The sequence below is a fragment of the Rhodococcus sp. MSC1_016 genome, assembly GCF_023667485.2.
Classification (GTDB): domain Bacteria; phylum Actinomycetota; class Actinomycetes; order Mycobacteriales; family Mycobacteriaceae; genus Rhodococcus_F; species Rhodococcus_F oxybenzonivorans.
This window is the reverse complement of sequence record NZ_JAMOZI020000001.1, coordinates 5,914,942-6,027,793: the sequence shown is the minus strand read 5'-3', so window position 1 is coordinate 6,027,793 and position 112,852 is coordinate 5,914,942. Positions and strand designations below refer to the sequence as shown.

Here is a 112,852-nt window from a genome sequence, read left to right as displayed (position 1 = left end):
CGCAAGCGCAGCACCGTCCGGTACCGCTCGGGTAGCGCGTCGAGGAGCGTCGACGGCCGGGTTGCGCTCTTGTCATCGATGGTCACCACGGCTCGCCTTTCGCTCGTCGAAGTCGCTTCACTGTGCCGGGCCCGATGTCCCGTAGGGAAGGGACCGGCGTCCCGATCAGCCGGGATGTTGCGCGGGCGAGCAGGGGCGACACCCATCGAACAGAGCACGGTAAGGGGACACAGTGGCGAACTGCGGACGAACTCAGGACAGGTGGTGCGGCTCCGGGTCGGTCTTGTGTGTCCAGTCGGCGCCCACCTCGTCTTGGTCGCCGGCCTGATTGCCGTGCCGCCCCTTCGCTCGCGCGAGCGAGATGACGACAGACTTCGAGGTCGGGCAATTGCTGCCCAGCGCCGTCGAGTCCAGCGGCACCAGCGGATTGGTCTCCGGATAGTAGGCGGCGGCGGAGCCGCGCGGGGTGTCGTAGTCGACGATGCGGAAGTTCTGCGCGCACCGGACTCGCTCGTCAGCGTCCCAGCGCGTGAAGAGATCGACCATGTCGCCGTCATCGAATCCGAGCGCCGCGATGTCGTCGCGGTGCATGAAGATGACGCGGCGGCCACCCTCGATGCCCCGGTAGCGGTCGCTGTACCCGTAGATCGTGGTGTTGAACTGGTCGTGGCTTCGCAGGGTCTGCAAGATCAGATGCCCCGGCGGCACCTGCACGACCTCGATCGGGGATACCGCGAACTCTGCACGACCCGAACGCGTTTCGAAGGTTCGGGAGTCACGCGGTGGGTGCGGAAGGATGAAACCGCCCGGACGTCGGACGTTCACCTCGTACCCCTCGCATCCGGGCACGACGCGGGAGATGTGCAGCCGGATGTTCGCGTAATCCTCTCGCATTCTCTTCCAGTCGATTCCGTAGCGGTCACCGATGGTGGCTTCGGCAATGCGCGTCACGATGCCCACTTCCGACTCCAGGTGTGGACTGGCCGGGTCCAGCGGACCCCGCGACGCGTGAACCGAGCACGTCGAATCCTCGACCGAAACGAATTGCGGACCGGACGCCTGAACATCCTTCTCAGTGCGTCCCTTCGTCGGCAGAATGAGCGCCGTCTCCCCGCACACCAGGTGCGAACGATTGATCTTCGTGGAGATGTGCACGGTCATGCGCGTCTTGCGGAGCGCCGCAGCGGTCACCTCGGTGTCCGGGGCGGCCTGAACGAAGTTGCCGCCCAGTCCGAGGAAGAAGTGCGCCTTGCCGTCGCGCATGGCACGGATCGAGTCGACGGTGTCGTACCCGTTCGCGCGCGGCGGATCGAAACGGAACTCCTTCTGCAGGGCATCGAGAAAATGCCCGGGCGGACGCTCCCAGATACCCATCGTCCGGTCACCCTGCACGTTCGAATGCCCGCGAACCGGAAACAGTCCGGCACCACGCTTCCCGATATTGCCCTGGGCCAGTGCGAGATTGGTGATCTCCTTGATGATGGCCACGGAGTTACGATGCTGGGTGAGTCCCATCGCCCAGCAGAACACGGTGGCGTCGGAGTCCCGAAGCAACGTGGCGGCGTCGGTGATCTGCTCCCGGGACAGCCCCGTCGTCTCGGTGACGACGTCCCAGTCGACTGCGGCGACATGCTCTTTCCACAACTCGAAGCCGATCGTGTACTGGTCGATGAAGGCGTGATCGAGCGCATCCCATTCGACGAGCAGCGAACCAAAGGCCTGAAGCAGGGCGAGATCCCCGTTCAGTGCGATCGGCAGGTGCATGTCGGACAGGTCGGTACCCGATCCCACCATGCCGCGTGCGGTCTGCGGATTCTTGAAGTTGACCAGGCCGGCCTCACGGAGCGGATTGATCGACAGGATCTTCGCACCGTTCTGCTTTGCCTTCTCCAGCGCCGACAGCATCCTCGGATGATTCGTTCCCGGGTTCTGGCCCTGTAGCACAATCAGTTTCGCGTCGTAGACGTCCTCCATCACGACACTCGCCTTGCCGATGCCGATCGACTCCTGAAGGGCGATGCTGGTGGATTCGTGGCACATATTGGAACAGTCGGGCAGATTGTTCGTACCGAATGCGCGAACGAACAGCTGGTACGCGAACGCCGCCTCGTTGGACGCCCGACCGGACGTATAGAAAATGGCCTCGTCCGGGCTGTCGAGTGCCTTCAACTGGCCGCCGATCAGGGCAAACGCGTCGTCCCAGTCGATCGGTTCGTAATGCGTCGCCCCGGGCCGCTTCACCATGGGGTGGATGATCCGCCCCTGCTGCCCCAGCCAGTGTTCGCTGTGACTGTCGAGGTCGGCAATACTGTGCCGGGCGAAGAATTCCGGAGTCGCGCGGGACCGGGTCGCTTCCTCCGCAACCGCCTTCGCGCCGTTCTCACAGAATTCGGCTTTGTGCCGATGACCCGGGTCGGGGTCCGGCCACGCGCAGCTCATGCAGTCGAATCCCTCGGCCTGATTGAGGCGCAGCAGAGTCTCGGCCGTCCGCCTCATGCCCATATGTTCGAGCGAACGTTTCATCGACACTGCGACGGCGGTGGGGCCGGCGGCATGATCCTCTTGGGGTCGAATTTCGAGGTCGGCCTCGTCGTGCTCGCGGCCCTCATCGTGGTGACGCATGGTCAGTCTCCCGTCACGGCTCGACGTTCTTCCTGTCATCGTATTCGCGCGGCGCGGCATCGGCTGGAGAAAAGTGCGCATCGTCAACCCGGCCTTGACGGACGCTATGCGTCAATCTACCGTTGACGCATGACGAAAATACGACTCGACGACCTCATCGACGGAATCCGCTCCGGATACCCCGATCAACCCCTCGAACAGTTGACGGCTGCGGTCTTGACCGCCGAGCACCTCAACGAAATATCCGACCACCTGATCGGCCACTTCGTCGATCAAGCGCGGCGTAGCGGTGCGTCGTGGACGGAGATCGGCGGCTGTATAGGTGTCACGAAGCAAGCCGCCCAGCAGCGGTTCACACCCAAGGGCAGTGCCAACATGTTCGCGCGTTTCACCGAGAAGGCCCGGCAGGCGGTGGTCCAATCGCAGGAGGAAGCGCGGGCGCAGCGCCTGTCCGAGATTCAGTCGGCGCATCTCCTGCTCGGCATGCTGTGCGCGCCAGACAGCCTCGCGATGCGGGCGCTCGCCGACCAGGGCTTCACACCTCAGACAATCAGGGAAGCCGCGGAGGCAGACCTAGCTGCCGGACCGGCCGACGCCGAATCCCCCGCTCTCATCCCCTATGCGGCGGGCGCGAAGAAGGTGCTCGAATTGTCCACCCGCGAGGCTCTGCGATTCGGCCACAACTACATCGGAACGGAACACATGCTGCTCGCGTTGATGGCCGACGAAACGGACAATCCGGGTCCGCTCCGCCGCCTCGGCGCCGACACCGATGCCGCCGAGAGATTCCTGCTGACGGCGCTCGGCGCAGCGGAAGCGAAGGAATAGAGCCGCTTCCGGTCAGCAGTCGGTCGGTCGGGGATTCCACCTACCGCCGGTGCTCACTCGACGAAGGCGAGTCCTCTATCCTCGAGAGCTCCTTCAAGGATTCGAACAGCTTTGGGACCCACGCCATGCATGGCGAGCAGTTCTCGACGACTGCGAGCGGCCACCTGCGCCAGGGTGGTGATGCCCGCCTCGAGCAGGGCGCTGTTCGCCGGACGCCCGATCGGAGGAAGGTCGCCTATCTGTGCCGGAACATCGCGTGTGCTCATTCCGACACGGTACCGAAGCCATACCGTCCGATACGGGCATCGCGCCGACGAGTTCGTGCGTGACTCGAGCCGCGTGTCAGAAGTTGCCGCGTGCGGCCTGTTCTCGCTCGATGGCTTCGAAGAGGGCCTTGAAGTTGCCGATACCGAAACCGAGGGAACCGTGGCGTTCGATGAGTTCGAAGAACACGGTAGGACGGTCGACGAGTGGTTTGGTGAAGATCTGCAGCAGATACCCGTCCTCGTCGCGGTCGACGAGGATGCCGCGCTTCTGCAACTCCTCGATCGGGGCACGCACGTTCCCGATCCGGGCCCGCAGTTCCGGATCCTCGTAATACGAATCCGGGGTGGCCAAGAACTCGACACCCTCGGCGGTCAGCTGATCGACGGCGGTGAGAATGTCATTGGTGGCCAACGCCAAATGCTGGGCACCGGGACCACGATAGAAATCGAGGTACTCATCGATCTGCGACCGCTTCTTCGCGATCGCCGGCTCGTTGAGCGGAAACTTCACCCGATGATTGCCGTTCGAGACGACCTTGCTCATCAGCGCGGAGTAATCGGTGGCAATGTCCTCGCCCACGAACTCCGCCATGTTCGTAAAGCCCATCACCCGGTTGTAGAACCCGACCCACTCGTCCATCTTGCCCAATTCGACGTTGCCGACCACGTGATCGAGGGCCTGGAACAGCCGCTTCGGGGCGCCGTCCCGCTTGCGGTGCGTGGAGGTGCGTTCGACGTAGCCGGGCAGGTAGGGGCCGGTGTAACGGCTGCGGTCGACGAGGGTGTGCCGGGTATCGCCGTAGGTGGCGATCGCCGCCAGGCGAACGGTGCCGTGCTCGTCGGTGACGTCATGGGGCTCGTCCAGAACGGTCGCACCCTGCGCCCGGGCATGCGCAATGCACTTGTCGACATCGGGCACCGCCAGCGCAATGTCGACGACACCGTCGCCGTGGACGCGATGATGCTCGATCAACGAGCTGTCCGGGTCCACGGCACCCTTGATCACGAACCTGACCGCCCCGGATTCGAGAACGAAACTGTGGTGATCGCGGTTACCGGTGGTCGGCCCGGAGTAGGCGACCAGAGTCATTCCGAACGCCGACTGGAAATAATGCGCGCTCTGGGTGGCATTGCCCACCACCCACACGACCGCGTCCCAACCACTGACCGGAAACGGATCCGCAGCCGAGTCGTATTCCACCAGACCCACCAACTGCCTGAGCTGATCGAGATCGAGATCCGCCAAACGTTCCTTGTCGGTAAGTGTCTGTTCGATCGTCATCGGAGTCTTCCTCTTTCATGGGCCGGTAAGCCGGACTGTCGCCTGCGTCACCACGAAAACCCACTCCGCCGTCGTAGGCAACCGAGCCAGGAGTTCCTAGCCGCAGTGCCACTTTCGAGGAGCAAATCACGCGATTTGTTATACAGTCGGACTAGCTGATCGACCTCGGAGGTGGTGTTCGCATGAAGGATGCCGTGCAGCTGGACGAGCTCGATTTCGCGCTGCTCGACGCCATGCACGCCGACCCGAAGGCGGGAGTGCTGGAGCTGTCGCGTCGAATCAAGGTGGCCCGAGCCACCGTTCAGGCGCGGGTACGCAAGCTCGAGGAGTCGGGCATCATCGCCGGTTACGAGCCGCATATCGACATTTCGGCTGCCGGTTTCGACGTGCAGGCATTCGTCACCCTGGAGACGGCGCAGGGCGCACTCGACTCGGTGACGTCGGAGCTCGAGTCGATTCCCGGTGTGCTCGAAGCTTTCGCGACCACCGGTTCGGGCGACATCCTTTGCCGGGTCGCGGCCCAATCACATCTCGGTTTGCAGCAGACATTGATCGATCTGAACAAATCGAGCGTCGTCGCGCGGTCCACGAGCGTGATGGTGCTCTCCGTGATCGTTCCGTATCGGTCGATGCCGCTGTTGCGCACCCTCGACCGTCGCGGTTCGGCGAAGGCTCCCGCGTACCGGGCCACCGATCAGCACGCCGATCGCTGAGTTTGCTGGGCACGTTGCCTAGAAAAACACCGAAAACCTGTCGTGGTGATGTTCATCCTGGCTACGTGCTGCAGGGCTGCTTGCGGCATGGGAGTGGCGCCCGCCACAGTGATCGCCGTAACAGCGGGTGCTGATCGAGGGAACGGCTCGATCCCACTGCTGCCCGGCCGCCCGACCCCGAAAGAAGCCATGAAGAACCTGCTCACCCGATTCGAAGAAAAGGCCCCCGAGATCGTCTTCGAGTGGCACGACACCGAGACGTCCGCCCGCGGATGGACCGTGATCAACTCCCTGCGTGGGGGCGCTGCCGGCGGTGGAACCCGGATGCGGCGCGGCCTGGACCGCCGGGAAGTGGAGTCCCTGGCCAAGACCATGGAAGTGAAGTTCACCGTCTCCGGGCCCGCCATCGGCGGCGCCAAGTCGGGCATCGACTTCGATCCGACGGACCCCCGCAAGGACGAGGTGTTGCGACGCTGGTTCAGGGCCGTCACCCCGCTGCTGAAGGCGTACTACGGCACCGGCGGCGACCTGAACGTAGACGAGATGGCTGAGGTCGTCCCGATCACCGAGAGCTACGGGCTCTGGCACCCGCAGGAAGGCGTCGTCAACGGACACTTCGCGGCCAGCGACCGGGAACGGGTGCAGCGGGTGGGGCAACTCCGGCTCGGTGTCGCGAAGGTGGTCGAGGATCCGCGCTTCACCCCCGACCCGCAGGCCAAGTACACGGTGTCCGACCTGATCACCGGCTGGGGCGTCGCGGAATCGGTACGCCACTACTACCGCGTCTACGGCGGTGAACTCACCAGCAAGCGGGTGATCATGCAGGGCTGGGGCAACGTCGGGGCCACCGCCGCCTACTACCTGGCCCAGTCCGGCGCCCGCATCGTCGGAATCATCGACCGCAACGGCGGGGTGTCGAACACCGACGGGTACGACTTCGAACAGATCCGCGATCTGTTCCTCACCAGGTCGGGCAATGAGCTGAACGCTCCCGGCGCTGTGCCGTTCGCCGACATCAACGAGACGATCTGGAGCGTCGGCGCGGAGGTGTTCCTGCCTTGCGCGGCGTCCCGCCTGGTGACACGCGACCAGGTGGACCGATTGATCGACGGCGGCCTCGAAGTCGTGGCGAGCGGGGCCAACGTGCCCTTCGCCGACGACGAGATCTTCTACGGCCCCACCTACGAGTACGCCGACAAGAGTGTGGCAGTGGTGCCCGACTTCATCGCCAACTGCGGCATGGCCCGAGCGTTCGCTTTGCTGATGGAGGGCGACATCGAGGTGTCCGACGACGCCATCTTCGGTGATGTGTCCACCACCGTGGCGACGGCGCTCGAGCGGTGCCACGCGCGATCACAGCAGCCGACCGGGATTGCCGGTACCGCCTTCGAGATCGCTCTCGATCAGCTCGTCTGACATCCCGGGAGACCCCATGAACACAGTTCACGACACAGTGGTGCAGGCGCCGCCTGCACCCACGAAAGACATTGTCACCCGCGGACTTCAGCAGGCGATGAAGCCACGACAGCTGGTGATGATGAGCTTGGGCGGCGCGATCGGGGCCGGGTTGTTCGTCGGTTCCGGCGCGGGGATCGCCGTCGCGGGTCCGGCCGTGCTCGTGTCCTTCCTGATCGCCGGCTTTCTCGTCGTGTTGGTGATGCGCATGATGGGCGAAATGGTGGCAGCCGACCCCGACAGCGGCGCCTTCTCGGTCCACGCCGAGAAGGCGATGGGGCCGATCGCGGGGCGCACGATCGGCTGGCTCTACTGGGTGCAGGTGGTCATCGTGGTGGCCGCCGAGGCAACCGCTGCGGCAGCCATCACCGCGGCGTCGATACCGGCGGTGCCGCAGTGGGCGGCGGCGCTCTTCTACATGAGTGTGCTGACCGCCGTGAACCTGGCGGGTGTCTCCCGATTCGGTGAGTTCGAATTCTGGTTCGCTGCACTGAAAATCGCGGCGATTGTCGGGTTCCTGGGCATCGGCTCCGCGATGATCTTCGGTTGGATTCCGAGCTTCGACGCTCCCGCGCTGGCCAACCTCACCGGTCACGGTGGATTCGCCCCCAACGGGGTCACCGGCATCGCGGCCGGACTACTCATCGTGGTGTTCGCGTTCGGCGGCACCGAGGTAATGGCCATCGCGGCCGCAGAGACGTCCGAGCCGCGCCGCAACGTGAGCCGGGCGGTGCGCTCCATCGTGTGGCGAATCCTGGTGTTCTACATCGGTTCCGTTCTCATCATGGTGACGGTTCTGCCGTGGACTGCCGAGGAACTCTCCTCGGGCCCATTCGTCGCGGTGCTGAACGCCGCGCACGTGCCCGGGGCGGGCGCGGTGATGACCGTCGTCGTGGTGATCGCCCTGCTGTCCTCGCTCAACGCCATGCTGTTCAGTGGTTCACGGATGATCTACTCGCTGTCCGAGCGCGGCGCCGCGGCCAAGATTTTCGGGCGGGTATCGAGCAACGGCGTACCCCGCCTCGCGGTGCTCGCGTCCGTGGCCTTCGGCTTTTTGACGGTGGTTCTCAACTACCTCGCACCCGAGCGGGTACTTCCCCTGCTGCTCAACGCAGTCGGGTCGACGATTCTGGTGTTGTGGACATTCGTCACGGTGTCGCAGATCGTGTTACGCCGCCGCGCCGAGAAAGAAGGCCGCAACGATCTGCCGCTGAAGATGTGGGGTTTCCCGTATCTGTCCTATGTCGCTCTCGCCCTGCTCGCCGCCGTGGCGGTTCTGGCCCTGTTCGACGACGCAGCGCGGAACCAGCTCATCGCGACCCTCACCTTCACGTGCGCGATCACCCTGGCTTGCTGGGTCCTCGGACGTCGGCAGCGGAGGACGAGCGGCGACACTCAGTCGACCATCGAGCACGCCCACTGAGAGGTCGGCCTTCGATCGGAGGAGGACCGCGGCCGGTCACGCGACCGGTGAGATCACCACGTCGTCTGCGCCAGAACCGCATCGAGGGCGGCGTAGCTCTCGTTCATGCCGCCTTCCATGCCGGATTGCAGCATGCCGTCGCGCTCCTCGGGCGTGTGGAACTGGCTGACGACCGTCAGTTTGGTGCGACCGTCGCCCAGATCGGTGTAGGTGTTGTGGTCGACCGTGACGTGCCCGGGCATACCGTCCCATTCGAAGGTGTACACGAGGCGCTCCATGGGAGTGATTTCGCGGAACCGGCCCTCGAATCCATGGGTGTCTCCCTCGGAGTGTTCGACGAAACGCCAGTGGCCACCGCGCTCGAATTCCCAGCGCTCGATGTCGAGCCGATTTCCGCGGCCCCACCACTGCGCCAGGAGGTCGGGGGTGGTGAAAGCTGCCCACACCCGTTCGCGCGGGGCATTGAAAATGCGTTCGACGCGGATCTCGCGATCCGCCGGGGTGGTGAGCGTCGCGGCCGTGGGAGGAGTGGAGGTGCTCATGAGGTGCCTTCCGTTCTTGTGAGGAATTCATCCAGACGGTCCAGTCGGCCCTGGAGAGACGTTTGGTAGTCCCGTATCCAGGCCACCTCACGCTCGAGGGGATTCGCGCCGAGCATGCAATACCGCACCCGCCCGCGTTTTTCCGTCACGACCATTCCCGCAACCTCGAGCAGGTGCACGTGCTTCTTGATGCCGGTAAGGGTCATCTCGAAGTGCTCTGCCAAATCGCTGATCGTGCTGGCGCCCCGGCGGAGCCTCTGCAGAATTCCGCGTCGCGTGGGGTCGGCCAGTGCGGCGAACGAAGTGTCGAGAGCTGAATGCTGAACCATCTAGTTCAGTGTTTCACTCGCTGGGGGTGCCGTCAACCCCCGGCCTGCGCGCAGCTCGGGTCACGGCGTCTCGGAGCCGATACGGATGGATAACGAATCCGGTTGCCCCGCCCGCACTACCGAAGCCGCCAGCCCCCGCCGGTTAGCGTGTACCTCGGGGGGAGACGAGAGGGGGACGGGCATGGCCGGGTCGGCGGCAGGCGACGGTGTTCCTTTACCTCGCAGCCTGACGCTCGTGATCGGGTTGGTGGTGAGCGCGACGGTGGCGGCCGCCTTGGTGCTCGGCCCCATCGATCCGTGGACCCCGGACATCGGGTTGTTCGCCGGTGGCGCCGACCTCCACGTGTACCGGGACGGCGGGTGGCGGGTGCAGCACGACCTGCCGCTCTACGGTGGCCCCGTCGTACTCGGATTGCTGTACACCTACACCCCGTTCTCGGCACTCGCCTTCGTCCCGCTCGAGAGGATCCCCGGCGCCTACGTCGACAACCTGTGGATGGCACTGAATCTGTTCGTGCTCGCCGCGTGCATCGTGCTGTGCTGCCGGATCCTCGGCTACCGGATCACCCCCTACCTGCTGCTCGTCGCGGCCCTGGCGACCCTCACGTGCACTTTCCTCGAGCCGGTACGGACAACCTTGTTCTACGGCCAGATCAATCTGGTGCTGATGCTGCTGGTGCTGTGGGACTTCTCCCGGCCGAATTCCAGCCGACTGCGGGGAGTGGGGACGGGGATCAGCGCCGGAATCAAGCTGACTCCTGCGTATTTCGTGCTGGTGTTCCTGGCCTTGCGCCAGTGGCGTACGGCTGCCGTCGCCATATCGGCCTTCCTCGCGACGGTGGGTGTGGCCTGGGCGGTGATCCCCGGTGACTCGCGGCAGTACTGGACCAGCACGTTCTTCGACTCGACCCGCATCGCCGACAACAGACATCCGTCGAACCAGTCTCTGCGTGGCACCCTGGCCCGGCTGACCGACGGACAGGCGCCGCTGTGGCTGTGGTTCGTCCTGGCCGCGACCGTCACCGTTGTCAGCATTCTGGTATCGGTGCGGTTGTACGAGCGCGGCGAGCGCCTCCTCGCGGTCGCCCTCAGCGGCCTCACCATGGCCGTGGTGTCGCCGTATTCCTGGAGTCATCACTGGGTGTGGTTGATTCCCCTGCTCGTCTGGTTGGTGCACCGCGCGCTGACCGTGAGCCGACTCTGGTGGTGCGCCGCGGCGGGATTGTTCGCCGCGACCGCGGCGTGGCCGTACTGGTGGAGCACGGACTTCATCGTGATCGGCCTGTTCCTGTACCCGCCCTCGTGGCCCGTGGCCCCGGTATTGCAGAACATCTACCTCGTCGTCTACGTGCCGGTCCTTGTCGCGTCGGCCGTGTTCGCGCGCAGAACGCGACCCCCCGCCCTGGCCACGGTGCCGTCCGAGCCCGTCGATCCGGTGCTCGAGGATCCCCCGCACCTGCCGTTACGGAGCGCGTGACCGGCTTTCGCCACCGGCCGGACTCGACCGGAATATCCTGAGAGCAGTCACGTTGCCGTGGCTCCCCGCCCCGTGTCCCGAATCGAACACCATGAACGATCGCCCGCCGAGTGACGTGACGGTCGCGACCGGCCCACCCACCGAACTGGGACCGGACACGGCCGTCGCGTCTTCGCCCGTCACTGCGTCGGACAGCGGATTCGTCGTGGACAGTGGCGTCGAACAACTGGTCGCCGACTGGGAGTCGTCCGGTTCCCCTGCTGCCCTCAGCGAATACCTTCCCGATGCGGCAGCCATTCGACGGGCAGCACTGGTCGAACTGATCAAGGTGGATCTCGAATACCGCTGGCTGCGTTCGGGGCAGCCGAAACGGCTCGCCGACTATTGCCTCGAATTTCCCGAACTCCTGGCCGAACCACTGCCGGCGCATCTCCTCTACGAGGAATTCCGGGTCCGACGCGACAGCGGCGACAAGGTGGAGGCCGACGACTATCTGAAGGCGTACCCCACTCAGGCGAACCGCTTCGAGGGCCTACTCACACTGGATTCGCATCGGCAGCCGCGCGCGTCGGAGCCGACGGTGGGCGACGCATTCGATGTCGGAGCCCGGCTCGAGGATTTCGAACTCGTCCGGGAGCTGGGCCGGGGAGCATTCGCGCGGGTGTTTCTCGCCCGGCAACACTCGATGCAACGGTGGGTAGCACTCAAGATTTCGCGCAACGTCGGCACCGAGCCGCAGACGATGGCCCAACTCGACCATCCGTACATCGTGCGCGTTTTCGATCAGCGACTCTTGGAGGAGCGCCAACTCCGGTTGCTCTTCATGGAGTACGTCCCGGGCGGCACCTTGCTGGACGTCGTCCGGTTGGTGCGCGCCACGCCGCCCGACGAACGCTCGGGGCAACTTCTCCTCGATTCGATCGACCGTGTCCTCGACGAGAAAGGAGAGATGCGGCCCGAAGATTCCAGCGTGCGCAGCGAGATCGCCGCCCTGTCCTGGCCTGAGACCGTCGCCTGGATCGGATTACGCCTCGCCGACGCCCTCGAATACGCGTGCAAACACGGAGTGCTGCACCGCGACATCAAACCGGCGAATGTCCTGCTCGGTGTCGAGGGCGTGCCCAAACTGGCCGACTTCAACGTAAGTTCCAGCGACAATGTGGCAACGCCCGGCGCTGCAGGATTCGTCGGCGGTTCGGTGGCGTACATGTCACCCGAACAGCTCGAGGCCTGCGACCCCGGTGCGGCACGAACAGCCGGTGACCTCGACACCCGAAGCGACATCTACGCACTGGGCGTCCTGTTGTGGGAACTGCTGACCGGAAGCAGACCGTTCTCCGACGGCGAGGCGGGAGAGGCGCCGCCGTCACCGCACGTGCTCCTCGAATCGCGACGCCGCGGTGTGGACCTCGAACAGAACCCGTTGCCCGACGGTTGTCCGGCGGCGCTGCGGCGCGTCCTGGTGAAGTCACTGGCACCCGACCGGGAGGATCGGTGGTCGAGTGGACGCAAGCTCGCCCGCCAGTTCGCGCTGTGCCTCGACCCGCACGCACGCGACCTCGTCGACCCGACGCCGGGAAGCCGGCGCGCGACGATGTGGCGCTTTGCCCCGGCCATCCTGCTCGCGGCGATCGGAATCCCGAACCTGCTGGCTGCGGGGTACAACTACTACTACAACAAGGTCCTGATCATTTCCGCGCTTCCCGCCGAGGCACAGGAGAATCTCGAGCAGGTCCACCTGATCATCGGCGGTGTCGCCTTTCCCCTCGGCGCCATTCTCATCCTCTACTGGTGTCGGCTGTCGATCACGGTGCCGCGCGGTCTCAGCGAGGGCCGCACCTACAGTTCCGGCATTCTCGGCAAAGCCCGCGCCGCCACGCTGACCCTCGGTCATCGCGCCGTCGTGGTCAGTTTCGCGTTGTGGCTGGTGGCCGGCGTCGCCTACCCGATCGCTCTGCAGATCACCGCCGGCGGCATACCGCTCCGCGCGTACACGCAACTTCTGGCCTCACTTGCGGTGTGCGGCGCAGTGGCGGTGGCATACCCGTTCTTCATCCTCACGTTCTACGCCGTCCGATGCTTGTCGCCGATCCTGCTGTCGCACGGTGAGTTGCGCAGCTCCGACTGCCGCGGCATCCGGAGCCTCGCCCGCAGCATGCCGCGCTACGTCGCGGTCGCGGCGGCGGTGCCGTTGATCGGAGTCGCCGGACTCAGTTTCGTCGGCGGCGATCCCAGCGACGCCGTCAATGCGACGGTTCGAGCATTGTGCTTGGGCGGAATCTTCGCGTTCATCGGCGTGTACCAGCTGTTCCGCCGGATCGAGAGCGATCTGCGGGCGCTGGAGCGAGTCGTGCGGATAGAGGTGCCCGGCGCACCTGCCGGACGGCGTCGGTAGTCGTTCGACGTGCTGCTGCGGCTGGGAGGGCAAGGAGAAAGCCCCTGGCGCTGCCGGGTCGGGGTCCGACAGCGCCACGGGGCTCAACTGGTATTTCTCTCGAGGGCCCCTTTGTGTTACAGCCCGCCGAGTTTTCCGCCTGCCAGGCCGCCCATCGTCATGTCGTACAACACCGCCGCCAGCTCGTTGCGGCGCTCCCCGAGGTCTCGGCGCAGGTACTCGAGGCTGACCGCTCGATAGCTGACCGTGAGAACCAGCAGCAGCGATTCGAGATCCACGCCGGGAGCAATCGCCGACGGATTGAGCGTCACGTACGTGCGCAGCAGGTCCCGGCAGCGCTCCTCGAGGCGTGCCGAGCGGTGCGTCAATCCGAGGTGCGGAGCGTCGTTGAGCAAAGGCGCGAGTATCCCGCGATAGCGGTCCAGCACGGCCAGGAGTTGCCCTTGGAGAGCGGGATCTCGCAGGAAGGTGCCCTGCCCGACGGATCGGTCGAGGTGCTCCCCGAAGGTGCGCGTCGTCTCGTCGAGAATTCCGTCGAGGAGAACCTCGATGATCTCGTCCTTGTTGGCGAAGTACTGGTATACCGAACCCTTCGAGATACCGGCCGCCTCCGCGATGGCGCCGGTGCTGCACCCGGCGTAACCCTTGGCTTCCAAAACCTGACCAGTGGCCGACAAGATGCGTGCCACCGTCGCGTGTGAACGCTGCTGGGAAGGACCTTTCCGCTGGCCAGTGCCCATTGCCTCGACCGGTCCCTTCTGCGCCTCAATGCGACTTGTACCCGTCCGAATTGGTGGTGTGCACTGTAACTCAGCAGCCGTCAGAGCTGGTCGGAAGTACCTACGCGCCCGAATCGAGTTCATCGACATGACAGAAATGCAGACCCGGGAAACCGTGTCCGAGTTCGTCCCGCCCCGCCGATTCGCCCGTGATGTCGAGTGGGGTCGTCGGTCGATGCGGGCACTGTCACTGCTCACCCACGGAGATACGACACCGACACCCGTCGAGAAGGACCACCACGCCCGGGCGGTGGCAAGTCAGGACGAACTCGGTGCCGCGCTCGCGCAGGCCATCCTCGTCGACAAGACGGTGACGATGGCGCAGTTCACCACAGCCCTGTCCCGCGGAATCACCGACGTCGAGCACCCCGCGCCACCACTCGCCGCCTTCTTCGACTCGGTGGATCACCGGCCCGCCTGGGTGGACGACGCACGACTCGAACGAGGAGCCGCCGTCTGCCTCCGTAGCGGCATGACAGGGCTCGATCTTCTCGCCACGGGCTCCTTGATGAACGGGTACCGGAGCTCGGCGACCACCCGACAGCTCGTGTCCACAGGCAGGCTCGTCGGCGATCGAGCGGGTGCGCGTGTCACCGAGACGGTCCGGTGGTGGTACGAGTGCGTCATCCCCGGCGGGATGAACCGCGACCGGCAGGGCTGGCAGCTGTCGGTGCACGTCCGGTTGATGCATGCGTTCGTCAACCACAGTTTGCTGCGGGACGAGGACTGGGATGTCGCCGAATGGGGCATGCCGATCAATCAGTCGGATCAGGCCGGCACCCTCGCGCTCTTCTCGACGACCTTCCTCATCGGCCTGCGGTCGCTCGGCGTGTGGGTCTCCGCAGACGAAGGCCGCGACGTCATGCACCTGTGGCGGTACATCGGATGGCTGATGGGCATCGACGACCACTGGCTGGTCGACGACGAGAACACCGGGCGGCGGAACATGTGCCAGATCGGGATGTTCGCGCCCGGGCCGGACGACAACTCGCGAATTCTGGCAGACGCACTACAGAAATCCTGGGGCAACTTCTCCTACGACCGTGCGCAATCGTTGCGACGCAGAATCAACCGGCAGCGCCTCCTGAGCATCCAGCGCCTGTTCTCCGGCAAGGCCGGGATGCGAGAGCTGGGACTGCCGGCCACACTGGCCTGGTATGTACCGCTGGCTCTCGTCGGAAACGGTGCGTTGCACGGTGCGGCGAGACTGAGCCCGGCGGTTCGGCAGCGGGTGAGCCGGCGCTCACGGCGCCGAGTAGAACAGTGGCTCACCGACAACGAACCGAAGCGTGGGCCCGGTCAGCGCCGTTCGTAGAGTCCGCGGATGTACGCGGCCTGCCCGGCGTGCTGCAGATCGTCGGAGATCACGCTGATCAGCCGCACGCCGAGAGTGACCGGCGGATCCCAGTTCTCGTCGACGATGCGATCGAGGTCGTCCGTACCGATCGACTGGACGTAGTCGACGGTTCGGTCGTGGACCGCATCGTGGTATCCGAGCAGAAGTCCGGCTGCGGTCGTCACCCTCGCCACCTCGGCGGACGACTGCCCGTACCCGATCGCGGCCACCGGGAAAGGCAGGTCGAATCGTTCACACCAGCCGCCCGACGTCCACACCTGCTCGGTGCCCGCGACCCCGGCAACATGGTCGTCCTGCACCCGGGTGAGATGCCAGACCAACCAGGCGATGGTGTTCGCGTCCTCGTCCACCCGATAGGTCAGTGCGTCAGACGGTAATTCGGACAGCGCCTCGTGCACGGTCTCCTGGATACGGTCGAAAGCGTCGGTCAACAGCGCACTGTGATCCACAATGCTCCCCTCGTCGCGTATACGTTTTCCCTGTCCACTATGACCGTTCGCGTACCCGGGCGGGCAGAGATGTGACACGGGACGGGCATATCTCCTACGTCGCCGATCACCCTGTGCCGCGTTCCCTTGCCACAGGCCGCGCCGGTGCCACGCCGCGGTCCGCTCGACGCATCGTGGATTACCCACTACGACGAACCGGACCGACGACGTGTCACCCGCGACGGCGCACAACAATTACCCGTCAGTCGAGCGGTGCCCACCTCGAGCCCACCCACAGGCGCCGATAAGTCCGCTCAATGGCGGACACCACCCGTTTCAGCCGACCGCGACTGGCACCTGCGCCTGAGCGTCATGGAAGGCTTGCTTGATCTCCGCCGAAATACGGCCACGGGAAGACACGTTCCTGCCCTCCCCGATCGCCCACTCACGAATCGCCTTGATCATGTTCTTCGCCGGAGCCGCCTTCCCCGTAGCCGTCGTCTTCGCGACCGTCATCTTGGTGGGCGTCGTCTTCGCGGGAGACTTCTTCACAGCCGTCGTTCGCGGACCCTTGGTCTTGGCGGCCGTCGTCCTCGAGGGAGCCTTCCTGGCGGCTGACTTCCTTGCAGGCGCCGCTTTTACCTGAACCTTCTTTGCCGCAGCGTCATGGAAGGCTCGCTCGATCTCGGCCGAAATACGGCCACGAGAGGACACTTCAAGACCCTGCCCGATCGCCCACTCACGAATCTCCTTGGTCATCTTCTTCGCGGGAGCTACCCTCTCCATGGCCGCCGTTTTCGTGGCCGTGGTTTTCGCTGCCGTCGTTTTCTCGGCCGTTGTTTTTGCGGGAGCCTTCCTCGCGGCTGACTTCCTTGCAGGCGCCGCTTTTACCTGAACCTTCTTTGCCGCAGCGTCATGGAAGGCTCGCTCGATCTCGGCCGAAATACGGCCACGAGAGGACACATCGAGACCCTGCCCGATCGCCCACTCACGAATCTCCTTGGTCATCTTCTTCGCTGGCGTCGTCTCCGTCGCCGTCGTTTTAGCAGCGGCCGCTTTCGCCGCCGCCTTCTTCGCCGGAGCCTTTACCGGAGCCGTCTTCACGCCCGTCGTTCCCCCGGCCTTCTTCTTCGCGGCCGCCTTCTTCTCAGCTGCCTTATTCACCCGCGCCGCTTTTACCTGAACCTTCTTTGCCGCAGCGTCATGAAAGGCTCGCTCGATCTCGATCGAAATCCGGCCACGAGAGGACACATCGAGACCCTGTCCGATCGCCCACTCACGAATCTCCTTGGTCATCTTCTTCGCTGGCGTCGTCTCCGCGACTATCTTCTCCACATCCGCCGTCTTCTTCGCCGGCGCCTTGCTCGCCGTCGTCTTCGCGACCGTCGTTCTCACGGGCGTCGTCTTCGCCGCTGACTTTTTCACCCGCGCCGGTTTTACCTGAACTTTCTTTGCCGCAGCGTCATGGAAGGCTCGCTCGATCTCGGCCGAAATACGGCCACGAGAGGACACATCGAGACCCTCCCCGATCGCCCACTCACGAATCTCCTTGGTCATGTTCTTCGCTGGCGTCGTCTCCGCGACTATCTTCTCCACATCCACCGTCTTCTTCGCCGGCGCCTTGCTCGCCGTCACTCGCTTCACCGGTGCCTTCTTCGAAACAGACTCCTTCGAAACAGCCTTCTTCACCGGCTCCGCTTCTATCCGAACCTTCTTTGCCGCAGCGTCATGAAAGGCTCGCTCGATCTCGGCCGAAATACGGCCACGAGAGGAAACTTCGAGACCCTCCCCGATCGCCCACTCACGAATCGCCTTCGTCCTGTTCTTCGCCGATTCTTCGGAGCTCCTCGGTGATACCGCCATCGTGCTCTCTTTCTTCGCCGGGCAATCGTCAAACGCACACAATAACCGCAGGTGTCTCCGCGCGATCAGGAAGCTCACCCAAACGTACCTTGTGACGTTTACGACATCGCCCATCTGGGCAGACCAAACACGACACCGTTCGAGCTCCACACTAACCGCGCGATGAACTGCACATATTCGAATAGCGCACGCTGACAACCTGATTCCCGAATTTGTCCACGAGCATATTTCGATGGCTGCTTCACGTTCATTTGCATTAGCACCTACGGGATTCAAATGCCGGGCACGCGACCCATTGCGCATACAAAATTGCCAGACCGACCAGCGTCCGCCGGCCGATCGGCTCGCGGACTGGCCATCAGCTCGCCCGTCGCGGTGCGGTTCCGTGCAGTGGATCGCACGCCCGCCCCCACGAATGTCATCGGAGCCCGGCCGTGTTCGCTAGCGAGCCGTAAAGGACGAAAAACCGCATTCAACGCATTGCCGGCGGCCCGTACCCGCGTACCGAGCCGCGCGTGAAGACAAAAACAGGCACCCCACCCCGCCGGATGACCGATTCCGAATACGTGTCTGAACACGACTATGGAAGAACCCAACCTGCTCACTACCAGCTAGAGGCATCCATGCTCGAAAACACCGCCCCACCGCCTACGACCGCCACGGCAACCTTCCTTCCCACCGCTGCACACATCAACATTCCCTGTCTAGCTCAACCGGAGCGCAACCGAACCGGAAACCGAGCAGTCCGTCGGCGGCGCACACAGACCGGGATTCCTACAGACTCTCCCCAGCTCGACTGGTCACGGCAGGCTCTGCGGGCCTGTGATCTTCTCGCCAGCGTGCAATCCATCAGCTCCTCGGATCGGGCCCTCGTTGCTTTCGCGATCGAGTGGGCTCCCTACGGCGGTGCCGACGCCGAGGAGCTGTTCATCAAATTCGGCGTACAACGAAACCGGTTCCTCGTTCTACTCCAAGCCGCGATGACCCCGAGGCCGTCGGACCTCGCACGCCTGAGGATTCTCAAGGCCTCCCTCTGCGACGATCTCGTCCGTGCGTGGAACGGATCGCCGACACGCAACTGAACGTCGCCCGCACCTCGTCGCCGCTCATGCCATCGGAGCAGACTTCACCGGACTCCTCGATCGGATCATGGGAAGTAGGACGCATAGTCCCTGAAAGGAACCTGGCCGGTGGGGCTCGCCCGTACGGCGTCGGCAACTGCCGGCGGAATGGGCGACCAGTGGGTAGGCATCGCGGCGGCCAGGGACGGATTCAGTATGTAGAGCAGGGCGAAGTTCACTATCCAGAGCGGCGGTGCCATCGACATGCCAACTTCCGAACGCACACCCCCTTGGTGTTGGTCACCAATTGAGCTGCGCCCGACATCTGTTGCGACGCGAAGCCGTAGATCGCTTGCACCGTGTATGCCGACCGATAGAGCGCTATCAGGGTGTGTGTCGCACCGTTGCTCCTCAACCATGTGCCCACGTAACCGCTGGGGGCGATCAAAGAATTCCACTGCCTCGTCGGCGCATCGCGTTGGCCGGACTCTCCAGCAATCCGCTGGTGTTCACGTAGAGCCCGTAGCTGGCCAGGACCGACGGTGTGGGTTGACCGTCGATGTCGGAATAGAGGGGACGACCGTTCGTATTGGTGAGGATTCGGGCGCATGCCTCGATCACCTCGGCAGCGTCGCGGCTGGCCGAGTGGCTCGTTGAGCTGACCCGGACTGGCCACCTGCGTCGGTGCGAGGCGTTCATAGCCAGGCGCTCCGGCGAAGGGATCGAGAATCCGGTGTCGACGGTTTCTGCCGCTGGTTGGCCGTAGGCGGGTTGCTCCGCGTCGATGACCCGGACCCGATATTCTCATGCCGCGCATACGTCAACCTCCCAGAACACCGTCGGGCGAGCCGGCACAAGCTTGAATCCCAAGTCAAACGCCGTGACAGTGATGCGTCAAGACTTGCGGCAGGTACCTCCTGCGAGTGCCCGGGTGACGTTCGTCGAGTGTCTCCAGTGGATATGGGGGGTTCAAGCCGTCGACGACGTTGCGGCGGAATCGCATCCGTATCGGGGTGTGGACGGTCTGGCTGTTAAGCATGGTTTGGTGCCGACGCCGACTTCACCGGCCCGGGCAATCCCCACCCAGCCACGACAACATCCCGGGTTCATTCGAACCGCAATCCTAATTTCGCCGCGAACACACCACACGGCGGCAGATAATTGTGGTACCGGTAAAACCGAAGCTCGGGAAGGGTCAGCCATGTCCGATCGTAGCTCGGGAGTGAATCCAGCGAGTTCCGAGTATCCCTCCGGTAAAGAGGCTTTCGCGGCCGGCACGTCGATGGGGGCCGCCGTCATCATGGTCACCGTCGGCATCATCCAGTTCTTCCAAGGCATCGCGGCGGTCGCCGAAAACGAAGTATTCGTCGGCGGCATCAATTACGTCTACAAATTCGACCTCACCACCTGGGGCTGGATCCATATCATCCTCGGCGTCCTCGTCGCGATCGTCGGCCTCGCCCTCTTCACCGGCGCCGGGTGGGCCCGAGTGTCGGCCATCATCGTCGCCGCCATCTCGATAGTGGCGAACTTCCTCTGGCTGCCCTATTACCCGGGTTGGTCACTGCTGATCATCGCCCTCGACGTCGTCGTCATCTGGGCTGTCTCGACCTGGAATCCGGAACCAAATATCGAAAACGCGAACCTTCGCAGTACCGGCACTCCCGCTCGGTAACTCGGCCGAAAATCGCGGGCAACGGGGACAAAACGAGCGGAGAACGGGTAACGACCCAGGAAGCACCTCATCTCGACGTTCACCCGTTCTGGTGGACATCCGCAACTTTTCCCGAAAACACAGTGAAACGAACGGAAGCGACAACAATGACGTACACATACAAGGTCGTCGAGGTCCGCGAGAAAATGATCGGCGGCAAAATGTCCGGCGGCAAACTCGAAGACCTGCTCAACCAGTACGCCCAGCAAGGATGGCGTCTCAAAGCGATAACCTCGTCCGATGTCAAGGGCAGAATCGGCCCTGGCAGCGTGGAGGGACTGCTGATCACCTTCGAACGCGAAAGCTGAGCAGGTCCGGACACGATCAGCCGACGTGTTCTTCGCGCCGAACATCACTTTGGCCGTGAGGCCGGGACCGGGCGAGGCCCCGGGAGCGAGGGACCGGTGTCGGCGGCCGTCCACCACGCCCGTGTGGATGAGGTCACATTGGACTTTTATGCCCGGCCGCGCTGACTCTCAGCCGCGCACAGCGAGAAACCCTCGAGATCTTCGGTGCCATCGAGGTCGACATCGACACCTAGCTCGCCCAACTCAGAGCGGTTACAGGTGCTCGATGGTGCGCTTACCGATCGAGGTAGTCAGGGCGTCGAGTTCGGCGAGCACGCTAGTAGCACACCAAATCTGGTTGCGCTTACTTTCGGACAGCACCTCGAGGACTCCTGCAGCGGTGAGCCGGGCGAGCGCGCGGTATGTGCTGGCGTCGGTGGTGCCGGTGATCTGCTGAGCTGTGTCGGCGCTGAAAATCGGGGTGCCGAGCAGGGCGTCGATGATCTTCTCGTCGGCGGAGTTGCTGCGCGGCCGGGCGATGTCCCGCCAGTAGACCGGAAGTTCGGCCAGTGCGCGGGCCGAGTCCTGCGCAGCTTCGCTGGAGACGATCGCGGCGCGGGCGACGTACTCGACGAACCCGTCGGCATCCCCCGCTCGGTAGCGGGTCAGGTGGTCGAAGTAGCGGCGGGTGTCGGCGAGCATCACAGACGCCAACGGGACGGTGACCCGGTGGGTCAGGCCGCGGCGGCGCAAAATCGCGCTGATCAAGGCGCGGCCGATGCGTCCGTTGCCGTCGGTGAACGGGTGGATGGATTCGAACTGGGCGTGCGCGATGGCAGCCTGCGCGATGATCGGCAGGTCTGTGCGGCTTGCGAACATGAGCAGGTCCGTCATCAGCTCGTCTACCAGGTCCGGTGGCGGGGGTATGAACAGTGCGTCGATCGGGGTGTAGTCACTACCACCGATCCAGTTCTGCACGTCGCGGAGTTGGCCGGAGTCGCGGGCGGTGTAGTAGTCCGGCGCCATCAGCAATCGATGCGCACCGAGCAGGGTATCAGCGGTGATCGGGCCGTCGCCGGCAGCGTCGACCATTGCAACCAGGGCCTTGACGGCGGCGAGCTGCGACTTGGCCTCCTCGCTGGCCTTGCCACCGGCCAGCGCCTTGCCGAATGCCCGCCAGCCCGCGTCGATGTGCTCGATCTTCGATGACGCGACCGACTCGCTCCGGAGCAGGAAGTCTGACAGGGGCGCCAGGTGCTCGCCGAAGCCCGCTTCGAGTCGGGCGACAGCGATGACGGCCTCCTCGTGTGCGCGGGCGACAACACCCACCAGATCGCAATCGAGCGAGCCGATCATCGGCGGGATCGAGACGTCGACGGTCTCCAGGGTGCGGTCCGCGCGCGAACCCTGCCGATGACGCGGGCTCCAGTCCCGGGTCTCGGTGTGGTGCTCTGGCCAGATCACCAGGCCTCCCCTCCAGGGATCAAACATAGACAACCTACGTCATAGCGTACCTATTATAGGTAAAACGTAGTCAAGGGTGTGGGTAGTGTACAAACAGACGACATGGCACGCCTATTCTGTCCTGTCACGCATTCCTGTCACGCATTCACCGGCAGCGCGAGCACGACCTCCTGCTCGTTCGCGGGGAGGTAGTGGACGTCGAGTACCCGTCCCACCTGCACGTGCGCGACGCTGCGTGAGGGCAGGAACTTCTCGACGCGGGTGGTGAACGTCGATCCGTCGGGTCGGCTGACTACCAGGCCGAGGTGCACCTTGGGATGCCCGTTGCGAATCTCCCCCGGAACGCTGAGTGACTGCACCACCGCCTGGGCCGCGACTCCCCGCGCGGCGATGTCGAGCTTGTCCACAGAGGTGACGCCCTGCCGGATCATGGTGTGATTCCACGCTTCGGTGACCGCGGCGGTGTCGCCGGAGCGATCGATCTCGACCTTGTCCGTGCGCCCCGGCACGTACCGCACGGGTAGCACGACACCGGGCCGGAGCAGCGCCAGTTCGGTGAGCGGCACAATGATTTTCGCGTGCGACTCGAATGTCTTGCCGTCGGCGTCCTCGACACCGAGATCGATTCGGACCTCCGGCTGATCGTTGAGGGTCATCCCGGTCTGCCGTACCGCGCGCACGGTACCGATCCCGACCGACCCATTGCGGAACGCTGCACTGTTCGTCCCGGTCAGTGCCGCCATCACGCTGTCGCCGGTGAAGGCGAAAACCATGATGAGGAGGGTCGTCGCGAGGATCGGCCAGATCATCTGCGGCCCGACCCAGGCGAGACCTTCGATCCCGTAGTCCGTTGCCCCCCGGTTACCGAGGCCGTACCAGAGGTAGTAGCCGACGGAACCGACGAAGAACGTGAGTGCTGAGATGCGCAGAATCTTGTTCATAATGTTCCCTTTCGATACGTGTGGGTGGTGAGGGCAGGTTCCCGGCGCGCGCGAATCAAAGCAGAATCTGTCCGAGACTCGCGCGCGCCGTGGTGATAAGTGGTGCGGCTCAGCCGCCGACGATGGTGGAGCACGCGAAGGTGAGGTCGAACTTCGCCGTGGTCGGCGCGGTCGGATTGCTCATGTCGGGAGCGCCGACGCCTTCCCCCGTCACCTTGTACACGTCACCGTCCTTCACGACCGTCGCTGTGCCGCCGGGCATTCCCTGGCCGAATCCGAGGGCGTAGGGCAGCCCGTTGGACCCGCCCTTGCTGCCGGCGATTCCGACGGCCTGCACGGTGTCCGCGCCGGTGATGGTCGCGCTCACGGCCAGGTCCCCGTACGTGGCATTGCCGGTGTCGGCGAGAGCCAGCGCCAGGGTGTCACCCTGCTTGGCGCAGGTGGCGTCGAATGTGGCGTCCAACGCCTTCCCGTCGATGACGGCCGCGGACGCCCCGGCCGGGCTCGCGGCGTTCGACGTCTCCGAGGCGACCGTGGGGGCGTCGGAGCTGTCATTGGACCCTTCGCTGTCACTGCAACCCGAGAGCAGCAGGGCTGCAGCCGCAATCGCGACGATACCTGCGGTGTATGCGCGCTTCGGCTGAGTCCGAATGATCTTGTTCATGATCCGTCCTTCACATGTCGTGAGGGGCGCTCGGCGCCCGTCTCCGATCTCTTCGGCCCGCGGTGTGGGGCCGATGGCTAAAAGGTATGGACGGCCCGCGCCCTACCGATCCCAGATTTCTGCCGACCTCCGCCGAGCGCACCTGCGGTAGCCTGCTCGAATGCGGACGGGAGCGAGGGGGGCGACGGCTACTCGGCGACCCCGCGCCATGGTCCTGGACGAGGTGTGGCGGGAACTGGACGGCGTCGAACCGCTCAGCGGCCCGGACGGCGGGCCGCTCAGCCGCACAGTCAAACTGATCCTCGATCCGCTGGTGATTCGCCCGGTGCAGAACCCGGCGTGCGCCGGTCCGGTCGTCTCCTCCGACGGCGCGGAGCTTCTGGCCACACGCCTGCACGCCTCCGCTGATCTGCTGCGTGCCACGGCAGCATGGTTCACGCTGCTCAAGCGGGTCCGCCGGACACTACGGATCACCGAGGGCAACCCGCAGGACCTGTACTTTCAGTGCTGTTTCGAGCTGGCCACCACGGCCGGCCCACCGGACCCTGACCGCGGCGAGTCGATCGCGGCAGACACCCTGCGCGACGTGCACGAATACTCGGCCGGACGCACCACTCAGGCGTTGAAAGCCCACATCACCGACCCGTCGCAGGCCCGGCAACTCACGGCACTCATCGATCTCGCCTGGGGCCGACGACCGCTCTCGCGCGTCGCGCTCGAGGACGACACCTCGAAGATCGAGGCACTTCTCGACGCCTGCCCAGGCGCACGGCTCGATGAATCGGACGACTCCGGCCAGTGCGTGTTCGACGGGTTGGTCTCCCGTTCCGCTGGAACCCACTTCGGAATTGCGCTGTGGACACCCGCCCCTGCCTACCCGGCTCACGAGCTGGGATTGACCACACATCCGGTGCCTGTGGCACCCGTCCTGGGAATGTCTGCATCCACCGCGGCACTGGGGCTTCCCTTCGACCGCACCGTCCACGAACGTGTTTTCACCGTGCTGCGCGCCTCGAGTGAGCGAGCCGAACTTCCGCCCGTCGCCGAGTTGGTCACGACCGAGATCGCGCGGAGTTGCTCGCCGTGGGCACTGCTCGACGAGTCGCTGCGGGTGGTTGCGACCGCGGGGGCCACACTGGCCGTCGACTTACGGCCGATCGCGGCCGGTGATCGTGATCCTGCGGCCGACACGGCCTCGAGCCGGGTGATCAACAGCCGCTGGCAGCGCGAAGCGTATGTACTGCAGGCTCGCCGGCTCGCGCTGAGCACCGACGACCGGTCTCTGCCCGACACCAATCCGCTTGCCGCCATCGCCGCCGAACTCCGGAAGCCGTGGCAGCCGTACCTGCGGCGCCTGTGGGTGCGCTTGCACGGCCGCGACGCCCGAGAGTCGTCGGTGCACGCACTCGACGAGGTGTGGGACCTCCTCGACGGCGTCGCCCGATCGGTCATCCTCGACCACCGGATGCGGGTCAAGCAGGCACTGAGCGTGCTGCCGCTCGCCGACTCCACCGATTCGTCCCGATCTCGGGCAAGCTGATGCCCGACTCGGTGACGGTGCGGGCGGTAGCCGGAGGCCTCTGGGTGATCACTCCTGGCGACGGCCCCAGCGTTCTGGACGACGACCCGGGTATCGACGTCGCCGTCCTGGAGGTAGCCGGTGGTCATCTCAGCTGGAGTGTGCTCACCGAGCCCGGCTCGCCCACCGCCGTGATCGACGACGTCACCTCCGCGCAGGACTGGGTGTGGGCGCTGTACGGCGAGGCGGTCGCCCTGGCGCTGGCCGAGCCCGCAGTCGCCCTGGCGCCGGCCGAGCCCGATGGGTCTGTGCACGAGGTCGAATACAGGCCGGCACGCCCGCGCCTGGCCGCGAATGTTCGGCGACTCGCCTTCGCGCTGTGGGCCGCACGCTGGTGGCCGGCCTCGACGATCGATGCCATACCAGCCCTCGACGACGCCCTGCTGGACCGCGACATCGCCGGACTTGTCGACGACTGCGAGTCGGTGGTCGCCGGCGCCGACGCAGTCCTCATGGCCGTGCCACCGCGGCCGGCAGGAAACGCGGCGCGCGCGGAGGATTACGCACTCGCGGCCGGCACTGCGACGGCGGTCCGGGCCGGCACCCTCGTGCTGGCGCGCGGAACCGGCGGAACCGATTGGCGCCATTGCCCTCCCGGCCTGGTCGACGCATCCGAACGGGCAGTGTCCTGGGAGGTGCAGCGGGTCGCCGGCAACACCACCGTGCGCGTGGCAGTGGTGGGAGCGCCGAATCTGGCCGGTGCCGTGCCCGCACACCTACGGCCACGCGCGACCGTGGCCGGCGCCGATACTTTCCGCACCGCCGACGTCGAACTACACCTGATCGGCGACACCTGGGTCGGTGACACCGACGCCCCACCGGGATCGGAACAAGGGGTCACCGTGAACGTCTACCTGCCTGGCTTCGGCGGAAACCTCCACCAAGAACTCGGCGGGCGCCACGTCCGCGATCGAATCCGCGACCTCGCGCGACAGCGACTCCAGCGCGCCGCTGCACCGTATTCGGACGACGACAGCGACGTGCCCCTGCTCGCCGAGATCGACGCCGCCGCCTCGGAAGCGGATTTCTGACATGACGGATCCCTTGTCACCGGACGAAGCCCGTGAGCTGCTCGCGGCAGGCGGCGCCGCCTACGGTCGCGGTGATCTCACGGCAGCGCTGGCGACCTTCGAGCAGGTTGCGCGCAGCGCCACCGGCGATCTACGTATCAGCGCAATGATCAACGCCGCGAGCATGTCAGACGAGTTGGGTGACCACGCCGCGGCCGTCGACCGCTATCACGAGGCCCTCGCGGCCATGCCGGCCGACGCCCGCAGGATTCGGCCCGCCGCGTTGATCAATCTGTCCCAGGCCCTCCAGCACGTGGGCGACCTCGACGGTGCGCAGACGGCACTCGAGCAGGCGCGCTCCCTGCTCACGGACGGCGCCGACGACCTCGAGGACCTCCGCGTCCCGTGCCTGTTGTCGTTGACGGCCGTTGCCATCCACCGTCAGCAATGGGCCTACGCTGCCGATCTGGCCCATGAGTCACTGGAAGCCGCAGTACGTTCCGCGCCGACTCTCGCTGGTCACCCGTTGATGAACCTGGCGGCCGTCCATTTCGAGACCGGCCGCTTCGACCTCGCCGACGACTTCGCCGGCCAGGCGCTGGCCGCCTTCGATGAGGCCGGTGACAGCAACGCCTTCGCCGAAACGCAGCAGAATCTGGGGATCATGCGTGCCCGGTCGGGGCGTCACGAGGATGCCGAGCCACTGCTGCTGGAAAGCCAGAGGTACTTCGAACAGGCCGGTGCCGGACATCGGGTGGGGATCGGGCTGAAGGTGCTGGCGTTTGTGGCGGAGGGACGCGACCAGAAAGAACGTGCGAGCGCGCTCTACCGGCGCAGCGTCGAATACTTCGCGGAGTCCGGGGCCGTACTCGATGTCGCGGACGTCAACACTCGCCTGGCGACACTGGCTTTCAGCGCCGGCCGGCGAGACGAGGGTGAGGCCCTGTTGGCTTCCGCTGTCGAAACGTATGCCGAACTGGACCTGGGATTGCACTGCGCACAGGTCGACGTCTGGCACGCGACGCTGTTGGAAGCGGCGCTGAACGTCGACCCCGACGGGGCGCTGCACAAACGAGCCGTCGACCTCGCGGTGCCCGCGGCCCTCACCATCGACGCCGTCCGTTACTCCCTTCCCAACGGGTTTCAGCGCGAGCAGTGGAACCGGCACGTCGCGGACCCGGCCATGGCGTTGGCCTTCCGCCTCTCCTACGGTTGCGGTGACGCCCTCCTCGTCGGTGATCTCATCGAGGCACACTGCGCGGGAACAGCACTCGATATCGGCCGCTCCACCGGCAGCGCGGCGCCGACGTTGCCACTCGTGATGCCCGACCTTCCCGACCGCACTCCCGACGTGTCGACTGCACTGCACCTCGGTGCCGCGCTGGCCGGGGTCGCCGCGGGTGCCGGCCTCCCTGTCTCGCTGCCACCGCACCTCACGATGTCAGTCGGTGGCCGTGTTGCGCTCGAGCCGTACATCGCGGAGGCCGAGAAGCGGTACGGGCGGCCGATTCGCGACAGCCGATCGGTTCAGGCGTGGTGATGTCGGGGCGTCCCACCGTCTTCGTGCGGATGGCCGATGCGGGAGACCTGTATACGTCGTGGCGGTGGTCGAACGACACCTATCCCGGTGGAGTTACGGTCGTCACCGCGACACAAGTGGACGCGACCCTCGCCGCACTGACACCCGCCCTGCCCGATGCCGCTGATCCGAAGAGCCTCGAACACGTTCTGACGGCCGGCGCCCTGGCCACATACGACGCGGAGCATGCACTGGCGCAGCAGCTTTCGCGAACATTTCTCCCATTCGGTCTCGCTGCGCAACTGTACGAGTTGTACACCCGCGGGGTACGGCCTCACATCCGGATCCAGCCGTCACCTCGCGTCGCGCAGGTCCCGTGGGAACTGATCGCGCCGGACGCCCACCTGCGCCTGATCGATTTCGCCGACGTCAGCCTGCTCGCACCACTGAGTATCGTCCACGCCCCCGGGCGCCTCCCGCGCTCTTGGCTCGACACGAGCGAGCTGCCCGTCGTCGCCGTCCTCGATCCACGGGTGCCGGGATATCGCGCGGATTCCGTGCTCGGCTCGGTGCTGGGCCGGATGTCCGGTGACGCTCCCCTGTCCCGTCAGGTCGGCGCCTACGCCGAGCAGAACAGGCTCCTACCGAACGTGACCGGCCCCGCCGACCTGTTCCGCCGAGAGGACGTAGACCGGGATTGGCTGGGCGACGCGCTCCGGGGCGGTGCCAGCCGCCTGATCTACGTCGGCCATGTGACCGCAGCGGCGCCCGAGTCCGGTCAGAGTGAGCACGCCGAACTGCATCTGGCGTGCCGGGCGGAGACCATCGGGTTCGCGGAGGCGACGCGGGCACACCGCCCGCTGTCGGCGAAGGATCTACTGCTGGGAACGCACACCCTGACCGACGATCCCGTGGCGGGACCCGAGTTATGGCCCATCCCGAGCAGGGTCGCCCTGATCGCCTGCGAGAGCGGCGGTGACCTCCGCTTCGGTGAGGCGCTGGGGCTGGTCTCGGCGATGATCAGCGGCGGTGCCGAACTGGTCACCGCCACTCGATGGGCTCTGCCCACCGACCTCGCCTTCGAACGCCTGGCCGGCGCAGATCCGCGAGAGCGCCCCCTGCAGTCGGCCATGTGTTCCGTCGATTCCGCTCACGAGCAACCGGACGCCGTGAGCCCGCTCTGCGACTGGCAGCGGGAGCGGTCGGCGGCGTGGCGAGAAGAGCGGACCATCGTCGACTCACCGGTGCTGTGGGGAGCGTTCGCGACGGTGTCCACCGAAACCGACCCAGTGCTGCCCTGATCCGGTCTAGCCCTGATCCGGTGCTGCACGGATCCGGGGTCGAGTGACTGCTCTTCGCTGTACCGTCGGTGTGTCGGATCGCCACGAGAAACAATTTCTGCACAAAGAAGGAGCTTCGCCATGGCCTCACGTCTCAACCCGTACATCAGCTTCGGCGGCAACGCACGAGAGGCGATGGAATTCTACAAGGAGGTGTTCGGCGGTTCGCTGTCGATCAACACCTTCGGAGAATTCGGTGCGCCCGACGCCGAAAGCAGCGACAAGATCATGCACTCGCTGCTCGAAGCCGACAACGGATTCGTGCTGATGGGCGCCGACACCCCTCCCGGGATGCCGCACAATCCCGGTGACAACATCGCGGTGAGTCTTTCCGGCGACGACGCCGACGAACTGCGCGGCTACTGGACAAAGCTGTCGGAGAACGGCACGGTATCCGTCCCCCTCGAGAAGCAGATGTGGGGCGACGAGTTCGGCGCCTGCGTAGACCGGTTCGGCATCTCCTGGATGGTGAACATCACGCAGAAGCAGTGATGCGGGGGGTGCGCAACCGTGGATTTTTTCCCCGCCGGGAAGTCGAACGTCCGCAAATGCACTCGTTCCGCGCCGGGGGATGGCAGTATGGGTGGTACGACCGGACCTCGATATGAGCGTTCGGCGGACAGTTGCAGGGAGTTAACGGTATGGCGCAGGGTGTTGTGAAGTGGTTCAACAGCGAAAAGGGATTCGGGTTTATCGCACCGGATGACGGCAGCGCCGACCTTTTCGTTCACTACTCGGAGATCTCGGGCAGCGGCTACAAGTCGCTCGACGAGAACCAGCGTGTGGAGTTCGAGGTCGGCCAGGGACAGAAGGGCCCGCAAGCCCAGAACGTGCATCCCGTCTAAGGATCCAGACGTAACGCAAGGCCGCATCCGATCGTTTCGGGTGCGGCCTTCGCACGTTACGGCGAGGCCTCGAGACGCCTCCCTCCCGGTGCGGGGCGGGGTACCGAATCGTGATGCAGTGCACTCGTATGCCGGGCGGCAAGTGGGTACTCATCCGGTGGTCGTCGCACGACCACGAACGACCGGGCTCCCATGGAGGTGACAGCCGTGAACTTGTACTATCCGCTGGTCATTGTGCTGTATGTAGTGTCGGCCCTGCTGCAGGGCAATCTCGGGACCATTTTCTGAGCGCGACACACCCGTCGTTCCCAGGCGGATCGGTGGCCCGGCTCAGCGCACGAACACTGCCGCCTGCTCTGCGATATCGAGCGCCGTCTGCGGCAGGATGCCCAGCACGATGGTGACCACGGCGGAGACGGTGACGGCGGCGGTGGTCAGCACGCTGGGGATCACCACGGTGGGCGCGTCGTCCCCTGGCTCCGAGAAGAACATCAGCACGATGACGCGCACGTAGAAGAACGCCGCAATGGCGCTGCTCACCACGCCGACGAGGACCAGCGGGGTGGCGCCGCCCTCGATCGCGGCCTGAAAGACCGCGAACTTGCCGACGAACCCACTGGTCAAGGGGATACCGGCGAAAGCGAGCAGGAACATCGCGAACACCACCCCGATGAGGGGTGAACGTCTACCCAGTCCCGCCCAACGCGACATCTCTGTGACCTCTCCGTCGGCGTCCCGGACGAGGGTGACCACCGCGAAGGCGCCCAGGGTGCTGAAACCGTAGGCGAGGAGGTAGAACATCGTCGACGACAACCCGGCGTCATTGGCGGCGATGAGACCCGTGAGGATGAAGCCGGCGTGCGTAATCGACGAGTACGCGAGCATGCGTTTCACGTCGGTCTGAGTCACCGCCAGGACGGCGCCGACGACCATGGTGAGGATGGCGACCACCCACAGCATGGGCCGCCAGTCGTCGCGGAGATCTGGGAGTGCGACGTAGAAGATGCGGAGCATCGCGCCGAAGGCCGCAATCTTGGTAGCAGCCGCCATGAACGCGGTGATCGAGGTAGGAGCACCCTGGTAAACGTCCGGTATCCACGAATGGAACGGCACCGCAGCGATTTTGAACAACAAGCCGACGGCGAGCAGTCCGGTGCCGATCAGGGCCAGCCCCTCGTTTCCGGAACGGTCGGCGACGGCATCGGCGATTCCCGCCAGTCGGACGGTCCCGGCGTAGCCGTAGAGCAGTGCCACTCCGTAGAGAAAGAACGCCGAGGAGAAGGCGCCGAGGAGGAAGTACTTGAGCGCAGCCTCCTGGGACAGCAGGCGACGGCGGCGGGCCAGTCCGCACAGCAGGTACAGCGGCAGCGACAGCACCTCCAGGGCGACGAACATGGTGAGAAGGTCGCCCGCGGCCGGAAAGAGCAGCATCCCGCCTATCGCGAGCAGCGTGAGGGGGAAGACCTCGGTCTGGGCGGCGCCAGCCTCCTCGGCCTCCCGTTCGGCTGCACTCCCGGGAAGGGCCGCCGCTTGAGGGGCGAAGGCATCCGCCACCACGTCGTCGTCGGCAGTAGACCGGCCGGCACTCACCGCCACACCGGCCGACATCCGCATCCGGTCGAGACCTCGCTCGGCAATCAGCAGGATTGCCGGAATCGAGACCAGCAGAATGGTTCCTTGCAGAAACAAGGTGGGTCCGTCGATGATCACGGCGCCCATGACCGCGGAGCTACGTGTTCCCGCGAGCAGGACGACAGCGACGAACGCCGCCGCGAGACCACCTAGGCTGAGAACGAGATGACTCGTGTACCGGGCTCGGCGCGGCAGGAAGGCTTCGACGAGCACGGCGGCCACGGCGACGCCGAACACGATGAGCATCGGGGAAAGCTGGCCGTACTCGATGTCCGGGGTGGGCAGCGCCGGACTCTGGGCGAGAAAGGTGTCGGAACGCCCGACCCAATATGTACGAGCACTCATGGGTGAGTACCTCCGTCCGGTGCCTGCTCGGCTACGGAGCCGCTGCGGGGGTCGGTGGGAACAGTGGGCGCCGGGTCCTGACGGTCGATCGTCGTGAGGATCTGACCGACCGCGGGGGTGATCACATCCAGGGCAGGCTTGGGATACACACCGAGGATGATCAGGAGAGCGATGAGGGGTGCGACCACAGCAAGTTCACGGGGCACGAGGTCCCGAACCTTCTCGTTGTCCTCGGTGATCGGCCCGGTCATCATCCGCTGGTACAGCCACAGCACGTAGACGGCGGAGAGGACGAGTGCACCGGCCGCGAATACAGCGGCAACCTGGTAGCGCGGGTACGTGCCGACGAGGACGAGGAATTCACTGACGAAGGGTGCCAGCCCGGGCAGGGACAGCGTCGCGAGGCCGGCGACGAGGAAGGTGCCGGCCAGAACGGGTGCCACCTTCTGCACGCCGCCGTAGGCGTCGATGAGGCGCGTGCCGCGGCGGGAGATCAGGAATCCGGCGATGAGGAACAATGCGGCAGTCGAGATTCCGTGGTTGACCATGTACAGTGTCGAGCCGGCCTGGCCCTGACTGGTCATGGCGAAGATGCCGAGGATGATGAACCCGAAATGCGAGATCGACGTGTACGCGATCAGCCGCATCATGTCGGTCTGACCGATGGCGAGCACCGCACCGTAGAGGATGCCGATGACCGCCAGCGTGGCGATCAGTGGCGCGAACGTCGCGGACGCCTCGGGGAACAGTTGGAGGCAGTACCGCAGCATCGCGAAGGTACCCACCTTGTCGACGACGGCCATCATCAGCACCGCGCTCGCCGGGGTCGCCTCCACGGCCGCGTCGGGGAGCCAGGAGTGAAACGGCCACAGCGGCGCCTTGACGGCGAAGGCGAACATGAACCCGAGGAACAGTGCATTGAGCACGGCGGGGTCGGCACCGAGTTCCCCCGCGGATGCGGCTGCCACGACCTCTCTGAAGTCGAAAGTTCCGGTGCCCCCGTCGGCGGTCACGACATACAGGCCGATCACTGCGGCGAGCATGATCAGGCCACCGAACAGGTTGTACAACAGGAACTTCACCGCGGCATACGAGCGGCGTGCCCCACCGAAACCCCCGATGAGGAAGTACATCGGGATGAGCATCGCCTCGAAGAACACGTAGAAGAGCAGGATGTCGAGGGCGGTGAACGACACCAGCACCATCGCCTCGACCATCAGGATCAGCGCCACATACGTATGGGCCACCCGCCGCTGCGTGTAGTCGGGGGCGTCGTGGCCGTCGTTCCAGCCCGCCAGGAGCAGCAGCGGTACCAGCACCGCGGTCAACAGCACCAACACAAGCGCGATGCCGTCCAGGCCCAGGGTGTATCCGGTACCGAATGCCGGTATCCACGAATGGGACTCGACGAACTGATACTGCTCGCCGCCCGCATCGAATCCGGCCGCGAGCCCGCACGCGAGAACGAGAACGGCTACCGAAGCACCCAGGGCAATCGACTTGGCGAGGTGCCGTCTGGGCGCAGGCACTGCCAGAACCACACCGGCGCCGACCATCGGCAGCAGCCACAGGACCGTCAGCCAGGGAAAGTTGTTCACCACAGCCTCACCAGCATCATCGTGGCGACCACGAGTGCCGCACCTGTGAACATGGACAGTGCGTACGACCGGACGAACCCGGTCTGCAGGCGCCTGATCAACCCCGACCCCCCACTCACTGCGGTGGCGAAGCCGTTGACCACCCCGTCGACGCCCTTGTTGTCGAAGTACAGCAGTAGCCGGGTCAGGTGCTGGCCGGGGCGCATCACCATCGCCTCGTTGACCGTGTCACCGTAAAGGTCGTTGCGTGCTGCGACGGTCAGCGGGGAGACCGCTACCGGCGCGGTGTCGGGCACTTCCCTCGCGGCATATTGCCGATAGGCCGCGGCAACACCGGCGAGTACGACCACCAGGATGAGGACGGTCATCATCCACACCGGGATCGCTGCTTCTTCGTGGTGAGCGCCGACGACGGGCTCCAGCCAGTTCACCAACGACGACCCGATGGCCAGTGCCGCACCGGAACCGACCGAACCGACCGCGAGGACGATCATCGGAATCGTCATGACCCGGGGCGACTCGTGCGGATGTGCGTCGGCCGCCCAACGCCGATCCCCGAAGAACGTCAGGAGCATGACTCGGGTCATGTAGAAGGCAGTGATTCCGGCGCCGAGCAGTGCGGCGGTCCCGAGGATCACGCCCTTGACGCCCCCGGCAGCGAAGGCCACCTCGATGATCGGGTCCTTGGCGAAAAACCCGGCGAAGGGCGGAATTCCGATGATCGCCAGGTATCCGAGACCGAACGTTGCGAAGGTGATCGGCATGACGCTGCGGAGTCCGCCGTAGCGGCGCATATCGGTCTCGTCGTTCATGGCGTGCATCACCGAGCCGGCTCCGAGGAACAGTCCGGCCTTGAAGAAGCCGTGGGCCAGCAGCAGCATGATCGCGAATGCGTATCCGGCCGGACCGAGTCCGGCGGCCAGCACCATGTATCCGATTTGACTCATGGTCGAGGCGGCCAGCGCCTTCTTGATGTCGTCCTTTGCGCAGCCGATGATCGCCCCGAACAGCAGGGTGGCGGCTCCGACGGTGACGACGGCCAATTGAGCGGTGGGTGCCAGGTCGAAGATCGGCCCGGACCGGACGATGAGGTAGACACCGGCGGTGACCATGGTGGCAGCGTGGATGAGGGCCGACACGGGGGTGGGTCCCTCCATGGCGTCGCCGAGCCACGATTGCAGCGGCAGCTGCGCCGACTTGCCGCAGGCGGCGAGAAGAAGCGTCAATCCGATTGCTGTGGTGATGTTCTGACCCGCAGCCTCCGCGCCGCCGAAGACCCCGGCGAAGGAGATGGTGCCGAAGGTCGCGAACATGATCATCATCGCGACGGCCAACCCCATGTCGCCCACCCGGTTGACCACGAAAGCCTTCTTCGCGGCGGTCGCTGCCGTCGGCTTGTACTGCCAGAAGCCGATGAGCAGATAGGAAGCGAGACCGACGCCCTCCCAGCCCACATACAGGCCGAGGTAATTGTCGGCGAGCACCAGCAGGAGCATCGCGGCGAGGAACAGGTTGAGGTAGGCGAAGAACAGACGTCTACCAGGCGCGGGGCCGGTGGTGCGGCCAGCGGGGTCGGGGCCGTGGGCCATGTAGCCGATGGAATAGATATGGATCAGCGAACCGACGCCGGTGATCAGCAGCACGAAACAGATGGACAGCTGGTCGAGTTGGAGTCCGAAGTCGACTTGCAGGCCTGCCACGGGAACCCAGCTGAACAGGTTTTGGTGTACCGCGCGATCGGCTTCGTCCGCGCCCAGCATATCGACGAAGAGCGCGAGGCCCAGCGCGAAGGCAGCCAGCGCGGTCCCGCACCCGAGCAGGTGTCCCCACCTGTTGCTGCGGCGGCCTGTCAGGAGCAAGACGGCAGCGCCGAAGAGCGGTAGTGCGGGCAGCAGCCAGACCAGCGACGCAATCCCCCCACTCATGTCAGTACCTCAGCAGGTTGGCGTCGTCGACCGAGGCCGATCGGCGCGAGCGGAAGATGGTCATGATGATCGCCAGTCCGACCACCACTTCGGCCGCTGCGACGACCATGGTGAAGAACGCGAAGACTTGCCCGTCGAGGTTGCCGTGCATCCGGGAGAAGGTGACGAAGGCCAGGTTGGTGGCGTTGAGCATCAACTCGATGCACATGAACACGACGATGGCGTTGCGTCGGAGAAGCACCCCCGCCGCGCCGATTGTGAACAGCAGGGCGGACAGATACAGGTAGTTTTCCGGGTTCATCGTGTGCCCTCCTCACCGGGCGCGGTGGACTGTGCCGGTGGGATACTCTCGCCGTTGTTCTCTTCGGGCACGGCTCCGATGGGGTGGCGTCCGCGCTGGTGAAGCACCCGGCTGACCGACAGCCGTGAATACGAACCGTCCGGCAGCAGGGCCGGCATGTCGACGGCGTTGTGCCGTGCGTAGACACCCGGACTCGGTAGGGGGGTGACGTGGGCGTCGGGGGTGTCGCCGACGGTCCGTTCCGCCCATCGACGGAAGCGGTCCTGGGACAACTCGCGCTGCCCCTTGCGGGTGTCGAACCGCTCGCGATGGGCCAGCACCATGGCGCCGATGGTTGCGGTGATCAGCAATGCACCGGTCAGTTCGAAGGCCCAGACGTACTGCAGGAAGATCAGCTCGGCGAGGCCCTCGACATTCCCGCCGGCGTTGGCCTGCTCCAGATCGGTGAAGCCGGGCCCTTCGGCCGAGCGCGCCCACTGCGTCGACGCATTGCCGAGGCCGCCGATCAGGAGGAGTCCGAACCCGATTGCCGCTGCTATCGCGGCGGTCCGCTGGCCTCGTATCGTTTCGACCAGCGAGTCGGACGAGTCGACGCCGACGAGCATGAGCACGAACAGGAACAGCATCATGACGGCGCCGGTGTAGACCACGACCTGCACGACACCGAGGAACAATGCGCCCTGGGCGATGTAGAAGATGGCCAGGATGATCATCGTCATGGCGAGGAAGATGGCCGAGTACACCGCCTTCGGCGCAATGACCATTCCCACAGCACCGATGACCACCACCGCGCCGAGGATCCAGAATTGGACAGCCTCACCCGTCGACGTCCGGGTGAGGGGCTCCGCGGCCAGGATGGCGGAAGACAGGGAAGTCACCACCGCGCCTCTTCTTTCCTGATCGTCTCGCTCACCTCGACCTGCCGTTCGTCGTCTTCGGCTTCCGCGGCAGGCGTGTCTGCGGGCGCCGCCGCCGTCACGGTGCCGCGGTAGTAGTCCTCCGCGGTGGTGCCGGGAGCCATCGGGTGCGGCGGGGCCGTCATGTCCGGCTGGAGGGGCGCGAGTAGCCGGTCCTTGTCGTAGATGAGATCGGCCCGGTTGTCGTCGGCCATCTCATACTCGTTGGTCATCGTCAGCGCCCGTGTGGGGCACGCTTCGATGCAGAGCCCACAGCCGATGCAGCGCAGGTAGTTGATCTGATACACCCGGCCGTACCGCTCACCCGGCGAATAACGCTCCGACGCCGTGTTGTCGGCACCCTCCACATAGATGGCGTCGGCGGGGCACGCCCAGGCGCACAGTTCGCACCCGATGCACTTCTCCAACCCGTCCGGGTGACGGTTGAGCTGGTGCCGGCCGTGGTAGCGGGGAGCGGTCGGGGTCTTCTCCTCCGGGTAGTACTCGGTATTCGGTTTCTTGAACATCGTCGAGAACGTCACTCCGAAACCGGCAATGGGGTCGAGGAACTTAGACATCGCTGTCCTCCCTGTTCATTCGAGCGGAGCCTGCGGAACGACCCACGGTGACGGGGGTGCGTGGGGGCACCGGTGAGCGCTGGCCGGGCAACGGCGGCACCGGGAAACCTCCGGCCATGGGGTCGAACGTGCCAGCCGCAGGAACGTCTTCTCCGGCTCGGCCCGTCGCATCGTGGTCGGGTACACGGGTTTGCCTGCGTCGTAGCCGATTCCACAACATGGCGAGCACCACCAGTCCGACGGTCACGCCGGCGGTGACGAGGGCGACCGGCCAGAAGTCGTACCCTTCGTTGCGGAAGGCCCGCACCGTCGCGACGATCATGATCCACACCAGCGACACCGGTATCAGTATCTTCCAGCCCATGTTCATGAACTGGTCGTAGCGCAGTCGCGGAAGCGTGCCCCTCAACCAGATGAACACGAACAGGAATCCCCAGACCTTCAGGGTGAACCACAACACGGGCAGCCAGCCCGAATTGGCGCCGTCCCACATGCTGAAGGGCCACGGCGCATGCCAGCCACCGAGGAACAGGGTGGTGGCGAGCGCTGACACCGTCACCATGTTCACGTATTCGGCGAGCATGAACATGGCGAATTTCAGCGAGGAGTACTCGGTGTGGAATCCGCCGACGAGTTCGCCCTCGGCCTCGGGCAGGTCGAACGGGGCGCGGTTCGTCTCCCCCACCATCGAGGTGACATAGATGAGGAATGAGGGGAGCAACAGAAAGACGTACCAGATGCGGTCTTGCGCCGCCACGATCCCCGACGTGGACATCGTGCCCGCATGCAGGAACACGGCGGCGAACGACAGCGCCATCGCGATCTCGTACGAGATCACCTGGGCGGTCGAGCGCAGCCCACCGAGCAGTGGGTACGTGGAGCCCGACGCCCACCCGGCCAAGACGATCCCGTAGACGCCGACCGAGGTGACCGCCAGGACGTAGAGGACGGCCACGGGGAGGTCGGTCAGCTGAAGTGCCGTGCGGTGGCCGAGGATCGAGACTTCCGGGCCGAACGGGATGACGGCGAAGGCCATGAACGCGGGCACCGCTGCGATGATCGGCGCAAGCAGATAAATCGGCTTGTCGACGCCTTTCGGGGTGATGCCCTCCTTCAGCGCCAGCTTGACCCCGTCGGCGAGGCTCTGCAGCATGCCCCCGGGTCCCACCCGATTGGGGCCGATCCGCATCTGCATCCGGGCCATGACCTTGCGCTCGGCGAGGATCGCGATCAGCGGAGTCAGGATGAGGAACACGAAGACGGCGAGGGCCTTCCCGAGGGTCAGCCACCACGGGTCGTGGCCGAACAACGTCGGGTCGGGATAGTCGAGCGACAGAACGGTCACGAGACCTCCTCGGGCGCATTCGTCGGCGACGACCGCGTCGCCTCGGCACCGACGGCGTTCGCGACGCGGACGACGGTTCCCATCGGCTCTGCGAGTTGCCGGAAGACTGCGGATCCTGGCGAGTTGAGGGGAAGCCACACCACTCGATCGGGCAGATCGGTGACAACCAGCGGCAGGGTGACCGATCCCCGGTCGGTGCTCACGGTTACCGAGGAACCCTCGGCGGCACCGATTTCGGCGGCCGACGCGGCCGACAACCGGACAACCGGTGTTCGAGCGGTCCCGGCCAGATGGGGTTCCCCGTCCTGCAGACGTCCGGAATCGAGGAGCATCCGCCAAGTCGCCAGAACCGCTTCACCGGGTCCGGCCTGGGGCGTCGCCCCCGGAGAATACGCGGGCCCGGCCGGTCGCTCCCCGTCCCAGCGGTCGAGCCGCCCCAGCTCCGCGCGTGCCGCCGCAGCATCCGGCAGTCCGAGCCGGATGTTCATCTCGGAAGCAAGGGCATCGAGGACCCGTTGGTCGGGCATGGCCCCTGTCCCACGCAGGGCCGCCTCGAACACGCGCGGCCTGCCCTCCCAGTCGAGGAAGGTGCCCGGTTTCTCCACCACTGGTGCCACGGGGAAGACCACGTCCGCCCGTTCGGTCACCTGGCTGCTGCGCAATTCCAGACTGACGACGAAGTCCGCCGCCTCGACTGCCGACAGGGCGGCCCGCGGATCGGGCAGATCGCTGACCTCTACCCCGGCAATTACCAGTGCACCGAGCGTGCCTGCTGCTGCCGCGGCCAGAATTTCTGCTGTTCCACGACCGGGAGTCGACGGCAGTTCGGGCACGTTCCACATTTCCGCCACCTGTCGACGGGACTCCGGATCGTCGAGAGGCCGACCCCCGGGTAGAAGTGTGGGCAGGGCGCCTGCGTCGACCGCACCCCGTTCACCGGCCCGCCGCGGCACCCATGCCAGGCGAGCTCCCGTGGCGTCGGCGAGGCGCGCGGCGGCGGAAAGCCCACCGGGAACGGTCGCCAGGCGCTCACCGACCAGGATGACCGCACCGGGTTGGCGCAACGCCTCCGCGAGTGCCGCGCCCTGTTCGTCGAGTCTCGTCTCCGGGTGGGAGACGAGCGCGTCGAGCAACGCCGCCTCCTCTCCCGGTACCGCACGCAGCAACCGGCCCGACATCTTCGTCAGGCTGCGGGTGGTGAAGGGCGCTATCGAGTACACGCCGTGCCCGCTCTTGCGTACAGCCTTGCGGAGCCGCAAGAAGATGATGGGCGACTCCTCTTCGGGCTCGAACGCGACGAGCAGGACGGCCGGCGCTTTCTCCAGATCGTCGTAGGTCACTTCCAGTCCGCGGCCCGCGACCCGTGCCGCCAGGAACTCGGCCTCTTCTGCCGAATGCGCGCGGATCCTGAAGTCGATGTCATTGGAACCGAGCGCAACCCGCGCGAATTTGGCGTAGGCGTACGCGTCTTCTACCGTGGCCCGCCCGCCGACGAGAACCCCCGCATTTCCGCGCGCGGCCGCCAACCCCCGGGCCGCGACCGAAAGGGCTTCCGGCCACGAAGCCGGCACTAGAGCACCCGTGTCATCGCGAACCAATGGGGTAGTGAGACGGTCGCTCTCGGTGGCGTAGGTGAAGGCCCACCGCCCCTTGTCACAGTTCCATTCCTCGTTGACCTGCGGATCGTCACCGGCCAACCGTCGTAGCACTTTGCCGCGGCGATGGTCGGTGCGCTGCGCGCAACCGCTCGAGCAGTGCTCGCAGACACTCGGGCTGGAGACGAGGTCGAACGGACGCGCCCGGAACCGGTAGGCGGCACCTGTCAGCGCACCGACCGGACAAATCTGTACGGTGTTGCCGGAAAAATACGACTCGAACGGTTCCTTGGCATAGATGCCGACCTGCTGCAGCGCACCCCGCTCCTGAAGTTCGATGAACGGATCGCCGGCAACCTGCTGGGAGAAACGCGTGCACCGGGCGCAGAGCACGCACCGCTCCCGGTCCAGCAACACCTGCGAGGACAGCGGAATCGGCTTGGGGAAGGTGCGTTTGACTTCTTCGAAACGAGACTCCGTACGCCCGTTCGACATGGCCTGATTCTGCAGAGGACACTCGCCGCCCTTGTCGCAGACCGGGCAGTCGAGCGGATGGTTGATCAGCAACAACTCCATCACACCCTTCTGCGCCTTGTCGGCGGCAGCCGAGGTGAGCTGAGTGCGAACCACCATGCCGTCGGTGACGGTGGTCGTGCAGGAGGCCAACGGCTTCCGCTGCCCTTCCACGTCGACCAGACACTGTCGGCAGGCGCCCACCGGATCGAGCAGCGGGTGATCACAGAAACGCGGAATCTGGATACCGGCCAGCTCGGCGGCACGAATGACCAACGTGCCCTTGGGAACGCTGAGATCGACGCCGTCGATGACAAGGCTCACCTCGTTCGTGGGCACTGGGGGTGCGTCTTTGCTCGCTGCGCTCGCAGGCACCTGGGCTGTCACGCGGGAACTCCTGCCATGAGAGTTGACTGGTGCGGGTCGAATGGGCAGCCGCCCTGTTCGAAGTGCGCGAGATACTCGTCCCGGAAGTACTTCAGGGAAGACATGATCGGGCTTGCCGCTCCGTCACCGAGGGCACAGAACGACTTTCCGAGGATGTTGTCGGAAATGTCGAGCAACTTCTCGAGGTCGGTCTCGGAACCTCCCCCGCTTTCGAGTCGCTGCAAAATCTGCACCAGCCAGTACGTACCTTCCCGGCAGGGCGTGCACTTGCCGCATGATTCGTGGGCATAGAATTCGGTCCAGCGCAGCACCGCGCGCACCACACAGGTGGTTTCGTCGAACAGCTGTAAAGCCTTGGTGCCGAGCATCGATCCTGCAGCACCCACACCTTCGTAGTCGAGCGGAACGTCGAGGTGCTCGTCGGTGAACATCGGGGTCGACGAACCACCCGGGGTCCAGAATTTCAGCTGATGCCCGGCGCGTATTCCCCCCGCATATTCCAAGAGCTCCCGCAACGTGATGCCGAGCGGCGCCTCGTACTGCCCGGGCCGGCTGACGTGTCCGGACAGCGAATAGAGAGTGAAACCGGGTGACTTTTCGGTGCCCATCGAACGGAACCACTCGACCCCGTTCTGAAGAATCGGCGGCACGCTCGCGATCGATTCGACATTGTTGACGACCGTCGGGCAGGCGTACAACCCGGCCACCGCGGGGAATGGGGGCCGCAAACGGGGTTGTCCGCGACGGCCCTCCAGGGAATCGAGCTGAGCAGTTTCCTCACCGCAAATGTACGCGCCGGCGCCCGCGTGGACGACGAGGTCGAGGTCGTACCCGCTGCCGAGGATGTTGCGGCCCAGGTACCCGGCGGCGTAAGCCTCGGATACCGCGGCCTGCAGGCGACGCAGCACAGGCACCACTTCACCGCGCAGATAGATGAAGGCGTGACCGGCGCGAATGGCGTACGCGGCGATGATGACGCCCTCGACGAGTGCGTGTGGGGTGGCCAGCATCAACGGAATGTCCTTGCAGGTGCCGGGCTCGGACTCATCCGCATTGACCACCAGATAGTGCGGTTTGGCGTCGTCCTGCGGAATGAAACCCCACTTCACCCCGGTCGGGAATCCGGCACCACCACGCCCCCGCAGTCCCGAGTCCTTGATCGTGTCGATGACCTCGTCCGGCTGCATCTTCAGCGCTTTGCGCAGCGCCTCGTACCCGTCGTGGCGGTGGTAGGTGTCGAGAGTCCAGGACTGGGGATCGTCCCAGTACCGGCTGAGGACAGGAGTCAGCGGCACCTCAGTCTCCCTTGCGTGTCGGGTCGGTTCCGGAGGTGGATTGGTGCGGCGGCGTCGGCTCGGACGGTGCGGGAGCCGGCTTGTCCTTCGTCGACTCGGTCGCCAACGGCTTGCCGATCTCGGCGTGCGGCCCCGACCCCGACGGCCCGGCCGGCGGGGAAGGCGCATCCATGTCGAGTTCTCGGGCGACGTGCAACCCCGCCAGGGTGGCAGGACCGGCGCCGCCGCCGGCTTCCAACGCTCCCGGTCGCTCGTCGGGGAATCCGGCGAGCACGCGAGCCGTCTCGCGGAACGTGCACAGCGGCGCTCCCCGACTGGGTGTCACCTTCTCACCGGACCGCAGTGAATCCACCAGCGTGCGGGCCGACTCCGGGGTCTGGTTGTCGAAAAATTCCCAGTTGACCATCACGACAGGAGCAAAATCGCAGGCCGCGTTGCATTCGATGTGCTCCACCGTGACCTTGCCGTCCGGCGTAGTCTCACCCGGTCGCACACCGAGGTGATCCTCGAGCGCCGCAAGGATCGCGTCACCGCCCATGATCGCGCACAACGTGTTGGTACAGACCCCGACGAAGTAGTCACCGGTCGGAGAGCGCCGGTACATCGAATAGAAGGTGGCCACCGCCGCCACCTCGGCCCCGGTGAGACCGAGCTGATCGGCGCAGAAGTCCACACCCGCCGGACTGATGTACCCGTCCTCGGCCTGCACCAGGTGCAGCAGGGGCAGCAACGCGGACCGCGCAGTGTTCTGCGGTCGCTCTCCTGGCCCCGCCCCGGGCTTCGGGTAGCGGCCGATGATCTCCGCGGCCTCTCCGTCCAGCCTGGCCCGCACCTCCGGCGGATAACTCTCCCGCGCACCCGGCCACACGAGTTGGTTGTTCTCCTCGGGCCGTGGTCCGAACTCGACGAACACCGGTGTGCTCTTGCTTGCTGCGGTCGCGGGCGCCGGACTCTGACTTCTCGGCAGGGAGCTCATCGGTCCACTCCGCCCATGACGGGATCGATGCTGGCGACCGCGGCGATCACGTCCGACACCATGCCGCCCTCACACATGGCGGCCACCGCCTGCAGGTTGGTGAACGAGGGGTCGCGGTAGTGCACCCGATACGGGCGGGTGCCGCCGTCGCTGACCATGTGCACGCCCAGTTCTCCTCGCGGCGATTCCACCGCCACATAGACCTGGCCTGGCGGCACCCGGAAACCCTCGGTCACCAACTTGAAATGGTGGATCAACCCCTCCATCGAGGTGTCCATGATCTTGCGCACGTGCTTGGTGGAGTTTCCCAATCCGTCACGATCCAACGCCAGATCCGCCGGCCAGGCGATCTTCCTGTCCTCGATCATGATGGGGCCGGGGCGTAACCGGTCGAGGCACTGCTCGACGATCTTGAGCGACTCCTTCATCTCGTCCACCCGAATCAGATACCGGCCGTAAGCATCACAACCGGTATGGGTACAGACGTCGAACTCATAATTCTCGTACCCACAGTAAGGTTCCGACTTCCGAAGGTCGTGCGGCAAGCCGGTGGCACGAAGCATCGGACCGGTGATCCCCAGCGCCATACAACCCGTGAGATCCAAATAGCCGATGCCCTCGGTGCGGGCCTTCCAGATCCGGTTCTCGTTGAGCAGGTTCTCCATGTCCCGAATCCGTGACGGCAGCACCGTCAGCAACTCACGAACCTTCTCGACAGCACCGGCCGGAAGATCCTGAGCCAGCCCACCCGGCCGGATGAAAGCATGATTCATCCGAAGACCGGTGATGGTCTCGAAAACATCGAGGATCAGCTCACGCTCACGGAAACCGAACAACATCGCGGTGACGGCACCCAATTCCATGCCACCCGTCGCCAACGCCACCAAATGCGACGAAATGCGGTTGAGTTCCATCAGCATCACCCGGACAACCGTGGCCCGCTCCGGGATCTCGTCGGTGACACCCAGCAACTTCTCCACGCCCAGGCAGTACGCCGCCTCATTGAAAAACGGAGACAAATAATCCATCCGCGTCACGAACGTGACACCCTGAGTCCAATTGCGGTACTCCAGGTTCTTCTCGATCCCCGTGTGCAAGTACCCGATTCCACAGCGCGCCTCGGTGACCGTCTCACCCTCGATCTCCAGGATGAGCCTCAAAACACCATGCGTAGAGGGATGCTGAGGTCCCATGTTGACGACGATCCGCTCCTCGCCCGTCCCCTGCGCGGTACCCTCCGCAGGCACCCTCGCCGCCGCGAGGATCTCGTCCCAATCCTGCCCGGCGACAGTGACCATCACCTCCGGTCGCTCCGTCCGCGCCCCACCCTCGCCCATCAGTTGTACCCCCTCCGCTCATCGGGCGGCGCTATCTCCGCACCCTTGAACTCCACAGGAATACCGCCCAGCGGATAGTCCTTCCGCTGCGGATGACCCGACCAGTCATCAGGCATCTCGATCCGAGTCAACGACGGATGACCATCGAACACAATGCCGAAAAAGTCGAACGCCTCCCGCTCATGCCAATCATTCGTCGGATACACCCCATACAACGACGGCACATGCGGATCCGCATCCGGCATCGCCACCTCCACACGAACCCGGCGATTATGCGTAATCGACATCAACGGATACACCGCATGCAGCTCCCGGCCCACCTCCTGCGGGTAATGCACCCCACTGACCCCCAAACACAACTCGAAACGCAACGACGGATCATCCCGCAACGCCCGCGCCACCTCCGGCAAACACTCCCGGCGAACATGGAACGTCAACTCGTCACGGAAAACGACAACCCGCTCGATCGCCTCCCCCACACCCCGCTCCGCCAACGCCGCCCCAAGGGCATCCGCCACCTCATCGAAATACCCACCAAACGGGCGAGGAGAACTGCCCGGCAACGCCACCGGACTCACCAACCGCCCATACCCCGACGTATCCCCACTGCCCCGCACACCGAACATCCCGCGGCGAACGCTGATTACTTCAGAAACACTGCTCGCTTCGCTCGCGGGTGCTCGGCCTGTATCGCGGACCCTTCCCTCGTCACTCACTCGCTACGCTCCCTCGCTGAGACATGGCTCGCTCCGCTCGCGGGTGCTCGGCCTGTATCGCGGACCCTTCCCTCGTCACTCACTCGCTTCGCTCCCTCGCTCCTCAGTCCAGGCTCCGCGGGCCGCGCACAACACCCCAGCCGAGGCTCCGCGGGCCGAGCACACCACAGCGGCGGTCATCGGAGTAGGCCCTTCATCTCGATCGTCGGAGTGACGGCCAGGGCGGCCTCCTCCGCCGCACGTACCGCCTCTTCACGGTTCACGCCCAGCGGCATTTCCTGGATCTTCTCGTGCAACTTCAAGATGGCGTGCAACAACATCTCCGGCCGCGGAGGGCAGCCCGGCAGATAAATGTCCACCGGCACCACGTGGTCGACTCCCTGGACGATGGCGTAGTTGTTGAACATGCCCCCCGAGGAGGCGCAGACACCCATTGCCAGCACCCACTTCGGCTCCGCCATTTGGTCGTAGATCTGGCGCAGCACCGGCGCCATCTTCTGGCTGACCCGACCGGCGACGATCATCAGGTCGGCCTGCCGCGGAGACGCCCGGAATGCTTCCATCCCGAATCGGGCAATATCGAACCGGCCGGCACTGGTGGCCATCATCTCGATCGCGCAGCACGCGAGGCCGAAAGTCGCGGGCCACAGGGAGCCCTTCCGTACGTAACCGGCCAGACCTTCCACCGTGCTCAGCAGAAAGCCGCTCGGCACCTTCTCCTCGATACCCATATCCGACTCTTCCTACTTCCGGTTTCGCTATTCATCCGCTTCGCGGCCCGTCAGATGCGAGCGCTGCGAGCGATCGAAAAGACACCTAATCCCAACTGAGACCGCCCCGCCGCCACTCGTACACGTAGGCCACCGCAGCGCTGAAAATGAAGAGAGCCATAGCAACGAGACCGAAGAAGCCGAGGGCATCGAAATGGATCGCCCACGGATAAAGGAACACGATCTCGATATCGAAAATGATGAACAACATGGCGGTCAGGTAGTACTTCACGGGAAAACGGCCGCCACCCACCGGTTGCGGGGTGGGGTCGATTCCGCATTCGTAGGCGTCGAGCTTGGCCCGGTTGTAGCGCTTCGGACCGACAACCGACGCCAAGATCACCGATACGACCGCGAATGCGACAGCAATTGCTCCGAGCACGAGAATCGGCACGTAGACGTTCATGCGCTGAGCACCTCCCTGCGAAGCCTGGCCGCGATACCCCATCTCCTCGAGCCGAGAATCCCTCAGCGCGTAGATATGTGAGTTGAGACACAGACTACCGGTTTCGGCGATCTTGTCTCGGTTTCAGCGCCCGCAGTTCCCCAGAGATTTACGCGGGTGTAATTCCCCAGGGCCGCATCGGTCACACGACAGCTCACACAGGGCAGGCAAGAGGGCAAAGACGCTGGTCAAGCGGATTTCACGCACTGATGGCACCCGCCCCCGAGAAGCGAGGTTCGGAGAGCCGACCCTAAGACGAGATACGCGTGCGGAGCAGCGCGACGACCGCCTCGCCGAGCCTGATCGGGTCGATCGGGTGAGGAACCGCAGCCTCGGCCCGCGACCAGTTGGCCAGCCACGCGTCGTCAGCTCGCCCGGTCAGCACGAGGACGGGCGGGCACGGGTCGATCTCGTCTTTCAACTGCTTGGCGATCCCCATTCCGCCGACCGGGGATGCCTCACCGTCCAGGATGGCCAAGTCGATTTTGCCCGCATCCAAGTGCTGGATCACCACCGGTCCGGTCGCCACTTCCACGTACTCGAGATCCGGCAGATCGGGATGCGGACGCTTACCCAGAGCCGACACGACCTGCCGACGTGTGTTCGGGTCGTCGCTGTAGACGAGGACGCGCAGCGAGGTGGGGCGGCTGGGACGGGCGGTCGCGTCGGTCACGGACCCGATGCTACCGGCCGGCTACGGCCGGATCGCGTTGCTTTCGCCGATGATCCGGCGCGGACGAGGTGGTGGAGCGCGCCACCCGGGCCGCCCAGCAGAGCACCCGCACCGGCGTCGAGCACCGCTACCGGCGCCGCGTCACATCCGTCAGGATGGATACACGATCTCGAACTACGACGATCGAACGGACGGTACGGCCATGAGGCGTTTCGCGTCGACATTGCTGGTGGTGCTTGCACTGTGCGCGGTGGCGGTTGCCCTGTTCTATTTCACGTCCCGGACGCCGCAGGACACCGCCGCGCGGCCGATGGAGGACAAAACGTTCATGATCGACGGTAGACCGATGACCTGCCGTGAACTCTTTCCGCCGGGCTGCGACTTCGACCTGCAGTATTCGTACAACCGGTGGGGAGAACGGCTCGACAATTTCGTCGATACCAGCGACCTCGGACCCTACGCGCGGGACATCGGGTTCGCGGCGTCGGCGAAGCTGAGCCTCCAAGCCTGCCGACTCTCGGAGACCTCGGGAAAGACGATCCTCGAGTTCGTCGAACTCGCTCGACGCGACCATCCGGAGGCCGGCAGCCCCCAGGTGTTCCCCTTCTGGAACCGCGCACGTCAGTTCCTCTGCCCCGGGGTGTGACTCGGCGCGCGGTGGCCAGTTCCTGCCCGGACGGACCCTGAGCGAGGACCCCTTCTGTTTACCCATGACGGCTGCGGGTACCACGACCTCCATGGCGACCAACACCGCGCGAGACGTTGAGCACCGTGCCTCCGAGACCGCCACCCCCGGGGGTGGTCCGACAGTCTCGGGACTCGAAGCACTCCGCATCGCGGCAGTACTCGGCTTCACCCCGATCGCCGCCGGTGTCATCGCGCGGCGTCCCTCGATGATGGCCGTCCTGGAGCGACTCGGCGCCGATGCGCCCACCGTGCCCTTCGTGCGCCGGCTGCGGGAGCGCTATGGGCCGGGACCGCTGCAACTACAGCTTCCGAAGCGGCGGCTGGCAGTAGTGTTGACCGGCGACGATGCCGGCCGAGTCCTCGACGGCACACCCGAACCGTTCAACCCCGCCAACCGGGAGAAGAAGGGTGCACTGTCGCCCTTCCAACCGCACGGCGTGCTGATCTCGGAGGGACACGTTCGACAGCAACGAAGGCGCATCAACGAGGAGGCTCTCGACACCTCGCACGCGATGCATCACCTGGCCGATCCGATGGTCGAGGTGATCCGGCACGAGGTTGCTGCCCTGCTGGCGTCCGCGCAGTCGAAGGGAACACTCGACAACGACGAGTTCACCCGCACCTGGTGGCGGGTGGTCCGCCAGATCGTCCTCGGAAAGTCGGCTCGCGACGACCACGCGGTCACCGATCAGCTGCACAAGCTTCGGGCCAACGGCAATTGGTCGTATTTCCTTCCACCGCCACGCAAGCTCCGTGACCGGTTCATCGAAAGCCTGTACTCCTACGTCGACAAGGCCGAGCCTGGATCAGTGGTCAGTTCCCTGGCCGCCCTACCGGCCGGAGGGGCCATCGACCCGGTCGGCCAGATACCGCACTGGCTCTTCGCTTTCGATGCGGCGGGCATCGCCGCCAGTCGCGCTCTGGCACTGCTGTCCACACACCCGGAGCAGCGTCGGCTCGCCCGCGAGGAGGTTGCCGCCTGGGATACGACAGTGCCCCAGCAGTACCCGTATCTTCGCGCGTGCGTGCTCGAGTCGGTGCGGTTGTGGCCGACGACGCCGACCATTCTGCGGGACTCCACCCGCGACACCACGTGGGGTTCCGGCGACGGCGAGTTCACCATTCCTGCTGGAACCGCCTTCATGATCCTCGCCCCCGCCTTCCATCGTGATGACCGAACGTTCTCGTTCGCCAACGGCTTCGCGCCGGAGGTCTGGCTCGACGGGACTGCGCAGTCCCGCCCCGAGCTGGTGCCTTTCAGCGCCGGCCCCGCCGAATGCCCGGGCCGCAACCTCGTGTTGTTCGTGACGAGCACCGTGCTGGCGTTGATGCTGGAGGCCGCCGAGTTCGAGCTCACCTCCACCCCCGCACTGACGCCGGGTCAGCCACTGCCCCCGACCCTGAACAACTTCGGACTCCGCTTCCGCGTCACCTCGACGTAAGGGGTCGACGCTTCTTTCCGCGGAGTCACTGCGTTCTGCCGCCGTCTCGTTCTGATCTCCTGGGCGGCCTCCGTCCGAACCAGCCCGACGCCTCCTTCCGCTGGGCGGCGTCCTGATTGCAATCCGCTGCAACCTTTATTGCGTGCGTCATATCGCCCTACATTCATGACCCGGGTTACACGAGGTCGCGGGCGACAACGAAGTTGCAGCGTCGTCGTAATCGGAGGCGGGCCCAGCAACGCGGCCCCAACGCAGAAACAGAGGAGAGCAATGGCGCTGACCAAAAGTGCACTATTGAGCGCGTATCGGAAGATGGCCGAGATCCGGGCGTTCGAAGACCGTTTGCACGAAGAGAACGCCACGGGCGACATCCCGGGGTTCATCCACCTGTACTCGGGGCAGGAAGCCATTGCCGTCGGTGTATGCGAGAACCTCGAGGACACCGATTACATCGGGTCGACCCACCGCGGGCACGGTCACTGCATCGCCAAGGGCTGTGACCTCCACGGCATGATGGCAGAGATTTTCGGTAAGGACGACGGGCTCTGCCACGGCAAGGGCGGGTCGATGCACATCGCCGACCTGTCGGTGGGCATGCTCGGAGCGAACGCCATCGTCGGCGGTGCCCCGTCTCTCGCGATCGGAGCCGCGCTGAGCGCCAAGACCCTCGGCAATGGTGGCGTCGCAGCATCGTTCACCGGAGACGGCGGGTCCAATCAGGGCACCGTGTTCGAGGCCATGAACATGGCCGTGGTTCTCGACCTCCCGATTGTGTTCGTGATCGAGAACAACGGATTCGGCGAGGCCACCGGACGCGACTACGCCGTGGGCGCCCCGAGCATCGCGGACCGGGCGTCGTCGTTCGGCATGCCGGCGGCCACGGTCGACGGCACCGACTTCTTCGCCGTGTACGAGGCGACGCGGGAGGCCGTCGAGCGAGCTCGCAGCGGTCGGGGCCCATCCACGATCGAGGCCGTCGCGCACCGCTGGCACGGTCACTTCGAGGGCGATGCGCAGCTCTACCGCACGGCGGACCAGGTGGCCGAGATCCGGCAGACCAAGGACCCGCTGCTCAATTTCCGCAACCACGACGACAGCAAGAAGGTCTCCGGAAAGGAACTCGACGCGATCGAGACCGATGCCCGAGCGCGGGTCGACGACGCCGTCGCGAAAGCGCGCGCCGCGAGCTACCCCCCGGTGGAAAACCTTCTGACCGACGTCTACGTGTCGTACTGAGAGTGAGAACAGAGATGACCACGTCGAAAACGACGTATCGCGAAGCAATCAAGGCCGCACTCGCCCAGGAGATGGAGCGCGACGCGACTGTAGTGCAGATCGGTGAGGATCTGCGCGGTGGCCAGGCGGGCACCAACCCGGAACTCGAATCCGGGAAAGTCGAAGCGTTCGGTGGTGTGCTCGGTGTGACGAAAGGGTTGTGGACGGAATTCGGTTCCGAGCGTGTCATCGACACCCCGATCACCGAGTCCGCGATCATCGGTATGGCCGCGGGTGCCGCGCTCACCGGACTTCGCCCGGTCGCGGAATTGATGTTCATGGACTTCTTCGGAGTCTGCTACGACGCCCTCTACAACCAGGCCGCCAAATTCCGGTACATGTTCGGCGGCAAGGCACGCACCCCAATGGTGGTGCGCGGCATGATCGGTGCCGGATTCTCCGCAGCCGCCCAGCACTCGCAGTCCCCGTACAACGTGTTCGCCGCCGTCCCCGGCCTGAAGGTCGTCGCACCGTCCAACGCGTACGACGCGAAAGGTCTTCTCATCCAGTCGATCCGCGACGACGACCCCGTCGTGTTCTGCGAACACAAGACCCTGTACGACCTCAAGAGTGAGGTGCCCGACGCCCCGTACACGATCCCGTTCGGCGTCGCCAACTACACCCGTGAAGGCACGGACGTCACGGTCGTCGCGCTCTCGGCCATGGTCAATGCCGCCAATGCCGCCGCCGACAAACTCGCCACCGAAGGCATCTCCGTCGAGGTCGTCGACCCCCGCACCGTCTCACCGCTGGACGAGGAGGGCATCCTCGAATCGGTCGCTTCAACCGGCCGGGTGGTCATCGTCGACGAATCCGCGGCGCGATGCGGATTCGGGCACGACGTCGCCGCCCTGATCGCCACGCAGGCGTTCGGCTCGTTGAAGGCCCCCATCGAGTTGGTCACCCCGCCGCACACGCCGGTGCCGTTCTCTCCGGTGCTCGAGCAGGCGTGGCTGCCGAACGCCGCCCGTATCGAGGCAGCCATCCGCAAGGTCGTGAGTGCCTGACATGAGTGACATCAAACTGATCGAAGTTCCCAAATGGGGCCTGTCCATGGACGAGGGCACCGTGACGGAGTGGCTGATCGAGGAGGGAACCTCCTTCGCGAAGGGCGACCTGCTCTGCGAGATCGAGACCAGCAAGATCACCAACGAATTGGAGGCGCCGTTCGACGGCGTGCTGAGGCGGGTGGTCGCCAAGCCGGGTGAGACGTTGCCGGTCGGTGCGGTGCTGGCGGTATCGGCAGAGGCCGCCGTGTCCGATGCGGAGATCGAGAAAGTCCTGACCAGTATCGGGGCAGATCAGGTACCGGTGCCCACCGAGTCCGAGCGGTCCCCGGGCGGGCAGCCCACACCTGCCGAGCCGGATGTCAAGCGCACCCCGTCCGCACCCGCGGCACAGGAATCTGCGCCGGCTGCCGGCACGAACACCGGAGCAACTGCAGGCGGGACGACGACCGTTCCGCAGTCGCTGCGGGGTCGGACCGAGGATGACGTGTTCGCCACCCCGCACGCGCACAGGTTGGCAGACGAGCTGACGATAAACCTGGGACTCGTCGCAGGTAGTGGTCGAGAAGGCCGGATCTCCGTCCAGGACGTTCAGGACGCGATCCGTGCGGCGGGCGGCACCGTCGCGCAAGCACCCACTCCGGCGCGTTCGGGTGTGCCCGGCCGCTCCACCCAGGACGACAGCACGATCGACGCCACACCGGTGGCTCGGCGCCTGGCGAGAACCCTCGGCATCAATCTGCATGATTGCCGGGCAACCGGATCCCGCGGCCGGGTCTGTGAAGCGGACATCCGGGAAGCCGAGCGGAAGTTCCGGTTGCTGCCGGACCCGGTAATCACACCCCTCGCCGGCGAGGACACCGCGCAGGTTGCACCCGGATACGAGACGATTCCGTTCACCGCGATGCGCAAGGCGATCGGTCGGCGACTGCAGGAGTCGAAGCGCAACGCCCCGCACTTCCGGCTCACCGCCGACCTGCAGATCGACAACCTCCTTGCACTGCGCACACAGATCAACGCGACCGTTCCCGCGGTCAAGTTGTCGGTCAACGACTTCGTCGTCAAAGCGTGCGCGGCGGCGCTGCGCAAGGTGCCCGATGTCAACGTGCAGTTCGACGAAGCGGCGCAGTCGGTGCTGCGGTACGCGAGCGCGGATATCTCGGTGGCCGTCGCCCTCCCGTCGGGCCTGATCACGCCGATCGTCCGGGGCGCAGAGAGTAAGACTCTCGCGGAAATCTCCGGAGAAGTGCACTCTTTGGTGACGAAGGCCAAGGCCGGGAAGCTGAGCCCCGACGAGTTCCAGGGCGGAACGTTCACCGTCTCCAACCTCGGGATGTTCGGTGTGCGTGAATTCGACGCGATCATCAACCCTCCGCAGGGCGCCATTCTCGCGGTCGGTGCCGGACACCAGCGCCCGGTCGTCGTCGACGGTCAGATAGTGACCCGCACAATGCTCACCGTCACCCTGTCCTGCGACCACCGGGTGATCGACGGCGCTCTCGGCGCTACGTTCCTGCAGGAGCTGCAGCGCTTTGTCGAGTCGCCGGCATTGATGCTGGTCTAGGGAGCAACGATGACTGACAAATACGACGTCCTGGTAATCGGTAGCGGTCCCGGCGGCTACGTCGCCGCCATCCGCGCCGCTCAACACGGACTCCGCACCGCGGTGATCGAACGGGACCGGCTCGGCGGCATCTGCCTCAACTGGGGGTGCATTCCCACCAAGGCCCTGCTTCACGGCGCCGACGTCGCACACGCCCTGGCGAACCTGCGTCCGCTCGGATTCACCGCTAGCGGAATCGAATTCGATATCACGCAGCTCGTCGAGTTCAGCCGTGGGGTGTCGGGCCGGTTGTCCGATGGCATCGGCTACCTGATGAAGAAGAACGGCGTCGACGTGATCACCGGCACCGCCAAGCTAATCGACAAGGGCGTCGTCGGCGTCAGGTCCGGGAAGGACGAGTCGGTGCCGGCCACCGAGTACCGGGCCGATCACATCATTCTGGCGACCGGTGCGCGTCCGCGGTCGATTCCCGGAGTGACCCCCGACGGCGAACGGGTCTGGACCTACTTCGATGCCCTCGTCCCGACGGAACTCCCGAAGTCGTTGCTGGTCATCGGATCCGGTGCCATCGGTGTCGAGTTCGCGAGCCTCTACCGGGACCTCGGCAGCGAGGTGACCATTGTCGAAGTGGCACCGCAGATCATGCCCGTCGAGGACGCCGCCGTCGCCGCACACGTGCGACGGCAGTTCGAGAAGCGAGGTATCACGATTCGCACCGGCGCCTCGGTGTCCGACCTGACGGTCGGGACGGATTCGGTCGCAGTAACTGTGACGTCGACAGACGGCACGGTGGAAGAAGTTACCGTCGACCGGGTTCTCGTCGCCGCCGGAATCCAGGGGAACGTCGAAGACCTCGGGCTCGAGGACATCGGAGTCGAGGTGGACCGGAGCTTCGTCACCACCGACCAGTGGTGCCGCACCACCGCTTTCGGGGTCTACGCGATCGGTGATGTCGCGGGCGGTCCGTGTCTCGCGCACAAGGCCAGCCACGAAGGTGTGCTGTGTGTCGACAAGCTGGCGGGTGCCGAGCACGTGATCCCGTTGGACAAGGACTACGTGCCGGGCTGCACGTACGCGCGGCCGCAGGTGGCCAGCCTCGGGCTCACCGAGGACCAGGCGCGCGGCACCGGTCGTCGTTTGCAAATCGGGCAGTTCGATCTGCAGGCGTCCGGTAAGGCGCTCGCAATCGGCGAGGCCGACGGGTTCGTCAAGACGATCTTCGACGCCGACAGCGGCGAGCTCATCGGCGCGCACATGGTCGGTCCTGATGTCACCGAACAGATCCAGGGCTTCGGCATCGCCCGATCGCTGGAGGCCACCGGTGACGACCTTGCGGAAGTGATCTTCGCGCACCCGACGCTGTCCGAGGCCATGCACGAATCGGTACTGGCTGCGCTGGGTCGCCCGATCAACATGTAGCAACCCCCGCCGAACCGCGGTTGCCCGCGGTTCGGCGGGAACCACCACCCAGGAATCGACACGTGACTGCCACACCACGAACATCGACCGACGCCGCTCAGGCCCCGCCCGGCCGCAAACTCCTGCGACTGGAGATCCGAAATGCGGAGACCCCGATCGAACGCAAGCCGAGCTGGATCAAGACGAGAGCGAAGATGGGCCCGGAATACTCCGAGCTCAAAAGCCTCGTCAAGCGCGAGGGCCTGCACACCGTCTGCGAAGAAGCCGGTTGCCCCAACATCTACGAATGCTGGGAAGACCGCGAGGCCACCTTCCTCATCGGCGGGCAGCAGTGCACCCGGCGCTGCGACTTCTGCCAGATCGACACCGGCAAACCCGACGACCTCGACCGTGACGAACCCCGCCGCGTCGCCGAGTCCGTCCAGGCCATGGGCCTGCGCTACTCGACCATCACCGGTGTCGCACGCGACGACCTCCCCGACGGCGGCGCCTGGCTCTACGCCGAAACGGTGCGGCTGATCCACCAGCTCAACCCCGGCACCGGCGTCGAACTGCTGATCCCGGATTTCAATGCAAAACCCGAGCAACTCGCCGAGGTGTTCTCCACCCGCCCCGAGGTCCTCGCCCACAACGTCGAGACCGTGCCCCGCATCTTCAAGCGCATCCGCCCGGCGTTCCGCTACCAGCGCAGCCTCGACGTGATCACCGCCGCCCGCGAGGACGGACTCGTCACCAAGTCCAACCTGATTCTGGGAATGGGTGAAACCCCCGACGAGGTCACTCAGGCGTTGCACGACCTGCACGACGCCGGCTGCGACATCATCACCATCACCCAGTACCTGCGTCCCTCGCCGCGGCATCACCCCGTCGAGCGGTGGGTCAAGCCCGAGGAATTCGTGGCGCACTCCACCACCGCCGAAGAGATCGGCTTCGCCGGCGTGATGGCCGGACCACTGGTCCGCTCCTCCTACCGGGCCGGCCGACTCTACGCGCAGGCGATGGCCCACCACCGCCGCGAAATTGCGGACCGACTCCTTCATCTCGCAGCCAACCACACCACCCGTCAGGAGCCTCACCCATGAGTAACCGTTCCATCATCGAAGACTCGCGGATCCTCGAGTTCGCCCGCCGCTGGCTGCCTTACGGGGGTGGGAACACCGGTGATCTCCTCGTCGAATTCGGTATGACACCCGCCGGCTACATCGCCAGGCTCGGAGAAATTCTCGACGGTCCCGCCGGCTGGCACCTCGACCCCCAACTTCGCGCGGACCTACGCAGCTTCGTCGACACACGTATCCAGGCCGTGCGCACCACAGCTCAGCCGAACATCCGAACCTGAACATTATCTGCGAACCGATACGGCTGAGCAATCAATATCGGGCCCAGGCTTTTTCGGAGACGAGAGATCTCGGCGCGGACGGCGACGACGTGGTCACGGTCGCCGAACAGCGCCTCGCTCATCGCGGCGGCGTCAGTACCGCCGGGCCCTGCGTCCGCGAGGACACGCAGAATCTGAGCGTGTCTCGGTGACAAGGCCCGGGTCCAGTTCACATCTCCGCGCACCGTCGCGCGGGGTGACGCACCGAGGTCGAGCTCGAGGTCGATGTCTGCCCGATCCTCTCGGCGACGTACCAACCACCCCGCCCCGAGCGGCTCCGGCACGCACCATCCCAGACCCGGCACGAGTAGGGGCTTTTCGGCGCACGGAGGCGCCAACCGTTCAGGTACAGCGATTCCGCCGGCTTCCACAACCCAGCCGTGCCGGTCCACGACGAGTGCGGGTCCACCGGCGGCGGCGAGCACCGGCGCCGCTTGCGCACGGAGCTTGTCGAGTTGGACTGTGTGCTCCCGCCACAACGTCGACTCGGCCAAGCGCACCGCAGTCCGCACGAGCGCCATGGTGGCCGGATGGACCGACATCGCCGACCCGCTGATATCGACCACGCCGAGCACCTCGCCCGTCCGCGGATCGCGGACCGGCGACCCGGTACACGACCAACCGGAGTGCGACCGCGCATAGTGCTCGGCCGAAAATAGTTGCACCGGAGCCCCTTCAACCAGTGCGGTGCCGACGGAATTGGTACCGACCAAGTCCTCGGACCAGCGTGCACCCTCCATGAAGCCGAGCGCATCAGCGGCCTTGCGCACGACGCGGGAACCGTCTCGCCACAGCACCACCCCATCGGTGTCTGCGATCACCACGATGAACTTCGCATCGTCGGCCACCTCGGTCAACGTGCTGCGGAGCTCCGGAAGAACCGAACGGAGGGCAGTTCGGGTACGGCGAGATTCGAGTTCGGAGCAGTCCGCGAATACGACATCTTCACACCGGGCGGGGCTGACACCCTCGGCCTGAAGTCGCGACCACGACCGGGCGACGACCTCACGCGGAGGCATGGGCGGCTTCTGCCCGGACAGTACCGCGTCGTGCACCTCGCTCAACACTTGTGCGTGCCGGGAGAGATTCACACCCGAACCGACAGCCAGGAGCCGTTCAGGCGTCGAACTGGTTGCACTCACGACACCGAGCTTACCGTCGTGTTGTGAGCCGGGACACGGGCGGTCGGAGCTCACGTCAATGTCACGATTCGGGGAGGCCATTCCTTGAAAGCGGCGTCGCACCCGCCGATTCCGGTTCGGTGAGGATCGCCTCGTCGGCGCTCACCCTGCCTCCCCGGCGATACGTTCGAGCAGCGGGCGGGTTCGGTAGGGAATGGCGTCGCGCATCGCGACCGACACCGTCGTACGTTCGATTCCAGGGACAGCCAGAATGAGGCCGGCTACCCGGTACAGATCGTCGGCATCGACGGCGACTACGCCGATGTGGAGGTCCGCAGCCCCGGAGATGCCGACGACCTCGATGACCTCGGCTATGTCTCTGAGGTGGTCGATGACCTCCTCGAGACGATGCTGATCGACCACCGCAGTGACAAAGGCCTGCAAGGGATAGCCGAGATCCCGGGGCGCCACGCACCGGTCGACCGGCGCCAATACTTTCTGCTCGTCCCACCGAGACATCCGCGCCTGCACAGTATTACGCGCCATGCCCAACAGAGACGCCAACTGCACGCCGGTCGCGCGAGGGACGTCGCAGAGCGCAAGGAGCAGGCGGGCGTCGGTCCGATCGAGTCTCGTCATGTAGCGGAGTATGCCACCAGGCGACTCAACCATGCTGCGCATACTGCTTGATTTTTGTCAGCAATCTTGCGCAAACAGCTCATCGCACCACGGTGGTGCACCGACACAACGGCACTGAATCCCACCGTTGCCGCCACGGCTCGGGCCGTGATGGCACCGACCACAGCGACGCGACCTGTTTCTGCCGACGCTGATCGGCGACCATTGGTGGTGCCGCGGTCGGGCAGAGGTGAGCAAACCTCGGCCACTCAGCCGGTCGCCGGGCCCGGCCGCGCGAATGCGCGTCTCTTACGGTGTCCGAGGACCTCGCGCGGGACTCGACTGCGAGCGCGGGTGCGACGAACAGCGGGATCACCGTCCCGGATGGGTACAGATGCCACGACAGCGTCTTCGCCACCGCTGATGCTCCGTGCCGGTTCTCCGTCCGGGTCTTGCCTGGTCCCGGTGTCCCGATCGTGGTGGATCGCAACGGGCCATGTCAGTTCCGGGCCTCCCGTAGCCAAGAAATCAACACTGAATTACACTGTTAGTGAGCGTTAGGGGATTATTTGTGGCTGTCGCAGACGATCGTCAGGCCCGCGTTGCCGCAGAGCAGTACGCCGCTGGCGCGCTGTCGTTCGAGGACGCCTTGACCCGCACCATCGGACACCCGATCGACAGAGCAACGGTCGCCACGGCTCTTGGCTACCTCGCGTCCCTGGGTGCCCTGCAACCGCAAGGCGCGCTCTCGCGTCACGACGCCGACCTACTCGACGAAGCCGGCTTCACCGACGACGGCGAACGAGCCAGCTTCTCCGTCGCACTGGGACGGGCACAGACCATGAGCGACCTCCGTCGCACCGCGCTCACCGCCGCCGAGGTCGCCGACCTGCTGAAGGTGAAGGCGCCCCGGGTCCGCCAACTCACCTCGATCGAACACAAACTCTGGGCCCTCGACGACGTCGATCGACGAGGACGCCTATACCCGAAGGTGCAATTTACCGACACCGGGATGGTGCCGTACCTAGACCAGATCCTGCCCCAACTCCCCGCCGATCTGCACCCCCTCACCGTCAACGCGGTGCTGACCCTGCCCCGCGTTGACCTCACCGTCGACGGTCACCCCGCATCGGTCGTCGAGTTCCTCACCTCCGCCGCGGCAGAGCACGACCTGCCTAACGTCCTCGAGGTCGTCGAACGCGCGACGAGCCTCGGCTAGTGGCCACGACCACCCCACCCTCGATCGCGGACATACGCGATCAGGGGATACGCGACGACGAACTGGTCACCATCGCGGCCACCACCCGCCGTCTCTGGCGTCTCCACCCCACCCACGGCGCGCACGTGTTGCCGTGGCACGGTTTCCGCACACACGGGCCACTGCTGCGCTTCGACCATCACCCACGGCCGCGAGCCGACCACCCCAAGTACGGAATCTGGTACGGAGCCAGTAGCCCGCGCGGCGCCCTCGCCGAGGTCTTCCAGGAAACCCGAGTGATCGACCGATTCCATGGCACCCCGTATCTCTCAGCACTGACCCTCGACCGCCCACTCACCCTGCTCGATCTCGGAGGGTTCTCCGGCGGCACCTGGCCGACCCGGCTCGGATGCAATCACTCTCTCGACTCCGGCCCGCACTCCCAATCCCAGGCGTGGGCCAGGACGATCCACCGCGCCTACCCGAACCTCGACGGGATCGCGTACCGCGGCAGATTCGCCGGTGATCTGTGCGTGGCGCTGTTCGAGCGCGCCGCGGACGCCTTCCCCACCAACCCAGCGCTCTCACTGCCACTGTCCCACGTTGGACTCGCACGCCGTATCGACAGCGCGGCAGTGGAATTGGGATACCAAGTGGTCTGACGGTCGCGCACGGGGATCTCCAGCTACAGCTTGGCCCACTGTTCGGCGTCCGGGCTGGTGCCCAGGCGCACCATCGCAGACTTGTCGATGAGCCACGTGGAGCCACTCATGACCAGGCGCCGCGCATGACCTCGTCGTCGTTCAGGTCGGGGAAGTCCTGCGAGAACCGCATCAGGTCGGCGGTCGACACCGAGGTGGCGGTGCGACGCGCCTCCTGCTGCAGCTGACGGCGCAGGAATTCAGTTCGCGAGATCCCGAGACGGGCAGCGTGCTGGTCGAGCAGCGCCAGATCCTCGGCGGGAAAGTTGCGGATCAAAACGTCGGGCATGACAGCCTCCTCGATACCACGCGATATCTTCGCGGTCCTCGACGAGTGCGCAACCGCCAGCAATCAACCCCAGCTCCGCCAACGCCAGCGTGACACCGCGCACGAACAGTGACGATGCAACTCCTCGTCCGCGGGGATTGCACGATGCTCCAGCCCCCGTTGGACGCTTACAACGCGGCGGTCGACGTCACCCGTTCGGGTAGAACAGTGCACCGGGTGCCCGGCGCGAGCTGGGCTTGGTGAGGATGCGCTGGAGTACCGTGCGGCCGCCGATTGCGCTAGCCAACAGGCCCAGTAGCAGTGCCACGTTGGTCATACCGCCATCCTCTCCGGTGCGGTGTGATCACCCCGGAGTGGTCGGGGCTCGGAGCGTTCACCGGCGAACATCGCCTCGATACGCATCTTGATTTCCTCGGTACTGATCGACCCCGCCCGGCGGGATGAGCGTGCATGGGTCGTTGATCCTGAAACGGGAAGGCTCACGAATGTAGGTGTCCTGTCGATGCGATGTTGATGGTGGAAGAAATGTCAGATCATTACCGATGCGGCGGCGACGCAGGCAAGCGTCGCGACTGCTGCGACACCAGCCAGAAGCGCGGACCCGGTCACTACCACGGCGGGTGCCGCTGCTGCTGCCGCTGCCCCGAGCGCTATCGAAGCGCCCGAGCGCACCAGTGAGGTCGTCGACTCGTCAGGAAGCGGGGTGTTGTGGGTGGTGTGCACGCCGGGGTCCTTTCCGGATCGGGTCGACTGCAATGACGTGGAAGTAGACGTTTTCCGCGGTCACGGTTAAGTGTGCGCTGGATCACATTCGGTCATGGCGTTAGTTGTACATCATCAAAAAGACGAATGCCACTTGTGATCGCGCCCAACAGAGCCGAGCGCCCTCGACCGGCACAACTGGACATCGGTCAAGTTGCGTGGCCGGGCGTGACGATGCCGTGGTCAAATGCGTAGACGATGGCAGCGGCGCGGTCACGAAGATCGAGTTTGACGAAGATGTGCCCGATGTGGCTCTTCACGGTTACTCCCGAGATGCCCAGCGCGCGGCCGATCTCACTGTTGCTGTATCCCCGGCCGATGAGCGCGAGCACATCGAGTTCCCGCGCCGTCAGCTCGTCGACGCTGCGACCCGCGCCGTTGGGCGGCTGGGCGGCGGTGCGATAGGTGGTCAGCACCCGGCCGGTCACCGCCGGATCGAGGCAGGATCCTCCCTCCGCGACCGTTCGTACGGCACGAATCAATTCCTCGGCGGGTGAATCTTTGAGAAGGAAACCGGCGGCGCCTGCGCGCAGTGAGCCGGACAGCAGTTCGTCGTCGTCGAAGGTGGTGAGAACCAATACCGGCGGGGGTCGATCACCGGCCTGGAGCTCACGGGTGGCCGTAATCCCGTCTACGCCCTTCATGCGTAGGTCCATCAACACGACGTCGGGTGCGTGGCGAGCCACGGCGTCGGGCACTTCCGAGCCGTCGGCGCATTCGGCAACGATGACGAAACCATCCTTGCGTCGCAGGATCCGCCGGAGCCCCGAGCGCACCAATTCTTGGTCGTCGACGAGCAACACCTTGATCTCGGGGGCGGTCACGACTGCTCCGGGGTACGACGCCGGAGCGACAGCGGGCAGGAGTCGGTGGGGAGGGGAATCTCGGCGCGCACCGACCACCCCTGATCATCCGGGCCGGCCTGCAACGTGCCACCGAGGAGTTCGGCGCGCTCGCGCATTCCACGCACCCCCGAACCACTCGAGTCCATGGGTAACGCTGCGGGAGCAGCGGTCGGATTGCGCACCACCAGCGTGATCGACTCCGGCGCGATCGAAAGTGTCACCTCGGCGCCGGCGCCCGGCGCATGTTTGATGATGTTGGCCAGGGACTCCTGCGATATCCGATAGAGACCGAGACCGGTCGCGCTGCTCACCGCGCCCGGGTCCCCTCGCATCTCGAGAGAAACCTCGAGTCCTGCGCGGCGGAAGTCGTCGATCAGATTCGGGATGTCACCGATGGCGGGTTCGGGCCGGGTTCCGGCCGGTTTCACCTCGAGCAGCCCGACCGTGCGCCGGATGTCTGCCATTGCCTGACGGCCCAGCCGCTCGGCGTCGGCGAGGGCCTCCACCGCGTCGTCGACGTCGCGATCCTCTTCGAGGGCGCGGCGGGCCCCGGTGAGATGGAGCATGGTGATACTCAACGAGTGGGCCACCACGTCGTGGATTTCCCGGGCGATGCGTTGGCGTTCGCGAGTGGCGGCCTGCTCGGTCTGGATGACATGGGATGCGCGCTCCTGGTGAAGGAGGCGGAGCTGGGTCTGCAGCAGGTGTCCGATGATCCACCCCACCGCGACACCGGCGATGTACCAGGGCACGTCACCCAGCCGGTCGGCGAAGGCGAATCCGGACAGCACCGCGACGGCACCCGCCGCGGTGGCAAGGCTGACGGCGAGCTTCGCCGTCGCCGCGACTTCGCCGACCATGAACACGAGAATGAACGGGGCTACGTCGAACTGACCGATCACCTGTTGCACCAACAGCAGAGCCGTCGCTGCGGTGACCACGACCGCCAGGAGAGGCCGCGGAATCATGGATCCAGGTCTCACCAGATCTCCTGCCAAGGATGTTCCCGCGGCCACCAGCGCGACCGGCAACGCCCATCCGGGGGGCACAAACGCATCTCGCTGCGCGACGGCGACACCGGCCACGGCAACGATGGCGACATGCCCGAAGATCGGGACACCGGGCGGGTAGTCGTACTCACTCATCGTCATGCGGCGGCGGAAGTACTCCATGACCTGCACCTCACCAGCGTAGCCGGGTGAGGTTCCCCGGAACATCGTTCCGAGAGCGGAGCCGTTTCTCCGCCCGTAGTAGGAGAAGTAATCGCGACCCTGGCACGGCGAAATCGCCTCCACATCCCCGTAGCGTTTCCCGCATCACAAGATTCGACGGAGGTGGCGAAATGTCCTGGAGGAATTTCCACGAACGGCGGGCGGTGCTGGAGGATGTGCTGTCGGTAGCACAGTTCGACGTGCACGCAGCCCTGGAGGCCAGCGAAAGTCCAGACGCGCTACGGCTTTTCGGGTGCGCGGACAACCTCCTCCTTGCATTGCAGCATCGATGGAGCAATCACCTCGCCGCGAAACTCGACCAGGCTCTCGAGGACGGCACTCCGCTGGAGGACGAGTGGTTCCACTTGGCCGCCGAACAACCGGCGCTTCGCGCGCTCCTCGACGCGGGTGCCGCCGTGTCCCCGTCACTGCGTTTCGCTCAACGAGGCGAACAGCGGATGATCGACGCCCACTCGACGGGCCGTCTCGCCGGTCCGGCCACAACTCGACACCGGGTGCCTGCGCCCTGCTAGCCATCACTTGGATTTCATCGGTCGTCGCAACACCCGACAGTTCTGGGTGGGGATGGAATTCGAGATACGGAAGCAACAGGGTCCCTCGCGTGGCGAGACCCTGCCTCAGGAACGGCGCACATCCGCCCTACACATGGAGTCGGCCCGGTACCTCGGCACTACCGCACGTATCCGTATCGCCGACCGGCTTCGGGAAGGGTGATCGGTAAGGACGGACGATCCCAGATGGGGACCCTGGTCGAGCGGGCCAGCCGCTTCGTGATGCTCCTGCACCTCCCCGGCGGGCGGTCTCCGGATGTCGCCCGGGAGGCGCTCAACGCCATGATGCAGGGGCTCCCGCGGCAGCTTGCCGATCAATGACCTGGGATCAGGGCCCGCCACCACGAATTCACCGCCGCCACTGGCATATCCGCGTACTTTTGTGAGCCGCACTCGCACTGGCAGCGAGGAACCACCGAGAACACTATGGGCTTCTGCGGCAGAACTTTCCCAAGGCCACGGATGGATCCGTCCGGACCCGTGCCCACCTCGACGAGATGGCCGCCGAGCTTAACGATCGGCCCCGGAGCATCCTTGGATGGGGCACCCCGGCGGAACGACTCGCCACTGTGGGCGGACCAGGCCACGGCATCGTCCGACGGCTTACTGAACGGACTTCGCGGGCGATCGGGTAGCGACGGGAACACCACTTGTCGGTAGTCGGAACCGGACGTTCGACGACGTTCGGTGCGGAGTATGCGCCGCGGCGAACGCGCGTCCAGGAGGTTCTCTGACGGCGTCCCGTTCAGCGCCCCGGGATGACGATTCGTCACCGGACGCGGCTACCGGATCGGCGCTGGTCAGCGAGTTCCGGTCAACGGTCGGCTTTCGGGACATGCCGGTGCGGGTTCGGCTATCGGTCTCAGTCATCGAGGCCGTTAGGCCCCACGACCTCATCGGACCACTCGAACAACGAATCCGGAAGCCACTCGATAACCTGAACTGCCCGGAGTTCTCCGGACAGGCGCCCATTGACCGATCCAATACGAAGAACCAGCCCGGTCTTGTCGTCTATGACGAACTCCAATCGATCACCCGGTGCGTTTCGTGCTCCCAGTGTCAGCTGGTCGGCGACGAACGACCACCCACTGCGTCCGTCAACCTCTGCAGCGATTGCGGAAGCCGACGGGGCAAGAACGCCGGACCTCGACAGAAGTGAGTTGGGGCCGAAGAACCACAGCGGATTGACGGGCTGCAGCACCGTGAATTGCCTCGCTGTGGGCTCCTGCCTTTGCATCGTGCCCTTTTTCAGCGCGAACGCAAGGTCACCGGTGCGGACGTACACAGGTTGCTCCGACACTTCAACGCGCCAACGATCCTGCGGACCATGCCAAACGGCGAAAGCGCCAGTCTGTTCGTCGTCCTCGCGAACACGGAACGAGTAGTCAATCGAGCATGATACGAACAGGTCGTGACTCGCCTCATGACGGTTCGCCAAATCGGCCCATGTTAGAACACCGTCGCTCACGTTCAACCACGTTACGGTCGACGGCCCGCGACGCGAGACCTAATCCGGTCAGCGATGGTCGAGGGAGTGCCAATGACTTCCTCTGCCCTTGCTTCCTGTTACCCGTTCCAGCGCACCGGCCCGCTTACTCTCGCGGTGGCATCTTCTGAGATGTCGATCTCTGATTCCGGTTCTTCTTGCTGTGACTCAGGAGTCCACAGTCCATCCGAAGCTCTGCGTTGGAAAAGTTGCTTTGTCCCCGCCTCGTTGGCAGGCCACATCACAATCCAGAACTTCTCAGTCGGTACCTCCACGACAAGGTCCCAAGCAACTGCACGGCCGCTCACGTGTCCTCGGATACCGAGTTTCCCTGACGGGGGTACCTCGATCTGCTCGAACTCGTCTTGCACCTTCCCCGCATTGGTGATGATTCGAAGTGGCGTCGTGACAGCGAGGACCGCCTCGTCAACGTTGTCCCACTCTGATGAATCGCTCCACTGTGGCGGTGCCTGCACAAGGTCGATCCCAACCGTCACTGGTCCGCACGCAATCCCGGTATGAAAAGTCGCAAACCCAGCCCCGGTGTCGAACACGCTACCGATTTCCCGTACCGCGGTGGTATCGGTCTCTGGAGACGAAAGGGTGAACTGGTGATAGTCAGCTTCAACGTTGAACCACTGTGTCATGTGTCCAGTCAAACATCACTGCTGGAAGCACTGATGACGATTCCGGGACCGGTCAGCGATCGCCTGGCGCGACGTTCCGCAGGTGTTCGGTCCCTGGCAGACGATCTGGACCTGGCATCGGCGGCTCGCCGCTGACGGCACCTGGGATCGGGTGCTTGAACGGCTTCTGGCCGCGGCCGACGCCTCCGGAATGATCGACTGGGCGGTGTCGGTGGACTCGACCATCGCTCGCGCCCATCAGCACGCAACGAACGTCACCCGCCACACAGGGGGTTGGATCGAATTACACGAATCCGCACCTCGAGCCGCCTGACCACGCGGTAGGCCGCTCCCGCGGTGGCCTGTCGACCAAGATCCATCAGCTCGTCGACGGTCACGGGTTACCGCTGGTCGTGCTGGTGGCGCCGGGGCAGTCGGGCGATTCAGCAGCTTTTCCCTACCTGCTCGCACACCTGCAGGTCGTCGGGGTTCGTGTCCGGAGCCAGTCGTTCGAGAATTCAGGTGTGGTCCCGGTGAACGTTTCCACTGCAATCGGTACGAAGTCCCGGCGGAGGATGTCACGGGCGCCGGGTGAGAGCGTGTTCGCCACGTGTGTCCAGTGCAAGCCGGTGAAGCCGGGACGGGCCGAGAATCTCTTGGCGCCGGCAGCCAACTCCGGAGGAAGTACTGGAGCGGGGGTCACCGCGGCGGCCCGTCCTCTCGCTTTGTTTCCGGTGGTCACAGGTCGACGGTGAGGTCGGCTGACGTTGCGCGGTCGGTGCAGATCAGCATGGTGTCGGCGTTGTCGAGGAATGCCGATCGTCCTCGGCGGTCGACGTCGCCGGAGAGGACCCGTACTCGGCAGGTGCCGCAGAATCCTTGCTGGCACGAGTACGGCACGTCGGGCAGTGCGTCGCGCACGGCGGCGAGGGCAGTCCGGTCTGCTGCGACATGAACGGTTTGTGCGGTGCGGGCCAGGTGAATCTCGAAAGGCTCTCCGCCGGTGACAGGTTCGGGGCTGAACCTCTCGAAATGCAGACCGACTGCACCTGTGCGATCGAACTCGGTCCGGATCCCCGGGAGAAGTCCGGGCGGTCCGCAGAAGTAGACGGAGGCGCGGGGGCCGGCGTGCGCCAACAGTTCTGCCGGCGTGGGGCGAGTGCCTCCGGTGAGGATCCTTACCCGGTCCTGACCAGCATCGAGTTCGGTGATCTCGTCGAGGAACGCCATGGTCGCGGGGCTACGGCCGAGATAGGTCAGGTGCCAGTCGACACCTACTGCGGCTGCGGCGCGCACCATCGGCAGGATCGGGGTGATGCCGATCCCGGCGGCGATGAACACCACCCGGGAGATGTCGGCCCGGGCCAGGTGCGGGTACGCGAACGGGAAGGCGTTGCGGGGGCCCCGCGCGATGACCGGCGTCCCAATGGGCAGGCGGTCGTGGATTTCGATCGACGCGCCGCCGCCATCGGATATCCGGCGGACCGCGATCCGGTAGCTTCCCCTGTCGGCGGGATCGCCGCACAGCGAGTACTGCCGGACCTTCCCCGAAGGCAGCGTCAGGTCGAGGTGCGCACCCGGGTGCCACGGCGGCACGGCGGACCCATCCGCAGGTGTCAGACGCAGGCTCAGTACTCCGTCGGCCTCGACGCGGCTCTCTGCCACAACGAGATTCAAGTCCCGATCCACAGGTGCGGGTTCGATGATGCGTACTCGGCTGGCGACGGCAGCGTATCCGCGAACCGCGAGACGGAAACCCGACATCAGCCGATCGGGTCTATCCGGCCTGCGCAGCGACGGCGGGACAGGTTCTAAGAAGTGGGCAGTCATGAACAGGCTCCAGTGCGAGGGCGGACTTTAGGCCGCGGCGCGCGCGGCAGGAGAGGAAGCGAGGTAGGCGACCGCTTGGCTGGTCGAACCGTACCGGGACGGGTGATAGCCGGGCCGGAAGTACTCGACGAACATCCTGGCCAGGCTCCACGGGCTCGGCATCAGACCCTTGCGCCACGTCCGCCGAACATCCCGGAAGCGGATCCGCCGATCCTTCTCGGTGAGTTCGGGATCGACGGACATCAGGTACCGGATGCCGCGGATCCACAGGATCGCGAGGGTGGGCGCGGCGATCAGCCACGTGCGGACCCGGCGCAGGTAGCCGCCGTCGAGGTGGGTGAAAAGGTCGAACGCTACATGGCGATGTTCGACCTCCTCGGCCAGGTGCCATCGGAACAGGTCGAGGACGCGGGGGCTGAGGGCGTCGTCCCAGGCGCAGGCATTGAGTCCCCAGTCCCCGAGATAGGAGGTGAAGTGTTCCAGGGCCGCCACGATCGCGACCCGTTCGAGGAGCCAGGAACGGGCTTTGCGACCCGCGAGGTCACGATCACCGAGCAAACGGCGAAAGAACCACCGAACCTGAGTGACGTACGGATCTGTATCGAGCCCTTCGGAATTCAGGTACACGAGCAGTGATTGGTGTGAGGAGGAATGGGTGGCTTCCTGGCCGATGAACCCGATCACGTCCTCACGTACCGCGTCGTCCTTGATCAGCGGCAGTGCCTGCTGGAAGACGTCGACGAAGAACACCTCGCCCTCGGGGAGGAGCATGTTCATGCCGTTGGCGTAGTGAGTGGCGAACGGGTTGGAGTCGAAATAGTGCATCGGCAGCCCCGTCCAGTCCCAGGACACGTCGCGGGCCGCGAGGGAGACCTTGTCGGTATCGGTGTTCATGCTCATCGTGCTTCTCCGATCTGGTTGCTGTGCGACCGCTCGTCCTCGTCGATGAAAGCGCGAACCCGATCGGCGATCGCCGACGGATTGAACGCCGGGACCCAGTGCCCGCCGTCGACGAAATGAACCTGCGAGTTAGCTGCCCAGCGGCTGATGTCGACTTGACTTGCGGGGGTGATGAAGATGTCCCGGCGAGGAGCCAGAATCTGTACCGGCACCTCCGTGCTGCGCTTGTGCGGGCGCAGCAGGCGCGGGAGCAAGTTCGCGGTGTAGACCCTCAGTCCCCCGTGATTCTCGCGGGCCCGGTGCGACGGAGCATCTGCAGGGCGGGAGCCGGTTTCGAAATACGCGGCAAGAGCGATCGTGCCGTCGACCAACCCCAGCCGACATGCAAGCGGGGCGATCCAGGGGATCTGGAAGAACCCCATGTACAGTGGCGACTTCCATTGCCCCAGAATGTCTTTCCAGCCCTTGGGACCAGCGGCAAGCCGGGAGCGGATCCAGTAGGGCACGTGATCGAGACAGGGACCGGACACCGAGGTCAGTGACGCGACGCGATGGCGTTGCACCGGATCGGTGGCGACGTGCCATGCCTGGACCGAACCCCAGTCGTGGCCGAGAAGGTGCACCGGCCGACTTGGAGATACCGTGTCGATAACCCTGCCGATGTCGTCTGCAAGCTGGTCGAGGCGGTAGTCCCGGATTCGCCGGGGCCGGTCGGACCGGCCCGATCCTCGCACGTCGAACGTCACCACGTGGAAGGTCGTGTCGAGCTCGTCCGCCACGCCGTTCCACACCCGGTGGTCATCGGGAAACCCGTGCACACACAGCACCGTTGGCGCGTCAGGGTTGCCTCGCTCGTGCACGGCCACCCGCGCACCGTCCGAGGCCTCCACGAAAGTCGTGGCCACCCGCCCCTCACCTGCGAGCGGAGCGATCCTTGCGACAGCAGGATTTCCTCGGCCGTGGGGTCCGACCGACTTATGGGTTTTGGATCGCGCCATGCGAGATTCCTTCGTTGAAGAGGCGGCGAATGAACACGAATCCGATCGACGACTCAATATCTGTTAATCGAAGTAACGTGTGTCGAGAACCATAGTAGACTGACCGTGCTACCGCAAGGATTGTTCGCTCAACTCAGGAATGGGAACCATGACTCCAGGTCCGCGTGAACGGCTCATCGCCGGCACGATCGCACTGGTGCGCGAGCGCGGAGTCGCCGGCACCGGGATCACTGAACTGCTGGCGCGTAGCGGCACCGCGCGGCGTTCGATCTACCAAAACTTTCCCCGTGGGAAAGAGCAGCTCATCGAGGAATCGACCCGGGTGGCCGGCCGGTTGATGAGTTCGCGGATCGCCGAATTCACTATGTCGGGCGACCCAGCCGATGGCCTAGTTGCTTTCATTCAGATGTGGAAGGACGCGCTGCAGGCCAGCGATTTCACTGCCGGATGCCCGATTGTCGCAGCGGCTCTGTGTGGGCCCGAGGTACCGGCGGCGCCCGCCGTGGCAGCCGAAGTTTTCGGCGACTGGGAGAGCCTGCTCTCCGAGCAGCTAGAGCGTGTCGGCGTTGACGGGCCGGTCGCCCGGTCGCTGGCCACCACCGCAGTGTGCGCGGTCGAAGGTGCCGTCATCGTGGCCCTCTCGTCACGGTCCGTCCAACCACTCGATCGAACCGGAACACATCTCGCCGAACTGATCCGGCTCCACCTCACCTAACATGTCGACCCCGCGCCCGCTGTGATCGCTTCTGCCCTCGATGTTCGCTAAGTCCGGATGGTGCGCGCCCGTCGCGGTGAGTGCCGCTGTGATGGTGTGAACGGTTGTCACGGTCTGCCTGTCGTCAGCGGTGCGTGGTGCAATCAGCGGCCGGTGAAGACGGCGTCGCGGCGTTCGATGAACGATTGGATGCCTTCGGCTCCGTCGGCGGTCCCGAACAGGCGGGCGACGTCGGGTCCGAGTTGGGTGATCGCGGCGTCGTCGCCGAGGCGGCGGGCGCGGTGGGTGCTGGCCAGGACGGTGCTCACGCCGAGAGGTGCGGCCTTGTCGGCGATGGTGTGCGCGATCTGGCGTGCCCGGTCGACGGGGTCGTCGGCGATCTCTTGGATGAGGCCGATGCGGTGGGCCTCGGTGGCGTCGAATTCGTCGCCGGTGAGCATCCAGCGCATGGCGTTGCCCCAGCCGGTTTCGCGGGGGAAGCGCAGGGTGGCGCCGCCGAACGGGTAGATGCCGCGGCGGACCTCGAGTTGGCTGAATCGGGCGCCGGTGGCGGCGACGCGGATGTCGGCGGCGAGCAGTAGTTCGATGCCCAGGGTCATCACCCAGCCGTGCGCGGCGGCGACGATCGGCGTCGTCCAGTCGCCGTCCAGTCGCCAGGGGTCGCGTCCGTCGGCGGGGTATGGGGTCTCACCGGCCGCGATGGCGGGGGCAACGTCGACGAGGTCGAGCCCGCCGGTGAAGTGCTCGCCGTGGGCGAACAGGACGCCGCAGCGTAGTTCGGGGTCGGATTCGAGCAGGGCATACGCACGGGACAGGTCGCCGAGCATGGCGCGGTCGAACGCATTGCGTTTGTCGGGCCGGTTCAAACCGATCAGCAGGACGTGTCCCTCGCGTTCGAGGGTGATCGTGTCGGGATGCGCGGTGTCGGTCATCGGATTCCTTGCCGTTCGTTCGGTGAGGTTGTGGGTGACGGTGATGCGGACAGAGATCAGCGCTCTGCCGTGCCGGAAGATGCGGCGACAGCGGGAGGCGACGCGAAGCCGTATGCGTGGGCGTCGACATCGTTTGTCGGGCTCCCACGGCGCGTCCGGTACGCCGGGCGCTCCCGATCTGCGATTCCGTTAGGGAACCGCTTTTCCGCTCAACTCATCCGCTGGATGATGCATGTCGTGGTGCCGTGCGCGACCAGTTTTCCTCGCTCGTCTACGACTCGGCCCTCTGCTGTCGCGGTTTGTCTGCCCACGTGAATTGTGGTGCCTGTGGCCGTGAGGCGCTGCCCGTCGGTAGCGATCGAGCGGATGTAGTTCACGTTCAGCTCCAGGGTTCCGTCACGGTCATCCCGAGTAGCCGGCCGATGCTGGGGACCTGGTCGCGCGGCAGCGTACTCATCGCGCGCAGCAGTTCCAGGCCGGTCATCTCCGCTGGGTTCTTCGTCGCGTTGTTTTCCTGAGCGGTCGTCATGGCTTCCTTCCGGTTGCGTGATCGCAATTCATCGGGCCGTCTGGGTTCATTGGGGAGGGATGTCGGTGAACGTGATGCGGACCGAGATCGGTGCGCTCTGCAGGGCTCGGAAGGTGGCGGCGGTCAATGTGGCGAAAGCGGGATGCGAGGCGAAGGTGCGCGCACGGGCGTCGACATCGTCGTCCGGCTCCAACTGCGCGGTACCGGTGCGCCAGCGTTCACCTTCTCGTATCCGCACCTGTGGGTCGGCGGTGATGTTGGCTGTCCATCCAGAGCGTGTGCCGTGCTGGGAGATCAGCCAGGCGCCGGTGGCGTCGAAGGCTGCGGCGACCGGGACGCGGCGGAGTCGGCCGGTCTTGCGTCCGATCGTTTCCAGTTCGGTGGCGAGCGTGGTGCCGATTCCGATGCGGTTGAGCCCATGCACGGTGGGGTTGGCGACGTAGCGTCCGATCAGGCGCTCGATGCGGAACTTACGGTAGGCCCGCCCGTAGGGATCAGAGGTCTTCATCGGGTGGTTCCTGTCTGGTTCACACGGGTGCCGTGGATCCAGTCGTTGTTGCCGGAGGACGGCGGTGAGTCGTGCAGCTCGGCGAGGTCGGTGCTGAACGCGTGCAGGGTGGCTTTCATCGCCGGTTGCAGGCCGGTGGCGAGGAATCCGGCGAGCTCCTTGTCGAGGGCGGTGTCGAGCGGTCGACCGGCGGTGAAGTAGGTGAGCCGTTTGATGGCGCGGACCGCGGTGGGTGCGCGGCGGGCCAGGCGGGCGGCGGTGTTCTGGGCGTGCGTCACCAGGTCGTTGTCGGGCACGATCGCGTTGACCAGGCCGAGGTCGAGGGCCTGCTCGGCGGTCAGTGGCGCGCCCTCGAGCATGTGCTCGAGGGCTTTGGCGGTGCCGAGTATCTTCGGCAGTCGCTGGGTGCCGCCGCCGCCGGGTATCAGCCCGGCCAGGATTTCGATCTGTCCGAGCCGGATGTTCGGTGCGTCGGAGACGAACCGCAGGTCGCAGGCCAGCGCGATCTCGTGGCCGCCACCGGTCGTGGGGCCGTTGATCGCGGCGATGTACACCGTGGACGAGCGGTTCATCCGCAGGATCGTGCGCCGCCACCGGTAGCCCCAGGCCAGCGCCTGCGCGACGGCTCCGCCCGCGGCTTCGGTTGCCCGTAGCGCGCCGGGCGCCCGCAGCGCGGCGCGGGTCAACCGCCACAGCGGATACAGCACTGCCGGCGACAGTGGTGGGATCGGCGCGGCGGTGGCGTCGCCGAGTTCGGTGGGATCGGCGTGGGTCAGGAACCGGCCGTCGATGCCGCCGGTGAGCACGACCGCGCCGACGGAGTCGTCCCGGTCGACGGCGGCGGTCAGCGCGTCGAGGTCGCGGACGAAGGCGGTGGTGACGAAATTCAGCGGCGGGCTGGCGTAGCGCGCGGTGATCACGCGCCCGTGTTGTTCGACGGTGAGCGTTTCCAGTTCGAGTTCGGCTGTCGTAGCCATCTGTATTGTCCTCTCGTGGACCGGGTTCGGTCGGATCACGTGGGTTTGTGGTGGGTCACTGACGGTGCGCCCCGGGTAGCTGGGTGGTGAGTGCCTGGTTGGCGGCGGCGAGCAGCCCGGCGAAGGTGCGGGCGATGAGCGGGGCGGCGACGGTGGTGAGCGCGGCGCCGATGACCGGTGTGGTGACGGCGAAGGTGCTGGTCCACACGACTGTGGTGCCGTCCCGGTGCGGGTGGAACTCGACGCGGCCGTGGTCGTGCCGGATGCGCGGCACACTACGGCGGATGCGGTAGTCGAAGCTGTACGGCGGGTCGTAGCCGGTGATCTCTTCCTCGAACCAGGCGAGGGCGCTGGTGACAGCGCGACGGGCGCCTTTACCGTAGGGGGCGTCGTGACCGGGGGTGAGGAGTTTCGCGGCCAGCACCAGAGGCGAGGCGGTGTAGTTGGTGACCGTGCTCAGCCAGTCGAACACCACCTGCGGGGGTGCAGGGATGGTCCGTTCGACGGTGACGGTGCGGGGCTTCATCAGCTGGATTCCTTTTCTGGTCGCAGGAGTGTGATCGGGTCACCGGTCCGACGCGGGTGGGGACGCGCTTGTGCCAGGGCTGGACCGGGTTCGGTCATGTGCGTGTGGTGGTCGTGGTGCGGGCCTTCTGGCCGCGGAGGGTGGTATCGGTGGCGACGGCCAGCGGATCCCAGTTCTTGTCGTGCTCGGGCAGCTGGTCGGCGTTGCCGAACACGGTGCCGTTGCGAATCACTGCGAACAGGTCGCGCTGCAGGGAGTCGACAGCCCAGACCCGTGGCGCCCGGAGCCCGGGTCCGACTACGCAAAGCGGGGGGTCACGTACCTGACTTCGGTGCGGGCTTTCGAGAACCCTTGGTGGCCAGGCTCTTCGCCGCGGCCAGAGGTTCCCAGCCCGCCGGATCGTCCGCCTGATCGTGTTTGTCCCCAAATACCATTCCGGCGCGGATCTCCTTGTCCACGTTGCGTCCCAGCGCGGCACCGGCGGCATGCATGCCCGACAGCATGGCGCCTTCGACCGCCGGGCCCCAGGCCATGCTCGCTCCGCAGAGGAATAGCCCGCCGATCTCGGTGCGCACCCCTGGGCGGAAGGGGCCGAATTGGGTGATCGAAAGCTCGAGCCCGTATGGGGTGCCGTCAGTCGAACCCGTGTAGCGGTGTTGCGTCATCGGTGTCGCCGCCTCCCGCCACACGATGTGGTCCTTGATCCCGGGGATCACCTCGTCAACCCGCTTGACCATGATGTCGGTCAACGCGTCCTTGATGCGCAGGTATTCGGGGTTTTGCCCATAGTCCTCGTGCCACCCGTCCAGGCCCCAGAACTCGGGATCCGGGGAGACGAGGGTCATCACCTCGAGCACCGAGCAGCCCTCGGGGGCGGCGGTCCGGTTCTCCGGGTCCTTGACCGTCGTGACGCTGACATAGGCGGGCATGCGGGTGTCCAGCTCGGCGAGCAGTTCGTCGTTGCTGCGGCCGTTGCGGTTCTCGGATAGGTCCCGGAACAGCGTCGTCACGTCCTCCGTCGTGGGCACCGAGTAGAAGTTTGTGTTGGGGATCGATTTGCTGAGATCTATGTCGACGGCGAGGTAGCAGTTGAAGAACGGCTGCGACATTCGCATCCGGTCGAGCCGCCAGGCCGTCCTGCGTTTGAGGTGTTCGCGGCCCACCAGGTCGTTGTAGGTCTTCTTGATGTCGGCGTTGGATACCACTATCGACGCGCGGAACCTGGTGCCGTCCTCGAGCTCGACTCCGGCGACGGCGCCGCCGTCGACCAGGATTCGGTGCACCGCCGAACGGGTGCGGATCTGACCGCCGTGCGCCACCACGACCTCCGCCAGCCGGGTGGAGAACACCTGGCCGCCGCCTTTGGGGAACCAGGCGCCGTCCCGCATGAAGTTGTGCAGCATCACCGCGTGCACCGCGACCGGCGTCCGGTGCGGCGGACTGGCGTAGGTGCCGTACTGCACCGACATCGCTGCCTTCAGTCGGGGGCTGAGCTTGTACGAATCGAGCAGCTGAGTGAGCGGTCGCAGCGCCCACAGCGCAGCAGTCCCCGACTTGGCAACGAACTTGACGTTGCCGGCTATCGACGCGGGCGTCGAGCTACGGTCGATGTTGGTGCCGATACGTTCGAGAATCCGCACGACCCTGGTGATCGCCTTCTCCTCGCCGGGGAAGGCCTCGATCAGGTTGCGGCGGTAGTCATCCCACCCGACCGGGATCTTCAGAGTGAGGTCGGGGAAGACGATGGTGTCGAACCCGTCCCGGTCGAGGTTGCTGAACTCGATCTTCTTGTCCAGCCCCACCCCGCGCAGGATAGTCGGGATCTGCCCGTTCGGACCGCAGTCGCCGACGTAGTGCACGCCGACATCGAACTCCCACTTTCCGGCCCGGCGAAATACATGGGTGGACCCGCCGATGATGTCGTAGGCCTCGAGTACCAGGGTGCGCTTACCTCCGGCCGCCAGATAGGCGGCTGCGGTCATGCCGCCGATCCCGGACCCGACGACGATCGCGTCGAAGTGTTCTGGGGTGTCGGCCGGGGGTCGCTGCGAGCGATTCATGCGAAATTTCCTTCATCGGAAGCCGGGTGACGCAATTTAATGTCTGTAAATCTTGGTAACAGATATAGTGAGAGTAGTAGACCGATCGTGCTACGGCAAGTGGTTGCGTTCATTAATTCGTCGGGGTCATGCCCGCTTGCACTGGGGTTCGATCGTGGTGGTCGAGCCTTTCGAGGTATAGGTCACCTGGGAAATTCTCACTAAGTTGGCAAGATCCTCAGCCCCAGCCCAGCGCAAGCGTGGTAACTCGCTTACCTGCATAGACGGAAATTAGATACGACTATGTGACGTGAAATCGTGAAACTGACATGTCCGCCGGGTGTCCGTTGCCATTTGAGGCGAGGCACGAGCGGTTCGTTGACCTGGGATGCATCAACAATGTGGCGGAGCGGCTCGCTGATTTTCGGCCACATTGTTGAGGTAGCCGTCCGCCGGACGGGCAGCGAAGCCCAACAAACGCGCAGGTCAATCCGTGCTCGCCTCATCTTTGTGGCAGAAGCCCTGCACTTGCCTCGGACGCGATGGCAATGCCTCGGATCGTTTGGCAGAGGACACCGGGAATCTACAACAGGCTCCCCGGCATTCTGTCGGGTTCCCAGACTCCCGCGGCCGGTTCGGCCCGGAATTGCCTGCCGTGTACCAGGCTTGGGGTGACATCACCGAATGGGTCGCCGAACAGGCCCCGTCAATCCTCGCCGACGACAGCTTCCCGATCGACCGGACCCTGCTGCGGGCGCCGTCACCCGCACCGCGCCAGGTGTTCGCGGTCGGCCTGAACTACCACGCCCACGCCACCGAATCCGGCTTCGAATCCCCGACCCACCTGCCCCCGATCTTCACCAAGTACGTCTCATCCTTTTCCGGCCCCGACACCGACGTCCCGATCCCGGCCGGCGGCAACGTCGACTGGGAAGTCGAACTCGTCGCCGTCATCGGCCGCGAAACCACCAACATCGACGAGGCCGACGCCTGGTCCCACGTCGCCGGCCTCACCGCCGGACAAGACATCTCCGAACGCATCTCCCAACTACGCGGCCCGGCACCGCAATTCGGGCTCGGGAAGTCCTTCGCCGGGTTCTCCCCGCAAGGCCCGTGGCTGGTGACCCCGGACGAGTTCACCGACCCCGACGACCTCGAACTCGGCTGCACCATCGACGGCGAGGAAGTGCAGAAGGGCCGCACCCGGGACCTGATCTTCCCCGTCTCCACGCTGATCGCCACCCTCTCCCGCAATGTGACCCTCTACCCCGGCGATGTCATCTTCACCGGCACCCCGGCCGGCGTCGGTGTCGGCCGCGAACCGCAGCGATTCCTGCAGGCCGATGAGAAGCTCGACAGCTGGATCGAAGGCATCGGTCAGCTGCACCAACGCTTCGTCACCGACCATCCCGAAGCGAAATAGGAACGAACCATGGCATTACACGGACTGGGCAAAGTCACCATCGGCGTCCCCAACGTCGACGACACCATCGCCTTCTACACTGATTTCGGACTCGAGCACCGCGGGGGCGGAGTCTTCGCCACCCGCAACGGACCTTGCAGACGCGATCGGATCGAGTGCCGAACATCTGGTACGCCTCGCGGCCCGCGGACAGCGGCACCCGGTGGGAGACGACGGCTGCCGGGTCTAGTCGACCGTTCGCGGTGAGCGCGAGAAGCGTCGGAAGCTCCGCCTGTACCGAACAAGGCCGATCGCGAAGTCCAACTCCTTGAGCTGGCTGATCTCCATCGGGAAGCTGAAGGAATTGTTCCTGCTGACGCTGATCCGCCCGCGGGTCCGCGCCGCCCGCAGCGCCAGCGCGATAGTCGCGTCCGCTCCGACCGCCTCGATCACCACGTCGGTGCCGCGACCGCCCGTGGCGGCCCGTGGCGGCCCGGATCGCGCGGATCTGTTCGCCCGGGTCATCCCCCACCGCTATCGGGCGGGCACCCAGGGCCGCGGCCCGCTGACGGCGGTCCTTGACCGGGTCGATACCGAGGACCTGTCCGGCCCCCTGGCGATAGCCGACTGAACCGACATCAACCCGACCGGGCCCAGTCCGATCACCAGCACCGAGTCCCCCGGCGAGATCCGTGCACGACGACAGCCGTACCAGGCGGTCGGAGCGTTGTCCGTGAGCACGACGGCGGCCTCGTCGCTGACCTGGTCGGGATCCGCACCAGGTTGGAGTTCGCCTGCGATACAAGGAGGTACTGCGCTTGGCGGCCCTGCAGCGCGTGGCCGAGCCCATAGCAGTTCGACTGCCACGACCCAGTCTTGGACAAGCACGTCGATACCCGGCCGGCCGCGCACTCGGCACAGGTGGAGCAGCCCACCGACGCTGAGACCAACACCCGGTCACCGGGCTTGACCGCGGTGACCCCTACCCCACCTCATGCACGATGCCGACCACCTCATGCCCCACGGTGAAGCCGACATCGTCAGTAAAACCATGGGCCTCCCAAATGTGCAGATCGCTGCCGCAGTTTCTTCGCGCTCGTCTTTCTGGGCATTGCTCTCCCCCTTTTTCGCTCCGTGGACCTTCGGAGCATATGCAGATCCCCGCAGGAGCGCCGAACGATCCGACCCGCGCAACGGGTTACCGGAGGGAGGTCGGGGTAGTGACGGGGCGGTGGCCCTTGCGCCTAGATGCCGTCCATCCACGTCGAAGGGTAAACACGTACAAGCACATCCGACACCAGCACGCTGCTGACGCAGCTGCGCACCATCCTGGACCTGACCAACACCGAAATCCAGGTCGCCGAGACCCGAGTCACCCAGGCCCAGAACCGAAGCAGTCCGGCGCGAACTCCTCGAGAACGCCGAGAACGCCCGCGGCCGGGCCGAGGCCATCGACGCCGCGATCCGTGACCTCGGGGAAATCCCCGAGCTGTGGTCCGCCCGCGGCCTGGACCGGGCCCCGAACACCGTCCGCGCCACCCCACCCTCCCTAGGGGGAACTGCCCAGCCGGGGCGGGCACGCCGGGGACGTCGCAGTCAAAACTCTGACCGCGAGCCGCGATGCCGCTCTCGAGACCGCCGAGAAGGTCACCCGCAGCAGGGCGCCGAGGGCGCCAGGGGTGCCCTGCGTTCGGTCCCCACCGGTGTCCCGGAATCGGGCGAGTTGCCGATCGAGGACTTCGACGAGCTCAACGTCTCTCATGCGTTAATCCACCCCACGGATGATGCGAACAAGCTGCCCCCACCAGGAAGCGCACCTTGTTTAGCTGCACCGCGCCGGCCGGCACACCACAAGCGAACTCGCCGAGCTGTTCAATGTCGCCCGCTCTACGGTCTACCGCGCCATCCGCCGCGCCGAAAGCGCACAACGCCCACCGATCGGACCCTGAGTGTCAGATCCCCGATTGGGACGTGCACAGCCCGCCAGGACACGCCCGGGCGGGGTCAGCAACGACGAACGCAACTCGCGTCCAACTGCGCAAGCAACAGTCGGATCCGCGTGAGACGGCGAGCGTCGGTCCACAGCCACATCGCCACGGAGATGGCGAAGAGGATGGTCCAGCCGGTGTCAGCAGTCACGCCCCCGCCGAGGAACTCGTCAAGGCACTTGACCGGCAACAAGACCAGCCCAACGGCATTGAAAATGATCCAGCGCGTTTTCGACTTCTTATGGCGGGTCAACAGGTCACGGATCACCTCGCCGTCCGCCTCTGCCGGCAGGGGGTCGCCGCGTTCGATGGCTTTCCAGACGACGCACTCCTCGGGGCGAAACCGTCCGGTGCGCAGACGCCAGCGTCCGTAGACGGCACCGGCAAAAACGCACGCAGCCGCGACGACGACTGCGAAGACGAGCGACTCGAGCATGGTAGGCACTCCTGGGATGTCCGGCGCGGTGACCTGTGTCCGCGATGTCATCTCAGCTTCCGCTCGCTCGGCCACCCGGAAATCAACCGTGGGGTGGGCAATCGGCCCACCTAGGTGTTCCGTCCCCAACCAGCGGCTACGCCAAACCCGCCCGATTTTCGGCGGATACTACGGCGACCCCCCTGGCCGGTCCGAGAAATCGTCCGAATCGGCCTTGCTCGTTTGCGGTTGGTGACAACAGCCTCTTTCCGGCAGGCCTGGGCAGGCCACCGTCCGCGGCCCCTTTCTGGCGTATACGGTTCCCACCCCTCGAGCGGGGGCTGGCAAGTCCCCCGATTTTTATCCGAGGACGCCAGCCAACTGCAGAGTCCTCCGAACTAGGGCTTGAGCGCCATCCTTGACCTCGTCGCTCAGTGCCCATGCGCGTTGTGACTGTGCGTGATGCAGCATCCACCCATGGCTGACGTTGACAATCGTCGCGACATCGAGGGGTCGAAGCGACATAGCCTCCCCCGCAGTGATCGGACCCGGCGGCTGGTCTTCCCTCATCCGATACCAAACCCCCTCATAGAACGAGAGATGCCCGCGCCCATGTGGCTACATCAGCAACACACCACCGGCCGGTGGGTCGTATTGAGGCTCAGGCATCCATTCCTGCTCGTCAGAGATAATCCACGTCTCGCTCATGCCCGCAGGCTACGCGCGAGACCACTATTGGCAGCGCGTAGCGCGGGGCGGAGTGTTGGTGGCTTGCGAGCTGCCGCACCAGGACTGGATCTGGCTCGTCCACATACCCCGATAGTCCGGAGACTAGGGAGAGCCGAGTAGACCGGGCACCACCATCTGAGACGGGTGCCGGGAGGCACGAGCGCACCAATTGCAGGTGACTACTGGGCCTGAGCTGCATGTTTAAGGTATGCGTCCGGACCGCTCGTGGTGTCGTTAACGCATTAGTTCATTCACTAATTAATGCTTTCGTATTTGCGCTCGGCCATCGGTAGTTGGCTCAGTCGCACAGTTTCGTTGTCGGAGATCAGTTCGACTCAACTGGGTCGCAACTTCGCCCACACGCCGGACACCGTGCGAAATCGTGGGTCACGTTTCGCCTTCTCCAGGTCCTCGCTCTCGACGGTCTCCGGCGTGCTGATCCGTCCAACAACGCCGGTCAAGAGGCGTTCTCGGTGGAGACCGAGATGCGCGTGCGGGTTCGACGTGGCCGGCCGGACGGGGAAGGCATCGGGCGGGCGGGGAGCTGAACCCGGTACGCCCGGCGCGCACCCTTGCGAGGACCGGCTCCGTCACTCGTCACGACACCGATTACTCCGAAGTCGAGTCGAGCACCTCCACCGTGATCGCTGTCGAACCGATGCGGATCTCCGCGCCATTCCACAGCACGGCATCCCGGGCTATGCGAAGCCCGTCGACAAAGACCCCGTTTGTCGACTCCCGATCACGCAACACCAATCCGATACGACTGGACGAGATCTCGGCATGATAGCGGCTGACCTTCGCATCATCGAGTGACAGATCGTTGTCGGCCATCCGCCCTATCCGAATGCCTTCAGGTGGCATGTCGAGAACCCGTCCGTCGGACACACGCAACCGGCAGCGGCCCATCGTCGTCGGTGGCTCCACGACAGTGGTGGTTCCGAGAACGACGTTTCCCTCGCGCCGTTCGATCTGCGGCTCGATCGGCTCCTGGCGGAGAATCTGCTGCTCGAGCCGTGCCAGGGTGGCGCTCGGGTCGATACCGAGCTGATCGGAAAGGGTCGCTCGGACCGTGCGGCAGGCCTCGAGCGCGTCGGCCTGGCGCCCGGACAGATACAACGCGGTGATCAGCTGTCCCCAGAGGGGTTCGCGCAACGGTTGTTCCTTGACGAGGGATCGCAATTCCCCGATCACGGCGGAGGACCGGCCGCGGGCGATGTCAGTCGCGATCCGTGCGGAGACCGTAAGCCACCGTTCCTCATCGAGCGCGGTCGCGAACTCCTCGGCGAATGACAGGCCACGCAGGTCTGCAAGGGCCTCCCCGCTCCATTCGTCGAGCGCGGACCGATAAAGGTCGGCGGCCGCAGACAAATTCGTGGCGCGGGCCCCCGCCGCTCGAGCAGTCTCGAAACGGCCGACGTCACAGTCGTCATCGCTGATATCGAGCACATAGCCGGGTGCCGCTGTTCGTAAGAGGCGTTCGGCGACGAGCCCTTCCTCGCGTAGCGTCTTGCGCAGGTTCGACACCGAGACCTGGAGGCTTACCGCGAACGTGGTCGGTGGATTCCCATCCCACACGGCATCGGCCAACGCAGCCGACGAAACCGTCCGGCGACGATGGACGACCAACGCCGCGAGGACGGCCCGTGACTTGCGCCCTCCGATCGACAGCGACCGCCCATCGACCAGTACCTGCACTGGGCCAAGCACCCGCACGTCCACGGATTCGAACTTACTCCGACCACCGAGTCCCTCCGGGCTCTCCGCCCATCTCCGCCCGGAAACCCCTCGACACACCGATGGAGCCCTCGCCAGCGGGAAGCGAGGGCCCATCGGTGTGGACAGAAGAACTCTTCGAGTGCACTCCGTCGTTGTGGCGCCTACCCGCCCGAAGAGACCTTGTCGGGTGCGGGCGCCGGCTCCGGTGCAGGAGCCGGCTCCGGCTGCGGCTGCGGCTGCGGTGCAGGAGCAGGCTGCGGTGCAGGAGCAGGCTCCGGCTGCGGTGCAGGAGCAGGCTCCGGCTGCGGCTGCGGCTGCGGTGCAGGAGCAGGCTGCGGTGCAGGAGCAGGCTCCGGCTTCGGCTTCGGTGCAGGAGCAGGCTGCGGCTGCGGCTGCGGCTGCGGCTGCGGTGCTGGAGCAGGCTCCGGCTGCGGCTGCGGTGCTGGAGCAGGCTCCGGTGCAGGCGCGGGATCAGGAGCCGGTCCGTCACAGAACGCGGGGATAGTCGGGCAGAGGGGGTCCTCGATCGGGTCCGTCTTCGGATCGGTCTTCGGATCGGTCTTCGGGTCCGTCTTCGGATCCGTCTTCGGATCCGTCTTCGGGTCCGTCTTCGGGTCCGTCTTCGGGTCCGTCTTCGGGTCCGTCTTCGGATCGGTCTTCGGATCGGTCTTCGGATCCGTCTTCGGGTCCGTCTTCGGATCGGTCTTCGGATCCGTCTTCGGATCGGTCTTCGGATCCGTCTTCGGATCGGTCTTCGGATCCGTCTGTGGCCCCTGCTGCTGCGGCTCCGGCTGCGACCGCGGAACCGGGACCTGCTCCTCTTGCTCCGGCTGCGACCGCGGCGCAGGCGCCGCTTCAGCCGGCCGGGTGAATTCGAGTCGTTGCAGGTCCTGCAGAGAAGTGCTGAATCGGCCGATCTCGTTTTGCCCGAACAGGTCGCAGTTGGCGGGCATGCTGTCTTGCAGCAGGTCTCCGTCTACCAGCGTGATCTGAAGTGATGCAGTCCCATTCGGCTCGAATCTGTCATCAGCGGCGAGGACATCAATGCTCTGCACCTCGTCGAACGCCAGTTCCTGACCGCTGGACAATGGGATTCCGAAGCCTACCGTGCTGCAGTACCTCACCGAGTCTGCCTGCACCTCCGTGGTCGTACCGTTAAGCGCGATGAAATTCGCGATCGCCCCGGCGGCCTGGCTGGGCGCAGCCGCTGCGGTGCCTAGCCCTGTCGCCGCTGCCAGGACCGCCGCAATACCGACGGCCGAAGCCATGTGGCGAACGTAGTTCGATCGCATTGGGTTCATGAAGTTTCCTTTCCGGATGTCAGCCGTCTGGTTTCGGCTGTGAAAAGGTTCGCCTGTAGCGCTAATCGACTCCTTACCAGTCGCTAATTGCTCTCGCGGTGCGCGAGCCGGCATCGGCGTTCGATTCCTCATCCGGGGATTCCCGGCGGTGGTTCGCTGCGGTTCAATGAGGTAAACCACTGAAGAGGCGGTGCAGCCGATGTGAGCGACGCGCTCGAGCCCGGCACTACGTTTGCCGGGTGCGGATTCTGTCAATACTTCTGTGTACGTCGATGCAATTCAGACGCTTTGACGTAGCCGGTCAGGCGGTCGGGATCGGCGAGGACGGGGGCACCGAGTCGGTCCAGCCCTGTACTCGGGCGCCTTCGACGCGGGTGGGTGGTGCCTTGCGGTGGTTGCGGTCGATGCCGCATTCCTCGGCGCGGTCGCGCGCGTTTGGCCTCGGCGGGCGTGATGTCCGGCCACAGGGCCGTATCGGACGCGGATCCCACCTTGTTCGGCACGTTTGCGGGGAGGGATGTCGGCGTGGAGTGTGGGCCTGAGTGGGCGGGTCCGCGACCGACTCGGCCCAATACCGGCCAGGGGGAACGTCGAACCCGTACGGTGTCGTGCGAGCTTCGCCGAATGTCGTTGCCAGGCAGTACCGATTCGATGGGCAGGACAGTTCGTTGAGGGCACCCTGACAACCCGTGTGTTCTCGACGTCGACGACAGACACCTCGCGCTGTCAGCTGACCAAGACGCCGATCGGGGGCTGAGCCCTGTGGGCGGCAGCGTCTGTGCACTGCTCGGGGACGTCACAGCACAGAGGCAGCTCCCGCCGGCGCCACCACCATGATTACAAGGGAGGCTGTGAGCGGACAGCGTGGCCATGAGCGTCAGCGCCCACGCCACCGGCGCGAGCACCGTCCGGTGGTCGGCCGAGTGGGTATCGGTGTGACGGCGTGCCCCGGCCGCGGATCCCTGCCTCTCTTCGCGTTGACCCCAGCCTCTTCGACCGCGGGACAATGCTCACGAATAATATTGCACAACAGCATATTTTGCGGGGGCTGCAGTCGGATCGCGGTTCGGAGCTCGCCGCGCGTACATCTCGCCGGATCACATCGAAGTTGACCGGCTGCTGCCGGGTGGCGGCGAAACCACCCCTCTGGGGGGTGTCTCGCCGGCTCTCCCCCCACAACACTGGGTGCTGACCAACCCCCAACGGTACGAGAGGCCCTGACACAGTGTTCGAGACCATGAACGACCCGGCATCGGTACCACGACAGCGTTCGCTGTGGCGGCGGGCGGTGTTCGGTGCCGTGGGAGCGGGGTCACTGCTGGCCGCGGGAACCGGGACCGCGGCGGCCGACCCGCCACCGAGCAGCGTGCTGATCACCCAGGAGGACCTACCGTCCGGCTACGTTCTGTTCGACTCCGCGCTCCTCGAGTCACCCGGCGACGCGGAAGAAGAGGCCGATCTGCCCGACGTGGATGTACCCGTGGAGAACATCGCGGTCAGCCCTCCGGAATGCGGGGCGGTGAGCCCGGGTGAGCAGACCCACCCCGACACCTCCCTCCTCACCGGCGGATGGGCGATGGACGCCGACACCGGGACTCTGCGGATGCTGTCCGTCGTGGTCGGTGAGGGCTCGGCGAATATCGGCGAAACCCGACAGCTCCTCGAACAATGCTCGACCGTCACCGTCTCAGCATTCGGCGTCACCTCGACGGCCCGGACATCGGCCTACGAGCCGCCGGCAAGCCGCGCCGACGAATCCGCGGGACTGGCCGTCACGACCACCGACGGGGACGGAAATCGCACTGCCACCGTCATGCTGATCGCCCGTGTCAGCGAGCTCAACGTCGTCGCCTCACTCACCGACACCGAGAGCGGCGAGATTTCCCACCTCACCGAACTCGAAGATTTCGAGCAGGCCTTCGTCGCCCAAGTTGACCGAGTCAAGGAGCTCGGCTAACGGGAACTCCTACCGCCGCCGGCGCGCGTGGGAGGCCGCCTCGACCTTGGTGATGCCTTGGCCGGCGGCGCCGAAGTCGTGCAATGTGTAGATGTTCTCCGAGTATCTTCCCGGCAGGGATGAAGCCAAACCGATCATTTCTGCGAGGGAAGCATGACGACGCGTGTGTTCTCGGCGTCGACGACATACACCTCGCCGTGCGGGCCGAGCGCGACACCGACCGGTGAGCTGAGCCCGGTGAACGGCAGCACGGTCTGTTCCTCGGCACCGGGAGACAGCAGCAGGACCCGATTGTTCCGGTTATCGGTGACATACACCTCGCCTTCGGGGCCGACCGCGATGCCATCGGCCCCTTCGATGTCGTCGAACGGCAGAACCGACACGGTGTTCGTCGCGGCGCTCAGCACGCTGACGGCGCTGTTCGCCGTGGTGACATACACATCACCCCGGTCGTTGACCGCCACCGAGTACGGGCCGATCACGACAGGAAACGGAACCACCGTCGGGGTGACCGAGGCATGCGGTGACACCACGACACGGTTGTTCAGGACGTCGGCCACGTAGACGTCCCCGAAACCGCGCACCGCGACCGCGATCGGCACGTGCAACCCGGTGAACGGCAGGTCCCATTGCCGTCCGGTGGCCGGCGCGAGGGCGACGACCCGGTTGTTCACCGAGTCCGCGACATACACGGTGTTCTCGGCGCTCACCGCGATGCCCATCGGACGGGACAGCCCGGTGAACGGCAGAGTCCGCTGGATGCCGGACTCCGGTTCGTACATCACGACCTGGTCGCGGGCGTAATCGCTGACGTAGACGTTCCCGTCACCGTCGACCGCCACCCCGAACGGATCGTCGAGATCACGAAACGGCACCACCGCCTGCGCACTGGTGCTCGGCGTCGTCGGCCACAGCACATACGCTGCTGCCGCGGCCGCCGCGACCACCATCGCCAGCAGTGCGGCCAGGAGCACCGCTCGCCGACGCCGCCGCGGGTCCCGAGCACCCGAGACCGGTGAGGCGCCCTCCTCGATCACACCGCCGCCCACCGCCGCCCCTGCTGCTTCCGCCGATACGGCCGGCGGTCCGGGATGATCGAGGACCGGGAGTGCGGGCCGGGTATCGACTTCGGTGACACCGCCCGCAACGGCTCCGGCGGCCTCGCTCAGCTCGCGGCAGGTCGGGTAGCGGTCGTCGCGGTTCTTCGCCATCGCACGACGCACCACCAGGTCGAAGCCGACCGGCAGGCCGAGCCGCAGCGCACTCGGCCGCGGAATCGGCCCGTGTAGGTGACCATGCATGACCGCCGGCGCGGAGCCCCCGCCATACGGCGGAACCCCGGTCAACAGATGAAAGAGCGTGCACCCGAGGGCATACACATCCACCCGATGGTCGAGATCGTCACCGGTGATCTGCTCCGGGGCGGCGTAGTGCAACGTCGCCACCAGCATTCCCGTCTTCGTCAGATGCGCGGTGTCATCGAGCGCCCGAGCGGTACCGAAGTCGGTCAGCAACACCCGTTCGGGATCCTCCGGCGTCAATAGAATGTTCGCCGGCTTCACATCACGATGCACAATCCCCGCTCGGTGCGCGTGGTCCAGTGCCCGCCCCGTCTCGGTGACAATGTGCACGGCACGGCCGATCTCCAACGGCCCGGACGCCACCGCGGCCCTCGCATCCACGCCCGGCACGTACTGCATCGCGATCCACAACCGGTCCCCCGCCCGGCCCCGGTCGTAGACGGTCACGATGTTGGGATGGTCGAGCAGCGCCGCATGATCGGCCTCGGACTCGAAACGACCACGCACGTAATCGTTGTCGAGCCAGAACGAATCGAGAACCTTCAAGGCCACCTTCCGACGCAGGGTCGGGTGCCGGGCCAGGTACACCGTCCCCATCCCGCCCCGGCCCAGCACCCGCTCGATCGTGTAACCGGCGACCGCCGCACCAGGGGCCAAAGCATCGCTCACACCGCCTCCACCTTCCCGATCGTCCTCAGTGAACCGCACGAAACGACGCCGAGTAAACCCCGTCACCACCCGCCACCATCCACATCGGCGACACCCATATGCACGTCGACGAAACGCTCAAGCCCGTTCGACGCCGCGTGCCTGTCGGCGCGGGGTCGGCCAGGACGATCCCGGACGGCAGTCCTCGAGAGCGGTGCCGGGGCGCCGGCACGCCCCGGGGAACGACTCGGCCCCCTGGCGGGAGGACCCGGGGGTGCTACCTTCTGCACCCGAGGGGGGTGTTCGCGGCGGCGGCGGGGACCGACAATTGTTGGTGTACCGGCGACCCGACGGAGGAATCAGCATATGTTCAGTCGCACCCCCGGGCTGTTGCCCCCTGATCCGCCCGCGCACGGGTCGGGGCCGCTCCTGACCACGACCATAATCATCGGAATCTGCGTCCTCGTGGTGCCCATGATCGCGGTCTTCGTTCTCGGAGCAATCGGGGACCGTCGGGCCGAACACGCAGACCCCGAGCAGGTCGCCGAACTGCGGCGACGACTGTCCGCCATATCCGACAAGCCCCTTCCACCCCCAGACGAGGACGGCGAGGACGGTCGCACCGAACCTCCCCCTCGCTGGATCGAGCACTGACCCGGGCACCCGGTCACCGCGCCCGCGCCACCGGGTCGCGCAGCACAAGTGCCGTCCCAAGGGCGCCTGCCCTTCCAGGGTGAGTGGTTCTGTGCCCGTGCCGGATGCGATCGGATTCGCACCGACAGGACATCCGCACACCTCACCGAGACCGGTCCACCGCGCCGCCGAACCACCGCGCCCCGGGACCACGGTGCGGTCGGTGGGTTACCGGGTTGGCGTCGTCGACGTCGCACCCGGGGAGGCGCTCGCTACCTCGGCGGGAACACCGAGTTCAACCTTGATGTACGGCTCGAGCAGGGTCGTCCACGACTTCAGCATTTGCCTGTACTCCTCCGGACATCTCCCGGCGCGGTCCGCCGGCAGCTGCCCCTTCTGCTCCGGTTCTCCGGGCTCGGCCAACAGCACACCGAGTACGTCGGGAAGGGCACCGTAATCCCAGCACAGCAGGTTGTAGCCGCGGACCTGGTTGAGCGAATGATTGTCGGCGAAGGCCTGTGCGTTCAGGCTCGCCGGATCGGAGGCGATGTCGAACCAGAAGTCCGCCGCCGCAGCCACGCCCGCCACCCCGGCGGGCCCGGGGGTGGTCAATTGCAGCAGGGCACCGACCTGGTCGGCGGAGTCCTCCTCCCGTCCCGTGGCCGGCAGCGCATACACGTCGATTGCCATGTGCCCGGACTCGTGGAAGGCGATCATCCGGGTGACCCCGTCGAAGTACAGGTCGAAGTAGTCGGTTCGGCCCTCCGCCTGCAGTCTCGCGTAGTCCTCGGCGACCGTGAACAACTCGTAACACAACACCATCTGGTCGGCCTCGGGATCCCAGAAGGCGTTGAATCCGCCGCATTCCATGCCGACGACCGGGATGTCCTTGGGCAGTTTGTAGACTTCCCCCATCGCCTCGGCCAGGTCTTCGATCACCTCGTTGTCGCGGGCGATATCCTGACCCGCCTTGGCCATCTCCGACAGGGCCGCATGCTCGTATTCGGGCACGAACCTGCCCGTGTCAGGCACCTGACTCGACGTGGCGCCCGTGGGCTCCGACGCCGAACTGTCCTCGCCGCCCGACGAACACCCCACGACCGCCGCGAGCAGTACCACAGCAACCGCCGCGGACCAGTGGAGCCGAGCATGCAGTGCAGCCATCGAAATCATCTCCACAAGACCGTGTCGTGAAATGCCGGGGCGTGGCAAAATTGTAGCAAGCCCTCTGTCACCAGAGAGGCTTGTCTTTCTGCGGAATCATGTTTGTTATCAAGCGAAAGCAATGGCCCCTGGACATACCGGTGTGGACCTGCGGCCGCCAGGCGCGGCGCAGGTCGTCATCGGCAGCCGGACGACAGTGTCTCTCGCACAACCTCGCACCCGCCTCGAACCGCCCGTTGCAAGTTCGCTGCATCGAATCCTATAGTGCCCCAGCCGGATCACCAGTGGAGCAGATCGGACACGCTCAAGCCGTTGTCGTCCTGTTTCAATGCCAGGTCGATCGACAGACTGGCCGCAACCACCAGACGGGCCAACGGACCCGGCAGCCGCCGGTGGATCTGCACGACATACTTGTCGGCGTTGGTCAGCGACTCCTTGCCCCAGCCCGCCCATGTCTTGCTGATCCGGGCGACCTCGGTGCCGGACTCGTCGACCACCGAGAAGTCCCAGGCCAACACGTTCTCGGCCCTGATCGCACCCACCGGCACACCGTCAGCCGACAGCGAGAACGTGATCGCACCGAACACGTTGTCCTGCTTGATTTCCCCGATCGGCTCCCCGTCGCCGCGATCGACCTCGATCCGGGATTTGACCACCTTCGCCGGCCGAATCAGACGTAGCACCACCGCGCCACTGGTGTCCCGCACCTCGAGGGTGTGGGTGAAGAACTGATCGAGGCGTCCGATGAATCGCGCCACCTTCTTCGGGGTGGACTGACCGACCTGGACGACCGAGCCGATCGGGTGGCCGTGTTGATCATAGATGGCGAATTCTGCAGCCAGGTCGAACAGTTTGGCCCGTTGATTGACCACCAGCACCGGCTCGGTGAACAGAGTTCCGCCACCACCGCCGACCGGGTCGCCGATGTTCGTCCCGCGCCGCACCTGGTCGCGGATGCGATCCGCATCGTGCCGACCCTCGATGCTCACTTCCCACGCACTACCCTCACCCGGGGGCTCGTGTGGGCTCGCGGATCGGTCCGGATCCGGGTCCCCGCCAGGCTCAACCTCCGCGAACAGCCGACGACGGCGACGCACGCCGCCGGCGCTTCCGGGCTCCTCCGGGCGAGCGCCGACCCCCGACGATCGGCGAAATACGCGCCTGTGCACCATGTTTCCCTTCCCTTTCCGCCCTGACGGCGATGATGACCAACAGTGACAGTGACCAACGGTGCCGAGGACATCGGTGTCCCCGGCACCGGAACAACAACACCCACCTACCGAACCGTCTCGTCCGGCGGCCGGATGCGGCGACGACCGGTGCCCGCCGGGCACATCCGCCCCGGTGAGCACCGGTCGTCGATGGTGGAGTGGTGGTCAACGGTGGGCAGGGTTGTTCACCCCTTCCGGTTGTTCACTCGCGGCGGCGGTTATCCGGCGTTGCCGCCGGCGCCACCCGTACCGCTGCCGCCGCGGTTGCCGACACCGTCACCGGCGGAGCCGCCGACACAGTCGCCGCCGTCACCGCCCCGGCTGCCGCTCCCGGGCGTACCCGGCTGACAATCCGCGGCGCCCGGGTTGTCCGCGACGGCAACTCCGGCCACCGCGGCCGGGCCGAGGATCGGACCGTCCGCCTGGGCGGCGAATCCGCACCCGAAGGCGACGATGACCGCGGCGGCACCCGCAACGATCGCACCGATCGTGGTCCTGTTCGACATGGTCCGTTACCGGGTACCGACGCCGCCGCCGGCACCGCCGGTGCCGGCGGTGTTGCCGTTCCCGTTGCCGGCGGCGCCGCCGGTGCCGTTGCCGCCGTTGCCGCCCTGCTGGTTGTTCTCGAAACCGATGTTGATTCCGCCGCCGCCGACGTTGCCGCCCGCACCACCGGTGCCGTTGCCCCCGGTGTTGTTGTTGCCGTTGCCGGCGGCGCCGCCGGTGCCGTTGCCACCGTTGCCGCCCTGCTGGTTGTTCTCGAAACCGATATTGATCGGCACATCGAACGGGAAGGGCGCCGCGGACGCGGCACCCGCCCCGAAGATCAGCATCGGCACTGCGGCGGCGCCGACGAGAAGAGTGCGGACCGCGGTCTTGACGGACTTGGTGGACGTGGTGGTGTGCGACATGGTGTGTTCCTCCGGTGACTCAGTGGGGGTGGTGCTCTCGATGCCGTCAACATTGCCCGACGCCGCGGGGGTGCCTCGTCCCCTTCAGGGGTGAACATCGCCCACCCCCGAAGTTTTCCGAATACCCGGTCCGCCAGAAACATTGCAGTGACCGCAAGGGGTAAGCGCACATCCACCCTGACGGGGATGCGCCCGAAGACCGGCGTGGCGCAACGTTAACGGGGCACATACCCACCACCATCCACACCGCGCTCATCCGGAGGACAACCATGACCCAGCCCGAACTGACCACGCCGCACACCCCTCCGCCGTCACCGCCCACGCCCTCGAACGTCGGGTGGGTCGTGGCCGCTGTGGTGTTCTTCTGGCCCCTCGCGTTTCTCGCGTTCAGCGACGCACTGAAAGTGTTCCCCCGCTGGTACGGTGGCGACCTCCACGGCGCCGACGCCGCATCCTCGCGGGCGCGGACCCTCGGCATCATCGCCGTGTGCCTCGGCGGCCTCTTCACCGCATGGTGCCTGATCTCGGCCTTCCAAGCCTGACCGCCATCCAACATCTAGCCACGCAGAACACGCACTCACGCAGACATCCAGAGATGCACAGTTTCCTGGGGGTGGCCACAGCCACCCCCAGGGTGGCTAACGCAAGTAGCCCCAGCGCACGACGCTAGAAGGACCGGAACGCGGTGACCACCCCATCCACGACCACGACCACGACCACGAGGAAGCACTCCGATGACGTCGCGCACCGACAGAGACCACCCACCGACCGACGACACCGGGCACGCCCAACGCGCCGCCCTGATCGAACACCACGACCAACTGTCCCGAGCCCGGTGGCTCGCGGCAATCTTCCCGCTCCTGACCCTGACCGTGGTGTCGGGATTCTTCGCCGACACCCTCATCCCCTGGCTACCTCTCGCCTGCCCGATCGCACTCGCCCTCGGCATCACCGCAGCACTGGTGATCGGGCAACTGCTCCACACCGTCGAGCAGATGCTGAAACCGGCCACCACCACCTCGCCCGTCCTGGCGAACACGTACCGAAAGGAGCACCGCCCGTGACGAACCCGGCCCTGACCTACACCGACCACGGACACACCCACGAGCTTCCGCTGACCCCGGACCGGTCCCAGCTCATCATCGGCCGCTCCGCGCACGCCGACGTGTCACTGCCCACCGACCCGGACATCTCCCGCCTCCACGCCACCATCGAACGTATCGGCAGCTACTGGACCATCACCGACCAAAAACTCTCCTGCAACGGCACCTTCGTCAACGGCACCCGCATACGCGGACGCCACACCCTGCACCCCGGCGACATCATCCGGATCGGTGACAGCACCCTCACCTACCACGCGGAGCCCGAAACCGACTGCGGAGAAACCGGCATCGGCGACACACTCGACACACCCCCCAACCTCACCCCCGCCCAGCACGCCGTCCTCACCGAACTGTGCCGACCCTTCCACGCCGGCACCGACCACCCCCTCCCCGCATCGAACCAACACATCGCCGACGCCCTGCACCTGAGCACCGAAACCGTCAAATCCCACCTGCGCGCACTCTGCAGCAAATTCCAGATCGACGACCTCCCCCGCAACGAGAAACGCGGCCGACTCGTCGCCCTCACCCTCACCAACAACATCGCCACCCCAAACCCCTGACCCCTCCGTTCTCGATCACCACCCCACCGCCGGTCCCATCGCCGACCGCCCCTGCCGCACAGAAGATGTCACCCCCGCACGTCCCACGCACCAGAAGAAACTCGGTGGGTGTCGGTGTCCGCGTGGTTGCCGCAGTGGGGCGCCGTCACCGACCTCCCTCCCGGATACGCACATCACCCCGAAATTCACGTAATTGACAGGTAATCGTCGGCACCACAGCAAGTTCAGCACTCCACCTCGACACAACCCAACAATGAGCCGAGCAACGCACCCCCCTCGCCCCGAAACCGGAAGGCGCGGCGCGGGTATTCCTGCCCACCAACCGGACACCGAGCAAAAGGGAAGAGAATCTCACCCCTCCGGGATCTGGCAACGTTCGACCAGCCGCGGAAGACTCATCGGTGAGCCGTACATTTCGACACAGGAGTCATGTCGTGGACCAACTCTGGCACATCGTCCTCGCCTGGATCGCCGCCATGGCGATCTGGATCCTCACTACCGCCGCCCTACTCGTCCTCCTACCCGACCCCGACGCCTTCACCCATCCGGCGGTGAGCATCGGCACCGCCGTCTGGGCCGCGACGGTCGGGATCGGTGTCTACCTGCGGCTCCACCGGCGCACCCGCGACAACGACCGCACCGGCGCCCATACCAACCACACCCACCCCGCCCCCACACCCGGGCACACCCGCCTGGCCCACCGCCGCCGGCACCTGCGTCAGTCCATAGCGCTCGGCGGCGCACTGCTCACCGCCACCGTCATCGGATACGGCATCGCCATCACCGCGGGATACACCCCCGACCGCGGCGACGCCGCACTCCCCTTCCTCCTGATCTGCTTCCTGTACTGGGCAATCCACCAACTCCACACCATCGACCACTTCCCCACCAACCTTCGACCACCGCAACACCGCACCCCCTGAACAACACCCAACCCCGACCACCACCAGCGGGAAGAACCGGCCACACCCGAAGGGGTGACGCTGCGCCACGTGGCGCCCGTACGATTCGACGAGGCGTTCGGGTAGATCCGCGTCGAGATGCTCGCGGATACCGACCTTGAAACGCATCGGAACGACAAAGGCCTTTCGACGGCGAGACCGACGCCGGTAGTGATCGGGCCGCGCCCCGCCCGAGCACCCAATACACGAACTCGCGTAACCTCGCGGGTCCCCACTCGCCGCCACCCCGATACAACGTGCATGCACTCGGAACTGAACGTCGGCAGCCGAACGAAGGGTCAAATTTCCAACCCTAGGATGCGTTTCCGCGAGCGGGAATCCGGCGGATCCTGTTATTCGTAACCAACCACTACCTACCGAGGCCGACATGGATCCGATCGTCATTATTGTTGCTTGTGTGGTGGGCGGCCTCACCGCATACCTCGTGCCACTCTGGCTGATCAGAAGTGGTCGCAGCCCACAGCTGGCCGCGCAACGCGAGGTGTCCATGGTGATCAAGAACGGCGCGCTGCCGCCGAACGCAGACGTCTGGTCCTGGCGGTGGCGACTGGTGGAGAACCGACAGACAGTCGCACGCGGCCGCTGGCCGATGCTGGCCGCCGGCCTCCTCATGTCACTCTTCGCGCTCGGCAACCTCGCCGACGAGGGTGCGGGCTCCCTTCAGACCTGGGTGCGCGTCGGGTTGGCTGCCATGGCACTTGTCAGCGCGTTCTGGATGCATCGCCAGGTGCGGCGAGCCGACACTCTACTCGCCGCTATCAGCCCAGGACACACGGGGACACCGAACTTCGGTGCTCGCTGATATCGAGCTCCTTACCCAGCGGCAGGAACGCGCACTGCGGGCAGATCTTCGGAAGTCCGCCCGGGCAGTCGGCCGGATTCCTCCACGCTCCGCGCCCACGCCGACTGGTGGCAGAAGTCCGATCACGTCGTAATACCGCAAATATTCGTGCCGGCAACCCAACCGTGCGATCAACAATTCGCCGCCGCCGACCGCGCCGTGTGATGGCGTCGGCCCGCGCGGCGGTGGTGTGCATTCCGGGACTCGATCGAGGTTGTCGGCGCCCTGGCCATGCGCGGGCTCGGTACGGTCGTCCTGGAGGTGACCGACTTCCGGGCACTCCGGGTCGGTGCTGAAGACCTCCTGCTCCAGTCCGGCGTTGAGGAGGTTGAGCAGGTACCGGTAGTAGCCCGCGGCCCGCATCGCCGGGTCGGCGGACACCGGATCGGTCATGACGATCTTCGAGGCGTTGCGAAGTCCGTCGCACATCCGCTGCCACGACAGGTCAAGATCGTCATTGCGCCGGGCTGCATCCGCCGTTGGTGCGGGGTTGCCGATCGAGTCCATGAACAATCCTTCTGCACAAGCCTGTTCGTTGGAGTGTTGTAGTGATCCCTGGCCGACATCCTGACGCCCGGCCATCACTTCCGTCAGAACGGCTCGTCACCGAGGACCGACACCCGTAGATGGTCACAGCTGACAAGGTTGCCTCCGATCGTGCGGATCGATCGGCTTTGCCGGATCAATCCGCTGGTGAATTCTCACGGACCGTGGACATAGATAATCACTCAATCGAATTCGGCCCCCGCGGATGCGTCGCAACGGGGAGGGATTCGAGCCGCACCCGTGCGACGCCGGATCGGTTCCTTCCGCCCTCTCACCATGGGTTGCTCAACATGACCGTGTCCACTCTGGCCGTATACGAGCAGCTGCGCGCCAGCGGAAACCCGATAGTAAACGCAAGCTTCGACGAGACCGTGGCCCACCTGATCGACATGTCGGTGGTCGCGCTCGCAGCTCCCAAATCACCCTCCTGAAGAACGACAAGGCCGAACTCACCGTCACACGAGAAGTGCGATACATCAACGGAACCAAATCCGGAGTCTCCACAGCCTACCGTTGGGGCCTCAAATGGACCGCCGTCCGCAGATAACAACGCCGGGCAGACGATTGAGGCAGTCGTCGCCCCGGCAGGCGACCCGTATCGCGGCTACCGCACCGCGATGTCAGCAGATCGCAATGATGCAGGCACGGCATGTACACAGTTTTCCTGTACAGCCTGTTTCACAGACTCCGGCGGACCGCTTTCGAGAGAGAGAAGAGCGAGAGTTGTCGAGACATCGCCTGAATAGAATGCACCTGGTTCGCGGTCTCTTGCACCCGTTCCTGGCCGATCACTCGTCGCAGTGACGTCGCCTTCGCGCCGGCCACCACAACTTCATCGATGGTGCTGCGCGACCGTAATCGATTGGGCATCGTCGCATCCCGATCATCTACCGCCACTGCGTTACCAAATCGTCTTGAGCCCAATACCCCTCGTGACCCACACGGAGGCACGGTGGCCGAGCTCAGGCACCCCGGATGGCGGCTGTGGGCACCGACCATCACCGTCGTCTCCGCCACCTACGGTGGCTGCCATCGTGCGGGCCGCATTCGGCAAGTGTCGGAAGGGCACAGCGAGCGCATGAGGCGGATCGTCGGGGGCGCCGCGTAGGTACATCGATTAAGGACTACGGTGGTGTGCGAGTGCATTCAACTTGCCAAGTCGACGCCGTCGAGACGGGTCAGCAATTCACCGACTATCCACAGCTTGTGGTGCGCCCAGCCGAGATAGGCCATCAGGAGAGCCGGAATCACGAGGTCGGATAGCCCGAAAGCCGCAATGTCCATTCCGATCGCCAGGACAAACAAGGCAAGCAACACGATCGCACCGGTACGGGAGGATCTGAGCTGACGCTGCCTCCGCTCGAGCAGGCTGTTCCACGCCTTCGGCTCGGCGTCCGGGGGCAGTGCTGCACGTTTGAGTGCGCGAGTGACTGCCCGGTCGGAGTCACTTTCACGGCGGCGAAACAGTCCCACGAACACGGCCGCGGATGCGATAAGTGCGAGAAAGCCCCATATCCGCGGCGGGGACGGATCGACGGCGAATACCAGGAGGCCGAGGGCGGCGGCCATCAGGACGGTCCCGCAGACCGCCGCCATCATATTCCAGAACTTGTACACGTACGTGTCCTATCGAATCGAAAGTGTTTAAGTACTAGGATTGACGTCGAGATCGGCACGAGGTACTCCCCACAGGGGTAAACATCTACCACCTCCTATAGCCCAGACCGGGCGGCGTCCGCCCGAGCCGCGTCAAGAACCCGCACCCGGCCAGGCGACCAGGCCGCCCTTCGCGTCCGCAACGGTCGGCCACATGCGGTCCGCTTCGATCAGGGCGTCCTGCACGGCATCGGCGAACATGCTCGGGATGAGGCTCCGGAGCGGGATCTCGTTCACCGAGTATTCCGTGGCGGTGGGCAGCAAGGCCTGGAACGGGCGCACCTCGAGCCACTCGTGGAACCGGCTTCCCGCCCGCCCCCATACCCAAGCCGCGCGCCGAGAAAGCCCGCTCCTTCGGAAGTTCATCGAGCACTTTCGATCTACGGTTTCCGGATCGATTACTTTACGATCCCGAATGATTCACCACGGGATCAGATCGAACACACTGAAGCCTTTGTCGTCCTGTTTCAACGCCAGGTCGATCGACACGGTGGCCGCAACCACCAGAGTGGCCAACGATCCGGCAGCCGCCGGGGAATCTGCACGACATACTGGTCCGCATTGGTCAGTGGCGCCTTGTTCCACCCCGCCCACGTCTTGCTGCTCCGGGCGATTTCGGTGTCAGACGCATCGACAATCGAAAAGTCCCACGCCAGCACGTTCTCGGTTTTGATCGCGCCGACCGAAAACGCCGTCCGCCGACAACAAAAGGGTGATCGCACCGAACACGTTGTCCTGCCTGATTTCCCCGACCCGTTGTCCGTCGCCGCGTTCGACGACGATCGTCGACTTGACCATCTTCCTCGGCCGAGTCAACCGCAACAGCACCGCCCCTCGACGTCGTGTACCTCGATAGTGTGGGTGAAGAACTGATCGAGGCGTCCGATGAACCGCGCCACCTTCTTCGTGGTGGACTGACCGACCTGCAGCACCGAACCGAGCGGCTTACCGTGTTGGTCGTACACCGCGAACTCCGCCGCCAGCTCGATCAGTTTGGCCCGCTGATCGACCACCAGCACCGGCGCGGTGAACAGCATTCCCCCGCCACCACCGACCGGATCGTCGATGTTCGCATCGCGCCGCACCTGGTCGCGGATGCCGTCCCGGTCATGACGGCCTTCGATGCCGAGTTCCCACGCGCTGCCGCCCCCACCAGACCGGCCAGGCTTCCCCGCGGATCGGTCCGGATCCGGGTTCCCGCCAGCTCAACATTAGCCATCACCTGAGATTTGAACTGCCGCCCGCCGCCGAAGAGCCGACGACGGGCTGCACGACACCCGCCGCCCCGGTCAACTTCGGTCCGGCAGCGGCCACCGAAAGACGGTGGAACGTGTTTCCAGCCCACATGTTCGATTTCTCCCTTCTCAACCTGGCGTTGACGACCTCGGTGTCCCGATTCCGGAACACCACTCGACGACCACGCCCGGTGGATCGCCGTGGTCTTCCCACTGCTGGTCCTGACCGTGTTGTCGGGATTCTTCACCGACACTCTCACCCCGTGGCCGCCCCTCGCCCGCCCCCTCGCCCTCACCGTCGGCAAAGCATTATGGAAGCCTGCTCGATTTCCGCCGGAATCCGGCCGCGGGAGGACACCTCCAAGTCCTCCCCGATCGCCCACTCACGAATCGCCTTGGTCGTCTTCTTCGCCGATCCTTCAGAACCCCTCGGCGGTACCACCATATGGTTCTCCGAATTTCGCAGGCAATCGTCGAACGCGCAAGGTATCGACATTTCAGTCCTCTCACCGCCACGAAATCGAACCGCCGACCAATCACAAGCGGACCGCACTGATTTCCGAGGACCTGCGCCGTCGACCTTCCCCAGCAACGACACCGTGCACCATCTGTCGGCAGTGCCGATAGACCATTGTGGCTAACGCTCACGAATGCGAAGTGCTCGGCGGTGCGCGCGCCGTACACCAGTTCCCAGGCTCCGCCGCGCCGTTGCACTTCCCGGATCATCGGCAGCATTAGGGTGATACCGATCCCGCCGGCGACGAACACGTACCGGTCCGCCTCGGCCAGAATAAAGCTCGAGCGTGGCAGGCCGATCTCGATCACGCGACCCGGACGCAGCTCACGATGGACCTCCACCGAGCCTCCCCGGCCCGCGGGCAGTTCGAGGACGGCGATGCGGTACCGCGTCGAGTCGGCCGGGTCGCCGCACAGCGAGTATTGCCGGACCATCCCCGACGGCAGATGCACGTCGACGTGAGCACCCGGCTCCCAGGCAGGCAGCTCACCGCCGTCCGCGCGCGCGAACTCGTACGAGGTGATCGACTTAGCCTCCCAGTGGGCGGCGACGACGCGGAGTGGAAGGGTCTGCGCGTCAGACGACTGGTTGACATGACTGCCGTCCTTGACGCGGTTCATCAGCTCGGTGAACGAGCGCCGGTAGTTGAGGGTGAACAGGTCGGCGGGTACGGAGAAATTCCTGGTACTCGGAATCCCAAGGAATTTCGCGGGGTCGATGAATTCGACGATCGGGATGTCCTCGAGGTACACCATCTCCTCGACGCGCAGGCATCCTCCAGGTCGGCGCCGCGGTAGCCGACCTCGTTGGCGACGCCCCAGAAGATCTTGACGTGCTCGTAGTCGATGGGTGACGGAAACCCGGCGACAACGCGGCGCCCCAGCTTCTCGTAGTGGTACGTGATGGACGCGAGACCCGGTGCGGAGCAGCGGTACCGCATCATGCAGTCGCCGTCGGCCCAGTCACCGGAGCCGGCGTCGAGCGGGCGGTCCATCCAGACGTCGAGTCCGTCCCTGTTGACGTTCAGCGGTTCGACGACCTCCGGCGTCGGGCCCATCGACATCTTGTGGACGAAGGGGAAGTATGCGACGTCGCGGAAGTTCTCGATCGTCACGCCGACCCCGACAGATGAGTCGATGGGTTCGGCGGCAAGCCATTCGAGGTCCAGGCCCTGCCACTCGTCGATCTCGTACATGTCGCGGATCGGGTCCTCGAGCACCGTCCAGACGTGTCCGAACCGCTCTACCGCGGGATAGGTGGCGATCGAGGCACGCGGCGGAATCTTGCCCTGATCGGCCAAGGACGGGATGCGGCTACAGCTGCCGTCGGCGCTGGAGAACTCCCAGCCGTGGTACGGGCAGCCGATCGAGCTCTGGCGCACTTCGCCCATGGACAGGTCGCCGCCGCGGTGCGGGCAGCGTCGCGACTGCACCGAGATCCGCCCTCACCGTCACGGTAGATCACCAGGCTGACGCCGAGAAGCGTGGGCCGTCTGGGGCTTGTCGAGGTCGCAGAGGCGCGCGACCGGAAACCAGGAGCGGCGCATCGACGCTTCGGCCAGTTCACGTTTGGTGGGGGTGGGGATCGAGGTGGTCACAAGGGTCCTTTCGGAGAGATCAGGCGCCGACGACGAGGGCTCCACCGTTGACCGCGAGGGTCTGACCGGTGATGAATGCGGGTCCGTCGGAGGCGAGGAAGGCAACGGCCGCGGCGATTTCAATCTGGTCGGAAGCAGCGGCCAGACTCTCACAGTCTGGCGCGTCGAGGTGCTGTCTGTGCGCGTGCCCGGGGGTCATCGGCCGACTGCGATGCCGACGCCGGCAGTCGGGCGACGATCGGTGTCTGCGGTACGGCCAACTCCGGGCCATGGTGCGCATCGACCAGTGTGCGACGGCGTACACGGCCATCCACCGGACGCACCCGCCCCCCTGGCGGGACCCATCCCCGCAGTCGGCGTCGAAGAAGAATTCGTTCTCGTCGGCCCCGACACCGGTGCCCCGTTCCCCGGCAACGCCGCCGTCGCCGAGACCGGAAAGACGCTCGGCATCGACCCGCAGCTGGAGGCGTTACCAGGCCGTTCTTCGCTCCGCCCTCCGCAGCCCCGTCACGCGTGCGACCATGTGCTGACAGCGTCTATGCCGGTGGCCGAGAATGCTCGAGCCTCGCGCGCAGCCGGTCCAGCCTGAGGACGGTGGTGCGCCACTCGAACACTATGACTGCAGCGATGAGCAAGTGCATTGCGGCGAGCCACAACGGTTGAACACTCTCGGCCGGGAAGAGAACGCGACCAGTGAGCAGATTCAGCAGCCCCAGCACGAGGAAGAGCACCGCGACCGCGGGCTGAAAGCGTATCCGCGCCCTGCTCTTGTTGATCCAGTCCGTCCACCGAACAACATCGATCGGCGTCGGCACGCTCCCTGTGCGTAGGGCGTCGCGGTAAGCGACAACGTTTCCGACTCCACCGAAGTGCTGGCGTGTTCGCCACCGACACCACCCGGGATCTGGTGTATGCCACCGACACCGCCGCCGAGCAGATCGACGAACTTCAGTTCACCCTGGGCGAGGGCCCGTGCCTGGCCGCGTACCGCTCATCGGTGCCCGAACTACACCCCGATATGGCCGATCCCGCCGCCACAACACGGTGGCCGATGTTCGTCCCCGAGATACTCGACCTCGGTATTCACGGAATCTTCGCGTTCCCACTCGGGTTGGGGGACGGCGCCCGTATCGGTGTCCTCGAGCTCTACCGCAGGCAACCCGGGCCGCTCGCGGCCGAGCACTATCGGGCCGCGGTCGGCTACGCCGCTGTCCTCGGCCCGACGGTGGTCGAGGAACTCGATCCCTCGCGTAATCCGTCGACAGTGATGGATCCTGCCCTGTTTCCGCGCGGCAATGTGCACGTCGCCGCCGGAATGATGGCCGCGCAGCTCCGGCTATCATTCCGCCGATGCCCTCGCCCGATTACGGGCGATGGCGTTCGCACAACACCGCAGGATCACGGTGATCGCCCAGGATGTCATTACCGCCCGCCTCGAATTCCGCCCCGAGGATTCCGGCGGCAACTGATCGTCGCCGACAGCATTGCACTTTCATGCACCCCTTGCCGGACCGGCTCTGCTCGGAGGCAACAACGAGATGCGGATCCACGGCGACAACTTGATGCGAATCCACGGCAGCGACCGTTGTCGCGACAGGACCGCCGTCGTCTTACACCTACCGACGGGGACCTCACCCGGCCCTGGCACGCATCCAGTGTCGCCCGATCTGCGCATTCGGCGTGCGGGCCCCCCGTCGGGTCAGTGCGTGATTCTCCCGACCATGTCGGGATCCTTGAGCGAGGTTGCTATGTCGACGAGCCGGCCTGATTTACGGTTTTCGGCAGGCCGCGGAATCGACCATTCTGCCGTCAGCGTCGATCGGGGCCGAGGTCGACGATTTTCATCGCCACCTCTGCCAGTGGGGTGTTCGAGTCCTGGGAGAGTTTTGTCAGCATCGCGAACGCCTGGGCGGCGTCGATCCCGAACCGTTCCATCAGCATGCCGTTGGCCTGCCCGATCAGGTCTCTACTGGCCACCGCCGATAACAATTGCTCTGCTGTGCGGGCCGCGGCGATCGCGATGGCCGCATGAGCTGCGAGGACTTCTCCGATCAGCACCGATTCCTCGTCGAAGGCGTGCCGGGTCTTGCCGAACAGGTTGAGGGCACCGGAGGTGTGGTTACCGGTGTACAGCTGGAAGGACAGGGTGCTGCGCACTCCGGCGTCGAGTGCGTGCTGGGTGAACCGTGGCCACCGGCGCTCCTCGGTGAGGTCATTGCTGCGGGTCATCCGTGCATCGAGGGCGGCATCGACACACGGGCCCTCACCGAGACGCTGCTGAAAGGGCGTCCATCTGTTCGGGTACATCGGAGGTCGCGGCGTGCGATTCGAACCTCTTACGCTCGGCGATCACCAAGATGTCGGCGCTGTCGGCGCCGGGGATCATCGACACCGCGGTCTCGGTGATGCCACGCAGAATGGAGTCGAGATCGGACGACACAGCCCAACCCCGGGCGACGTCGGCCATCAATCTACCGAGGTCTTCGTGGTCGAGGGAAGTCATGTGCTGCGCCCTCCGAAAATTTGTGAGTGCGGGGCGCTCGCCGCGTTTTCGGGCCCCGAGGTGGGCGCTTGAACCGGCAAAGCGAACCGGAGGCGTATGGCGACGCCTCTACTTTCGAGCCTTCGTCGCCCGAGCCGATCCGCCCGCGATTCAGGCCGGGGAAGTCGATTGCCTGTCGACGCTGTTGTGCCCGTAGCCGGTCACATAAGGTCACATCGTCACATTCGGGTCCGGGCGGGTCCGAATGCTTGCTCGATCGATGACGGAGCGAGACCCTGGGGTTCCGCATACACACGTCGGGCGGATCCCCTGACCCAAAGGGGACCCGCCCGCGAGCACGAACCACCTGGTTACCAGGCGTGCATGGTTGCGCGGTAAAAATGTGGCCTCGGCGTCAGGAGACATTTCCCGCCTGACGCAGGCTCACCGCGCTGAGCCCACTGTGGGGGCTTTGCTTTGCGTGGGTGCCTACAGCTCGTGCTGGGCGCCACAACCGAGAGGTAGAATCTTCTCTTCCGGTCCGACCTTGGTCCGTCGTGGATCCGTACCTCCGGTCTACGCCGCATTTCCAGCTAAAGCAACAGTAAAATACGGTCGGTCATTGCACGAACACGCGAAATGAGCACCCGACCGCCGAACCCGCACCCTGGTCAAGCACCAAACTCCCAGGTAAATGCGGCCTGCCGTTCTTCGACTCACGCCGCCTAGACAACATGACGGCGCTGCGCGACCGTCGGCAGGGCGTGCGCGACACGTTTCTCGGACTCGCCCCAGCGTGGTCACCGACGTCCAACTCGTCTACGCCACCATCGCATACCGACACACTCCAAAAACTGATGCCAGAGGAACCCGCGGCTTGGATACCGAACGCGAACCGGCACACCGCCGCCTGGCGGAGGTTCCCCCCCCCCCCCCACCGATCGTGACACCGATGCAATGCGTACTGCGCCATCGGTTTTCCGGTCACCAGGAAGATCACCCGGCGGCCGACCACCACGGTGTAGTCACCGAACCGTTCGTAGAACCGGCCCAGCAAGGTCACGTCGACGGCGACAGTGACACTGTCGGTCCAGGCGGGATCCTGAGTCAGATCCAACAGCTCACGGTGCAGACTGTCGAGCTCGTCATCACGTCGATCCAGTTCCGCGGCCAGCTACGGATCCCGGGTCCGGAGCACCTGCTCGGCCAGACCCGCCAACCCACCCGCCACCCGCCCCACCCGGCCGAGGAGTTGTTCGGCCTCAACAGAGGTGACCACGTGGTTCGGAATCGTCCTCAGCCCGGTCGCTATCCCGTAAGCCGATCCTCAATCGGAGCTGCAATATGCATCTGCCAAACCATGCGTGTTGCGAAGACCGCTGGAATCCGCCTCGGGTGCCTGCGCCCTGCTAGCCCGGACGTCGGCTGTGTAACGCATCGGTGTCGGATTCCGACGTGCCTGGTAACGCATTGTCATTGGTCGGGGCCGGACCGAATGAGGTTGACCATGAAACATGGCGTAACGACACGTGCGGCACACCGACGCCGGATGGCGTCGGGGCTGCTGGCGCCTGGCGTGCTGGGACTTGCCGCGCTGCTTGCCGCCCCCTGGTCGAACCCCGGGGCGCCGACGACGACGGCCACGGCCCTGACTGCTGCAGCCTCGACCGCCTGTTACGACATGGTGAGCATCGCAGTGGCCGGGCGCAACGACGCGCCGCACGCGGGCACGCACCAGATGCTGGTGGCGCCCGACGGCACGCCTCTCCCGGCGGCTCTGTCCAGCGAGTACAGCAGCGACTGGGTCGATCCGGTGGTCAACGCACCCGGTCAGGCCGTCGGCGAGGGTTCCTACGCCGCCGTCTACATCGACTATCCGGCGAACATGTCGTCGTATGAGGACGCGGTGAATGTCGGTGTCGACAACACCGAAACCGTGATGCGCACGATCGCCGCCTCCTGCCCGGACACGAAGTTCGCCATCGTCGGCTACAGCGAGGGCGCCGATGTGGCGCGCCGGGTCGCGATGGAAGTCGGCAACCAGGAAGTCGGCGAGGACGGCTACGACATCGTCGACCCGGCATCCGTGGTCGGCGTGGTGATCCTGGCGGATGCCGGACGTGAAGTCGGCGGGGGCCCCTTCCCCGGCGCCGAGAACGAATTCCGCAATCCCGACGGATTCGATCTCGCCTACCAATCCGGCGGCAACAGCGCTCCGGGGCGGGGCGCCCTCCCGGGCACATCCGGCGGATTCGGCGCACTGGACGGCAAAGTGGCGTCCTTCTGTTCGGAAGGAGATCTGACCTGCTCCGCGCCGGACAACATCGCCCTGCTGCAGCTCGCCGTCAACGTGGGCAGACAACTGAACGTCGATGCGCTCGAACGCGAAGGGCTGACCATCGCGACAGCACAGGACATGGCGACGGTCCTCGGACAGATCGCCCTCGCCGCGTTTGCCGACATCCAGTCGCAGGAGAACTGGATGCAGTCGGACGAGACGTTCCTCGACGTTCTCATCAAGGTGTCGGACCCCGCCTACAAGCCCGGTACCCCAGTGGCACAGTCGAATACACCCGCCGGACCGCTCTCGCCGAACCAGTCAATCGATCTGGTCTACCTGCCTGCCAAGGTTCGCAACGAGATCATCGGATTCATCGCGAACAACGAGAACACCGTCGCCGTGGTGATGAGCGATCCCTATCAGCAGACCCTCGGTCCAGGAACAGGTCATCACTTCGACTATTGGCGCGACGCCGACCCCGCGGGCGGAAAGCCGTTGACCTCTTCGCAATACGCCGCCGCCTGGCTGACTCATCTGGCCCGGGAAGCAGAGAAGGGACAGCCGGCGGCCACCGCCGCCGACGCGTCCGCAACCGCTCTCGTCGCGTCGTCCGCCTCGACAGCGGACCCGAGCGACACCGCGTCGACTACCTCGACGACGTCCACCGCGACGAAAGAGCTTCTGTCTTCGACTGATTCGTCCACCGTGCCGACGACGACATCGTCGGCCGACCCCACCGCCGCTCCCGTGGCACCCACGGCGGCAGTGGTCGCGCCCGACACGTCGGCCGCGTTCTCGGAGGAGCCGTCACCGTCCGCGGCGATGACAGCCACCGACACCCCGTCCACCCAGCAAGAGGTCCCGACGACGGTAGAGGTGGCCGAACCGGAAACGACGACGATCCCGACCACCACGACCGTCCCACCGTCGCCGGTGCAATAGAGAAACTGCCGCTCAGCGCCGGGCGAGAGCGCGGTCGGCGAGGGCACCGACGACGGGAGCGAGGTTCTGGGCGTGCCCGAGCGTCAGATGGTTGTCGTCGCGGTACACCAGGTCGTTGCCGACGATCACCGGACAGCGGTCGGGGGTGCAGAAGAGCGAGGTGAGGTCGGCGTACTGACCCCCGCCGGCCGCGGTCGCCGCCGCCTCGGCCGCGATACCGGCGGAGTTCACCGCGGCACCGTGCGGCGGCGAGCAGGCCGTGGCGTCGTCGAGGTGGCCGGACAGACAGGTCGGCACGGTGGACCGCGGATCGGGGATCGGGCCGAGAACCAGAACGGCCGCGCCGGTGGACCGCAATTGCGCCACCATGCGGGTCACGCCGTCGATCCAGGCCGGGTCGTAGGTGGTGAATCCGAAGTCGCCGCCGTACCGCCGGGACATGCTCACCACAATCAACTGCGGACGCTCGGCCTGTAACCGGGCGGTCACCTCGCCGCGCCACTGCTCGCACTCGGAGTACGCCCGGCCGAGATACGGACTGGTGATGGGAAGCTCCATCAAGGGACAGGTGACCTTGCCCATCGTCGTGAGCCGCCAGTGTCGCTGCTCGGCGACCGGCTCGAACGCCGGGTGCCACATCGCAGCATGCGAGTCACCGACGAGGGCCACCGTGGTAACCGAAGCAGGATCACCCGACACGCAGTCCTCCAGACCGACCTCGAGCCAGGAGCGCACGCAGCCATTGTTGAAAACCGCCGGCTTGTCGGCCGGGGCGTCGGCGAGCGACGGGGTCAGATTGGACGGGACGGCGCGCAGCTCGGCCGAGTGCGCGACCGCGGCCGCCACCTGTGCGGTCACTTGCTGCACCGCCGCGTCGTGCGGGTCGACGGTGGGGACCGCCGTGACCTCCGGCGCGGTGACCGTGAGCGCCTCGGCCGCAGCACCCTGGCCCACCGGCATAGGTCGCAATATCAGCAGTACGAGCGCCGCGCAGACGGCGAGCGCGGTGACGGCGCCGCCGAGAGCCAGGCTGCGCGTGTCCGACCGACGCAGTGGAGCAGCGAACCGTGCGGGGTTCTCGATGAGTCGCAGCGTGAGGACGGCGAGGCCGCCGGACAGCGCGACCGCCGCGAGCCGGTCGAAGAGGCTCAGGGAATGGCCGAGCAGGGGCGGCAAGAGCAGCAGCACGGGCCAGTGCCAGAGGTACCAGGAGTACGACACCCGGCCTATCGCCCGCATCGGGGCAAGCGAGAGTCCGCGGCCGGCGCCCAGTCGGGGTTCGGCGCAGCCGGCGCCGATCACCAGCACCGTGCCGAGCACGGGCAGCAGTGCGGCGGTCCCGGGGTAGGGCGTCGTCTCGTCCAGCGCGAAACAGCCCAGAAGAATCAGGACCAGTCCCGCCCACCCGGCGACGGCAGCGGGAAGCGCCGGCAACCGGAGCCACAACGGGACGGACAACGCGACCAGCCCGCCGGCGGCCAGTTCCCACGCCCGCGAGGGCAGGGAGAAGTACGCCCACGGCGGCAGCGTGCTCGTCCAGGCCATCGAAATCGCGAACGACACGGCCGTCACGAGTGTGAGACCGAATAGAAACGGCCACACGGAGGGTGCAGTCTCGCCGTCGGCACGCCTTCGCGCGCGCCGAACCAGCCAGACCGTGCCGATGATCAGGGCAGGCCACAACAGGTAGAACTGTTCTTCCACGCCGAGTGACCAATAATGCTGAAACGGCGACGGAGGTGTATCGGCGGACAGGTAGTCGGTGCCCTGCAGGGCGAGCCGGTAGTTGCCGACGTAGAGCGCGCTGGCTATCCCGTCACCCAGAACGGCCCGGGCCTGCAGCGGTGGCAGGAGCATGGCCGCACCGACCGCGGTGACCACCAGCACGGTGACACCGGCGGGCAGCAGCCGCCTGGCCCGCGCCGCGTAGAACCGGGCGAGCCGCACATTCCCGGTGGCGGTCACGTCCCGCCACAGCAGCCCGGTGATGAGGAAGCCGGAGACGACGAAGAACACATCGACGCCCACGAATCCGCCGTCGAGGCCGGGAACGCCCGCGTGGAACAACACGACTGCCAGCACTGCGACGGCCCGCAAGCCTTCGATGTCGGTGCGGAACCCGGTGCCGGGTGCTCGCCGATTGTCTGGACGCTCCGGCGCTCCACGATCGGGGCGATGACGACCGGCTCCGCGCCGCCGTTCCGGAGTCTCGACGATATTCACTCGACCATCGGTCCTCTCCCGAAGCCAGCCGCGGATTCCTGTGGCACCCGTCATATTGCCAACGATGCGGCAGGGTACCCGACAGCCACGCCGCGTCAGCCTGCAGCATGTCCGCACTCGACGTCACCGAGTGGGCGATCTTCCCGATCGTGATCCAGGTCATTGTGATCTTGGACCTGCTCGAGTAACCCTGTGCCCTTCGATATCGACTGCGAAAACGAAGGTGATCCGATGAGCGGCCATTCCGAACTGTCATTCGCGCTCGATCTCACGCTCGACGAAGCACGACGGCGTACCGCGGTGCTGGAGGCGATCGGGGACGACTGGAACCCTGTCGCCGTCCTCGCGGAAGAAGAGCGCGCCTACGACCTGCTGTATTCGGGTCTCGACGCCGAGCAGCAGCGCATCTACGACGAACTGGTGGCGGCGGGTGTGCTCCCGGATCGGACGGTAGGCCGCGTCACCGATTGATCCGTCTTATTCCTGCGTCGCAGCAGTAGGTCGCGACTACTGCGCGCGGCCGTCGTACCTCTCACGAGCCGTGGTCACGTCGTCCATGTTGTGTTCCGCCCACTGTTTGACCGCTCTGAGGATCGGCAGTAGCGACCTACCGAGTTCGGTGAGCTCGTAGTCGACGCGGACGGGCACCGCCGCAGTCACTTCGCGTGCGACGAGACCGTCCCGTTCGAGCGCTCGAAGCGTCTGGGTCAGCATCTTCTGACTGACCCCGGCGAGTTCGCGCGCCAGTTCGGAGTACCTTCGCGAACCCTCACCCAGCGCGACGAGAATGAGCGACACCCACTTGTCGCTGATGCGGTCGAGGAGCTGACGACTCGGGCAGTTCGCCAGATACACGTCATACTCTTGCTTTGCCGCATGTCGCGCTTGTCCTGCGGTTGTCGTCGCCATCGGGCGCCCCTTTTGCTTCGTTACGCACTTTCAGGTGCCTACTTCCCAACGGAGAGTAGTCAGGCGATTCTGAACCGGCAACAGCGACTACCGAAGGGGAGCACCATGCGAGCAATCGTGACAACCGGGGCCGAGGACGTGAAGACCATCGAGGTGGCAGTGCCGGAGGCGGGACCCGGGGAAGTCCGAATCGAACTCCGCGCGGCGGCGGTCAATCCGGTGGACTCTCAGACCAGGCAAGGCATCTATCACCGGCTCGGATGGATAGATCAGCCCGAGGGCGCGGGCCTGGGCTGGGATGCGGCCGGGATCGTGGACGCGCTGGGTGATGGCGTGGTGGGACCCGCCGTCGGCACGAGGGTCGTCGCCCTGCACGACCGGTTGGATGCGCCGCTCCGCGCCTTCGCGGACTATGTCGTCGTTCCGGCCACTGCGGTGGCCCGCATTCCGGATGGCCTGAATTTCGCCGGGGCGGCAACGCTGCCCCTCAACCTGTCGACCGCAGATCAGGCACTCGATCTCCTCGGTGACCCCGCGGGCAGAACGCTGCTGGTGACCGGCGCGGCCGGTGGAGTGGGCGGGTTCGCCGTCCCGCTCGCGGTCGAGAGGGGATGGACGGTCAGCGCACTCGGCCGCCCCACCGACACCGACTTTCTGCGGTCCGCGGTGCGGTACAGGTTCTCGGCGAAATTCCGCCGACCCGGTTCGACGCCGTGTTCGATACCGCGGTACTCGGAGACGCGGCGGTTTCCGCGGTGGACGACGGCGGAACCTATGTGGGCGTCGTGCCGCCGGCAAAGCCCGGGGCCGCGCGCGGCGTCGACGTTCAGGCCGTGATGGTCCACCACGACGGTGCCAGGCTCGAGAAATTGCTCAGCTCTGTCGCACGCACGGGACGCGAGAGCGCCCCGCTCGCGGTACGGATCGCCGGAACTTATCCGCTCGAGAAGGCGAATGAGGCGTTGGCGGCCCTCGATGCGGGCGGCTCGCGTGGACGCTGGGTGCTCACCTTCGAACGCTGATTCCCGAACCCCCTTCACATCGCCGATGATGGACTGCGACATCTCGTCGAGAGGAGGCAATCATGACCGTGTCGATGCAGTCGTTCCTCGACGAGCTCGCCGACATCGTCGGTGCGTCCCACGTGCTCACCGATCCCGGCGTGGTTGCCGGATATGTCACCGACTGGACCGGGCACTGGCATGGGAACACCACCGCCGTGGTCCGGCCCGCCGACACCGGGCAGGTTTCGGCGGTTCTCGCCCTCTGCTCCCGCGCCGGCGTCGCCGTGGTTCCCCAGGGCGGCAACACCGGTCTGGTCGGTGGGTCGATCCCGATGGACGGGGAGGTGGTGCTCAGCACTACCCGGCTTTCCGTCATCGAACACGTCGACCCGATCGGCCGCACCATTGCCGCGGGAGCGGGTGTGACCATTGCCCGCGCCCGCGACGCGGCCCGCGAACACGGAGTGGAGCTCGGTGTGGACCTTGCCTCCCGCGAATCGGCAACCCTCGGCGGGATCGTCGCGACCAACGCCGGGGGCATCCGGGTCATCAAGAACGGCGACACCAGGTCTCAGCTGCTCGGCATCGAGGCGGTGCTGTCCGACGGGCGCGTTCTGACCCGATGGAAAGAGCTGACGAAAGACAACGTGGGGTACGGCCTGCCCGGCCTTCTCGCCGGCTCCGAGGGCACACTCGCCGTGATTACTCGCGTCCTGATGCGACTCGTACTACCCCCGAGCGCAACTCGGGTCGCTTTCGTCGCAGTCGGTTCGGTGGGTGACGCACTGATGGTGGTGGATCACCTCGAGCGCGCCGGGCTGACGCTCGACGCCGCGGAGCTGATGACGAGGTCGGGTATCGACCTGGTCTGCGAACATCAGCAACTCCGGCGACCCCTTTCGGCCGACGCACCGTTCTGTGTCCTGGTGGAGGTGTCCGGTCGCGAGGACGCGGAGACCACACTCCTCGAGGTTCTCGACGACAGCCATGAAGTCGTGCTCGACGCCGTCGTGGAGGAAGGACCGGCGCACAGGCTGTGGCAATACAGGGAGAGCCACACCGAGTCGGTGGGCGCCGCTTCGTCCACGCCACCCGTGAAGTTGGACATTTCGACGCCGCTGCGCGACATCGAGGCCTTCCTGAACGAGCTGACCACCGGCCTCGATCGACGCTTCCCCGGAGTGCGGGCGATCTGTTTCGGGCACGTGGCCGACGGCAACATCCACGTCAATCTTCTCGACGCCGCGCCTGAACAGCGGGACACTCTGTCCGACTTCGTTTTTCATCTCGTCACCGACCACAACGGGAGCATCAGCGCCGAACACGGTGTCGGGCGGGCCAAGGCCCCCTGGATGACACTCGGACGAAGTGCGGTCGACCTCGACATCATGCGGTCGATACGGGCAGCGCTGGACCCCGCCGGGATCCTGAACCCCCACATCCTTCCCGCACGCAGGCCGTGAGATCGAACAACTACGGACCTTCCTGGTCGGCAAGATCGTCGAGAACGGCCGAAAGCCGGCGCATCGCTGCGAGCGCATCACGTAACTTGTCGGGTCCCATGGCCTCGGCCAGGCGAGCGGCGAAGGCAGCGTGCGCGGGGTCGATGCCGGTCACCGCTGCACGTCCCGCCGGCGTGGGAGTAATGAGCTTGGCTCGTCGATGAGCGGGATTCGGCTGATACTCGGCGAGTCCACGATCGACGAGCAGGTCGGCGATCCTCTGCACGCTCTGGCGCGTGATGCCCATTTCCCGTGCGACGCCGGCAACCGTCAGCGGCTGGTTCAGTACGGCGCCGAGAACCTGCCACCACGCGGCCGTGAGCCCCGCCGGACGTGCCAATTCCTCGGCCACAGCGAGAAACTGACCGTTGAGCCGGAACGTTGCGAGGGCTGCCCCGCTGAGCAGTTCCTGTTCGGGCCGCTCACTCATACGGCCATGAGTTCATAGAATCCGGCCGGATCGCGGTGGCCGTAGAGCTTGAACCAGGACGCGAGAACGCTGGGCTCGAATACATCCAGCCGAGCGAGGATTTCGCGTGCGAACTCTACCGGCGCAGTGGCACTGGCGGTAATGAGATCGCGATCCGTGACGGCCGGCTCATCACGGTAGAGACTTCCACCGGCGTATCCGACACCCTCGAGGAATTCGGCGGCGTTGCTGGTGTGCTCACGATCGTCGAGCAACCCGGCGAGTGCGAGGCCCCCTGTTGCACCGCAGATCGCCGCCACCGGAACCCCGGCGGCGAGGAATTCGCGCGCTTTCTCGGCGAAGGGCGCGAACTGCTCGGTGGGCCAGATGTCGTTACCCGCGAGAATCAGCATCGCACTGTCCTGCGGCCGAATCTTGTCCAACGCGGTGTCCGGGACTACGCGCATGCCGCCCATCGTGGTGATCGGATCCAGGGTGGACCCAACCGTACTGACGGCGTAGCGACCGGGCTGCTTGTGCCAGGTGGGCTTGTTTATGTGGGCGATCGCATGACCTACCTCCCAGTCGGCGAAGGTGTCGTATACCGCGACGTGCACTGTTTCAGTCATGACAGAATGCTGTCATTATGACAGCATTCTGTCAATAGTGGCGATCGACTGCGGCTCCGCGGGCCGATAAATCACTGGCTTCGGTTTGAGCGGACGTGATGTAGTGCGGTCATGCCAACCTCCATTCGCCGGATGACGACGACGGACGTCGACCGTGCCGCGACCGTCCTCGGTGACGCGTTCGCCGACTACCCATGGACCAACTGGTGCGTCGCCGCGGACTCACACCAGCAGCGTGTGACCGAGCTTCAGCGCCTGTATCTCGGGCACATGGCGCTGCCACACGGTCTCGCGTACATCGACGAAGAGCACAACGGTGTCGTAGCGTTCATCCCGCCGGACCTGCCCGACCCGGAAGAATCGCTCGTAGCGAAGATCGTCGAACTCCATGGGGATCGTTTCGAGCA

At 65.5% G+C, this 112,852-nt stretch carries 116 protein-coding genes and 8 pseudogenes (2 of these 124 running past the window's edge); 50 read left to right on the top strand and 74 right to left on the bottom strand.

Annotated elements, in window-relative coordinates; genetic code table 11:
• Together L1080_RS28225 and L1080_RS28220 are read right to left on the bottom strand one after the other, a co-directional pair.
• Positions 1–86 carry the beginning of a sigma factor-like helix-turn-helix DNA-binding protein gene (locus L1080_RS28225; protein ID WP_250767095.1) on the bottom strand. It extends 151 nt beyond the left edge of the window, so only the first 86 of its 237 coding nucleotides appear in the window; it begins with the start codon at positions 84–86; its stop codon lies beyond the left edge, outside the window.
• A 166-nt stretch (positions 87–252) separates the two neighbouring features.
• On the bottom strand, positions 253–2,622 hold the full coding sequence (locus L1080_RS28220; protein WP_250767093.1) for an FdhF/YdeP family oxidoreductase: 2,370 nt from the start codon (positions 2,620–2,622) through the stop codon (positions 253–255).
• 129 nt (positions 2,623–2,751) lie between these two features.
• Here L1080_RS28220 and L1080_RS28215 point away from each other — a divergent pair, with 129 nt between their 5' ends.
• Positions 2,752–3,450, top strand: a complete 699-nt coding sequence (locus L1080_RS28215) for a Clp protease N-terminal domain-containing protein (protein ID WP_250767090.1) — start codon at positions 2,752–2,754, stop codon at positions 3,448–3,450.
• A 53-nt stretch (positions 3,451–3,503) separates the two neighbouring features.
• Here the strand turns inward: L1080_RS28215 and L1080_RS28210 are convergent, their stop codons facing one another.
• Positions 3,504–3,716 (bottom strand): helix-hairpin-helix domain-containing protein, encoded by a 213-nt coding sequence (locus L1080_RS28210; RefSeq protein WP_250767087.1) that lies wholly within the window; start codon positions 3,714–3,716, stop codon positions 3,504–3,506.
• A gap of 76 nt (positions 3,717–3,792) precedes the next feature.
• Positions 3,793–4,998, bottom strand: a complete 1,206-nt coding sequence (hppD, locus tag L1080_RS28205; RefSeq protein ID WP_109334443.1) for a 4-hydroxyphenylpyruvate dioxygenase — start codon at positions 4,996–4,998, stop codon at positions 3,793–3,795.
• Between the two features lie 182 nt (positions 4,999–5,180).
• On the opposite strand from hppD, the gene L1080_RS28200 reads away from it, so the two are divergent.
• The 3 genes from L1080_RS28200 (at position 5,181) to L1080_RS28190 (ending at position 8,589) form a co-directional block, all read left to right on the top strand.
• Entirely contained in the window at positions 5,181–5,711 is a 531-nt protein-coding gene (locus L1080_RS28200; protein WP_250767085.1) for an Lrp/AsnC family transcriptional regulator, read from the top strand.
• Positions 5,712–5,900: 189 nt separating this feature from the next.
• The gene (locus L1080_RS28195) at positions 5,901–7,127 is read left to right on the top strand and encodes a Glu/Leu/Phe/Val dehydrogenase dimerization domain-containing protein (protein WP_250767860.1); all 1,227 of its coding nucleotides are present in this window, start codon (positions 5,901–5,903) and stop codon (positions 7,125–7,127) included.
• Between the two features lie 16 nt (positions 7,128–7,143).
• Positions 7,144–8,589, top strand: coding sequence for an amino acid permease (locus L1080_RS28190; RefSeq protein WP_374432866.1), 1,446 nt, complete (start codon positions 7,144–7,146; stop codon positions 8,587–8,589).
• Positions 8,590–8,642: 53 nt separating this feature from the next.
• Here L1080_RS28190 and L1080_RS28185 read toward each other — a convergent pair whose 3' ends face one another.
• Together L1080_RS28185 and L1080_RS28180 are read right to left on the bottom strand one after the other, a co-directional pair.
• Positions 8,643–9,131 carry an SRPBCC family protein gene (locus L1080_RS28185; protein WP_250767075.1) on the bottom strand — a complete coding sequence of 163 codons (489 nt, stop codon included), beginning with the start codon at positions 9,129–9,131 and terminating at the stop codon, positions 8,643–8,645.
• Complete coding sequence (locus L1080_RS28180) at positions 9,128–9,460, bottom strand: ArsR/SmtB family transcription factor (RefSeq protein ID WP_159923046.1); 333 nt, start codon at positions 9,458–9,460, stop codon at positions 9,128–9,130. Before L1080_RS28180 ends, L1080_RS28185 begins: the two co-directional genes overlap by 4 nt.
• Before the next feature lie 181 nt (positions 9,461–9,641).
• Here L1080_RS28180 and L1080_RS28175 point away from each other — a divergent pair, with 181 nt between their 5' ends.
• Both L1080_RS28175 and L1080_RS28170 read left to right on the top strand, forming a co-directional pair.
• Positions 9,642–10,937, top strand: coding sequence for a glycosyltransferase 87 family protein (locus L1080_RS28175; protein ID WP_250767073.1), 1,296 nt, complete (start codon positions 9,642–9,644; stop codon positions 10,935–10,937).
• Positions 10,938–11,028: 91 nt separating this feature from the next.
• On the top strand, positions 11,029–13,332 hold the full coding sequence (locus tag L1080_RS28170) for a serine/threonine-protein kinase (protein ID WP_250767070.1): 2,304 nt from the start codon (positions 11,029–11,031) through the stop codon (positions 13,330–13,332).
• Positions 13,333–13,448: 116 nt separating this feature from the next.
• On the opposite strand, the gene L1080_RS28165 is transcribed toward L1080_RS28170, so the two are convergent.
• Positions 13,449–14,021 carry a TetR/AcrR family transcriptional regulator gene (locus L1080_RS28165; protein ID WP_250767068.1) on the bottom strand — a complete coding sequence of 191 codons (573 nt, stop codon included), beginning with the start codon at positions 14,019–14,021 and terminating at the stop codon, positions 13,449–13,451.
• Between the two features lie 178 nt (positions 14,022–14,199).
• Here L1080_RS28165 and L1080_RS28160 point away from each other — a divergent pair, with 178 nt between their 5' ends.
• The gene (locus tag L1080_RS28160; RefSeq protein WP_250767066.1) at positions 14,200–15,426 is read left to right on the top strand and encodes an oxygenase MpaB family protein; all 1,227 of its coding nucleotides are present in this window, start codon (positions 14,200–14,202) and stop codon (positions 15,424–15,426) included.
• Here L1080_RS28160 and L1080_RS28155 read toward each other — a convergent pair.
• The gene (locus tag L1080_RS28155; protein ID WP_109334459.1) at positions 15,411–15,917 is read right to left on the bottom strand and encodes a mycothiol transferase; all 507 of its coding nucleotides are present in this window, start codon (positions 15,915–15,917) and stop codon (positions 15,411–15,413) included. The two genes, L1080_RS28160 and L1080_RS28155, sit on opposite strands and share 16 nt — an antisense overlap.
• A 315-nt stretch (positions 15,918–16,232) precedes the next feature.
• Positions 16,233–17,837, bottom strand: a complete 1,605-nt coding sequence (locus L1080_RS28150; protein ID WP_308202105.1) for an Lsr2 family DNA-binding protein — start codon at positions 17,835–17,837, stop codon at positions 16,233–16,235.
• Between the two features lie 761 nt (positions 17,838–18,598).
• On the opposite strand from L1080_RS28150, the gene L1080_RS28145 reads away from it, so the two are divergent.
• Positions 18,599–18,841 carry a hypothetical protein gene (locus L1080_RS28145; RefSeq protein ID WP_250767064.1) on the top strand — a complete coding sequence of 81 codons (243 nt, stop codon included), beginning with the start codon at positions 18,599–18,601 and terminating at the stop codon, positions 18,839–18,841.
• Between the two features lie 65 nt (positions 18,842–18,906).
• Here L1080_RS28145 and L1080_RS28140 read toward each other — a convergent pair.
• Positions 18,907–19,606, bottom strand: a pseudogene (locus tag L1080_RS28140) (hypothetical protein).
• Positions 19,607–20,021: 415 nt separating this feature from the next.
• Between L1080_RS28140 and L1080_RS28135 the strand changes: the two are divergent.
• A complete protein-coding gene (locus L1080_RS28135) occupies positions 20,022–20,495 on the top strand; it encodes a DUF7144 family membrane protein (protein ID WP_374432860.1) in 474 nt (157 codons plus the stop codon).
• Positions 20,496–20,641: 146 nt separating this feature from the next.
• Positions 20,642–20,842, top strand: a complete 201-nt coding sequence (locus L1080_RS28130; RefSeq protein ID WP_109334463.1) for a DUF4177 domain-containing protein — start codon at positions 20,642–20,644, stop codon at positions 20,840–20,842.
• A gap of 252 nt (positions 20,843–21,094) precedes the next feature.
• Here L1080_RS28130 and L1080_RS28125 read toward each other — a convergent pair whose 3' ends face one another.
• The 3 genes from L1080_RS28125 to L1080_RS28115 all read right to left on the bottom strand — a co-directional run bounded on the left by L1080_RS28125 (position 21,095) and on the right by L1080_RS28115 (position 23,890).
• The gene (locus L1080_RS28125) at positions 21,095–22,285 is read right to left on the bottom strand and encodes a Fic family protein (protein WP_159923034.1); all 1,191 of its coding nucleotides are present in this window, start codon (positions 22,283–22,285) and stop codon (positions 21,095–21,097) included.
• Positions 22,286–22,422: 137 nt separating this feature from the next.
• Positions 22,423–23,226 (bottom strand): hypothetical protein, encoded by an 804-nt coding sequence (locus tag L1080_RS28120; RefSeq protein ID WP_250767061.1) that lies wholly within the window; start codon positions 23,224–23,226, stop codon positions 22,423–22,425.
• A 109-nt stretch (positions 23,227–23,335) separates the two neighbouring features.
• Positions 23,336–23,890 carry a lipoprotein LpqH gene (locus L1080_RS28115; RefSeq protein ID WP_250767059.1) on the bottom strand — a complete coding sequence of 185 codons (555 nt, stop codon included), beginning with the start codon at positions 23,888–23,890 and terminating at the stop codon, positions 23,336–23,338.
• A gap of 208 nt (positions 23,891–24,098) precedes the next feature.
• On the opposite strand from L1080_RS28115, the gene L1080_RS28110 reads away from it, so the two are divergent.
• The 6 genes from L1080_RS28110 to L1080_RS28085 all read left to right on the top strand — a co-directional run bounded on the left by L1080_RS28110 (position 24,099) and on the right by L1080_RS28085 (position 30,183).
• Positions 24,099–25,430, top strand: coding sequence for a hypothetical protein (locus L1080_RS28110; RefSeq protein ID WP_250767848.1), 1,332 nt, complete (start codon positions 24,099–24,101; stop codon positions 25,428–25,430).
• Positions 25,430–26,500 (top strand): hypothetical protein, encoded by a 1,071-nt coding sequence (locus L1080_RS28105; RefSeq protein WP_159923028.1) that lies wholly within the window; start codon positions 25,430–25,432, stop codon positions 26,498–26,500. Before L1080_RS28110 ends, L1080_RS28105 begins: the two co-directional genes overlap by 1 nt.
• 1 nt (position 26,501) lies before the next feature.
• Positions 26,502–28,019: a tetratricopeptide repeat protein gene (locus L1080_RS28100; RefSeq protein ID WP_250767057.1), complete on the top strand. Its 1,518-nt coding sequence runs from the start codon at positions 26,502–26,504 to the stop codon at positions 28,017–28,019.
• Positions 28,019–29,299 (top strand): CHAT domain-containing protein, encoded by a 1,281-nt coding sequence (locus L1080_RS28095; RefSeq protein WP_250767054.1) that lies wholly within the window; start codon positions 28,019–28,021, stop codon positions 29,297–29,299. Before L1080_RS28100 ends, L1080_RS28095 begins: the two co-directional genes overlap by 1 nt.
• 120 nt (positions 29,300–29,419) lie before the next feature.
• Positions 29,420–29,830 (top strand): VOC family protein, encoded by a 411-nt coding sequence (locus L1080_RS28090; RefSeq protein WP_159923024.1) that lies wholly within the window; start codon positions 29,420–29,422, stop codon positions 29,828–29,830.
• Positions 29,831–29,979: 149 nt separating this feature from the next.
• Complete coding sequence (locus L1080_RS28085; RefSeq protein WP_109334475.1) at positions 29,980–30,183, top strand: cold-shock protein; 204 nt, start codon at positions 29,980–29,982, stop codon at positions 30,181–30,183.
• 330 nt (positions 30,184–30,513) lie between these two features.
• Here the strand turns inward: L1080_RS28085 and nuoN are convergent, their stop codons facing one another.
• The 15 genes from nuoN to L1080_RS28010 all read right to left on the bottom strand — a co-directional run bounded on the left by nuoN (position 30,514) and on the right by L1080_RS28010 (position 47,510).
• Positions 30,514–32,160: an NADH-quinone oxidoreductase subunit NuoN gene (nuoN, locus tag L1080_RS28080; protein ID WP_250767051.1), complete on the bottom strand. Its 1,647-nt coding sequence runs from the start codon at positions 32,158–32,160 to the stop codon at positions 30,514–30,516.
• Complete coding sequence (locus L1080_RS28075; RefSeq protein WP_201453394.1) at positions 32,157–33,758, bottom strand: NADH-quinone oxidoreductase subunit M; 1,602 nt, start codon at positions 33,756–33,758, stop codon at positions 32,157–32,159. Before L1080_RS28075 ends, nuoN begins: the two co-directional genes overlap by 4 nt.
• Complete coding sequence (gene nuoL / locus L1080_RS28070; protein WP_250767048.1) at positions 33,755–35,683, bottom strand: NADH-quinone oxidoreductase subunit L; 1,929 nt, start codon at positions 35,681–35,683, stop codon at positions 33,755–33,757. The genes L1080_RS28075 and nuoL overlap by 4 nt, the downstream gene beginning before the upstream one ends.
• A gap of 1 nt (position 35,684) precedes the next feature.
• The gene (gene nuoK / locus L1080_RS28065) at positions 35,685–35,984 is read right to left on the bottom strand and encodes an NADH-quinone oxidoreductase subunit NuoK (protein ID WP_109334483.1); all 300 of its coding nucleotides are present in this window, start codon (positions 35,982–35,984) and stop codon (positions 35,685–35,687) included.
• Complete coding sequence (locus L1080_RS28060; RefSeq protein ID WP_250767045.1) at positions 35,981–36,865, bottom strand: NADH-quinone oxidoreductase subunit J; 885 nt, start codon at positions 36,863–36,865, stop codon at positions 35,981–35,983. The genes nuoK and L1080_RS28060 overlap by 4 nt, the downstream gene beginning before the upstream one ends.
• Positions 36,859–37,458, bottom strand: a complete 600-nt coding sequence (gene nuoI, locus L1080_RS28055) for an NADH-quinone oxidoreductase subunit NuoI (protein WP_250767042.1) — start codon at positions 37,456–37,458, stop codon at positions 36,859–36,861. The genes L1080_RS28060 and nuoI overlap by 7 nt, the downstream gene beginning before the upstream one ends.
• Positions 37,451–38,794 carry an NADH-quinone oxidoreductase subunit NuoH gene (gene nuoH / locus L1080_RS28050; RefSeq protein WP_284707526.1) on the bottom strand — a complete coding sequence of 448 codons (1,344 nt, stop codon included), beginning with the start codon at positions 38,792–38,794 and terminating at the stop codon, positions 37,451–37,453. Before nuoH ends, nuoI begins: the two co-directional genes overlap by 8 nt.
• Before the next feature lie 5 nt (positions 38,795–38,799).
• Positions 38,800–41,286: an NADH-quinone oxidoreductase subunit G gene (locus L1080_RS28045; protein ID WP_308202111.1), complete on the bottom strand. Its 2,487-nt coding sequence runs from the start codon at positions 41,284–41,286 to the stop codon at positions 38,800–38,802.
• A gap of 8 nt (positions 41,287–41,294) precedes the next feature.
• Positions 41,295–42,593 (bottom strand): NADH-quinone oxidoreductase subunit NuoF, encoded by a 1,299-nt coding sequence (nuoF, locus tag L1080_RS28040; RefSeq protein ID WP_159923010.1) that lies wholly within the window; start codon positions 42,591–42,593, stop codon positions 41,295–41,297.
• Position 42,594: 1 nt separating this feature from the next.
• Positions 42,595–43,569: an NADH-quinone oxidoreductase subunit NuoE gene (gene nuoE, locus L1080_RS28035; RefSeq protein WP_109334491.1), complete on the bottom strand. Its 975-nt coding sequence runs from the start codon at positions 43,567–43,569 to the stop codon at positions 42,595–42,597.
• On the bottom strand, positions 43,566–44,906 hold the full coding sequence (gene nuoD / locus L1080_RS28030; protein ID WP_250767037.1) for an NADH dehydrogenase (quinone) subunit D: 1,341 nt from the start codon (positions 44,904–44,906) through the stop codon (positions 43,566–43,568). Before nuoD ends, nuoE begins: the two co-directional genes overlap by 4 nt.
• Positions 44,906–45,622 (bottom strand): NADH-quinone oxidoreductase subunit C, encoded by a 717-nt coding sequence (locus L1080_RS28025; RefSeq protein WP_250767035.1) that lies wholly within the window; start codon positions 45,620–45,622, stop codon positions 44,906–44,908. Before L1080_RS28025 ends, nuoD begins: the two co-directional genes overlap by 1 nt.
• 176 nt (positions 45,623–45,798) lie before the next feature.
• Positions 45,799–46,353, bottom strand: a complete 555-nt coding sequence (locus L1080_RS28020; RefSeq protein WP_109334497.1) for a NuoB/complex I 20 kDa subunit family protein — start codon at positions 46,351–46,353, stop codon at positions 45,799–45,801.
• An 85-nt stretch (positions 46,354–46,438) separates the two neighbouring features.
• A complete protein-coding gene (locus L1080_RS28015) occupies positions 46,439–46,798 on the bottom strand; it encodes an NADH-quinone oxidoreductase subunit A (RefSeq protein WP_109335456.1) in 360 nt (119 codons plus the stop codon).
• Between the two features lie 289 nt (positions 46,799–47,087).
• The gene (locus tag L1080_RS28010) at positions 47,088–47,510 is read right to left on the bottom strand and encodes an Rv3143 family two-component system response regulator (RefSeq protein ID WP_250767033.1); all 423 of its coding nucleotides are present in this window, start codon (positions 47,508–47,510) and stop codon (positions 47,088–47,090) included.
• Between the two features lie 202 nt (positions 47,511–47,712).
• Between L1080_RS28010 and L1080_RS28005 the strand changes: the two genes are divergently transcribed.
• The 8 genes from L1080_RS28005 to L1080_RS27970 all read left to right on the top strand — a co-directional run bounded on the left by L1080_RS28005 (position 47,713) and on the right by L1080_RS27970 (position 56,243).
• Positions 47,713–48,156, top strand: coding sequence for a hypothetical protein (locus L1080_RS28005; RefSeq protein ID WP_250767031.1), 444 nt, complete (start codon positions 47,713–47,715; stop codon positions 48,154–48,156).
• Between the two features lie 91 nt (positions 48,157–48,247).
• A complete protein-coding gene (locus L1080_RS28000) occupies positions 48,248–49,639 on the top strand; it encodes a cytochrome P450 (protein ID WP_250767029.1) in 1,392 nt (463 codons plus the stop codon).
• A 270-nt stretch (positions 49,640–49,909) separates the two neighbouring features.
• Entirely contained in the window at positions 49,910–50,875 is a 966-nt protein-coding gene (locus L1080_RS27995; RefSeq protein WP_250767014.1) for a thiamine pyrophosphate-dependent dehydrogenase E1 component subunit alpha, read from the top strand.
• Between the two features lie 14 nt (positions 50,876–50,889).
• On the top strand, positions 50,890–51,921 hold the full coding sequence (locus L1080_RS27990; RefSeq protein WP_159922996.1) for an alpha-ketoacid dehydrogenase subunit beta: 1,032 nt from the start codon (positions 50,890–50,892) through the stop codon (positions 51,919–51,921).
• Between the two features lies 1 nt (position 51,922).
• Positions 51,923–53,485, top strand: a complete 1,563-nt coding sequence (locus tag L1080_RS27985; protein WP_250767011.1) for a 2-oxo acid dehydrogenase subunit E2 — start codon at positions 51,923–51,925, stop codon at positions 53,483–53,485.
• A gap of 9 nt (positions 53,486–53,494) precedes the next feature.
• Complete coding sequence (lpdA, locus tag L1080_RS27980) at positions 53,495–54,904, top strand: dihydrolipoyl dehydrogenase (protein ID WP_250767007.1); 1,410 nt, start codon at positions 53,495–53,497, stop codon at positions 54,902–54,904.
• A gap of 62 nt (positions 54,905–54,966) precedes the next feature.
• Positions 54,967–55,986 (top strand): lipoyl synthase, encoded by a 1,020-nt coding sequence (gene lipA, locus L1080_RS27975; protein ID WP_250767004.1) that lies wholly within the window; start codon positions 54,967–54,969, stop codon positions 55,984–55,986.
• Positions 55,983–56,243, top strand: coding sequence for a DUF3263 domain-containing protein (locus tag L1080_RS27970; RefSeq protein ID WP_109334512.1), 261 nt, complete (start codon positions 55,983–55,985; stop codon positions 56,241–56,243). Before lipA ends, L1080_RS27970 begins: the two co-directional genes overlap by 4 nt.
• On the opposite strand, the gene L1080_RS27965 is transcribed toward L1080_RS27970, so the two are convergent.
• Positions 56,222–57,337 carry a GAF domain-containing protein gene (locus L1080_RS27965; protein ID WP_374433005.1) on the bottom strand — a complete coding sequence of 372 codons (1,116 nt, stop codon included), beginning with the start codon at positions 57,335–57,337 and terminating at the stop codon, positions 56,222–56,224. The genes L1080_RS27970 and L1080_RS27965 overlap by 22 nt on opposite strands.
• Positions 57,338–57,565: 228 nt before the next feature.
• A complete protein-coding gene (locus L1080_RS27960) occupies positions 57,566–58,042 on the bottom strand; it encodes an Lrp/AsnC family transcriptional regulator (protein ID WP_250766997.1) in 477 nt (158 codons plus the stop codon).
• A 550-nt stretch (positions 58,043–58,592) separates the two neighbouring features.
• Here L1080_RS27960 and L1080_RS27955 point away from each other — a divergent pair.
• Both L1080_RS27955 and L1080_RS27950 read left to right on the top strand, forming a co-directional pair.
• Positions 58,593–59,240, top strand: coding sequence for a hypothetical protein (locus L1080_RS27955; protein WP_159922984.1), 648 nt, complete (start codon positions 58,593–58,595; stop codon positions 59,238–59,240).
• Positions 59,240–59,881, top strand: a complete 642-nt coding sequence (locus tag L1080_RS27950) for an RES family NAD+ phosphorylase (RefSeq protein ID WP_250766994.1) — start codon at positions 59,240–59,242, stop codon at positions 59,879–59,881. The genes L1080_RS27955 and L1080_RS27950 overlap by 1 nt, the downstream gene beginning before the upstream one ends.
• 106 nt (positions 59,882–59,987) lie before the next feature.
• On the opposite strand, the gene vapB is transcribed toward L1080_RS27950, so the two are convergent.
• From vapB to L1080_RS27925, 5 genes are all read right to left on the bottom strand, one after another.
• Positions 59,988–60,209: a type II toxin-antitoxin system VapB family antitoxin gene (gene vapB, locus L1080_RS27945; protein ID WP_159922982.1), complete on the bottom strand. Its 222-nt coding sequence runs from the start codon at positions 60,207–60,209 to the stop codon at positions 59,988–59,990.
• A gap of 187 nt (positions 60,210–60,396) precedes the next feature.
• A complete protein-coding gene (locus tag L1080_RS27940) occupies positions 60,397–60,525 on the bottom strand; it encodes a hypothetical protein (protein ID WP_268962516.1) in 129 nt (42 codons plus the stop codon).
• Between the two features lie 212 nt (positions 60,526–60,737).
• Entirely contained in the window at positions 60,738–60,932 is a 195-nt protein-coding gene (locus L1080_RS27935; RefSeq protein ID WP_159922980.1) for a hypothetical protein, read from the bottom strand.
• 188 nt (positions 60,933–61,120) lie between these two features.
• Positions 61,121–61,795: a response regulator transcription factor gene (locus L1080_RS27930; RefSeq protein WP_236603180.1), complete on the bottom strand. Its 675-nt coding sequence runs from the start codon at positions 61,793–61,795 to the stop codon at positions 61,121–61,123.
• Positions 61,792–62,988 (bottom strand): sensor histidine kinase, encoded by a 1,197-nt coding sequence (locus tag L1080_RS27925; RefSeq protein ID WP_250766991.1) that lies wholly within the window; start codon positions 62,986–62,988, stop codon positions 61,792–61,794. Before L1080_RS27925 ends, L1080_RS27930 begins: the two co-directional genes overlap by 4 nt.
• Before the next feature lie 170 nt (positions 62,989–63,158).
• Here L1080_RS27925 and L1080_RS27920 point away from each other — a divergent pair, with 170 nt between their 5' ends.
• Positions 63,159–63,560: a hypothetical protein gene (locus tag L1080_RS27920; protein WP_250766988.1), complete on the top strand. Its 402-nt coding sequence runs from the start codon at positions 63,159–63,161 to the stop codon at positions 63,558–63,560.
• 198 nt (positions 63,561–63,758) lie between these two features.
• Positions 63,759–63,920, top strand: a complete 162-nt coding sequence (locus tag L1080_RS27915) for a hypothetical protein (protein WP_250766985.1) — start codon at positions 63,759–63,761, stop codon at positions 63,918–63,920.
• A 541-nt stretch (positions 63,921–64,461) separates the two neighbouring features.
• Here the strand turns inward: L1080_RS27915 and L1080_RS27910 are convergent.
• Both L1080_RS27910 and L1080_RS27905 read right to left on the bottom strand, forming a co-directional pair.
• Positions 64,462–65,067 (bottom strand): hypothetical protein, encoded by a 606-nt coding sequence (locus tag L1080_RS27910; RefSeq protein WP_250766982.1) that lies wholly within the window; start codon positions 65,065–65,067, stop codon positions 64,462–64,464.
• Positions 65,068–65,165: 98 nt separating this feature from the next.
• Positions 65,166–65,732 carry a hypothetical protein gene (locus L1080_RS27905; RefSeq protein ID WP_250766979.1) on the bottom strand — a complete coding sequence of 189 codons (567 nt, stop codon included), beginning with the start codon at positions 65,730–65,732 and terminating at the stop codon, positions 65,166–65,168.
• Positions 65,733–65,784: 52 nt separating this feature from the next.
• Between L1080_RS27905 and L1080_RS27900 the strand changes: the two are divergent.
• Positions 65,785–66,045, top strand: a pseudogene (locus L1080_RS27900) (transposase); the annotation flags it as partial.
• A gap of 404 nt (positions 66,046–66,449) precedes the next feature.
• Here L1080_RS27900 and L1080_RS27895 read toward each other — a convergent pair.
• The 3 genes from L1080_RS27895 to L1080_RS27885 are packed head-to-tail and all read right to left on the bottom strand — an operon-like array spanning position 66,450 to position 69,439.
• Positions 66,450–67,541, bottom strand: a complete 1,092-nt coding sequence (locus L1080_RS27895; protein ID WP_250766973.1) for a PDR/VanB family oxidoreductase — start codon at positions 67,539–67,541, stop codon at positions 66,450–66,452.
• 27 nt (positions 67,542–67,568) lie between these two features.
• A complete protein-coding gene (locus L1080_RS27890; protein WP_250766970.1) occupies positions 67,569–68,441 on the bottom strand; it encodes a metal-dependent hydrolase in 873 nt (290 codons plus the stop codon).
• Positions 68,438–69,439 carry an alpha/beta fold hydrolase gene (locus L1080_RS27885; protein WP_250766968.1) on the bottom strand — a complete coding sequence of 334 codons (1,002 nt, stop codon included), beginning with the start codon at positions 69,437–69,439 and terminating at the stop codon, positions 68,438–68,440. The genes L1080_RS27890 and L1080_RS27885 overlap by 4 nt, the downstream gene beginning before the upstream one ends.
• Positions 69,440–69,587: 148 nt before the next feature.
• Between L1080_RS27885 and L1080_RS27880 the strand changes: the two genes are divergently transcribed.
• On the top strand, positions 69,588–70,154 hold the full coding sequence (locus L1080_RS27880; RefSeq protein ID WP_043788426.1) for a TetR/AcrR family transcriptional regulator: 567 nt from the start codon (positions 69,588–69,590) through the stop codon (positions 70,152–70,154).
• Between the two features lie 143 nt (positions 70,155–70,297).
• Here L1080_RS27880 and L1080_RS27875 read toward each other — a convergent pair whose 3' ends face one another.
• The 8 genes and pseudogenes from L1080_RS27875 to L1080_RS27840 form a co-directional block, all read right to left on the bottom strand.
• Entirely contained in the window at positions 70,298–71,086 is a 789-nt protein-coding gene (locus tag L1080_RS27875; protein ID WP_250766966.1) for a crotonase/enoyl-CoA hydratase family protein, read from the bottom strand.
• A 209-nt stretch (positions 71,087–71,295) separates the two neighbouring features.
• Positions 71,296–71,481, bottom strand: a pseudogene (locus tag L1080_RS27870) (PaaI family thioesterase); the annotation flags it as partial.
• The gene (locus L1080_RS27865; RefSeq protein ID WP_374432835.1) at positions 71,466–71,615 is read right to left on the bottom strand and encodes a hypothetical protein; all 150 of its coding nucleotides are present in this window, start codon (positions 71,613–71,615) and stop codon (positions 71,466–71,468) included. The gene L1080_RS27865 and the pseudogene L1080_RS27870, both read right to left, overlap by 16 nt.
• Before the next feature lie 46 nt (positions 71,616–71,661).
• Positions 71,662–72,123 carry a nitroreductase family deazaflavin-dependent oxidoreductase gene (locus tag L1080_RS27860; protein WP_250766964.1) on the bottom strand — a complete coding sequence of 154 codons (462 nt, stop codon included), beginning with the start codon at positions 72,121–72,123 and terminating at the stop codon, positions 71,662–71,664.
• A complete protein-coding gene (locus L1080_RS27855; RefSeq protein WP_250766962.1) occupies positions 72,120–73,100 on the bottom strand; it encodes an enoyl-CoA hydratase/isomerase family protein in 981 nt (326 codons plus the stop codon). Before L1080_RS27855 ends, L1080_RS27860 begins: the two co-directional genes overlap by 4 nt.
• 55 nt (positions 73,101–73,155) lie before the next feature.
• On the bottom strand, positions 73,156–73,626 hold the full coding sequence (locus tag L1080_RS27850; protein WP_005566940.1) for an SRPBCC family protein: 471 nt from the start codon (positions 73,624–73,626) through the stop codon (positions 73,156–73,158).
• A gap of 94 nt (positions 73,627–73,720) precedes the next feature.
• Positions 73,721–73,858 carry a hypothetical protein gene (locus tag L1080_RS27845; RefSeq protein WP_250766960.1) on the bottom strand — a complete coding sequence of 46 codons (138 nt, stop codon included), beginning with the start codon at positions 73,856–73,858 and terminating at the stop codon, positions 73,721–73,723.
• 82 nt (positions 73,859–73,940) lie between these two features.
• On the bottom strand, positions 73,941–75,686 hold the full coding sequence (locus tag L1080_RS27840; protein WP_250766958.1) for a phytoene desaturase family protein: 1,746 nt from the start codon (positions 75,684–75,686) through the stop codon (positions 73,941–73,943).
• A 541-nt stretch (positions 75,687–76,227) separates the two neighbouring features.
• Between L1080_RS27840 and L1080_RS27835 the strand changes: the two genes are divergently transcribed.
• The 3 genes and pseudogenes from L1080_RS27835 to L1080_RS27825 all read left to right on the top strand — a co-directional run bounded on the left by L1080_RS27835 (position 76,228) and on the right by L1080_RS27825 (position 77,698).
• Positions 76,228–77,088 (top strand): fumarylacetoacetate hydrolase family protein, encoded by an 861-nt coding sequence (locus L1080_RS27835; protein ID WP_374432829.1) that lies wholly within the window; start codon positions 76,228–76,230, stop codon positions 77,086–77,088.
• A gap of 9 nt (positions 77,089–77,097) precedes the next feature.
• Positions 77,098–77,220 (top strand): annotated as a pseudogene (locus L1080_RS27830) (VOC family protein); the annotation flags it as partial.
• A 175-nt stretch (positions 77,221–77,395) separates the two neighbouring features.
• Complete coding sequence (locus L1080_RS27825) at positions 77,396–77,698, top strand: hypothetical protein (RefSeq protein ID WP_250766956.1); 303 nt, start codon at positions 77,396–77,398, stop codon at positions 77,696–77,698.
• A gap of 31 nt (positions 77,699–77,729) precedes the next feature.
• Here L1080_RS27825 and L1080_RS27820 read toward each other — a convergent pair whose 3' ends face one another.
• Positions 77,730–78,002 carry a hypothetical protein gene (locus tag L1080_RS27820; RefSeq protein WP_374433003.1) on the bottom strand — a complete coding sequence of 91 codons (273 nt, stop codon included), beginning with the start codon at positions 78,000–78,002 and terminating at the stop codon, positions 77,730–77,732.
• 370 nt (positions 78,003–78,372) lie between these two features.
• On the opposite strand from L1080_RS27820, the pseudogene L1080_RS27815 reads away from it, so the two are divergent.
• A pseudogene (locus tag L1080_RS27815) lies at positions 78,373–78,983 on the top strand (helix-turn-helix domain-containing protein); the annotation flags it as partial.
• 88 nt (positions 78,984–79,071) lie between these two features.
• On the opposite strand, the gene L1080_RS27810 reads toward L1080_RS27815, so the two are convergent.
• The 3 genes from L1080_RS27810 to L1080_RS27800 form a co-directional block, all read right to left on the bottom strand.
• Positions 79,072–79,491, bottom strand: a complete 420-nt coding sequence (locus L1080_RS27810; RefSeq protein WP_250766953.1) for a hypothetical protein — start codon at positions 79,489–79,491, stop codon at positions 79,072–79,074.
• Positions 79,492–80,808: 1,317 nt separating this feature from the next.
• Entirely contained in the window at positions 80,809–81,909 is a 1,101-nt protein-coding gene (locus L1080_RS27805) for a BTAD domain-containing putative transcriptional regulator (protein ID WP_250766950.1), read from the bottom strand.
• 170 nt (positions 81,910–82,079) lie between these two features.
• On the bottom strand, positions 82,080–83,186 hold the full coding sequence (locus L1080_RS27800; protein WP_250766947.1) for a hypothetical protein: 1,107 nt from the start codon (positions 83,184–83,186) through the stop codon (positions 82,080–82,082).
• A gap of 1,270 nt (positions 83,187–84,456) precedes the next feature.
• On the opposite strand from L1080_RS27800, the gene L1080_RS27795 reads away from it, so the two are divergent.
• Positions 84,457–85,176, top strand: a complete 720-nt coding sequence (locus L1080_RS27795) for a hypothetical protein (RefSeq protein WP_250766944.1) — start codon at positions 84,457–84,459, stop codon at positions 85,174–85,176.
• 134 nt (positions 85,177–85,310) lie between these two features.
• Here the strand turns inward: L1080_RS27795 and L1080_RS27790 are convergent, their stop codons facing one another.
• Positions 85,311–87,146, bottom strand: a complete 1,836-nt coding sequence (locus tag L1080_RS27790; RefSeq protein ID WP_250766940.1) for a serine/threonine-protein kinase — start codon at positions 87,144–87,146, stop codon at positions 85,311–85,313.
• Positions 87,147–87,491: 345 nt separating this feature from the next.
• On the opposite strand from L1080_RS27790, the gene L1080_RS27785 reads away from it, so the two are divergent.
• Positions 87,492–87,779, top strand: coding sequence for a hypothetical protein (locus L1080_RS27785; RefSeq protein WP_250766936.1), 288 nt, complete (start codon positions 87,492–87,494; stop codon positions 87,777–87,779).
• Positions 87,780–87,986: 207 nt separating this feature from the next.
• Here L1080_RS27785 and L1080_RS27780 read toward each other — a convergent pair whose 3' ends face one another.
• The 4 genes from L1080_RS27780 to L1080_RS27765 all read right to left on the bottom strand — a co-directional run bounded on the left by L1080_RS27780 (position 87,987) and on the right by L1080_RS27765 (position 91,044).
• On the bottom strand, positions 87,987–88,922 hold the full coding sequence (locus L1080_RS27780) for a DUF4344 domain-containing metallopeptidase (protein ID WP_250766933.1): 936 nt from the start codon (positions 88,920–88,922) through the stop codon (positions 87,987–87,989).
• Positions 88,923–89,200: 278 nt separating this feature from the next.
• Positions 89,201–89,911 (bottom strand): LURP-one-related/scramblase family protein, encoded by a 711-nt coding sequence (locus tag L1080_RS27775; RefSeq protein ID WP_250766930.1) that lies wholly within the window; start codon positions 89,909–89,911, stop codon positions 89,201–89,203.
• Positions 89,912–90,351: 440 nt separating this feature from the next.
• A complete protein-coding gene (locus tag L1080_RS27770; protein WP_250766928.1) occupies positions 90,352–90,639 on the bottom strand; it encodes a hypothetical protein in 288 nt (95 codons plus the stop codon).
• 6 nt (positions 90,640–90,645) lie between these two features.
• Positions 90,646–91,044, bottom strand: a complete 399-nt coding sequence (locus L1080_RS27765; RefSeq protein ID WP_250767899.1) for a hypothetical protein — start codon at positions 91,042–91,044, stop codon at positions 90,646–90,648.
• A gap of 269 nt (positions 91,045–91,313) precedes the next feature.
• Between L1080_RS27765 and L1080_RS27760 the strand changes: the two genes are divergently transcribed.
• From L1080_RS27760 to L1080_RS27740, 5 genes are all read left to right on the top strand, one after another.
• Entirely contained in the window at positions 91,314–91,586 is a 273-nt protein-coding gene (locus L1080_RS27760) for a CD225/dispanin family protein (RefSeq protein ID WP_250766926.1), read from the top strand.
• A 192-nt stretch (positions 91,587–91,778) separates the two neighbouring features.
• Complete coding sequence (locus L1080_RS27755; RefSeq protein ID WP_250766924.1) at positions 91,779–92,108, top strand: hypothetical protein; 330 nt, start codon at positions 91,779–91,781, stop codon at positions 92,106–92,108.
• Positions 92,105–92,710 carry an FHA domain-containing protein gene (locus L1080_RS27750; protein WP_250766922.1) on the top strand — a complete coding sequence of 202 codons (606 nt, stop codon included), beginning with the start codon at positions 92,105–92,107 and terminating at the stop codon, positions 92,708–92,710. Before L1080_RS27755 ends, L1080_RS27750 begins: the two co-directional genes overlap by 4 nt.
• A 434-nt stretch (positions 92,711–93,144) precedes the next feature.
• Entirely contained in the window at positions 93,145–93,633 is a 489-nt protein-coding gene (locus tag L1080_RS27745) for a hypothetical protein (protein WP_250766920.1), read from the top strand.
• A 406-nt stretch (positions 93,634–94,039) separates the two neighbouring features.
• Positions 94,040–94,474: a hypothetical protein gene (locus L1080_RS27740; RefSeq protein WP_250766918.1), complete on the top strand. Its 435-nt coding sequence runs from the start codon at positions 94,040–94,042 to the stop codon at positions 94,472–94,474.
• Here L1080_RS27740 and L1080_RS27735 read toward each other — a convergent pair.
• Complete coding sequence (locus L1080_RS27735) at positions 94,418–95,020, bottom strand: hypothetical protein (protein WP_250767896.1); 603 nt, start codon at positions 95,018–95,020, stop codon at positions 94,418–94,420. The two genes, L1080_RS27740 and L1080_RS27735, sit on opposite strands and share 57 nt — an antisense overlap.
• 329 nt (positions 95,021–95,349) lie before the next feature.
• Between L1080_RS27735 and L1080_RS27730 the strand changes: the two genes are divergently transcribed.
• Complete coding sequence (locus L1080_RS27730; protein WP_250766915.1) at positions 95,350–95,490, top strand: hypothetical protein; 141 nt, start codon at positions 95,350–95,352, stop codon at positions 95,488–95,490.
• Between the two features lie 521 nt (positions 95,491–96,011).
• Positions 96,012–96,167: a hypothetical protein gene (locus L1080_RS27725; RefSeq protein WP_250766899.1), complete on the top strand. Its 156-nt coding sequence runs from the start codon at positions 96,012–96,014 to the stop codon at positions 96,165–96,167.
• Between the two features lie 38 nt (positions 96,168–96,205).
• On the opposite strand, the gene L1080_RS27720 is transcribed toward L1080_RS27725, so the two are convergent.
• From L1080_RS27720 to L1080_RS27680, 9 genes and pseudogenes are all read right to left on the bottom strand, one after another.
• A complete protein-coding gene (locus tag L1080_RS27720; RefSeq protein WP_250766896.1) occupies positions 96,206–96,676 on the bottom strand; it encodes a hypothetical protein in 471 nt (156 codons plus the stop codon).
• Between the two features lie 132 nt (positions 96,677–96,808).
• Positions 96,809–97,081: a hypothetical protein gene (locus L1080_RS27715; RefSeq protein ID WP_250766893.1), complete on the bottom strand. Its 273-nt coding sequence runs from the start codon at positions 97,079–97,081 to the stop codon at positions 96,809–96,811.
• 101 nt (positions 97,082–97,182) lie between these two features.
• Positions 97,183–97,374 (bottom strand): phospholipid scramblase family protein, encoded by a 192-nt coding sequence (locus tag L1080_RS27710; protein ID WP_250766890.1) that lies wholly within the window; start codon positions 97,372–97,374, stop codon positions 97,183–97,185.
• 153 nt (positions 97,375–97,527) lie between these two features.
• Positions 97,528–97,800, bottom strand: coding sequence for a hypothetical protein (locus L1080_RS27705; RefSeq protein ID WP_250766887.1), 273 nt, complete (start codon positions 97,798–97,800; stop codon positions 97,528–97,530).
• A gap of 466 nt (positions 97,801–98,266) precedes the next feature.
• Positions 98,267–98,395 (bottom strand): annotated as a pseudogene (locus L1080_RS27700) (Lsr2 family DNA-binding protein); the annotation flags it as partial.
• 691 nt (positions 98,396–99,086) lie between these two features.
• Positions 99,087–99,899 (bottom strand): Rieske 2Fe-2S domain-containing protein, encoded by an 813-nt coding sequence (locus L1080_RS27695; RefSeq protein WP_250766884.1) that lies wholly within the window; start codon positions 99,897–99,899, stop codon positions 99,087–99,089.
• A gap of 18 nt (positions 99,900–99,917) precedes the next feature.
• Positions 99,918–100,064, bottom strand: a complete 147-nt coding sequence (locus tag L1080_RS27690) for a hypothetical protein (protein WP_250766881.1) — start codon at positions 100,062–100,064, stop codon at positions 99,918–99,920.
• A gap of 19 nt (positions 100,065–100,083) precedes the next feature.
• On the bottom strand, positions 100,084–100,263 hold the full coding sequence (locus tag L1080_RS27685; RefSeq protein WP_374432816.1) for an SDR family oxidoreductase: 180 nt from the start codon (positions 100,261–100,263) through the stop codon (positions 100,084–100,086).
• A 337-nt stretch (positions 100,264–100,600) separates the two neighbouring features.
• On the bottom strand, positions 100,601–100,879 hold the full coding sequence (locus L1080_RS27680; protein WP_250767893.1) for a hypothetical protein: 279 nt from the start codon (positions 100,877–100,879) through the stop codon (positions 100,601–100,603).
• A 62-nt stretch (positions 100,880–100,941) separates the two neighbouring features.
• Here L1080_RS27680 and L1080_RS27675 point away from each other — a divergent pair, with 62 nt between their 5' ends.
• Positions 100,942–101,832: a GAF domain-containing protein gene (locus L1080_RS27675; protein ID WP_250766879.1), complete on the top strand. Its 891-nt coding sequence runs from the start codon at positions 100,942–100,944 to the stop codon at positions 101,830–101,832.
• A 41-nt stretch (positions 101,833–101,873) separates the two neighbouring features.
• Here L1080_RS27675 and L1080_RS27670 read toward each other — a convergent pair whose 3' ends face one another.
• The 3 genes and pseudogenes from L1080_RS27670 to L1080_RS27660 all read right to left on the bottom strand — a co-directional run.
• Positions 101,874–102,293, bottom strand: a complete 420-nt coding sequence (locus tag L1080_RS27670) for an ANTAR domain-containing protein (protein WP_308202104.1) — start codon at positions 102,291–102,293, stop codon at positions 101,874–101,876.
• 34 nt (positions 102,294–102,327) lie between these two features.
• The gene (locus tag L1080_RS27665) at positions 102,328–102,567 is read right to left on the bottom strand and encodes a hypothetical protein (protein ID WP_308202103.1); all 240 of its coding nucleotides are present in this window, start codon (positions 102,565–102,567) and stop codon (positions 102,328–102,330) included.
• Positions 102,568–103,513: 946 nt separating this feature from the next.
• A pseudogene (locus tag L1080_RS27660) lies at positions 103,514–103,843 on the bottom strand (phosphate signaling complex PhoU family protein); the annotation flags it as partial.
• A gap of 210 nt (positions 103,844–104,053) precedes the next feature.
• Here L1080_RS27660 and L1080_RS27655 point away from each other — a divergent pair.
• Complete coding sequence (locus L1080_RS27655; RefSeq protein WP_250766876.1) at positions 104,054–105,769, top strand: cutinase family protein; 1,716 nt, start codon at positions 104,054–104,056, stop codon at positions 105,767–105,769.
• Positions 105,770–105,781: 12 nt separating this feature from the next.
• Here L1080_RS27655 and L1080_RS27650 read toward each other — a convergent pair whose 3' ends face one another.
• Entirely contained in the window at positions 105,782–107,992 is a 2,211-nt protein-coding gene (locus tag L1080_RS27650; RefSeq protein ID WP_250766873.1) for an acyltransferase family protein, read from the bottom strand.
• Between the two features lie 231 nt (positions 107,993–108,223).
• Here L1080_RS27650 and L1080_RS27645 point away from each other — a divergent pair, with 231 nt between their 5' ends.
• Positions 108,224–108,463 carry a DUF6400 family protein gene (locus L1080_RS27645; RefSeq protein WP_250766870.1) on the top strand — a complete coding sequence of 80 codons (240 nt, stop codon included), beginning with the start codon at positions 108,224–108,226 and terminating at the stop codon, positions 108,461–108,463.
• A 36-nt stretch (positions 108,464–108,499) separates the two neighbouring features.
• Here L1080_RS27645 and L1080_RS27640 read toward each other — a convergent pair whose 3' ends face one another.
• Positions 108,500–108,901 carry a winged helix-turn-helix transcriptional regulator gene (locus L1080_RS27640; RefSeq protein WP_250766867.1) on the bottom strand — a complete coding sequence of 134 codons (402 nt, stop codon included), beginning with the start codon at positions 108,899–108,901 and terminating at the stop codon, positions 108,500–108,502.
• Between L1080_RS27640 and L1080_RS27635 the strand changes: the two are divergent.
• The 3 genes and pseudogenes from L1080_RS27635 to L1080_RS27625 all read left to right on the top strand — a co-directional run.
• Positions 108,869–109,342 (top strand): annotated as a pseudogene (locus tag L1080_RS27635) (alcohol dehydrogenase catalytic domain-containing protein); the annotation flags it as partial. The gene L1080_RS27640 and the pseudogene L1080_RS27635 overlap by 33 nt on opposite strands.
• A 170-nt stretch (positions 109,343–109,512) precedes the next feature.
• Entirely contained in the window at positions 109,513–109,923 is a 411-nt protein-coding gene (locus L1080_RS27630) for a zinc-binding dehydrogenase (protein ID WP_250766860.1), read from the top strand.
• A 62-nt stretch (positions 109,924–109,985) separates the two neighbouring features.
• On the top strand, positions 109,986–111,368 hold the full coding sequence (locus L1080_RS27625) for an FAD-binding oxidoreductase (RefSeq protein ID WP_374432810.1): 1,383 nt from the start codon (positions 109,986–109,988) through the stop codon (positions 111,366–111,368).
• 10 nt (positions 111,369–111,378) lie between these two features.
• Here the strand turns inward: L1080_RS27625 and L1080_RS27620 are convergent, their stop codons facing one another.
• Positions 111,379–111,837 (bottom strand): MarR family winged helix-turn-helix transcriptional regulator, encoded by a 459-nt coding sequence (locus L1080_RS27620; protein ID WP_159922966.1) that lies wholly within the window; start codon positions 111,835–111,837, stop codon positions 111,379–111,381.
• Positions 111,834–112,445, bottom strand: coding sequence for a type 1 glutamine amidotransferase family protein (locus L1080_RS27615; RefSeq protein WP_250766857.1), 612 nt, complete (start codon positions 112,443–112,445; stop codon positions 111,834–111,836). Before L1080_RS27615 ends, L1080_RS27620 begins: the two co-directional genes overlap by 4 nt.
• Before the next feature lie 111 nt (positions 112,446–112,556).
• Here L1080_RS27615 and L1080_RS27610 point away from each other — a divergent pair, with 111 nt between their 5' ends.
• Positions 112,557–112,852: the 5' portion of a GNAT family N-acetyltransferase gene (locus tag L1080_RS27610; RefSeq protein WP_250766853.1), read on the top strand. Its footprint extends 283 nt past the window's final position; only the first 296 of its 579 coding nucleotides appear in the window; its start codon is at positions 112,557–112,559; the stop codon falls past the right edge of the window.

What these genes read in the sequence shown, in the direction of transcription:
- L1080_RS28220 (WP_250767093.1), bottom strand. Translation starts at nt 2,622, where the DNA reads ATGCGTCACCACGATGAGGGCCGCGAGCACGACGAGGCCGACCTCGAA.
- L1080_RS28215 (WP_250767090.1), top strand. Translation starts at nt 2,752, where the DNA reads ATGACGAAAATACGACTCGACGACCTCATCGACGGAATCCGCTCCGGA.
- L1080_RS28210 (WP_250767087.1), bottom strand. Translation starts at nt 3,716, where the DNA reads ATGAGCACACGCGATGTTCCGGCACAGATAGGCGACCTTCCTCCGATC.
- hppD (WP_109334443.1), bottom strand. Translation starts at nt 4,998, where the DNA reads ATGACGATCGAACAGACACTTACCGACAAGGAACGTTTGGCGGATCTC.
- L1080_RS28200 (WP_250767085.1), top strand. Translation starts at nt 5,181, where the DNA reads ATGAAGGATGCCGTGCAGCTGGACGAGCTCGATTTCGCGCTGCTCGAC.
- L1080_RS28195 (WP_250767860.1), top strand. Translation starts at nt 5,901, where the DNA reads ATGAAGAACCTGCTCACCCGATTCGAAGAAAAGGCCCCCGAGATCGTC.
- L1080_RS28190 (WP_374432866.1), top strand. Translation starts at nt 7,144, where the DNA reads ATGAACACAGTTCACGACACAGTGGTGCAGGCGCCGCCTGCACCCACG.
- L1080_RS28185 (WP_250767075.1), bottom strand. Translation starts at nt 9,131, where the DNA reads ATGAGCACCTCCACTCCTCCCACGGCCGCGACGCTCACCACCCCGGCG.
- L1080_RS28180 (WP_159923046.1), bottom strand. Translation starts at nt 9,460, where the DNA reads ATGGTTCAGCATTCAGCTCTCGACACTTCGTTCGCCGCACTGGCCGAC.
- L1080_RS28175 (WP_250767073.1), top strand. Translation starts at nt 9,642, where the DNA reads ATGGCCGGGTCGGCGGCAGGCGACGGTGTTCCTTTACCTCGCAGCCTG.
- L1080_RS28170 (WP_250767070.1), top strand. Translation starts at nt 11,029, where the DNA reads ATGAACGATCGCCCGCCGAGTGACGTGACGGTCGCGACCGGCCCACCC.
- L1080_RS28160 (WP_250767066.1), top strand. Translation starts at nt 14,200, where the DNA reads ATGACAGAAATGCAGACCCGGGAAACCGTGTCCGAGTTCGTCCCGCCC.
- L1080_RS28135 (WP_374432860.1), top strand. Translation starts at nt 20,022, where the DNA reads ATGTCCGATCGTAGCTCGGGAGTGAATCCAGCGAGTTCCGAGTATCCC.
- L1080_RS28130 (WP_109334463.1), top strand. Translation starts at nt 20,642, where the DNA reads ATGACGTACACATACAAGGTCGTCGAGGTCCGCGAGAAAATGATCGGC.
- L1080_RS28120 (WP_250767061.1), bottom strand. Translation starts at nt 23,226, where the DNA reads ATGAACAAGATTCTGCGCATCTCAGCACTCACGTTCTTCGTCGGTTCC.
- L1080_RS28115 (WP_250767059.1), bottom strand. Translation starts at nt 23,890, where the DNA reads ATGAACAAGATCATTCGGACTCAGCCGAAGCGCGCATACACCGCAGGT.
- L1080_RS28110 (WP_250767848.1), top strand. Translation starts at nt 24,099, where the DNA reads ATGGTCCTGGACGAGGTGTGGCGGGAACTGGACGGCGTCGAACCGCTC.
- L1080_RS28105 (WP_159923028.1), top strand. Translation starts at nt 25,430, where the DNA reads ATGCCCGACTCGGTGACGGTGCGGGCGGTAGCCGGAGGCCTCTGGGTG.
- L1080_RS28100 (WP_250767057.1), top strand. Translation starts at nt 26,502, where the DNA reads ATGACGGATCCCTTGTCACCGGACGAAGCCCGTGAGCTGCTCGCGGCA.
- L1080_RS28095 (WP_250767054.1), top strand. Translation starts at nt 28,019, where the DNA reads ATGTCGGGGCGTCCCACCGTCTTCGTGCGGATGGCCGATGCGGGAGAC.
- L1080_RS28090 (WP_159923024.1), top strand. Translation starts at nt 29,420, where the DNA reads ATGGCCTCACGTCTCAACCCGTACATCAGCTTCGGCGGCAACGCACGA.
- L1080_RS28085 (WP_109334475.1), top strand. Translation starts at nt 29,980, where the DNA reads ATGGCGCAGGGTGTTGTGAAGTGGTTCAACAGCGAAAAGGGATTCGGG.
- nuoN (WP_250767051.1), bottom strand. Translation starts at nt 32,160, where the DNA reads ATGAGTGCTCGTACATATTGGGTCGGGCGTTCCGACACCTTTCTCGCC.
- nuoL (WP_250767048.1), bottom strand. Translation starts at nt 35,683, where the DNA reads ATGAGTGGGGGGATTGCGTCGCTGGTCTGGCTGCTGCCCGCACTACCG.
- nuoK (WP_109334483.1), bottom strand. Translation starts at nt 35,984, where the DNA reads ATGAACCCGGAAAACTACCTGTATCTGTCCGCCCTGCTGTTCACAATC.
- nuoI (WP_250767042.1), bottom strand. Translation starts at nt 37,458, where the DNA reads ATGTCTAAGTTCCTCGACCCCATTGCCGGTTTCGGAGTGACGTTCTCG.
- nuoE (WP_109334491.1), bottom strand. Translation starts at nt 43,569, where the DNA reads ATGAGCTCCCTGCCGAGAAGTCAGAGTCCGGCGCCCGCGACCGCAGCA.
- nuoD (WP_250767037.1), bottom strand. Translation starts at nt 44,906, where the DNA reads ATGGGCGAGGGTGGGGCGCGGACGGAGCGACCGGAGGTGATGGTCACT.
- L1080_RS28020 (WP_109334497.1), bottom strand. Translation starts at nt 46,353, where the DNA reads ATGGGTATCGAGGAGAAGGTGCCGAGCGGCTTTCTGCTGAGCACGGTG.
- L1080_RS28015 (WP_109335456.1), bottom strand. Translation starts at nt 46,798, where the DNA reads ATGAACGTCTACGTGCCGATTCTCGTGCTCGGAGCAATTGCTGTCGCA.
- L1080_RS28005 (WP_250767031.1), top strand. Translation starts at nt 47,713, where the DNA reads ATGAGGCGTTTCGCGTCGACATTGCTGGTGGTGCTTGCACTGTGCGCG.
- L1080_RS28000 (WP_250767029.1), top strand. Translation starts at nt 48,248, where the DNA reads ATGGCGACCAACACCGCGCGAGACGTTGAGCACCGTGCCTCCGAGACC.
- L1080_RS27995 (WP_250767014.1), top strand. Translation starts at nt 49,910, where the DNA reads ATGGCGCTGACCAAAAGTGCACTATTGAGCGCGTATCGGAAGATGGCC.
- L1080_RS27990 (WP_159922996.1), top strand. Translation starts at nt 50,890, where the DNA reads ATGACCACGTCGAAAACGACGTATCGCGAAGCAATCAAGGCCGCACTC.
- L1080_RS27985 (WP_250767011.1), top strand. Translation starts at nt 51,923, where the DNA reads ATGAGTGACATCAAACTGATCGAAGTTCCCAAATGGGGCCTGTCCATG.
- lpdA (WP_250767007.1), top strand. Translation starts at nt 53,495, where the DNA reads ATGACTGACAAATACGACGTCCTGGTAATCGGTAGCGGTCCCGGCGGC.
- L1080_RS27970 (WP_109334512.1), top strand. Translation starts at nt 55,983, where the DNA reads ATGAGTAACCGTTCCATCATCGAAGACTCGCGGATCCTCGAGTTCGCC.
- L1080_RS27960 (WP_250766997.1), bottom strand. Translation starts at nt 58,042, where the DNA reads ATGACGAGACTCGATCGGACCGACGCCCGCCTGCTCCTTGCGCTCTGC.
- vapB (WP_159922982.1), bottom strand. Translation starts at nt 60,209, where the DNA reads ATGCCCGACGTTTTGATCCGCAACTTTCCCGCCGAGGATCTGGCGCTG.
- L1080_RS27940 (WP_268962516.1), bottom strand. Translation starts at nt 60,525, where the DNA reads ATGACCAACGTGGCACTGCTACTGGGCCTGTTGGCTAGCGCAATCGGC.
- L1080_RS27925 (WP_250766991.1), bottom strand. Translation starts at nt 62,988, where the DNA reads ATGGAGTACTTCCGCCGCCGCATGACGATGAGTGAGTACGACTACCCG.
- L1080_RS27920 (WP_250766988.1), top strand. Translation starts at nt 63,159, where the DNA reads ATGTCCTGGAGGAATTTCCACGAACGGCGGGCGGTGCTGGAGGATGTG.
- L1080_RS27905 (WP_250766979.1), bottom strand. Translation starts at nt 65,732, where the DNA reads ATGACACAGTGGTTCAACGTTGAAGCTGACTATCACCAGTTCACCCTT.
- L1080_RS27895 (WP_250766973.1), bottom strand. Translation starts at nt 67,541, where the DNA reads ATGACTGCCCACTTCTTAGAACCTGTCCCGCCGTCGCTGCGCAGGCCG.
- L1080_RS27890 (WP_250766970.1), bottom strand. Translation starts at nt 68,441, where the DNA reads ATGAGCATGAACACCGATACCGACAAGGTCTCCCTCGCGGCCCGCGAC.
- L1080_RS27885 (WP_250766968.1), bottom strand. Translation starts at nt 69,439, where the DNA reads ATGGCGCGATCCAAAACCCATAAGTCGGTCGGACCCCACGGCCGAGGA.
- L1080_RS27880 (WP_043788426.1), top strand. Translation starts at nt 69,588, where the DNA reads ATGACTCCAGGTCCGCGTGAACGGCTCATCGCCGGCACGATCGCACTG.
- L1080_RS27875 (WP_250766966.1), bottom strand. Translation starts at nt 71,086, where the DNA reads ATGACCGACACCGCGCATCCCGACACGATCACCCTCGAACGCGAGGGA.
- L1080_RS27865 (WP_374432835.1), bottom strand. Translation starts at nt 71,615, where the DNA reads ATGACGACCGCTCAGGAAAACAACGCGACGAAGAACCCAGCGGAGATG.
- L1080_RS27860 (WP_250766964.1), bottom strand. Translation starts at nt 72,123, where the DNA reads ATGAAGACCTCTGATCCCTACGGGCGGGCCTACCGTAAGTTCCGCATC.
- L1080_RS27855 (WP_250766962.1), bottom strand. Translation starts at nt 73,100, where the DNA reads ATGGCTACGACAGCCGAACTCGAACTGGAAACGCTCACCGTCGAACAA.
- L1080_RS27850 (WP_005566940.1), bottom strand. Translation starts at nt 73,626, where the DNA reads ATGAAGCCCCGCACCGTCACCGTCGAACGGACCATCCCTGCACCCCCG.
- L1080_RS27840 (WP_250766958.1), bottom strand. Translation starts at nt 75,686, where the DNA reads ATGAATCGCTCGCAGCGACCCCCGGCCGACACCCCAGAACACTTCGAC.
- L1080_RS27810 (WP_250766953.1), bottom strand. Translation starts at nt 79,491, where the DNA reads ATGCTCGAGTCGCTCGTCTTCGCAGTCGTCGTCGCGGCTGCGTGCGTT.
- L1080_RS27800 (WP_250766947.1), bottom strand. Translation starts at nt 83,186, where the DNA reads ATGGCTTCGGCCGTCGGTATTGCGGCGGTCCTGGCAGCGGCGACAGGG.
- L1080_RS27795 (WP_250766944.1), top strand. Translation starts at nt 84,457, where the DNA reads ATGAACGACCCGGCATCGGTACCACGACAGCGTTCGCTGTGGCGGCGG.
- L1080_RS27785 (WP_250766936.1), top strand. Translation starts at nt 87,492, where the DNA reads ATGTTCAGTCGCACCCCCGGGCTGTTGCCCCCTGATCCGCCCGCGCAC.
- L1080_RS27780 (WP_250766933.1), bottom strand. Translation starts at nt 88,922, where the DNA reads ATGGCTGCACTGCATGCTCGGCTCCACTGGTCCGCGGCGGTTGCTGTG.
- L1080_RS27770 (WP_250766928.1), bottom strand. Translation starts at nt 90,639, where the DNA reads ATGTCGAACAGGACCACGATCGGTGCGATCGTTGCGGGTGCCGCCGCG.
- L1080_RS27765 (WP_250767899.1), bottom strand. Translation starts at nt 91,044, where the DNA reads ATGTCGCACACCACCACGTCCACCAAGTCCGTCAAGACCGCGGTCCGC.
- L1080_RS27760 (WP_250766926.1), top strand. Translation starts at nt 91,314, where the DNA reads ATGACCCAGCCCGAACTGACCACGCCGCACACCCCTCCGCCGTCACCG.
- L1080_RS27755 (WP_250766924.1), top strand. Translation starts at nt 91,779, where the DNA reads ATGACGTCGCGCACCGACAGAGACCACCCACCGACCGACGACACCGGG.
- L1080_RS27740 (WP_250766918.1), top strand. Translation starts at nt 94,040, where the DNA reads ATGGATCCGATCGTCATTATTGTTGCTTGTGTGGTGGGCGGCCTCACC.
- L1080_RS27735 (WP_250767896.1), bottom strand. Translation starts at nt 95,020, where the DNA reads ATGGACTCGATCGGCAACCCCGCACCAACGGCGGATGCAGCCCGGCGC.
- L1080_RS27730 (WP_250766915.1), top strand. Translation starts at nt 95,350, where the DNA reads ATGACCGTGTCCACTCTGGCCGTATACGAGCAGCTGCGCGCCAGCGGA.
- L1080_RS27715 (WP_250766893.1), bottom strand. Translation starts at nt 97,081, where the DNA reads ATGAACTTCCGAAGGAGCGGGCTTTCTCGGCGCGCGGCTTGGGTATGG.
- L1080_RS27685 (WP_374432816.1), bottom strand. Translation starts at nt 100,263, where the DNA reads ATGACCCCCGGGCACGCGCACAGACAGCACCTCGACGCGCCAGACTGT.
- L1080_RS27670 (WP_308202104.1), bottom strand. Translation starts at nt 102,293, where the DNA reads ATGACCCGCAGCAATGACCTCACCGAGGAGCGCCGGTGGCCACGGTTC.
- L1080_RS27665 (WP_308202103.1), bottom strand. Translation starts at nt 102,567, where the DNA reads ATGACTTCCCTCGACCACGAAGACCTCGGTAGATTGATGGCCGACGTC.
- L1080_RS27655 (WP_250766876.1), top strand. Translation starts at nt 104,054, where the DNA reads ATGAAACATGGCGTAACGACACGTGCGGCACACCGACGCCGGATGGCG.
- L1080_RS27645 (WP_250766870.1), top strand. Translation starts at nt 108,224, where the DNA reads ATGAGCGGCCATTCCGAACTGTCATTCGCGCTCGATCTCACGCTCGAC.
- L1080_RS27640 (WP_250766867.1), bottom strand. Translation starts at nt 108,901, where the DNA reads ATGGCGACGACAACCGCAGGACAAGCGCGACATGCGGCAAAGCAAGAG.
- L1080_RS27630 (WP_250766860.1), top strand. Translation starts at nt 109,513, where the DNA reads ATGGACGGTCAGCGCACTCGGCCGCCCCACCGACACCGACTTTCTGCG.
- L1080_RS27625 (WP_374432810.1), top strand. Translation starts at nt 109,986, where the DNA reads ATGACCGTGTCGATGCAGTCGTTCCTCGACGAGCTCGCCGACATCGTC.
- L1080_RS27620 (WP_159922966.1), bottom strand. Translation starts at nt 111,837, where the DNA reads ATGAGTGAGCGGCCCGAACAGGAACTGCTCAGCGGGGCAGCCCTCGCA.
- L1080_RS27615 (WP_250766857.1), bottom strand. Translation starts at nt 112,445, where the DNA reads ATGACTGAAACAGTGCACGTCGCGGTATACGACACCTTCGCCGACTGG.